Here is a 114,250-nt window from a genome sequence, read left to right as displayed (position 1 = left end):
CCGAAGGTGCGCCTGATGCGACCTCGATGTTTCTACGGCTGGCGCGGCCGGCCAAGACCGAGGCTGAAAAGGCAGACATTGCCGAGCGCAAGGTGCTGAATTTTCCCGATCCGGTTTATGGCGAGCAGCTGCAGGATCTCGCCGTACAGGATTTGCCCATAGAGGGCCGGATGGCGGTCACTTACGAGGAAGTCCCAGTAGAGCTGGCAGACGGCGAAACGGTATCGCTGCGCAAGCCGACCTATTCCGTCTCCGATCTCGGTTATGGGCCGATGCATCCCGACACGACGCTGTCTCCGCGCGTTTCGCCACCGATGATCGGGCTTGGACTGGTTCAGGCGATCCACGAGGCCGATATTCTGGCGAACGCCGATCCGGACGACAAAAACGAGGACGGCATTTCCGGCAAGCCGGCTTTTGTGCGTGATCACCGCACCGGCGAGCTGAAACTCGGGCGGTTTGGCTTCAAAGCGCAAAATGCGACGATCCGCGACCAGAGTTCATCCGCCTTCGCCGGCGATCTCGGCATTTCGACGCCCGATGCGCCGCGCGATTTCGGTGACTGCACGCCAGCGCAGACCAAATGCCTGTCACTGCCGACCGGCGTGCAGGAGCGACTGGGACCGACCGAAGCGCCGGATCCGGTGATGGATCTCGTCACCTTCTATTCCGAAAATCTGGCCGTGCCGGCTCGCCGCGACATCGACAATCCGAGCGTGCTGCGCGGCAAGGAAATGTTCTACACATCGGGCTGCACCAGCTGCCACACGCCAAAATTCGTGACGCGGCGCGATGCCGGCAACAAGGCGCAGGCGTTTCAGCTGATCTGGCCCTATTCCGATTTCCTGCTGCACGACATGGGCGAAGGTCTGGCCGATGGCCAGCAGGTGGGCGATGCCGACGGCCAGGAATGGCGCACCCAGCCGCTCTGGGGCATCGGCTTGACGAAAACCGTCAATAACCACACGTTCTTCCTGCATGACGGTCGCGCCCGCAATCTGACCGAGGCGGTGCTCTGGCATGGCGGAGAAGCGCAAGCTGCGCGCGATGCTTTTGCCGGCCTGCCGAAAGACGACAGACAAGCCCTCATCACCTTCCTGGAGTCGCTATAAAATGTGCAAAATCCTCATCGCCGGCCTTACCCTTCTGATGCCGGCCACAACATGGGCGCAGGAACCTGCAATGGCGGTGACACTGCCGGAAGCCAAGGTGAAGGCCGTGATGGCGGCGGCAGTCGATGGGTTCATCAAGCCGGGTTACGATGCTTTTGCCACATCCGCCGTATCGACAACCAAGGTGGTCGGCACGCTGTGTGATGCACCCTCCGAGGCCAATTACAAGGCAGCACAAAGTGCGTTTCGCGACACGGCAAAAAGCTGGGCGCATATCGAGATAGTCCGTACCGGCCCGATCATCGAGCAGAACCGCTTCGAGCGCATCCTGTTTTACCCCGACCGCAAGAGCACCGGCCTGAAACAGGTGCAGGCCGTGCTTTCCAAATCCGATGAGACCGCCACCGATCCGAAAACGCTCGGCACCAAGAGCGTGGCGACACAGGGGCTTGGCGCACTCGAATATCTGCTGTTCGGCACGGATGCGCAAATGCTGGCGTCCGCGGAGAAAGACAATTTCCGTTGCCGTTATGCTGCCGCCGTTGCCGGCAATATCGCCAACGTGGCGGAGGAAGTCTCCGCCATCTGGGATGCGCCGGATGGTATCCAGAAGTCCTGGGAGCAGCCGGGACCGGACAACCCCGCCTTCCGCACCGGCGGCGAGGCGATGACGGCGCTGCTCGGCATTCTCGTGCATGGCGCGGAAGCCGTACGCGACCAGCGCATCGAGACGTTTTACAAAGGCCCGGACAAGGCAAAATTTCCAAAACAGGCGCTGTTCTGGCGATCGCAGACCACATGGCCTTCGGTCATTGCCAATATCGAGGGGCTAAAAACATTGCTCTCCACCTCAAGCATGGTCGATCTGCTGCCGGAGAAGGACAAGCCGGTCGTGGCTGCGATCGACGCGCAGCTGACAGCCATGGCTGCAACAGCCGGCAGTGTGACGCCGGACCTCGAAAAGGCCGTGGCTGATGAGAGCGAGCGCAGAAAGCTCGACACGCTGCTGGCCGAGGGCAAGGATGTGATCTCCAGGCTGAACGACGGTTATGGTGGCGCGATCGGCCTCAGCTCCGGTTTTTCCTTCGCTGACGGCGACTGATCCATGGTCTGGCGCGGCGAAACGATCGACCGACGGGCATTCCTGAAGGCTGCCGGCTTGGCCTTCACTGCCACGCTGACGCCCGGCTCGTTACGGGCGCTTGAGCGCGCCGATGCGGTTTATGCCTCCGGTTTTCGCGCAGCCGACGGTTCTTTCGGCATCGCCACCGTTTCCGAACGCGGCGAAATCATCGAGCGTGTTGCCCTGCCCGCCCGCGCCCACGGACTGGCGCATAGCACCGCCACCGGCCGCACGGTCGCCTTCGCACGCCGCCCCGGCACGTTTGCGATGACTTTTGATGCCTCGCCTCAAAGCGAGCCGATCATCATCACCGCCCCGGAAGGCCGGCACTTTTACGGTCACGGCCATTTTTCGCCGGATGGTTCACGCCTTTACGCCAGCGAAAACGACTTTGACGGCAATCGTGGCATGATCGGCATCTATGACGCCACGGACAGATTTCACCGCATCGGCGAGTTCGATGCGCATGGACTGGGCACACACGACATGACCGTGTCCGACGACGGGTCGATACTGGTGATCGCCAATGGCGGCATCGAAACCCACCCGGATTTCGGGCGCACCAAACTCAATCTCGACCATATGGAGCCGTCGCTGGTTCTGCTCGATGCCCGCAGCGGCGCACTGATCCAGAAACACACGCTGCCGCCGTCGCTTTCCCAGCTTTCCACCCGCCATCTCGATATCGCCGACAATGGCCGCATCTGGTTCGCCTGCCAGTGGGAGGGTGCACGCAACGAACTGCCGCCGCTGGCCGGCTGGATCTCCAGGGGCGAGGACATCGCCCTCCTCGACCTGCCGGAGGAAACCACGATCCGCCTTGGCAATTATGTCGGCGCCATCGCCGTCAACCGCCGCGAGGGGCTGGTGGGCCTCACCTCACCCGTTGGCGGAGCGGCGGTGACACTGGATGCGAGGACCGGAGCGGTTCTGCGCGAAGAGATCGTTCGCGAGGCGGCAGGTGTTGCCCCCGCCCCCTCCGGCATTGCCGTTTCCAGCTATGACGGGCGCTTCAACGGCACCCGCAACGATGTTGCCTGGGATCAACATATCATTTCGCTAAAATAAGCTTTACTCTCGCTTTTGGCAGCCCTATGTCAGGCCTATGCGAAAACTGACAACCTATATTTTATTTGTTGCAGCATGCGTTGCCATCGGCGTTCTGAGCGGCATCGCCAACATGCCGGGTGAGTGGTATCAGGCGCTGGAAAAGCCGCCGCTCAACCCGCCGAACTGGATTTTTGGACCGGTCTGGGCTGCACTTTACGTGATGATCGGCACGGCACTCGCCGAAACATGGTTCGATGAGAACAATCGCAACCGGCTGATCGTGTTCGGCCTGCAGGGCATTCTCAACATCTGCTGGTCACCCGCCTTTTTCGGCATGCAGAATCCACCGCTGGGTCTGGCCATCATCCTGCCGATGCTGTTTTTCATCCTGCTGTTCATCGCCATGAGCTGGAATGCAAACCGCAAGGCGGCCCTGCTGTTCGTGCCCTATGCCGTCTGGGTGTCTTTCGCCACCTATCTGAACCTTGCCATCGTCCTGTTAAATCGCTGATCTATGCCGCGTGGGACAAGCCGCCGCTTGCGATGCCGGGTCGCCTCGTGCAAACCTTGCTACGACCAACAGGAGCAGACATGACGGTGATCGACCCCGGCGATTTTCAGACACGTATCGAGAAAAGCTTTGCCAGCCAGCAGGCCATGGCCATGCTGGGCGCCGAATTGACACGGGTCGAACGGGCAAGCGTCGAGATCGAGATGCCGTTCGATCCAAAACTCACGCAGCAGCACGGCTTTCTGCATGCCGGCGTGATTGCCGCGGGTCTGGATTCCGCCTGCGGTTATGCCGCCTATACGCTGATCGAGCCGGAAGCCTCGATCCTCACCATCGAGTTCAAGATCAACCTGATGTCGCCGGGGCGCGGCGAACGGTTTCTGTTTCGCGGCGAAATCACCAAGCCGGGTTCCACCATCATCGTCGCCGACGGCCGCGCCTATGCGCTGGGCGACGGCCCGGCAAAACTGATCGCCTCGATGAGCGGCAGCATGATGGTGATCCGCGGCCGTCAGGATCTGGTCGAATGAACGCTTCAATGTCGATTGCGCCGACCAAAAGGATTGCCGGAAAATCGGTGCTGTTCGTGATGGCGGTGGATGCCGAATATGGACAGCACCTCAAAAGCCGCATCACCCCGCTGATGACCGGTGTCGGGCCGGTGGAAGCCGCCGCCGTTCTTTCGCGCGAGCTCACGCTGCTGGAAACCGTTGGCGGCCTGCCGGATCTCGTCGTGTCGCTCGGTTCGGCCGGTTCGCGCAATCTCGAGCAGACCGGTGTCTATCAGGTCTCCTCCGTCGCCTATCGCGACATGGATGCGTCGCCGCTCGGTTTCGAGAAAGGCGCAACACCGTTTCTCGATCATCCGGCGATCCTGCCGCTGCCGCTGACCATTCCCGGCATTCCACAGGCATCGCTTTCCACCGGTGGCAATATCGTTTCCGGCAACGCCTATGATCTCGTCGCCGCAGATATGGTCGATATGGAGACGTTTGCGGTGATGCGCTGCTGCCAGCTATTCGACGTACCGCTGATCGGTCTGCGCGGCATTTCTGACGGAAAAGAAGACCTGAAACACGTCGGCGACTGGACCGAGTATCTGCATGTGATCGACGAAAAGCTGGCCGATGCCGTCGACCGGCTGACGAAAGCGCTGGAAGCTGGCGAACTTTCGCTATGACCTGAGTGAAAATCCGCTATGCGCCAGCGGTTTTTCCCGTTTGTCCGGTTGCCAGAAATGCCAAGTTTCTCTAAAGGCTCGACATGACCCAGATAGCTCATCCCGACAGCATCCTCATCATCGATTTCGGCAGCCAGGTGACGCAGCTGATTGCGCGCCGCGTGCGTGAAGCAGGCGTCTACTGCGAAATCCATCCCTTCCAGAGCGCCGCAGAGGCTTTCGACAAGCTTGCGCCCAAGGGCGTGATCTTCTCCGGCGGCCCGGCTTCGGTCACCACCGAAGGCAGCCCGCGCGCTCCGCAGGCGGTATTCGACAGCGGCGTGCCGATCCTCGGCATCTGCTACGGCCAGCAGACACTCTGCACCCAGCTCGGTGGTGTTGTCGAAGGTGGCCACGCCGCCGAATTCGGCCGCGCCGATGTGGAAGTGAAGAAAGCCAGCCCGCTGTTTGACGGTTTCTGGGAACAGGGCGGCCGTTACCCGGTGTGGATGAGCCACGGCGACCGCGTGACAAAGCTGCCGGAAGGTTTTGAGGTCATCGCGACCTCGGAGAACGCTCCGTTCGCCATCGCAGCCGACGAAAGCCGCCACTACTACACGACGATGTTCCACCCGGAAGTGGTGCACACCCCGGATGGCGCCAAGCTTCTATCCAACTTCGTGCACAAGATCGTCGGCCTGAAGTCCGACTGGACCATGGCTGCCTACCGCGCCGAAATGATCCGCAAGATCAAGGATCAGGTCGGCAATGAACGCGTCATCTGCGGCCTGTCCGGCGGCGTCGACAGCTCTGTTGCCGCCATCCTCATCCATGAGGCGATCGGCGACCAGCTGACCTGCATCTATGTCGACCACGGCCTGATGCGTCAGGGCGAGACCGAACAGGTCGTCGGCATGTTCCGCGACCATTACAACATCCCGCTCGTGGCTGTTGATGCATCCGACCTGTTCCTGACCCAGCTTGCCGGCGAAAGCGACCCGGAAGTCAAGCGCAAGACGATTGGTCGCCTGTTCATCGAAGTGTTCGAAGCGGAAGCCGCAAAGATCGCTGCCGACGGCAAGGGCGAACCGCGTTTCCTCGCACAGGGCACGCTTTACCCGGACGTCATCGAAAGCGTCTCCTTCTCCGGTGGCCCTTCGGTCACCATCAAGAGCCATCACAATGTCGGCGGTCTTCCTGACCGCATGAACATGAAGCTGGTGGAGCCGCTGCGCGAACTGTTCAAGGACGAAGTCCGCGCGCTCGGCCGCGAACTCGGCATGCCGGAATCGTTCATTGGCCGCCACCCCTTCCCGGGTCCGGGCCTTGCCATCCGTTGCCCGGGTGGCGTTACCAAGGAGAAGCTCGACATTCTGCGCAAGGCGGATGCGATCTATCTCGACGAAATCCGCAAGGCAGGTCTCTACGACACGATCTGGCAGGCTTTTGCCGTGCTGCTGCCGGTACAGACCGTTGGCGTCATGGGTGACTATCGCACCTACGAGTTTGTCTGCGCGCTGCGTGCCGTCACCTCGGTCGACGGCATGACCGCGGATTTCTATCCCTACGACATGAACTTCCTCGGCCGCGCCGCGACCCGCATCATCAACGAGGTCCGCGGCATCAACCGCGTCGTTTACGATGTGACCAGCAAGCCACCGGGCACGATCGAGTGGGAATAAGCGGAGAAATCCGTTCTGACCGCGATTGCAAGGGAGGGCGAAAGCTCTCCCTTTTTCGTTTGGCTTGATTGCGAAATCCTTCGGCTCTATCCTCACACCATCGCAACAGGCAGGCTGCGTGATGGATCATCAGGAAAAGCTGACGACGACCGTTTCCCCGGACGGGCAAATCGCCCTGCCAAGCGGTGTGAGCGAACGGCAGAACTGGAATGCGGGTACGCGGCTGGTCGTCGAGGAGACCCCGGATGGCGTGCATCTGAAACGTGCCGGGGAGCAGGTTTTTCCGCCAACAAATCCGGCTGATGTTTTCGGCATGCTTAAATACAAGGGCAAACCCAAGACACTGAAGGAGATGGACGAGGGTGTCCTGGAAGAGGCTCGTCGCAGTTTCCTGAAGAGCGTCGATCCCGACGCATGATCGCCATCGACACCAATCTCGTTATCCGATACCTCACCGGCGATGAAAGCCGACAGTCACAACGCTCTCGCCAGATCATCAATGGGAGGGAGGTCTTTGTCCCGATCACTGTGTTGCTGGAAACCGAATGGGTGCTTAAAAGTAGCTTCCGCTTGGAGCGCGCGGCGCGACGCAAGGCAATCAGCGATTTCGCGGGACTGCCGACGGTAACGGTGGAAGAACGCCATATCGTAGCCCATGCACTCGACCTCTTCGGGCAAGGCATGGATTTTGCCGACGCCCTTCATCTCCTGAAAGCCCGCCACTGCGAAGGTTTTGCCACCTTTGACCGCAAGTTCGTCAAATTGGCGCAGAAGGCCGGCTTCGAAAACGTAATCGAAGGCTGATCCGTCCCAACCCTATGCCGGCAACAATCTGACAGTCCCACCTTGCCAGCCATCCGGCATCGGTCTAAGAACGCGCCATCACAGGGGTGCTCCGTAATGCCGGGGCTGAGATTTGGTCGCCATGATCATGGACCCTCAAGCTGATCTGGATAATGCCAGCGGAGCGAGGTAGAGCGATGTTTTCCGGCGCGCAGATTTCTTTGTATCCCATGACCGACGATTTTGTCGGCGTCATCACCAATGCGCTTTCCGCGCTCGATCCCTATCGCGAAAAGCTGCGGATCGAGACGGACGACATTTCCACGCTGCTCGTCGGCACGCCCGATATCGTGTTCGCCGCCATGCGCGATCTCTTTGCTGCGGCAGCGAAAAGCGGCAAACATTGCACCCTGCATGCAACGATCTCGCGCGGATGCCCGGGTGAGCCGGATGACCCGATGTGCCAGGTGCCCGAATTTCTAGGTCCTTGGGCGCCGCTCGATGAACGCAAGGCGAAAGCCCATGCGGCTGTAGCGGGCGCACCTGTCATCGGCCAGGAAGCGGCCGCGCAATTCTCGCTTTATACGCTCGGCATCGACGGCCATATGGACGAGATCTATGGCTGCATCGATTTCGTCAAAAACTCCGGCACGTTCGAGAAATCCAAGAATTTCTGCACAAAACTGCGTGGCGATACCGGCGCGGTTTTCTCCACCGTGCATGAAGCACTGGTGCGCTTTGGCCCACCGGCCGGCCATGTGACGATCGACCTGACGGTTTCCGCCAACAGCCCTTCCAAGCGCTGAACCTTTTTCACGCGTCTTTTCGGCTGGCCCGAGGCTCAAATCATGTCGTTTTCGCAAACCCGCAACGGGCGATATCTCGCCTCCCTGCTTTCGCATATCGGTAACTTTCTGCCGGCGCTTTTTGCAGTGGCAAGTCTGGTGCTGATCTGGGAAGGCTACACCCGATTTTCCGGGGTTTCGCCGACAACTCTGCCGGCGCCTTCGCGCGTTGTGGCGCAGGCCTACGAATACCGGCAGGCGCTTTTCGACAATACCCTTCCGACGCTGCACGCCACACTGACCGGTTTTGCGCTATCGGTCATCGCCGCCTTTCTTCTGTCGGTCATCGTCGACTTCGTGCCACGTCTGAAACGGGCGCTGTTTCCCGTTTTCATCATCAGCCAGACACTGCCGCTGGTCGCCATCGCGCCGCTGGTTGTTCTGTGGTTCGGCTTCGGGCTGCTGCCAAAAATCCTGCTGGTGGCGCTGGTCACCTTTTTTCCCATGCTGGTGGCGCTTTCCAAAGGTTATGAGGCAACCGAGCCGGAACTCGAACAGCTACTGAGTTCGATGGGCGCGCCACGCTGGAAACTTTTTGGGCTGGCCCGCCTGCCGTCCGCCCTGCCCTTCTTTTTTGCGGGCCTGCGGATTTCGATCACCTATGCCGTCGTCGGCGCGATCTTTGCCGAATATGCAGGGGCAGCCAAGGGGCTCGGCATCTACATGCTGAACGCCAAGAACAATTTTCGGCCCGACCTCGTGCTGGCCGCCGTGCTGGTCAGTGCCGCCCTCACACTCTGCCTGTTCGGGCTGGCGGTTCTGGCGGAACGGCTGGCCATGCCGTGGACACGCCGGCCGCAAGATGGAGGCAGAAACCTGTGACGCCGCCACGCCTCAAACTCGACGGGATCAGTTACCGCTACGGCGACCTGCCGGTGCTCGAAAAAATTTCCATGACTGTGCAGCCCGGAGAGTTCGTCTCTATCCTCGGGCCTTCAGGTTCGGGCAAATCCACGCTGTTTCGTCTGCTGACTGCCGCCATCACCGCTGAGGCCGGCGCAATCGCGTTCGATGGCAAGCCGCTGACCGAGGCAGGCCGCCCCTTCGCATTCATGCCGCAACGCGACGCATTGATGCCGTGGCGAAAGATCATCGACAACACGACGCTGGGACTTGAAGTACAGGGCATGCGCCGACGGGATGCGCGTGCCCGCGTCACACCACTGTTTGGCGAATTCGGGCTTGACGGTTTCGAGCAGAATTATCCGGCCGAACTTTCCGGCGGCATGCGCCAGCGCGCGGCACTCTTGCGCACCGTCGTGCAGGACAAACCGATGCTTTTGCTGGACGAACCGTTTGGCGCGCTCGATGCACTGACACGCGCCGGCATGCAACGCTGGCTGGAGGAGATGTGGCAAAAGCACCGCTGGACGGCGATGCTGGTGACGCACGACGTGCGCGAGGCGGTCCATCTTTCCGACCGCATCTATGTGCTGTCACCACGCCCGGCAAAAGTTATCCGCGAGATCGTAATCGACCTGCCGCGTCCGCGCGGGCGCGATGCCGACACGCTGGCGCGGGCAGCCGCGATTGAGGCGGATATTCTCGACACGCTTCTTAAGCCCGACCATCGCAACGGCATTCCGGATCGAGAACATGCCGCCGAATAGGAATTCACGCGTTTCAGGAGGATTGAACACCATGATCATGCTCACCCGCCGCACCGCCCTCGCCTCGGCTGCCGGTCTTGCCCTCACGCCGATGCTGGGCTTGCCCGCTCGAGCAGACAATCAGACCGTCAAGGTGGCGCTCGACTGGACGCCGAATACCAACCATATCGGCCTGTTCGTCGCCCGCGACAAAGGTTTTTATCGAGACGCAGGCCTCGATGTCGAAATCCTGCCCTATACCGACACATCGGCCGGAACGCTGGTGGCCAATCATGTCGCCGATTTCGGTGTGATCGGTTCCATCGGCCTGTTTACCCAGCATTCGGCCGGTGCGGACCTGATCGGCACTTACGCCATAGTGCAGCACGAGACCGGCCGCGTGGTCTTCAAGGCCGATCGTGACGACATCAAGAGCCCAAAAGATCTCGACGGCAAGACCTATGGCGGCTTTGGGAGTGCCTGGGAAAACGCGCTACTGAGCGCAATGATCCGCCATGATGGCGGCAAGGGCGAATTCGAGACGGTGACGCTTGGCACATCCGCCTATCAGGCGCTGGCCAATGGCTCGGTGGATTTCACGCTGGAAGTCTATACCTGGGAAGGCGTGCAGGCCGAGCTGGAAGGTTTGAAGCAGAAGGCTTTCCGATATGCCGATTACGGCGTGCCGGATGAACATACGGCTCTACTCGGCTCCAGCCGAAAATTTCTCGACGCCAAGCCGGATTTGGCCAAGGCTTTTCTGCAGGCAACGCAAAAAGGCTATGCCTTTGCCGTCGAAAACCCGGACGAGGCAACCGACCTGCTGATCTCAGCCAACAAGGATGCGCTGACAAACCGCGCGCTGATCCGCGCCTCTCTTCAGGCTCTGATCGAGGGGCATTACCTGCGCACGACAAGCGGCGTGATCGGAAAGATGGAACCGGCCAAGATGGAGGCGATCGGCACCTATCTGTTCGACGCGAAAATCCTCAAGGACGGCGATGGCAAGGTGCTTGCGACGAAGCCGGATCTGGCGCGCTATTACACCAATGAGGCTCTCGGCGGTTAAAACAACCTCCGTCGAGCCTCTGCGAATGCCTGCCACCCCTCAGGCATTCGCTGACATACGGTCAGAGAATGGCCACTTTTGCACTGCAGCAAGTTTACAAGCTTATCCCGCGTCGATAGACGTCGGTGTACGACAGATCGGGAACAGTTGCATGCTTCGCAGACTCTACGACTGGACGATGGCGCTCAGCGCCCGCAAGGCAGCGTCCACATGGCTCGCCATCATCGCCTTCGTTGAAAGCTCCATCTTCCTGGTGCCTGCTGACGTTCTTTTCCTGCCGATGACACTCGCACGGCCACAGCGCGCATGGCGTTACGCCCTGATCGCAACCGTTGCCTCTGTTCTGGGTGGCATTGCAGGATGGTGGATCGGTTATTACGCCTTCGACGCAATTGCCGAACCGATCCTGCGCTTCTATGGCAAGATGGATACGTTCGAGGAACTGCGCTCCGGCATTTCCTTCGAAATGGTGCTTCTGTTTCTGGTCACATCGGGCCTGGCGCATCTGCCGCCGATCAAGGTGGTCACCATTCTGGCGGGGGCAGCGCATGTGAATATCTGGCTGTTCACTGCGTCGGCGATCGTTGCCCGCGGTGCGCGGTTCTACCTGCTGGCATGGTTGCTGCGGCGTTACGGCGAAGGCATACGCCATTTCATCGAACACCGTCTTGGCCTGATCACCGCTGCAGGCGCCGCCGTTCTGCTGGTCGGTTATGTCGCCTACAAGTTTCTGACGCACTGACCTTTCGGCCCGCGGAAACATTTTCAGACACAGTTATGCCGCCACTCATATCGAAGAGATAAGAGCGCGGCCAGTCGCTGCGATGAAGAGAATTTTGTGTCGTCTCGGGACGACTTGTCTGGGCCAGCACCGCACATCCGGCATGGCTGTAGCCCCGGACTGCCCCTGTTCGATCCGGGGCAGTCAGATCATCAAAGCTCGATTAGAGCTGTACGCGGTCAAAAGCCTTCGGGTCGATACCGAGCGTGACGAGGTCACGGGCCTGCGGCTTGCGGCCACCTTCAACTGCGGCGGAAGCGGCGCTTGCAGCACCGAAAACAGCGATCGCACGGCCAATAAAACCACCGCGCATGTTCTTGAGGTTCGTGGACATGTGCATCTCCTTTTGTTGATTAGAATATGCTCCTGAGCCGCTTTGCATTCAATGCACAAGGTCAGATGGGAGCCATGCAAAACAACGCTGCCTGCCTGTATTTCCGCTTGTCCCATGCCGCATTTGGAGGCATGTCCAACGGCGGAATTTTTCATTAACGTCATGGAGCCACATCAGATGAGCGTCACGATTTTCGGCATCAAGAACTGCGACACGATGAAAAAGGCGCGCACCTGGCTGGATGACCATGGCATCGATTACACTTTCCATGACTACAAGGCGTCCGGCATTGATCTGGCTCATCTTGAAACCTGGACGGACAAGGCAGGGTGGGAAACGGTGCTGAACCGTGCCGGTACCACGTTCAGGAAGTTGCCGGATGATGCCAAGGCGGACATGACACGTGAAAAGGCGATCGGCCTGATGCTCGACCAGCCGTCGATGATCAAGCGCCCGGTTCTGGAAAAGGACGGCACGCTGCTGGTCGGCTTCAAGCCGGAAATCTATGCCGAGGCGTTCGGCGACAAATAAGGAAGGCATGGGTCATGTCGAAGACCACGCGCGCCACTCAGATGCTGACCAAAGCCGGTGTCAGCTTCGAGACTGCCACCTATGACTACGATCCGAATGCCGAACGCATCGGCCTGCAGGCGGCTGAGGCAATCGGCGAGGAACCGCATCGGGTGCTGAAAACGCTGATGGCCGAACTGGATGGCAAGCCGGTCTGCGTGATCGTGCCATCCGACCGAGAAGTGTCGATGAAGAAGCTGGCGGCGGCTTTTGGCGGCAAGTCGGCCCATATGATGAAACCGGCCGATGCCGAGCGCCTGACGGGCTATCATGTCGGCGGCATCAGCCCGTTCGGCCAGAAAAAACAGGTGCCGACAGCCATTGAGATCATCTCCATGGACGAGGCCCGCGTCTATATGAACGGTGGCCAGCGCGGTTTGCAGGTGCGGCTGGATCCGAAGCAAGCGCAACGGGTGCTGGAGGCGATTGCCGCGCCGCTTGTGGCCGACTGAGCTTCAAATTCCCGATCGAGAGGACTATGTCTGTCGCATTGTTTTTGAAAACGGGCAGGCATCTCCATGAACATCCATTCCGATATCGTCACGATCGATCCCAAAAAACTGGAAAAGCTCGCCGAAGTGGCGATCAAGGTGGGCTTGAGGCTTGAAGCCGGCCAGGATCTGGTGATGACGGCTCCGCTTGCCGCCATTCCTCTGGTGCGGCTGATCACCCGCCACGCCTATATGGCCGGTGCCGGCCTCGTCACCACTTTCTACTCCGACGAGGACACCACGCTGTCGCGCTATCGCCATGCACAGGATGCCAGTTTCGACAAGGCTTCCGGCTGGCTGTACGAAGGCATGGCCAAGGCTTTTGCCGGCAATGCCGCGCGCCTGGCGATTGCCGGCGACAATCCGATGCTGCTGGCGGGTCAGGACGCATCCAAGGTGGCACGCGCCAACAAGGCCAATTCGATGGCCTACAAACCAGCGCTCGAAAAGATCTCCAATTTCGACATCAACTGGAACATCATCTCCTATCCCAACCCCGCCTGGGCAAAACAGGTGTTTCCTGAGCTTGGCGAACAGGACGCCATCAAAAAGCTTGCCGACGCGATCTTTGCCGCCTCGCGCGTCGATCTCGATGATCCGGTCGCAGCCTGGGTCGAACATAATGGAAACCTGCGCAAGCGCTCGAACTGGCTGAACGGCGAGCGTTTTGCCGCTCTGCGCTTCACCGGCCCGGGAACGGATGTGACCATCGGGCTGGCCGACGATCATGAATGGCATGGTGGCGAATCCACCGCCAAGAACGGCATCACCTGCAATCCGAACATCCCGACCGAAGAAGTGTTCACCACCCCGCATGCGCTGAAGGTGGAAGGCTACGTGTCGAGCACCAAGCCGCTGTCGCATCAGGGCACGCTGATCGACGGCATTCAGGTGAAGTTCGAGGGCGGCCGCATCGTCGAGGCAAAGGCCACCAAGGGCGAGGAAGTGCTCAATAAGGTGCTGGACACCGACGAGGGTGCGCGCCGTCTTGGCGAGGTGGCACTGGTGCCGCATTCCTCACCGATTTCGGCGAGCGGCATCCTGTTCTACAACACGCTGTTCGACGAAAACGCCTCCTGCCACATCGCCCTCGGCCAGTGCTATTCGAAATGTTTCCTTGACGGCGCATCGCTCAGCCAGGAGCAGATCGCGGCCAAGGGTGGCAATTCCAGCCTGATCCATATCGACTGGATGATCGGTTCGGACAAGGTGGATATCGACGGTGTCCGCGCCGATGGTTCGACCACACCGGTCATGCGCAAGGGCGAATGGGCCTGACCTCATAGCAGTGCTGAACGGAAAAAGGGCCGGTCTGTTTGCGCAGACCGGCCCTTTTGATTTCATTCCATCAGGCAGTACCGATCAGGCCGGCTTGTGGCCCTTGAGGCCATAATAGGCGATGTAGACGTAGCAGATGATCGGCATGACGAAGGCCAGCTGGATGCCGATCGTATCGGCAAGCGCGCCCTGCACGAGCGGCAGGATGGCACCGCCGACGATAGCGAGGCACAGGATGCCCGAACCCTGGCTGGTGTGACGGCCAAGACCGTGCAGCGCCAAGGAGAAGATCGTCGGGAACATGATCGAGTTGAACAGGCCGATGGCCAAAACCGCCCACATGGCAACCGAACCGGTCGACACGATAGTCACGGCCAGCAGGACGATGACCGCGGCAGCATTGAAAGCCAGAGCCTTGCCGTCGTCGATGTAGCGCATCGCGAACGCACCGATGAAACGACCGATCATGGCGCCGCCCCAGAAATAGGCAACGTAGTGAGCGGCTTCGGTTTCCGGGATGTTTCCAATCGTCGGCTCGGCGAGGAAGTTCACGAGGAAGCTGCCGATCGAGACTTCGGCGCCGACATACACGAACAGACCGACGGCACCGAGAACGAGATGGCGATAACCCCAAGCCGAACCTTCGACATGGGCACCGGCTTCTACCGTTTCGTCTTCCTGAACTTGCGGCAGCTTCAGGGCTGCAAAGATCGCAGCCAGAATGAGGAAGGCGGCAGCCAGGATCATGTAGGGAAACTGGACGGCATTGGCCTCGGTGACACGCAGGGCCTCGATCTGCTCCGGCGTGGCATTCTCCATGCCGGCGGTTGCTGCCGACAGGATCAGCACTGCGCCGAACAGCGGGGCAAGCGTGGTGCCGAGCGAGTTGAAGGCCTGTGTCAATGTCAGGCGGCTGGCGGCCGTTTCAGGCTTGCCGAGAACCGTGACGTAAGGGTTGGCAGCAACCTGCAGAACGGTGACGCCCGCAGCAAGCACGAACAGCGTACCGAGGAAAAGCCCATAGACGCGGTAGCTGGCGGCCGGGATGAACAGCGCGCAGCCGATGGCGGCGATGACCAGACCGACGACGATGCCCCATTTATAGCTGATGCGCTTGACCAGCGCGCCGGCCGGCAGCGAAACGATGAAATATGCGCCGAAGAAGCACAGCTGAATCAGCATCGACTGCGTGTAGTTCAGCGAGAAGACGCTTTTCAGATGCGGGATGAGAATGTCGTTCAGGCAGGTGATGAAACCCCACATGAAGAACAGGGACGTCAAAGCGACGAGAGCGAAACCGTAGTTTTCGGTGCTCGAAACGCCGGGGGAGCGGGCTCCCCCGAGATCAGCGCCGTTACCTGTATAACCAGCCACTTGGCAAAACCTTTCAAACACATTCAGGCAGCCAGAAACACCGTGTTGCGTGCTGCGCTGCGAGACAAAATGTCTCTATAGGATTCCTATATGCTGCACCTGCACAGTTTTGAAAGTGATCTCCGTCAATTTCGGTTGCAATGCACCTAAATTTTGAACAACCGAACCGGCCATTCGTAAAGATTGCATTCAGTCTTTTTCGGTAATCTTCCGTTAGCACTGTCTCCAATGGTTCCGGCTGGTCGTAAATCACCGGACAGGTAATGCGTACGGACACCGATGCATAAAGCAATCAAGCCGGCATTTTTCATCACCACCCTGCTCTTGAGTGGGTGCTCTTCGAGCATGACACCGGACGCGCTGGTACCCTCTCGTCCTTCGCGTGAGGTGACGAGTTCCGTCCAGCAGACACCGGCGCCTGTTCCGGCCGCCAGTGTCGGCGGCCCGTCCATGGCCGCAGCGCCGGCGAATTCGCAGCAGCATCAGGAAGTTCTGTCTTGGGCAGGCCCGACACCGAGCGACCATGCATCGATGTCTGCCGCGCCGATGGACGCGATGACCGCATCCCGCACGCCCCCTCTTCCGGCTTCCGCGACCATGGTCGGCATGCCATCCACCCCGCTTCCTGTGCAGCGGCCGTCGGGCATGATGGAAACCGCCGCGCTATCATCCGGCACGATGAGCGCCACTGCCCGCTCACGCATCTACAGCCGCCAGTTCCGTGATGCCAAGCCGATCAATTTCGGCCGGGTACAGCCACGCCATTATGCCGTTCACGGCGTCGACGTTTCGCGCTGGCAGGGTGAGATCGACTGGCCGAAACTGCGAAGCCAGGGCGCCAACTTCGCCTATATCAAGGCGACCGACGGCGGCGACCATCTGGACCCGATGTTCCGGACCAACTGGCGACGCGCCAAGGAAGCCGGCATACGCCGTGGCGCCTATCATTTCTTCTACTGGTGCCGCACCGCCGGCGAGCAGGCCGACTGGTTCATCCGCAACGTTCCGCGCGAGCCGGATGCGCTGCCGCCGGTGATCGATGTCGAATATAACGGCGAATCCGCCTGCAAGATGCGGCTTTCAAAAGCCCGCGTCATCGAAAAGATGCAGGTCTTCATGGACAAGCTCGAACGTCATTATGGCCAGCGTCCGGTGATCTATACCGCGCCTGACTTCTACAAGGACAATCTGCGCGGAGAATTCCAGAACTATCCGTTCTGGCTGCGCGCCGTCGCCCAGCATCCATCCGTCGTTTATCCCGACCGCAAATGGGCGTTCTGGCAGTATTCCGGCTCGGGCCTGTCGCATGGCGTCACCGGCAAGATCGACCTCAACGTCTTCAACGGCAATGAGGGGCAATGGCACAACTGGCTGAACCGGCAGCGGGGTTCGGGCACCATGGCCAGCCGTTAGTCCCTTCTGAAAATCGACAACATCAAATGCAAACGAGGCGCCTGCGATACAGCAAGGCGCCTCTTTCTTTTTGTCTTCATGCGGTTTCGGCCGATCCGACACGAACCGTGCCAAACCGCTGTTCGATGGATCGTTAGCCTGCCAGCCTTGTTGGCTGGTTGCGGAGGGCCAACTCCGGCATTTCCTGCAGAAGTTCGGCCACCTGCTCTGCCCTCAGCGGACGCGCCAGCAGAAAACCCTGCACTTCCGTACATTGGTCCGCCGTCAGGATTGCCAATTGTTCGTTGGTTTCGACACCTTCCGCGGTGACGGAAATGCCAAGCGCGCGGCCAAGACCAAGGATAGCCTGCACGATCGGGCGGGCGCTTTCCTTGCGATCCAGGTCGGAAATGAAGCTGCGATCGATCTTGATGACGTCGAACGGGTAGTTGCGCAGATAGCTGAGCGATGAATAGCCGGTTCCGAAATCGTCCATGGCAAGCGTTACGCCAACCTGTTTCAGCTCCTTGAGGAGAGCGATAGCACGCTCTGCATCTTCGAGAAGCACACCTTCGGTGATCTCCAGCTCCAGCAGCGCTGGCTCGAGACCGGTTTCCGCCAGGCAATCGCGGACCTTCTGAACGAAATCGGCATCCCGGAACTGCACCGGCGAGACGTTGACGGAAACGCCGATACCGCACCAGTTCATTGCCGTTTGGCAGGCTGTGCGCATGATCCAGTCGCCAAGCGGCACGATCAATCCGTTCTGTTCGGCCAGCGGAATGAATTCGGCGGGGTTGATGCGGCCGCGTTCCGGATGCGCCCAGCGCACCAGTGCCTCTGCACTGCGGATATGGCGGCGGCGCGCATCGAACCGTGGCTGATATTCCAGATAGAATTCACCAGCCGCAAGGCTGTTGCGCATGCCCTCGGTCATCTGCCGCTGAACGGCGACCTTGCAGTTCATGTCGGTCGAGAAGAAACTGTACTGGCCGCGCCCATTTTCCTTGGACTTGTAGAGCGCGGCATCGGCCGCCCGCAACAGTTCGTCCGGTGTCGTGCCATCGGCAGGCGACATCGCCACACCGATCGAGACACCGACCGACAGTTCGACGCCTTCATGGCGGATCGGTGCCGTGACGATGTCGTGAATATGCGTGCAGAAACGTTCGATCGCTTCTGTCGGCATGCCGGGTGCCGCGATAACGAACTCGTCGCCGCCGACACGTGCGGCGATCTGATCGTCGCGCAGAGCGCGGCGCATGCGGTCGGCAACCTCTCCCAATACACGGTCCCCGACATGATGGCCGTAGGTATCGTTGATCGGCTTGAAGCGGTCGAGATCGAGATAGAAAACGACCATGCTGCCGGCCGGACCCGCAAGGCAGTTCTCCATGAAGGAGGACAGTTTTACGCGGTTAGGCAAGGATGTCGCGGAATCGTGCTGGGCCTGACGGCGGGCATCATCGAAGGCGGCTGCCAGCTCGACATTGGAACTGACATCGGTCGCATATTTGATGACCTTGGTCGGCCGACCATTGAGATCGAAAATGGGATTGTAGCTGGCCTGGATCCAGATCTCGCGGCCATCCTTGCCGACACGCTTGTACATGCCGGAATGGTAACTGCCGGAGCGCAGCGTGTCCCAGAAGCCCACATAGTCGGCGCTGGCGGCTTCATCGCGTGCGATCAGAACCGAATGGTGGCGACCTCTTATCTCATCAAGCTCATAACCGAGCATGTGCAGGAAATTCGGGTTGAGATCGATGACCGTGCCATCGAGATCGAACACCGCAACGCCCTGGGATTTGTGGATCGCCTCGATCTGGCCCTGATAATCGGCCTGGCGCAGTTTTGCTTCGGTAACGTCGGTCGCATATTTGACCACCTTGAACGGGTGGCCATTCAGGTCCTTGATCGGATTGTAGGTGGCTTGCAGCCAGATCTCGTGGCCGTTCTTGCCGATGCGCTTGTATTCGCCGGCGCGGAAATTGCCCTTGGCGAGATCAGCCCAGAAATTCCGATATTCCTCGCTCTCGGCCTCATCCGGCTCGACGAACATGCGATGATGGCGGCCGCGCACATCCGCAAACTTGTAGCCGGTGGCGCCCAGGAAATTTTCGTTGGCCTCGATAATGGTGCCGTCGAGTTCGAAGGAAACGACACACTGGGCGTTGTGAATGGCTGCGATCTGGCCTTCATGCTCGGCCTGGACCAGGCGCTCATCGGTCACGACAGAAGCGTATTTGACGACCTTGACGGCTTTGCCATTGGCATCGAAAATCGGGTTATAGGTGGCCTGCAGCCAGATTTCCGCGCCATCCTTGGCGAAACGCTTGAACAGGCCCGAACGGTGACGCCCCTTGCGCAGGTCGTTCCAGAAGGTGGCATATTCGGTGCCGTGGGCATGCGAGCGCTCCACGAACATCTTGTGGTGCCGGCCCTGGATTTCCTCCAGCGCATAACCGACGGCTTCCAGAAACTGTTCGTTGGCATCAAGAATGGTGCCATGCATATCGAAGGTTATGACGCTGTTCGATTTGTGGATGGCGTTGATCTGCCACTCGTAATCGGCCTGACGCAGTTTCTGGCGGGTAATGTCGGTGGCGTATTTGACCACTTTCATCGGCCGTCCTGCCGGATCGAATATCGGGCTGTAAAGTGCCTGAAGCCAGACGTCCTCGCCATCCCTGCGTCGGCGACGGAATTCGCCGGCCCGGTGGTCGCCGCGGCCGAGCGAACGCCAGAACTCGCGATATTCGACATTGTCAGGGTCGTGCACGAAAATCGAATGGTGGCAGCCGACGATCTCGTACAGCGCATACCCCGTCGCCTCGAGGAACTGGCTGTTGGCGTCGAGGACGAAACCATCGAGCGAAAAATGAACGACTGCCTGTGCGGCGTTGATGGCGGCGATCTGACCGCGCTCATCTGCTTCACGCGCCTTCTGCTGGGTGACGTCGGTGACGATCTGCAGGATTTCGCCGACGGCACCGTCTTCGCCCTGAATCGGCACATAACGCGACTGCAGCCAAAGCTCGGTCCCAAGCTTTGCAATCCAAAGCGAAGTCAATTCACGCTGCTCGCCGCGGCGAAGACTTTCCCAGAGGTCTATCTGACGACTACGTTCGACGGCCTTCGACAGAAAAAGCGTGTCACTATTGCCCAGAAGCTCGGTGAGATCATAGCCCAGCATACGCAGGAAATGCGGGTTGGCAGCGGTTATCTTACCATTGGCATCATACTTCACCGTGGCGAAGATCTGATTGAGGGCGCGAACCTCTGTTGAAAGGTTCAGATAATCGGCGACGGGCTGCGGCATGGGCGGCATACACAGAGCTGTTGAAACTACAGCCAACTTACCGCTCACCCTCTAAGGTAGCGTAAACATTTGAATTTATTGCATTTATAACTTTTTATCAGATTTTTATATTCTGAAAAGCGAACACATCACACATAAGCCGCCCGCTGGTTGCAGGCGGCCAATGACAATCCGTCAGCAAAATTGGCAATGATCGGCGGCTCAGGCCGAGACGGTTTCGTCCACCGTTTCCGCGCCCGGCGCGTTCTTCTTCACCGATTCGATGCAATACTTCGCGCTGGCCTTGGACGCATAGAGTTCCGAGCGAACCATGGCCTCGCCATTGGCGGCCTTGAAGCGTACGAAATGTTCGCCATTCTTGCTCTCAACGATCTCGAAACGATAACCGGTGCCGGTCTCTTCCTTGGTGAGATCGACGGTCGCGGCGCCCGGTGCGTTCTTCTTGATCGATTCGATGCAGTTCTTGGCACTGGCCTTGGACGCATAGTTTTCCGACCAGACCATGACTTCTGCATTATAGACGAACTGGACGCGGAACTGCTCGTTGGCAGCCTTGACGATCTTGAACCTGTGCATGCGGCAACTCCCCATAGAACTGGCATCAACCCAGCTTTACATGGCAATCATCGCCATGTTCCAGCAAGTTGTAATGAAGGCGGGGTTAAGTCAAGTGAAGCATCGCGGCGATGCTTTATGCCGAAAGGCAGGAAACATTTGCGTTTCAGAAATGACCTGGAGGAGGCTCAAGTGAAGCGAAATTTCATCTATGTCGGCAATGCCGAAAGCAACGATATCAGCGTCTTTCGCCTCGATGACAACGGTCAGGTCGAGCCGATCCAGACGGTGCCCTTCGACGGCATTACGGCTATCGGCAATGCAACGCCGCTCACCATCAGTCCCGACCGGAAATTGCTCTATGCCGGCATTCGAGCCGCACCTTTTACCGTGCTCACCTTCGCGATCGATGCCGAGACCGGACATTTGCGGCAGATCGGCCGGGCGGCGCTTGCCGACAGCATGGCCTATCTTTCCACCGACAGACGCGGCCGCTTCCTGTTTTCCGCCTCCTATGGCGGCAGTGTCATTTCGGTCAATCCGATCGGGGCCGATGGCGTGGCGGGTGACCCGATACAGGTGGTGGAGACCGGCCTGAATGCGCATGCCATTCTCCCCTCCCCGGACAACAGGCTCGTATTCGCCAGCAATCTCGGCTCCGATCAGGTTCTGGCATTCCGCTTCGACGCAGAGACCGGCATCCTTGCGGCAGCTGATCCGGAAAGGATTGCATTTGCGCCAAAATCCGGGCCGCGGCATTTCGTCTTTTCGCCGGATGGTCGGTTCACCTTCGCCATCACCGAGCACAGCGCCGAAGTCCTTTCCTTCGGCTATGACGCTGCAAGCGGCTTCTGGCAGAAGCTGGCCGCGGCCGGCATTCTGCCGGAGGGATTTGAAGGGGTAAGCGCCAGCGCCGATATTCATGTCACGCCAGATGGCCGTTTCATCTACGCCTCGGAGCGAACCTCCAGCACGTTGAAACTTCTGCATTTCGACGCCGCGACAGGCCAGCTGCGTGCCGGTGAAAGTTTTGCGACGGAGAAACAGCCGCGCGGTTTCACCATCGATCCGACAGGCCGTTTCCTTGTGGCCGTCGGCGAGCTTTCGCACCGGATGACCATCCATGCGATCGATCCCAACACTGGTTCGCTGACGGTAATTTCCTCGCACGCCACCGGCCGGCAGCCGAACTGGGTGGAGATCGTCGCGTTCGACTGAACCATGGACGAAGCGACATAATGTCGGTGGACTTCAGCCGACCAAAAGGCCCATACCTGACACATCGGGTTGGAGGTTTAGAATTTCATGACAGACAATAGTCTCACCGCGTCAGCGGGAGGACGGGCGGAGTTTGGCCGCGGGCTGATGTGGATGGGCGGCAGCATGGCGTCCTTCATCGGCATGTCGGTCGGCTCCCGCGAAATGGCAGCGACGATGTCGATCCAGCAGGTGATGTTTTTCCGCGCGCTGGTCGGGCTTCTGGTGATCCTTCTTCTGGCGCGAAAACTGTTTCCCGAAGTGCGGCAGATGAAGATGCTGAAACTGCACTTCTTGCGCAATGTCGTGCATTTTACCGCACAATATCTCTGGACGGTCGGCATCGTTTTCCTGCCGCTCGCCTCGGTGTTCGCGCTGGAATTCACCATGCCGATCTGGGTGGCATTTTTTGCCTGGATCTTTCTGAAGGAAAAGCTGACCACGCCGCGGATCCTTGCCACCATCGGTGGCTTTATCGGCGTGCTGGTGATCGTGCGGCCGGGTGCGGCGATGATCGATCCCGCAGCCGGGCTGGTGCTGATCGCCGCCGCCGGTTTTGCCATTGCGCTGATCGTGGTGAAGGAACTGACCCGGCATTGCTCGCCCGGCACGATCGTCGTGTGGATGATCCTGATCCAGCTGCCGCTTGGTTTTGTAGCATCGCTGACCGACTGGCAGCCGGTGCAGATGGTTTCCGTGCCGTGGATGTTCCTGTCGGGCATTGGCGGGCTGACAGCGCATTATTGCCTGGCGCAGGCGCTGAAGCGGCTGGAAGCCTCGGTGGTGATGCCGGTCGATTTTCTGCGCGTGCCGCTGGCGGCGCTGGTCGGTTATTACGCCTATGCGGAGGCGATCGACCTCTGGGTGCTGCTGGGTGCCGCCATCATCGTTCTGTCGAACTATCAGGTGGTGATGACGGAGCGCAGACGGGCTCGCCAATGAAAAAGGCGGGCTCAAATGGCCCGCCTCAAATGTTTTAGTCGTCGCTCATCTTCAGGGCGGCGATGAATGCTTCCTGCGGAATGTCCACCTTGCCGAACTGACGCATGCGCTTCTTGCCTTCCTTCTGCTTGTCCAGCAGCTTGCGCTTGCGGGTGGCGTCGCCACCGTAGCACTTGGCCGTCACGTCCTTGCGCATTGCCGAGATGGTTTCGCGGGCAATGACGTTGCCACCGATCGCTGCCTGGATCGGGATCTTGAACATGTGCCGCGGGATCAGGTCCTTCAGCTTTTCGCACATGTCGCGACCGCGCTTTTCGGCAGCCGTGCGGTGCACCAGCATGGACAGCGCATCAACAGGCTCGCCATTGACCATGATCGACATTTTCACGAGGTTGCCTTCGCGATAACCGTCGAGATGGTAATCGAACGAGGCGTAACCCTTGGAGATCGACTTCAGGCGGTCGTAGAAATCGAACACGACTTCGTTGAGCGGCAGCTCATAGGTGAGCATGGCGCGCTTGCCGACATATGTAAGTTCGGTCTGGATGCCGCGACGATCCTGGCAGAGCTTGAGAATGCCGCCGAGGTAATCGTCGGGCGTCAGGATGGTGGCCTTGATCCAAGGCTCGCGGATTTCGGAAATGCGCACGACATCCGGCATGTCGGCCGGGTTGTGCAGCTCGCGTTCCGAACCGTCGGTCATGGTCAGCTGATAGACAACCGAAGGCGCCGTTGCGATCAGATCGAGGTTGAACTCGCGCTCCAGACGCTCCTGGATGATTTCCAGATGCAGCAGGCCAAGGAAGCCGCAGCGGAAACCGAATCCGAGAGCGGCGGAACTTTCCATTTCGAAGGAGAAAGAGGCGTCGTTGAGACGCAGCTTGCCCATGGCGGCGCGCAGGTCTTCGAAATCCGCGGCATCGACCGGGAAGAGACCACAGAACACCACCGGCTGGGCCGGCTTGAAGCCCGGCAGCGCTTTCGCGGTGGGCTTCTTGTCTTCGGTAATGGTATCACCGACGCGGGTATCGGCGACTTCCTTGATCGAGCCGGTGAAGAAACCGATTTCGCCCGGACCGAGGCTGTCGACGGCCAACATCTTCGGCGTGAGAACACCGACGCGTTCGACCTGATATTTTGCGTCCGTGCCCATCATGCGGATGGTCTGGCCCTTGGTCAGCACGCCATCGAGAATGCGCACCAGAACCATGACGCCGAGATAGGTATCGTACCAGCTATCGACCAGCAGGGCTTTGAGCGGCCCCTTGTCGCCGGCCTCGCTCTTGGGCGCCGGCAGCTGGTGGACGATGGCTTCGAGGACATCCGGAATGCCGAGGCCGGTTTTTGCCGAGATCAGCACCGCCTGCGAAGCATCGATGCCGATGACTTCCTCGATCTGTTCCTTGATGCGGTCGGGTTCGGCCGCCGGCAGATCGATCTTATTCAGAACAGTGACGATCTCGTGGTCGTTGTCGATCGCCTGATAGACATTGGCGAGCGTCTGGGCTTCGACACCCTGAGAGGCATCGACGACCAGCAGCGAACCTTCACACGCCGACAGCGAACGCGAGACTTCGTAAGCGAAGTCGACGTGGCCGGGCGTGTCGATGAGGTTCAGCACATAGGTCTCGCCGTTATTCGCCTTGTAATGCAGGCGGACGGTCTGGGCCTTGATGGTGATGCCGCGCTCGCGCTCGATATCCATTGAATCGAGGACCTGCTCGGACATGTCTCGTTCGGCAAGGCCGCCGGTCGTCTGGATCAGACGGTCGGCCAGCGTCGACTTGCCGTGGTCGATATGGGCCACGATCGAGAAGTTGCGGATATGGTCAAGCGGCGTGCGGGAATTGGTGCTCATGGCTCGCGCATATAGCAGTGACAATCCCCGCCGCAAAGGGGGGATGATAACCTTTCGTTGAGTATGTGGCGCGCTTTCGGCGTCAAGGCAGCTTGGTTTCCGGGGTAATGCCACCTTCCGGATCGGTGATGATCGAGGCATTCGGCATCTGCGCGGTTTTCATGCCAAAGTTTTCGCGCTCGTCCATGGGGACGGCGTCACGTTCCTTGAGGCGCCATATGACATAAAGCCCGTAGGCGGAAGCCACGAGAATGATGGCATAAATGAACGTCTGCTGGCCGAGAACGGGGGCGAGAAAGGTGATGCCGAGCGGCACGATGGTGGCGGCCGTCGACCATGCGACCAGAAGCGTGGAGGAGAGCGGCACGAAATCACCCGGATCGGCGCGATCGTTGGCATGGGCATTGGCAACCGAATAGACGGTTTCCACCGCGCCGCCGAAGACGAGGAATACGATCATCAACAGAATGAAGGTGGAGAAGGACACCATCAGTGCCGCAACGCCGGACACGACGATCAGGCCGCAGGTAAACAGCAGGATGACGCGGCGGTCGATGCGGTCGGAGACGAGGCCGAGCGGATACTGGATGAACAGAAGTCCCGTCTGCATGACCAGCATAAGCAGCGCCACCTCTCCCTGTGTGACACCGTTGAGCGTCGCATAGATCGGCGTGAACCCCTGAACCACCATGGAGAGGCCGCCCGAGGCCAGCACACCGATGAGACCGACCGGCGAAATGCGCCATGCCATCTTCACGTTGACGCTGACGCTGGCCGGCGCCGGCGGATTGGGCAGGCGCGTGAGGCCGATCGGAATGATGGCGAGTGCCGTGACGAACACGACGATCAGCGGCGCCAGATTGCCCTCTGCCGGCACCTGGCCAAACAGCCATGCGCCAAAACCGAGGCCGAGAATGAAGCACATGTAGAAAAATGACATGGCCCGGCCGCGCCATTCATTGGAGGCCGCATGGTTGAGCCAGCTCTGGGCGATGATGAAATTGACGTTGGAGGCGGCGCCATAAATGGCGCGTGCAAGGATCCACCAGACGGGCGGCAGGTCCGCCGCCACCAGCACGGCGCCAATGATGACCATCGACATCGAGCAGGCAAACAGCCGTGCATGGCCGACCCGGCGGATCAGCGGCCCCGCCAGCACGCAGCCGAGCAGGCCACCGAAGGCAAGCGCCGGAACCGCAAGCCTTGCCGCCCATGTGGCGCCCTCCCGCGTCAGCACGAAGGGGACATAGGTGGCCATGATACCGCTGCCGATCGCGGCTATCGTCATAGAGATGACGATGCTGGCGATGGAAAAGGGCGAGGCGGTAACGTGCGGTGTTGCGGTGGATGTCATGCTTGGGGTCATCCTCAAGGCAGGCGAAGGCATTGGCAGTGCGTCAGGAGAATCTCGATTGAACTCGTCTGTATCCGCCCCTTTGGGGAACCGGACATTCTGGAAAGCGCTTCGCGATTGCGAAAACATTAGCGCAGGCTTGTGACGGAAAGCTATCCGGAGAGCGGCAATGCAGGCGCTGATTTCGAAACATTCCGCTGGGAATTTTGTCGCTTGATTCCACGATCTGCGAATAATAATCTCTGATCATGGAATCACGCGATCAGCAATTTGAGGGAGAGGTCGGCGAACGCGCAAAGGTGCTGCGCAGTGCTGCAGGCCTGACGCTCGACGAACTCGCGACACGATCAGGCGTCAGCAGGGCGATGATCTCACGCATCGAGCGTGGAGAAGCCAGCCCGACGGCAGCGCTTCTGGCCCGACTGTGCGAGGGATTGGGCCTTTCGCTATCCGCCTTTTTCGCCCGCGACGAGGCTGCTCCCTCGCCTTTATCCCGACGCGACGGCCAGCGCCTCTGGCGCGATCCGCATACGGGTTATCTGCGCCGCTCGGTTTCGCCGGCAGGCACGGGCTCGCGCGTGGATATCGTCGAGGTGGAGTTTCCGGCCGGCGCACGCGTTGCCTTTCCGCCGCGTGAAGAGAGCCGGGTGATGACGCAGCATGTCTGGCTGTTCGACGGCCTGCTGGACATGGTATTTGCCGCGGAAACGATCCGGCTGGAACCGGGCGATTGCCTGTTCATGGATATCGGCGACGCTTTCGAATTCCACAATCCATCCGACAAGCCTGCCCGTTATGCCGTGATCCTCGATCGCGGCCGTTAAATCCGTTTCACCATCCGAGGTTTTTCGATGACCGATATCCACATACTTGATGCCGACGCCGCCCGCGCTGCCATTGCCGATCTTTGCGAAATCCTGTCCGACTGCATCAATGGCGGCGCTTCTGTGGGGTTCATGCTGCCGTTTTCGCCCAATGACGCCGTGGCCTATTGGCACGAGATCGCCGATGCGGTGGCTGCAGGCGCAATCATTCTCGCGGTTGCCGAACATGAGGGGCGGATCGTCGGAACAGTGCAGGTGGGGCTGGCCTCGAAACCGAACCAGCCGCATCGCGGTGACCTGATGAAACTGCTGGTGCACCGCTCGGCCCGCGGGCTTGGCCTGTCGCGAAAACTGATGGCAGCAGTGGAAGAGGAAGCCGCCCGCCGCGGCCGCACGCTGCTGGTGCTGGACACGGCGACCGGCAGTGAGGCGGAGACTATCTATCCCCGCTTCGGCTGGGAACGGGTTGGCGTCATTCCCGATTATGCGCTGTGGCCGCAGGGCGGATATTGCGGCACGACACTGTTTTACAAGCGGATCGGATAAGCAGGAGGTTTTCGCCTCCCGCCATGTCTTCAGTTGCCGGGCTTCAGGTCACGCTCGAAAGCGTCGATAATGAGCCGGCTCAGTTCTGCATGGATTTCGGCGCGGGGTCGGGCGGTTTCCTCGCAGATCGGATCCAGCTCGCCCACTGACTTCAGAAAATCCGCGGCACCTTGCTTGCAGACAGGCAGGAAGCTGAAGTGATCCGCGCCTTTCACCTGCTGGTAGATCGCGCCCGGAATATCCTTTGCCAGTTGATCGGACAGAACCGCCAGGGGCACGTTGCCCGGTGCTCCGAGATTGATCAGGGTGACCGGCACATCGATGGCTTCAAGGCTGCCCTTCTGAAACGTCGTGGCGAGACCCGGATCAACCGAGATCACAGACGTGATACGCGGGTCACGGTTCTGCTGTTCGAAACGGGCCTTGTCGATGGTTGCAAGATCAAGCGGCTCGACATCGACCCTTTCGCCGCCGGCATAACCACGCCCTCCGGCAAACCATGTGCAATCCATCATCTGCGGGCTCTTTTCGCAATAACGCCGATAGGCTCCAAGATCAGCGCGGGCGCCGGCAAGTTCCATGGCCGTGGAACCGCCAAGGGAAAAGCCGAGAATGCCGATACGGCTTGTGTCGATGGACGATTGCCAGCGACGATCCGTGGCAAGGGCCGAGATCAGTACGGAAATATCCCCGGTCCGATCCCAGATTTTTGGCGTTGCTGATGGGGTGGAATCGCCGCTGGTCGTGCCGGGATGATTGGGACCGGCAACGATGTAACCCGCCTCTGCCAGCTTGACGGCAATCCATCCCATGCCTTGCGCACGGGAACCGGAACCGTGGGACAGCAGGACCAGCGGAAAGCGTCCGTCACGGATGGTGGCATTGTCTTCTGCGGAACCGGGTTCAAAAATCCGGTCGTAATCGTGCTCGGCCTTCTGTCCATCGCCCTTGGACGGATACCAGACCGTGACCGCCAGCGGCCTCGGATAATCCTGCGTAACCACGCTGATCTTCCGCACGCCAACGGGCTCGGCGGCCTGCAGTCCTGTGGCGACACTCATAAGCGACAGAGAGAAAAGAAGTGCTATCGGTTTCATGGCGACCTCATTCGGTTGGAGAACGAGGGCAAGCATGAGAGCCGAATGGCAGGCATTCGACCTCGAACGTGATCGAGGTCTTTTTTTATTTTCTGGAGGCCGATCTGGCCTCCAGCAGGATCATTTGCCAGATCAGGCAGCGCGGCGCTTTTCCGTCAGGAAATACAGGAAAGCTGCAATCGGCAGGGCAATACCGATCGACGATGCCAGTGACCAGCCGCCGGTGGCATAGGCCCAGGCGCCGATGGCTGAACCAAGCGCGCCGCCGACGAAGAAGGCCGCCATGAACAGGCCATTCAAGCGGCTGCGCAGGCTGGCACTGAGGCCGTAGATGGCGCGCTGGCTGATGACCAGCGTGGTGGAGACGCCGAAATCGATCAGGATGGCCGCAAGCGTCAGCAGGCCGAGCGCCAGCATGGAGCCTTCGGGCGCAATGTGCGTGATGAGGTAACCAACCACCAGTGCCACAATACCAAGGGCTGTTGCCGGGCGGCTGAGATCACGGTCGGCCAGACGGCCGGCAATCGGCGAGGCGATGGCACCGGCGACACCGGCGAGCGCAAACAGCGCGATACCGGCCTGGCTGAGCCCAAAAGCCGGGCCGGCCAGCAGAAGCGGCGTCACCGTCCAGAACAGGCTGAAGCTGGCAAACTGGCCGAACTGGTAGGCAGCGCGACGGCGCAGCACCGGCTGGGTGATGACCAGAGAGGCCATAGATCCGAGCAGCGACAGATAGTTGAGGCTGGTTTCAGGCCGGCGGGTCGGCAGTTTTATCGCCAGCACGAAGCCAAGCACGACCATGACGGCGGCAGAGACATAAAACACCGCATGCCACGAGGAAAATTCGGCGATGAAACTGGAGACCGGCCGCGCCAGCATGATGCCGAGCATCAGGCCCGAGACCACATTGCCGACGACGCGGCCACGGCTTTCCTCCGGTGCAAGGCTTGCCGCAAAAGGCACGATCATCTGCACCGCGACCGAACCGAGGCCGATCATCAGCGAAGCGGCGAGGAAGGGTGACGGTGTGGAGGAAATGGCAGCAGCAAGCAGCGCCAGCGTGACGATGGCCAGCATGGTGATGATCAGCCGACGGTTTTCGACGAGATCGCCAAGCGGAACGATGAACAGAAGGCCTAGGCCATAACCGATCTGGGTGAGCGTGACGATGAGGCCGGTTGCCTCGGCCGGCAGACCGATGGAAGCGGCGATCGGCCCGGCGAGCGGCTGGGCATAATAGATGTTGGCACAGATGAGACCGGCAGCTGCGGCCATCAGAAAAGTCATGCCGGCAGAAATGCCAATGGGCTTTTCGCGTGGTTCGGCTGGTGTGTCGGAAAATGCCGTATCTTCGGCGGCTTGGAGGGTCATAAAAACTCCTGGGAGGCTGGAGGTATAAGTCAGTCGAGAATTTTCAGGGCAGCTTCGGCGGTTGCCGTGGCGCGGGCGAAATCCTGCCCGCCCTTGCCGATGACACGCATGCCCTGGATGACGGCGTAAAGAAGATGTGCGGTGACCTGCGGATCGATATGGGTGCCGATGGACCCGTCCGCCTGGCCCTCACGAACCAGTCGTTCGAACAGCGTTTCGAACCCCGCCTGCGAGCGGGCGACACGGGCATCGGCTTCGGCATCAAACAGCGCGAGTTCGACTGCGGCGCCAACGACAAGGCAGCCGCGGCGACCGGCCTCGCCATGGGAGCCATCCGCATAAAAATGCAACAGCAGGCGGATGCGCTCGCGCCCGTCTCTGCCCGGTGCGATCGCTGCGTCACGCAAACCGTTTTTCACCAGCTTGTAACGATCGAAGGCGGCGAGAAAGATCGCCTTCTTGTCGGCGAAGGCCTTGTAGAGGCTGCCGGCCGTGACGCCCATGGCAAGACTGAGATCGCCAATCGATGTGCCGTGATAACCGCGTTCGGTGAACACGACGATCGCCTGATCGAGCGCGGCATTCATGTCGAATTCCCGCGGGCGGCCTGCTGCGCGGGGCGCAGCAACTGGATCTGAGACAGCCATGATTGAAGAATCCATATTAGGAAATGATCATTCCCAAATAGGCCCGATGCCTGTCACGGTCAACCGGCTCTATCGAAAAAATTCAAAACACGTCGCGCGGCCATGGCTTGGATTGATGCCACCTGCCTCAAAACAATGGAGGCGATCATGGACAGGGATCGAAGGGCAGGACGCCGTCAGCTAACAACGATGCCGGCAGCAACCGTCCGAATTTCCGCAGCAGATGGTATAGCGCCGCATTTGTTCTCGTGTGCTTTTGCCCAATACACGCGAAAAGGTTGCATTCGCACAGGTTCTATTTAGTATTTCTACCTTTTGAACTGCCGATTTGCGATCATTTTGAAGATCAATCCGAAGTCGCGCCAGCGTGCTGGACTTTTTTTAACGTTCTTTAGCTACCACAGCCATGTTTTGTGCGGTCTGCGCCACAGAATCGCCCAGCCTGCCTGCTTGACGGAAAGGCGAGCGGTTACGCTAGGGGGCAACCCACAGCTTTATATTAGGACTTTGATTACGTCGCGACCAGAGATGTGAATTAATGATCGACCCTTACGACATTCTTGGAGTTACCCGTGATGCCGACGGCGCCGCGATCAAGGGCGCTTACCGCAAACAGGCCAAGACCTCACATCCGGATGCAGGTGGCGATGTGGAGACATTCAGCAAATTGACGAATTCCTACGAATTGCTGATCGATCCGGTCCGCCGCAAGGTTTATGACGACACCGGTTACGATCCGGCCCTGGCCGACACCAAGGACCTTGAGAGCGTTCTCGTTCTCGAAACACTGATGAACGAACTCATTCTCGACGACCGCGAGCCGGGCAGTTTCGATCCGGTTGCCGCCATGCGCCGCAAGCTGACCGACCAGATCGTCAGCGCCCGTTTTCACATCCTCGAAATGGAACGCCACCGCGGCCGCATCCGCAACCACCTGGACCGCATCGGCCGCCGTCCGGAAGCCGACATTCTCGGCCGCATGTTCCGCGCCCGCACCGATACGATCGGTGAAGCCATCACCAAGTCGGAAGCGCAGATCGAAGCGATCGAGCGCGCCTATACGATGCTTGAGGGGTATTCCTACGAAATGGTGGAGGTCGTTCAGAACGCGGCCGAATAACGGCTGGCGATCCGGCTTCAATTACGATCAAACAGCAAAGCCCGCCGTTTCATCAACGGCGGGCTTTCTTCATTGGATCACAAGTTGCGCGATCAGGCGCGCAAAATGCCGCCGGTGGTCTTTTCGACATTGGCGACGATCTTCTTCGTCAGCGCGTCGAAATCCTCGTCCGTCAAGGTCTTGTCGACCGGCTGGATCAACACTTCGATGGCAACCGACTTCTTGTGCTCACCCAGCGATGCACCGGCAAACACGTCAAATACGTTGACGCCGGTGATCAGCTTGCGATCGGCACTGGTCGCTGCCTTGATGATGGCACCGGCTTCGATCTCCGAACCGACGACGAAGGCAAAGTCGCGCTTGACCACCTGGAAGGGCGAAAGCTCGAGGCCCGGCTTGGTGCGGGTCGCTTTTTTCTTCGGCTCGGCCATGGCATCGAGATAGATCTCGAAACCGCACAGAGCACCGGATACATCGAGCGCATCCAGCGTCTTCGGATGGAATTCGCCGAACGTGCCGAGAATGATCTTTGGACCCATCTTGATCGTGCCGGAACGGCCCGGATGGTACCAAGCGGGACCACCCTGCTCGATCTGGACATTGGCCATCGGCAGACCGCAGGCCTCGATCACGGCAAGCGCATCGGCCTTGGCGTCGTAGACGTCGACCGGCTTGCCGCCGCCCTTCACCGCATTCGACCACATGCGACCGGCGCCGTTGATGGAGGCGGTGCCACGACGGATGCCGCCGGCAACACGGCGCTGGCCTTCCGGCGTGTCGGTCTCATAGGTGCCAGAGACCTCAAAGATCGCCACATCGCCAAAACCCTTGTCGGCATTGCGCTGGGCAGCGGTCAGCAGACCCGGCAGAAGCGACGGGCGCATGTCCGACATGTCGGCCGCAATCGGGTTGGCCAGCTTCAGCGACGGAGAACCGCCGCCGAACAGCTTTGCCTGGGCTTCCGGAATGAAGGACCAGGTGACGGCTTCCAGCATGCCGCGCGAGGCGAGCGCGCGCTTGGCGGTGCGGGTGCGCACCTGCAGCGTGGTCAGGATACGGCCATTGATGGCGGACAGCTTTTCCAGCGGTTCCGGCTTGATCTGGTCGACGCCGTGGATGCGCATGACTTCTTCGACAAGATCGGCCTTGCCATCGACATCGGGACGCCAGGACGGAATTTTGACCGATACACGCTCGCCCGAACCTTCGACCGTGAAGCCGAGGCGGGTAAGGATGTCACGGCTTTCGTCCGTGGAGATGTCGAGGCCGGTCAGGCGCTTGACTTCGGAATAGGGGAAATCGACCGTCTTGGCCTCATACCCCTTGTAGCCGACGATCTTTTCGTTGGCCGGTGTGCCGCCGCATAGTTCCAGAACCAGCTGCGTGGTGCGGTCGAGGCCGGGAACCATGTATTCCGGGTCAACGCCGCGCTCGAAGCGGTAACGCGCATCGGTGATGATGCCGAGCGTGCGGCCGGACTTGGCGATGTTGATCGGATCCCACAGCGCCGATTCGATCAGCACATCGACGGTGTTTTCGTCACAGCCGGAATGTTCGCCGCCCATGATGCCGCCGATCGATTCGACGCCATTGTCATCGGCGATGACGACGTTGTTGGGGCCAAGCTTGTATTCGCGGGTATCGAGCGCCAGCACCGTTTCGCCTTCCTTGGCGCGACGGACAACGAGGTTCCCCTTCACCTTGGCAGCATCGAAGACGTGCATCGGGCGGCCCTGGTCGAAGGTCATGTAATTGGTGATATCGACCAGCGCGTTGATCGGGCGAAGGCCGATGGCCTTCAGGCGAGTTTGCATCCAGGCAGGGCTCGGGCCGTTCTTGACGCCGCGCACGAGGCGCAGGCCGAAGCCGGGGCAGAGCTTTTCGTCATCGAGATCGATGGTGAGGCCGACCGAAGTTTCGCCTTCGAGCTTCAGCGCCGGGGCAGCCGGCACTTTCAGCGTGCCGAGACCGGAGGCTGCGAGATCGCGGGCAATGCCGTAGATCGACGTGCAGTCCGGGCGGTTCGGCGTCAGGTTGATCTCGATCATCGGATCGTCGAGACCGGCATAGGTCGCGAAAGACGTGCCGATCGGCGCATCCTGCGGCAGATCGATAATGCCGTTATGGTCTTCTGACATGTTGAGCTCTTTTTCCGAGCACATCATACCGTGGCTTTCGACACCGCGGATTTTTCCGACCGACAGCGTCACATCGATGCCCGGAACGTAATCACCCGGACGCGCGAGCGCACCGACCAGACCGGCGCGGGCATTCGGCGCGCCACAGACGATCTGCAGCGGCTTGCCGCCATTGACGTCAGGACCGGCATCGACCGACAGAACCTTGAGGCGGTCGGCTTCAGGGTGTTTTTCCGCCGACAGAACCTTGGCGATGACGAAGGGCTTGTAGGCCGCCTTGTCATCGACATCCTCGACTTCGAGACCGATCGCCGTCAGGCGCTCGCAGATCTGATCGAGGGTGGCGTCGGTCTCAAGATGATCCTTGAGCCAGGAAAGCGTGAATTTCATTGTGTTTGATCCTTCGCTTACGCGCTCAAATTACTGGCTGAGGCCGCCGAACAGGGTCGGCATGTCGAGCGGGCGGAAACCGTAATGGTTCATCCAGCGCACGTCGGCGTTGAAGAAGTCGCGCAGGTCCGGCATGCCGTATTTCAGCATGGCGATACGATCGAGACCCATGCCCCAGGCAAAACCCTGATACTCGTCCGGATCGAGACCACCGGAGCGCAGCACGTTCGGATGAACCATGCCGCAGCCGAGGATTTCCATCCAGTCGGTGCCCTCGCCGAACTTCACGATCGGGCCGGAACGGTCGCACTGGATGTCCACTTCGAAGGACGGCTCGGTGAACGGGAAGAAAGACGGGCGGAAACGCATGACGACGCTGTCCACCTCGAAGAAGGTCTTGCAGAATTCTTCCAGAACCCAGCGCAGGTTGCCGACATGCGCCTTCTTGTCGATGACGAGGCCTTCGACCTGATGGAACATCGGCGAATGCGTGGCGTCGCTATCCTGGCGATAGGTCTTGCCGGGAATGACGATGCGGATCGGCGGCTCCTGCGCTTCCATGGTGCGCACCTGCACAGGCGACGTATGGGTGCGCAAAACCTTGCGCTCGCCCTTTTCGTCCGGCTGGAAGAAGAAGGTGTCGTGCATTTCACGGGCCGGATGACCCTCGGGGAAATTCAGGGCGGTGAAATTGTAATAGTCGGTTTCGACATCCGGCCCTTCGGCGATGGAGAAGCCCATGTCGGCGAAGATGGCGGTGATCTCGTCGGTGATCTGGCTGATCGGGTGGATACGGCCACGCTCTGCCGGGGAGGAGCGCACCGGCAGTGACACATCCAGCGTCTCCGCCTTCAGGCGTGCATCGATCGCTGCGTCCTTGAGCAGCGTCTTGCGCTCGGTGATCGCATCGGTGATCTCGGTCTTCAGCGCGTTGATGGCGGCGCCGCGATTCTGGCGCTCTTCCGGCGTCATCGAGCCGAGCGTCTTCAGCAGTTCGGAAACCGAACCCTTCTTGCCAAGCGCAGACACACGCACGGCTTCGATGGCCGCTTCATCGCCCGCACCGGCGATCTCCGCCAGAAGCGCGCTCTTCAATGTTTCGAGTTCGGTCATGATGTCCTGCTTTTCGGCCGTGTCAGCCTTGATGTATCGTTGCCAGATAAGATGTGGCCAAGATGAATTGTCGCAAATCTCTACCCATGTGAATCCGGCCAATCAACCGGGCAAGCCATAAAAAGCGCGCCAGGAAGCGCGTCATGGCGCGCAGTTCGGCAATTGCGGCCGGCGGCGCGGTGGCAGCCCAGGCCGAATAGGCACGATCCTGCACCTGCGAACGTTCGATCGCGCGGTCGCTGAGCTGCAGGAAAAACAACCAGAGATCACGCGCCTGCGCGGTGGCGAGCGGCATCACCACCTCCGGCTCTTCCTCGAAATCGATGTAACCGATGCGCCGGTCTTTCTCGAACATGTCGCGCGGAAACGGCCTGCCATGGCATAGCCCCAAGGCATGCAGCCGGCCAAGCTCGGCACAACAGAACACCAGAAGATCATCATGCGCCGCCGGATTGCCGGTTCGCAAATGCCACAGCCTGTCCTGCACCGTCGGCGCGACATCACTCATTACGATGGCACTGCCGGATGCATAGAGGATGGATGCAGTCGGAATATTGCTGTCGGCAAATCTGGTCATGCGACGCAAATCGCGCGCGACCATGCCTTCTCCGGTCTCAGCCGGTGACGGGCGCATGAAAGGGAGCCGAAACAACCGGGCAAGTGCTGTCTGCAAAGCAATAGCCGCGCGCCGCCCTTTATTGCCGTGGCGTTTGATCCATACCGTACCACAGGAAAGCGAAATGGATTGCACCCGCTCGCGATCCGATACAAGCGCCGCCAGCAGCGGCGCAATGTCTTCGACGGGCAGTTGCGGCTCGCTTCCCATATCAATGACGTCATCCGGCACTTGGGCGCTCCTCAACACCTGTGTCCAAATCCGGCCATGGCCCGGAAAAACAAAAACCCGCGCAGCAACGCCGCGCGGGTCTTTTTGGTTCAGAAAAAGTCCAGCGCTTACTTAACTGCGCTTTCAAATTCGTTCTTGGTGCCGGCGTCCTTGAGGTAGTCCAGAGCCTTCTTCGAGGCAGCAACCAGAGCACCGAATGCTTCCGGCTCATGGATAGCCATGTCGGACAGAACCTTGCGGTCAACTTCGATGCCAGCCTTGTTGAGGCCGTCGATGAAGCGGCCGTAGGTCAGGCCGGATTCGCGGACAGCAGCGTTGATACGCTGGATCCACAGAGCGCGGAAATTACGCTTCTTGACCTTACGGTCGCGGGTAGCGAACTGACGCGAACGATCAACAGCAGCCTTTGCGGCGCGGATCGTATTCTTGCGGCGGCCGTAGAAGCCCTTGGCTGCCTTGAGTGTCTTGGTGTGCTTGGCGCGGGAAGTTACGCCACGTTTTACGCGTGCCATGTCATGATCTCCTTAAAACTGTTCCAGGTGTCGATTAGTCTTAAAGACCGTTCGGCAGGTAGTTCTTGATAACCTTCTTGCCATCCGGCTCAGCGAGGATCATCGTGCCGCGAGCATCGCGGATGAACTTGTTGGAACGCTTGATCATGCCGTGGCGCTTGCCAGCAGCGGCGGCAACGACCTTACCGGTCGCCGTAACCTTGAACCGCTTCTTGGCAGCGGATTTCGTCTTCATCTTGGGCATTTTGCTACTCCAGTTTTGTATCAAACCAGCAGACGAGGCTGGTTCAAGCATTAACAACGGCCACGGCATGCCCTGCCGGACCGTTCGGACGCGCGCTTATAACCATAGTCCGATCAAAAGCGCAATGGGTGAAACTGCCGAAAAGCCCGCATTGGCGGGCTATGGCGCGCCGGATAGCGGCCAGTCTCGGCGAAAGTGGAGTGGAGGCGCCTTAACGGGGCGCCAGCACCATCATCATCTGGCGGCCTTCGAGCTTGGGCTCGGCTTCCACCTTGGCGATCTCCGCCGTTTCTTCCTTGACCTGAAGCAGCAGCTTCATGCCGAGTTCCTGGTGCGCCATTTCGCGACCACGGAAACGCAGCGTCACACGAACCTTGTCGCCGTCTTCGAAGAAACGCAGGATTGCCTTCATCTTCACCTCATAGTCATGGGTGTCGATGTTCGGGCGCATCTTGATTTCTTTGATCTCGACGATCTTCTGTTTCTTGCGCGCTTCCGCCGCCTTCTTCTGGTTGGCGTATTTCAGCTTGCCAAGATCAAGGATCTTGCAAACCGGCGGGTCGTTGTTGGGCGAGATCTCTACGAGGTCGAGCCCTGCTTCCTCGGCCATCTTGAGGGCCTGGTCAGTGGGGATGTCACCGAGATTCTGGCCTTCGGCATCGATAAGCTGGACCCTGGGAACACGGATTTCCCGGTTGGAGCGCGGGCCCTCCTTGACGGGGGCATCGGCTTTGAAAGGTCTGCGAATGGTCGTGTACTCCTGAATTTTTTCAAGTTTGCGGTGGCGAGCATTAGCGTCGCATTTGCAATTGCGGGCCAATGTCGTCATCGACGCGGCGAAGTCAATAGCATACTGCGCCGGAAAGATCACCTGCCGTTGGCACGTCATCTATATGTTTTATGGCGACGCGGCTATAAGCGCCGCACAATACAGATAGGAATAATACAAGGAGCAAGCAATGGTCGCCACGGCACAGGAACAGACAGGTCGCCTGACGGTCGGCGCAGACGACGGCGCCCGCGAGATCGCCTATGCGCACCGGCCAGCTGCGCGCGCGGATGCTCCGACCCTCGTGTGGCTTGGCGGCTATCGTTCCGACATGAGCGGTACCAAGGCCATGGAAATGGATGCGGTGGCCGCCGAACACGGTATCGCTGCACTGCGGCTGGATTATTCCGGCCATGGCCAATCCGGCGGCAACTTCAACGACGGCACGATTTCCCGCTGGCTGGAGGAATCGATTGCCGTGGTCGATCACATCACGCCAGAACACGTCATCCTCGTCGGCTCCTCGATGGGCGGCTGGATTGCATTGCGCATGGTGCAGGAACTGGCACGCCGCGGCAAAGGCCCCAAGGTCGACGGCCTGGTTCTGATAGCCCCTGCCCCGGACTTCACCCATGACCTGATCGAGCCGGCGCTGACGGACAAGGAACGCCAGTCGCTGTCCGAACGCGGCTATTTCGAGGAATTTTCCGAATACAGCCCCGAGCCGAACATCTTTACCCGTGCCCTCATGGAGGACGGTGCCAAAAACCGCGTTTTGACCGGCATCACAGAGACCGGCTGCCCGGTGCACATCCTGCAGGGCATGAAGGATGCCGACGTGCCCTATCAGCACGTCTTGAAACTCATCGAATTCCTGCCCGCCGACGACGTCGTCCTTACCCTTATCCGCGACGGCGACCATCGCCTGTCCCGCCCGCAGGACCTGCACAAGCTGCGCTCCACATTGGCGAATATGATAAATGAGGGCTGAAAAATAAGCTGATACTGAAATGCATCGATCTTAACCATAAACGCCGATAGTTACATGTTTACGGATTGGTAATAATTGACTCTGCGCCCGTCAGGCTCTTAACCTTTCGTTAAGAATTTGAAGGACGGGCATATGACGTTTGCAGTGAAGGTACGGTTTCTGGCCGTGATCCTCGGGGTCACGTTCGCATCGGCAACTTCCGCCATTCCGGCTCCGAAAACCCTGGCCAGCATGGTTACGGGTTCGGTCACGTCACAGCCTATCGGTCATTACGAATTCTGCCAGCGTCATGAAGACGAATGCACGGTCCGCACCCGCCCGGCGCCCGCACCCAAGGTGACCGACTACGGCTGGAACGCCATTCACGACGTCAATTCTTCCGTCAACGACCGCATCATGGCCCGCACCGACATGCAGGTTTATGGCCGTGAGGAATATTGGGAATATCCGGTCGATGCCGGCGACTGCGAAGACTATGCGCTGCAGAAGCGCAAGGAACTTTCCGAGCGCGGCTTCGCCCTTTCCGACCTGCTGATCACCGTGGTGCGCAAGCCCGATGGCGAAGGCCATGCGGTGCTGACGGTGCGTACATCCAAGGGTGACTTCATCCTCGACAACCTCAACTCGGACGTAAAGCTCTGGTCGGACACCGACTACACGTTCCTCAAGCGCCAGGCATCGTTCGATACCGGCCGCTGGGTGACAATCGAAGACGGCCGCGATGTGGTGGTTGGCGCACTGCGGTAAAATCTGCACCTCAGTTGAGACGAACAAGGCCCGCCCGGTTATCCGCGGCGGGCCTCTCGTTATGGACGACTGACAGGTGTGGCTTTACATTTTATATGATGCACCCTATCCCGGCCCTTCGCTTTGGCTCAGGGCGTTCGGCGCTGCAATCGATCCACTGGATCGATTGCTCGGGCTTCGCCCGACCGCGCCTCACCCACTCCCGATCAGAATGCCCGCCGCCAGAACCAGCGAGCCACCCAACACGACCTGAAACACGGCACGCAAAAACGGCGTTTCCATATAGCGGTTCTGGATGAAGGCGATCGCCCAGAGCTCCAGGAAAACAACGATGGCGGCGATCGCAGTTGCCGTCCAGAAGTCCGGGATGAGATATGGCAGCGTATGACCGAGGCCGCCGATCGCCGTCATGATGCCCGATGCAAGGCCACGCTTGAGCGGTGAACCGCGCCCGGAAATCTTTCCATCGTCATGCGCCGCTTCTGTAAAACCCATGGAAATGCCGGCACCGACCGAAGCCGACAGGCCGATCAGGAAGGTGGACCATGTATCGCCGGTGGCAAAGGCGGCGGCAAAGATCGGCGCCAGTGTCGAGACCGATCCATCCATAAGCCCGGCCAAACCCGGCTGCACATAGGTCAGCACGAATTGCCGGTGAGCATTTTCGTCCTCGGTCGACTTCACATCGTCCGGCGCATGCTTTTCCTCCAGCATGGCGGCGATATCGCCATGGCCCTGTTCGGCCAAAGCCAGATCGCCCAGCAATTGCCGTGTCGAGGCATCGGTGACGCGCTTGGTCGCCTCGGTGTAAAAACGAAAGGCTTGGGCCTCCATCGCTTCCGCCTGATCCCTGATCTTTTCCAGGGCCAAATTCTTGATCAGCCAGTCGGGCTGTCGCTCGTAAAACCCACTGACATGCTCGCGCCGGATCAACGGAATGCGCTCGCCAAACCGCTGACGGAACTGGGAAATCAACATGTTCCGATGCGCCTGCTCGACCTCGGCCATATCCTCGAACACTTTTGCCGAGGCGGGCGCATTGTCCCTCAGGCTATCGGCGTAACTCAGATAGATGCGTGCATCCTCCTCTTCCGAGGCGATGGCGAGCGCGAGGATTTCCTCTTCGCTCAGGGAGTTGAAGCTGCGCTTGCGTGAGAATGACAGTCGGCCGAACATCGAAAAACCTTTGTTTAGAATTATTCTAATTCTAAACCGACAAAACCAAAAAGCAACCATCTTCAGGTAACCAGTGACGGAAAAACCCAAACAGCGGCTTTGACGCAACTTTCGGAAACAAAACTTCAGGCTTTGCGAAAGTTCGCAAATGCCAAACTTGCATGGCGCGCAACAAACCATTATGGCGCGCATCAGCATTTGGAGGATATGCGAAACCATGACGAATTCGACCGACAACCCGCCCCTCAACCGCCGCTCGTTTTTCCGCAAGGCCGGTGCCGCCGGCACAGGTGCGGTGGCCGCAGCGACCTTGGCAGCGCCTGCGATTGCCCAGGAAAGCCCACAGGTAACCTGGCGCCTGACCTCGTCCTTCCCGAAAAGCCTCGACATCATTTACGGCGCCGCGACCGAGATCGCCGCCAGTGTGAATGAAGCGTCTGACGGCAAGTTCCGGATCGACGCCTATGCCGCCGGTGAAATCGTGCCTGCCCTGCAGGCTGCCGATGCGGTGGCCGCCGGCACGGTCGAGATGGCGCATACCTGCTCCTACTACTACGTCGGCAAGGACCCGACATTCGCGCTTGGCACGGCCATCCCCTTCGGCCTCAATGCGCGCCTGACAAATTCCTGGTTCGCAGTTGGCGGTGGTAACGATCTGCTCAACGAATTCCTCTCCGGCCACGGCCTTTATGCCCTGCCGGCCGGCAATACCGGTGCCCAGATGGGCGGCTGGTTTCGCAAGGAAATCAAGACGATCGACGACCTCAAGGGTCTGAAAATGCGCATTGCCGGCCTGACCGGTCAGGTGATGAGCAAGCTCGGCGTCACCCCGCAGCAGATCGCCGGCGGCGATGTCTATGCCGCACTCGAAAAGGGCACGATCGACGCCACCGAATTTGTCGGCCCCTATGACGACCAGAAGCTCGGTTTCGTGAAGGTCGCCAAATATTACTATTACCCGGCATGGTGGGAAGGCGGCCCGACGGTTCACGCCTTCTTCAACCTCAACAAGTTCAATGGCCTGCCGAAAGCCTACCAGCGCATGCTCAAGGATGCCTGCGCCAATGCCAACATGAACATGCTGGCGAAATACGATGCGCACAATGCCAAGGCATTGAAACAGCTTGTTGCCGAAGGTGCAGTGCTGAAACCGTTCAGCCAGGACATTCTCGACGCCAGCTACAAGGCGGCACAGGAAACCTACGCTGAAATCTCGGCAAAAAACCCTGCCTTCAAGAAAATCTTTGACAGCCAGCAGGCGTTCAAGCGCGACGGTTATCTCTGGGCGCAAATCGCCGAATACAGTTATGACACGTTCATGATGATCCAGCAGCGCAACGGCAAGCTCTGACGGATTTCCGCCCCAACAAGTCGAGGCCCGGATGCGCCAGCGTTCCGGGCCTTTTCTATTGCCGGTAACCGCCTTACGCTGCCGTCCAGCGACGCCAGCCGGGGGCCATCATGCGCAAGCCGAATTCTATGAAGGGGCTGGAAGAGCTTGGCCGGATGCGGCTGTCGAAGAGCTTTTTCCTGCGCGATTTCCTGCATTAAGAGATCGCCGATTTTTATCGCATTCCCAACATTCCTGAAGATCCCGACCTTGCCGTCGAGGCCGGAAAACATCTGTGCGATGAACTGCTGGAGCCGCTGCAGGCCACGTTCGGACGCCTGCATATCCGCTCCGGTTACCGCTCGCCTGAGGTCAACGAATTCGGCAACCGCAACAATCTCAACTGTTCCACCAATGCAGCCACCGCCGCCGACCATATCTGGGACCGGCGTGATGCAGACGGTTTTATTGGCGCGACGGCCTGTGTCGTCGTGCCGTGGCTGATCGACAATCATGACCGGGAAGGTGACTGGCAGAGGATGGCATGGTGGATCCATGACCACCTGCCCTATGCATCGCTGTGTTTCTTTCCAAAGCTATGGGCCTTCAACATCCAGTGGCACGAACGCCCAGTGCGTCGGATCATGAGTTATGTCGCCCCACGCGGCGTGCTGACCAAGGCCGGAATGGCCAACCATGAAGCTGACCATTCCGAGTGGTATGAGGGGTTTGCTGAACTACGGCGATAGCTATTTTTTCGGCGTCCAAGCCATGGCCTGTGCGGCATAACGTGCACCGGCAATCTTTTCCGGTGCCAGCATGTCGTCGAGTTTTTGCACCTCGTCAGCGCTGAGCACCACGTCGGCAGCCGCTGCATTCTGCTCCAGATTGGGGATTTTTCGCGCACCCGGAATCGGCACGATGAAATCGCCCTTGGCGAGAACCCAGGCGAGCGCAAGCTGGGCGGCGGTGATGCCCTTGGTCTCCGCCATCTGTTCAACCAACCGCACCAGCGCCAGATTGGCTTCCAGATTTTCCGCTTCGAACCTTGGCAGGCCACGGCGCATGTCACCGTCCGACATCTCTGCCGTGCTCTTGATCTTGCCAGTCAGGAACCCGCGGCCGAGCGGGCTGAAGGGCACGAAACCGATGCCGAGTTCGCGGCAGGTATCGAGGATGTCGCCTTCCGGATCGCGCGTCCAGAGCGAATATTCGGATTGCAGCGCCGAGATCGGATGCACTGCGTGGGCACGACGCATGATATCGCTGCTTGCTTCGGAGAGGCCGAGTGCCCGCACCTTGCCTTCCTTCACCAGATCCGCCATGGCACCGACCGTATCCTCGATCGGCACATTCGGATCGACGCGGTGCTGGTAGAACAGGTCGATCACCTCGATGCCGAGCCGCTTCAGCGAAGCTTCGGCAACCTCGCGGACATGTTCGGGGCGGCTGTCGAGGCCGGACATGGCGCTGGCATCGCGCTTGTCCTGATCGATTGTGAAACCGAACTTTGTCGCGATCACCACCTTGTCTCGATGCGGTTTCAGCGCCTTGCCGACCAGTTCCTCGTTGACGAAGGGACCATAGACTTCCGCCGTATCGAAAAAATTCACGCCGAGCTCGACGGCGCGGTGCAGGGTTTTGATCGAGGTCGCCTCGTCCTGACCGCCATAGGCGTGGCTCATGCCCATGCAGCCAAGGCCGATGGCCGATACGGTGAGATCTTTGCCGAGTTTGCGCGTGTGCATGAAAATTCTCCGGAATTGCAAGGACGGACCTTCGTAGCCCGTCCGGTTGTCATCGATCGTGATCAGGCGCTGGCGTCGTTCAGCTGTTGCATCTGCTGGCCCGACAGTTTCAGATTGCCGGCGGCGATCATGGTTTCCAGCTGGCGGGCGCTGGTGGCGCTGGCGATCGGTGCGGTGACGCCGGGGCGCTGGGCGATCCAGGCAAGCGCTACGGACGCCGGCTGCGAATGGGTTTCGGCCGCCACTTCATCGAGCGCGGACAAGATGCGGGTGCCGCGCTCGTCGAAATATCGTGCAACCATTCCGCCGCGGTTCGGGTTGGTCTCTGCCTCGGCCTTGCTTTTGTATTTGCCGGTCAGAAAGCCGGAAGCGAGGCTGAAATAGGTGATGACACCGATATCCTTCGCCTTGCAGAGATCGGCAAGGGCACCATCGAAACCGGCGCGGTCATAGAGATTATATTCCGGCTCCAGCACATCATAACGTGGCAGGCCGGCTTTTTCGGCCGCATCGAATGATGCCTGCAACTGGGCAGCGTCAAAATTCGAGCAGCCGATGGCGCGGATTTTCCCCTGTTCCTTCAGCGTAGCGAAGGCGGACAGCGTTTCCTCATGTGGCGTTTTCGGGTCCGGCCAATGGGAAAGGTAGAGATCGATATAATCGGCCTGCAGACGGCGCAAAGAGTCTTCCACCTTTTCGATCACCCGCGCCCGGCCAAGGCCGCCTTCCATGGCGGAACCCTGCGGCGTGGAGCCGACCTTGGTGATGACGATCGCCTTGTCACGCGAACGACCGGACTGCTTCAGCCACTTGCCGATGATGGTCTCGGATTCACCGCCTTCATTGCCCGGCACCCAGCCGGAGTAGCAATCGGCGGTATCGACAGTGTTGAACCCCGCATCGAAAAACTTGTCGAGCAACTCGAACGAGGTTTTCTCGTCAGCCGTCCAGCCAAACACGTTGCCGCCGAAAACGACGGGCGAGATGGAAAGTCCGGTGCGGCCGAGCGAGCGGTTGTCCATGATGGTCTCCAATATCGGTAACGTGAAAAAATCGGCGAGCGCCGAGAGCTATTCATGTAGGAGGCAAGGCGCGGGCGTCAAACCGCGCCATCCTTCACGAAAACGTGCCGCACCAAACCGTCAGCCGGCTTCGTTGAGCAGTTTCATCTGTGCATCGGTCAGTTCAAGCCTACCAGCGGCGATAATGGCATCGAGCTGGTTCAGGCTGGTGGCACTGGCAATCGGCGCGGTGATACCCGGCCGGCTACCGGCCCAGGCGATGGCGATCGCGGCGAGGCTGGCACCGGTCTCCGCCGACACCTGGTCGAGTGCGGCCAGAATTTTCAGACCCTTGTCGTTGATGTAATCAGGAATGCGATAGCCACGCGCCTTGCCTTGCGCGTCTTCCGGCTTGCGGTATTTGCCCGTCAGGAAGCCGGCGGCGAGCGCATAATAGCTGATCACGCCGATGTCTTCGGCAATGCAGAGATCGGCCAACGCGCCCTCGAATTTTTCGCGGGTATAGAGATTGTATTCCGGCTGCAGCACATCGTAACGCGGCAGGCCATTCTTTTCCGCTGCCTCGAGCGAGGCCTTCAACTGTTCGGCGCTGAAATTGGAGCAGCCGATGGAACGGACTTTGCCGGCATCCTTCAATTTCTGGAAGGCGCTCAACGTTTCTTCATGCGGCGTGCTGTCGTCGGGGAAATGCGACAGGTAGAGATCGATATAATCCGTCTGCAGGCGAGCCAACGACTTGTCGACAGCCTCGGCAATCCAGCTCGCCTTCAGCTTGCGGTCATCCATGGATGGGTGGCCGACCTTGGTGACGATGATCGCCTTGTCGCGTGCGACCGTGCCGCGCTTCAGCCATTTGCCGATGACCGTTTCGCTTTCGCCGCCGGAATGGCCATCCACCCATTTCGAATAGACATCCGCCGTATCGATCGTGTTGAAGCCGGCTTCAAAAAAGCGGTCGAGCAGATCGAAGGAGGTCTTTTCGTCGGCCGTCCAGCCAAAGACGTTACCGCCGAACACAACGGGTGAAACGGAAAGGCCCGTGCGGCCGAGTTTACGCAACTCCATGACATTCTCCAGATTTTCGGGTGGTGGGATTTACGGTGGGAACGGCAGGTTACTCCAACATCAATGGGATGCCATCAAATAGTTTGAGTGGGGCAGGCTTTTTCGGAAATGCGGCAAAGCGACATTGAAGCGCGGGAATTGTCACCCTAATCTGCGCTCCGCATCTGAAGAGGAGAGAGCAATGCTGCGTTTCGGAATTCTGTCCACCGCCAAGATAGGCCAGACTGCGGTCGTGCCTGCCATTCAGGACGCGGAAAACTGCGTGGTCACTGCGATCGCCAGCCGTGACCGTGCACGAGCGCGTACGATGGCCGACAGGTTTTCCGTGCCGCATGCATTCGGCTCCTATGAGGAGATGCTGGCATCCGATGTCATTGATGCCGTCTATATTCCGCTGCCGACCAGCCAGCATGTGGAATGGACGATCAAAGCGGCCGAAGCAGGGAAACATGTTCTCTGCGAAAAGCCGATCGCATTGAAGGCAGACGAGATTAAACGGCTGATTGCGGCGCGCGATGCCAACAAGGTGCTGATCTGCGAGGCCTTCATGATCGCCTATGCGCCGGTCTGGCATAAGGTGCGGGCGCTTCTGTCGGAAGGTGCGATCGGCACGTTGAAACACGTGCAGGGAGCCTTCACCTATTTCAACCGCGACCCGGGCAATATGCGCAATATCCCTGAACTCGGCGGCGGCGGTCTGCCGGATATCGGCGTTTACCCGGCGATGGCGACCCGCATGGCGACGGGCAAGGAACCGCTCAAGGTTCAGGCGACCACCGAACGCGACCCGGAATTCGGCACCGACATCTATTCCAGCGTGAAGGCCGATTTCGGCTCGTTCGACATGTCCTTTTATGTCGCCACCCAGATGGCCAACCGGCAGGTGATGGTGTTTCACGGCACGGAAGGTTTCATCGAGGTGAAATCACCGTTCAATGCCGACCGATGGGGCGCGGAAGAAATCGAACTCACCAACCAGAAACACGATGTCTCGCAGATCTTCCGTTTTCAGGACAGCCGCCAATATAAACGGCAGGCCGAAGCCTTTGCCAGTGCTGCATCAGGGCAAAAGACCGAAGTGGTGACGCTGGAAAACTCGCTGCGGAACCAACGTTTCATCGACGCGATCTACCGGGCCAGCGACAAGGATGGCTGGGAGACGGTCTGACCAGAGCTCAATGACGGCGGCGAAAGACGAAGCGGGCGTAACCGAAATAGCTGTAAAGCGTGGCCGAAGCGGATGCGAGGATCAGCGCAAAAATTGGCCGAAGCATCTCGAAGCTGATCAGCAGACCGGAATAGATCGCGTAATTGAGCAGCGACGAGGTGATGCCGACCGAACCATAAAGCACGCCTTCGCGCACCACGTGGTGACCGGATTTGCCGAAGGTGAAATTGCGGTTGCAGAACCAGGTACAGGCAAGCGCCAGCACGATCGCAATGGCGCGCGCCGTGAACGGGCCGAAAAGGCCCGTCGCGAGAAGCCCAAGTGTCACGCCGGCATCGACCACGAAGCCGATGCCGCCGACCGCCATGAAACGCAGAAAACGCTTCATGCCGCAGAGGCACCCGGGCGACCACGCCGCTTGGGTTCGGCCTTCACAACCTCTTCCGGTACTTTCACGAAGGACGGCGCATCGCGATAGAAACGTGGAGGACGCGCATTTAGGCCCATGTAATGGATGCGCAACTGCTCGGCCCGGCCACGCGAGACGGAATCGAGGATCAGGCCGGCGGTAAAGATCAGCAGCGATACCATGAGAAGCGACATGGAGAGCATCCATGTGGGCATGCGGCTGACGAGACCAGTCTCGAAATATTCTGCAAGCACAGGCGCCATGAAGGCGAGGCTGACCGCAAAAATCGCGGCACTGATGGCGCCGAAAAAGGCGAAGGGGCGGGTTTCCTTCATCAGCATGGCAAACATCCAGAGGATTTTTGCGCCGTCACGATAGGTCGAAAGTTTGGAATGCGAGCCTTCCGGGCGGCGGCCGTAATCCAATTCCAGTTCGGTGACCGGCAGTTTCAGGCGCGAGGCATGCACGGACATTTCCGTCTCGATCTCGAAACCACCTGAAACGGCCGGAAAGCTTTTGACGAAACGGCGCGAAAACACCCGGTAACCGGAAAAGATATCGGTGAAATCGCGACCGAACATCGAGCGATAGAGGATATTGAAGAGACGGTTGCCGGCGGCATGCCCCTGACGGCCGGCATCGTCATGCACGCCACGGCGTGTGCCGACCACCATGTCGGCGCGTTCGCTCAGCATCGTGCGGATGAGCTCTTCGGAATCCGCCGGCGCATAGGTGCCGTCGCCATCGGCCATGATGTAGATATCGGCTTCGATATCGGCGAACATGCGGCGCACGACATAACCCTTGCCCTGGCGGCGTTCACGCATGACATGGGCGCCGGCGAGCATGGCCTGCAATGCCGTACCATCGGTGGAATTGTTGTCGTAGACGTAGATTCTCGCGTTCGGCAGGGTTTCGCGAAACCCGCGCACGACTGACGCGATGGTGGTTGCTTCATTGTAGCACGGCAGGAGGACAGCGATCTCGAGGTCACTGCTGATGGTTTCGTCCATGATTTCCACTCGATACACCGGTAAATCATCGGAAAGACGCTCCGACTGCGGAGATTTTACTATTTCTTGAGAAGGTTAAATCTAGGTTTCGTCCAGTTAAAAACATGCGGGACGACGATGACGACTTTAATGGCGAGCAAAAACGGCGGCGACCTGATGGGACAGCCGGCGCGAACGACCGTGTTGCGACCGCTCGTATTTTATTGCCTTGCCGTGGTCATCGCCATTCTGGTGACGAAGCTGCCGAATGCCACGGATTATGTCGGCCAGGACAATGACGACATCATGCGGCTGGTGGAAATCCGCGACTGGTTTTCCGGTCAGGGCTGGTTCGATACGCACCAGTATCGGCTGGGTCTCGATGGCGGAACATTGATGCACTGGTCGCGCTTCATCGACCTGCCGATCGGCGCGATGATCCGCTTCTTTTCACTGTTCGTTGCAGACCCGCAGGCCGAGGCCATTGCCCTTGCCATCTGGCCGGTGTCGACGGCCGTTTTGCTTCTCGTCGCAGTCGGCATCGCCGCCCGCCGCGTCGGCACCGGTGCGACCGTCCATATCGCGCTCGGGCTTGCCTCGATTTACGTCTACACATCGATCCGTTTTCATCCCGGCTCGATCGACCACCACAATGTTCAATTGGTTCTGATCATGACGATCGCCGCGATGCTGGTCGATCCTCTCCATCAGACGCGAAGCTATGCGATCGCGGGTGTTGCCGCGGCGCTCGCCATTGCGATCGGTGCCGAAACCGTTCCGATGGTTGCGATTGCCTGCCTTTGCGTGACCCTGCAATGGGTCTGGCACGGCAACAGTTTTCGCCACGCGGCCCGCGCGTTCGGTCTTTCACTGGCCCTGTCGATCACAGCTGCGTTTCTCGCCACTGTGCCACCGCAGCTTTATTCGACGGTGACCTGCGACAACCTTTCCCTCGGTTTCCAGGCGCCGACTGCGCTCGGCGGTGCCGGGCTCTTCCTTTGCAGCCTGCTGCCGGCCCGCAGCGGTGTGGGATTACGGTTCGGCGCAATGCTGGTGCTCGGTATCGTGGTTCTTCTTGCAACAAAGCTGATCGCACCGGAATGCCTCGGCAGCCCGCTCGCCAATCTTGACCCGATGCTCGTCAAGCTTTGGCTGAACAGCGTTACCGAAGCACAGTCCATTTTCGGCGAGATGCGCAAGGAACCCTACATGGTCGGCTATTTTTATGCCGTCGGCCTGTTCGCCCTCGCTGTCTGCGGTTTCGAGATCATCCGTGGTGAACGAACCGAGTTTCACCTGATCATGCTGGCGCTGATCGCCACCGCCTGGGGCGTGGCGCTGATCCAGCTGCGTTCCTCCTTCTTCGCCAATGCATTGAGCATCCTGCCGCTGGCAGTGGTGATTACCGGGCTGAGGCAGCACGCGGCCAAGGAACCGGAAAACATGAATACCGGCCTTGCCTATATTCTCGGGGTGCTGGCATCCGTGCCGGTCATCTGGGGATTTTTCGGCATCGTGGCGCAGGAGGGCGTGCGCAATTCGTTCGATCTCACCGCCGTTTCGAAATCCGGAACACCGAGCGCGGAGCTTGGCGAATGCGGTAGCCCAGCCGAATGGCAGGCACTGGCAGCTCTGCCTCCGGGTCTTGTCGTCTCGCCTTCCAACAGCGGTGCGGAAATCCTGCGCTTTACCCATCACCGGGCGATCGCCGCTCCCTATCACCGCAATCAGGGCGGCATGCTGACAGAACTGCATATCGGCTTGGCCACGCCTTCCGAAGCCGAAGCATTTTTCCGCGGTGCCGGTGCATCCTATCTGGCCTTCTGCAAGAACGACCCGCAGACAGAAAACCTCATCGCCATGAAACCGGACGGCCTTTATGCGGCGCTGGCGGGTGGCAATGTGCCGGCCTATCTCGAACCGCTGCCATCTCCTGATCCGAACGGCTTCAAGTTCTTCCGCTTCAACGGTCAATGATCAACAAACAAAAAGACCCGAAAACCGCGGACGGTTTTCGGGTCTTTTTTTGTTTGGACGACAATCAAGCCCGTCCCCTCGATAGCGGAGGGTTGCGGCGATCAGGCTTCCGCGGTGCGGCGGGAAAACACCAGCATGCCGGCAACAAGGCCAAAAATGCCGATATTGTAGCCGCCGAGAACCACGGCGAGATCAATGAAGGACACAGGCCCGGTCAACGCGGCAGCGCCAAATGCGCCAATGATGAGCACAGCAACGAGCGCTATGGAGAAGGCCGATCGCAGCATCGCGGCAGTGAGGCCCAGAGTGACAGCGGTAAGAAACAGCACTGATAATCTCCTGTTACTTTCTTTTTATGCCTGCAAGCCTAGGGCGAACTTGCTAAGAAAGATTACCGAGACACCATCCGATTTCTCGTCGATTGAAACTAGGTTTAACCGTTGCTGAACGGCATGTTTCAATTTCGAAGCAATCCACATCCCGCAGGCATAAACTTGGCCCTATGCATCTGGCCAATACTGCGCCCTGTCATCGCCCGGTGATTTGATTTGCGCTAAAAACCCACTAATTTCGCGGCATGAACAGAATGTCCGCAACCGATTCGCCTTCCAACCTGACCGAGTTTTCGGTCTCCGAACTGTCCGGCTCCATCAAGCGGACAGTGGAGACGGCTTTCGACCATGTGCGAGTGCGCGGCGAAATTTCCGGCTATCGCGGCCCACATTCTTCCGGCCACGCCTATTTCTCCTTGAAGGACGACCGGGCGCGTATCGATGCGGTGATCTGGAAAGGTTCGTTTTCGCGGATAAAGTTCCGTCCCGAAGAGGGCATGGAAGTGATCGCCACCGGCAAGATCACCACTTTTCCCGGCTCGTCCAAATACCAGATCGTTATCGAGGCAATGGAACCGGCCGGCGCCGGCGCGCTGATGGCGCTTTTGGAGGAGCGCAAGCGCAAGCTCGGCGCCGAGGGACTGTTCGATCAGGCGCGCAAACGCCCCCTGCCCTACATGCCGCAGGTGATCGGCGTCGTGACCTCGCCGACCGGCGCCGTCATCCGCGACATTCTCCACCGCATCACCGATCGTTTTCCGGTGCATGTGATCGTCTGGCCGGTGAAGGTGCAGGGCGAAGGCTCCGGCGACGAGGTGGCGAACGCCATCCGCGGTTTCAATGCGATCGAACCCGGTGGCCCGATACTGCGCCCGGACGTGCTGATCGTGGCGCGCGGTGGTGGCAGCCTGGAGGATCTGTGGAGTTTCAACGACGAGGCCGTGGTGCGTGCGGCAGCCGAAAGCGGTATTCCGCTGATTTCGGCCGTCGGCCACGAGACCGACTGGACGCTGATCGATTACGCCGCCGACATGCGCGCACCGACGCCGACAGGGGCTGCCGAAATGGCCGTACCGGTCAAGGCTGATCTCGAAGCGCAGTTGGCGGGCCTTGCTGCACGGCTGCGCGGCAGTGCCTCGCGCCAGATGGACAATCGCCGCCAGTTCCTGCGCTCGCTGATGCGAGCGCTGCCTTCACTCGACCAGTTGCTGGCGCTGCCGCGCCGTCGCTTCGACGAAGCCGCTTCGGGACTTGGGCGCGGGCTGGAACGCACCGCGATCGCCAAGCGCCGCACATTCGAGCAGGCAAGCGCCGGACTGCGGCTGGATATTCTGACCAACCGCATCGCAACGCAGCGCCGCCATATCGCCGAACAGGTCTTGCGAGCTGACAATACGCTGGAAAGGCGACTGCTGAAGGAACATGGCCGCATAGCGAAAGCATCCGCATCGCTGGCATCCCTGCCCGCACGCCTGAACGGCCAGCTGCAGCGCGAAGGCCAGCGGGTGACGACACTTTCACAGCGCGCCGATTCTGCCGTCAGCCACGCCATGGCGCGCCGGCATTCTTCGATTGCCGCGCAGGACCGCGTGCTGCAATCGCTATCCTACAAGAACGTGCTGAAACGTGGTTATGCGGTGATCCGCGGCGACGACGACGCACCGCTGACGCGCGCTGCTGGCATTTCCTCCGGACAGGCGATTTCGGTTGAATTTGCCGATGGCCGTATTGCCGCCGTGACCGGCGAGGATGGGCCAGTGGATGCGAGCGCGGCCGCGCCGAAAAAACGTCATGCCCCCAGGCCTGCAGCGTCCGACGAGAAAGCATCCACGCCCCCCAAGCAGGGCAGCCTGTTCTGATCGACGCCGTCGGCGAGGAGTTTCGACATGCCTGACACGACAAACACCCAAACCGCCCTCACCCGCCCGCGCATCACCATTCTCTACTGCACCCAGTGCAACTGGCTGCTGCGCGCCGGCTGGATGGCGCAGGAGCTGCTGCAAACCTTTGGGCAGGATATCGGCGAAGTGGCGCTCATTCCCGGCACCGGCGGCAATTTCGAGATTCGCTGCAATGACGAACTGATCTGGGAACGAAAGCGCGACGGCGGCTTTCCCGGACCAAAAGAACTGAAGCAGCGCTTGCGGGACAGGATCTGGCCGGACCGCGATCTTGGCCACACCGACCGGGCCGCAAATGGGGAAAACCCGGAGCCAAAAGAGCCTTCTCAAAACCCTGGCTGACGCATCGCACAAATTTTTTTGCGACTGACACAGAAAGTTCAAAAACGCTGTTGACTTCCCCCGCCTGCCCCCGTACATCGCTCCTCGTTGCCCAGATGGCGGAATTGGTAGACGCGCCAGCTTCAGGTGCTGGTACCCGAAAGGGTGTGGAGGTTCGAGTCCTCTTCTGGGCACCATTCCTATTTAAGATCAGAGAGTTATCGGCCAATTGGCCGGTGACTATGCGAGACGCAAACAAGCGTTTTGGTCAGCTTCGCATGAAGTTTCATGCAACTCTCTGACTTACATTCCTCCTGAAAATTACCGAATTTTCCCTCGCCTAGGATCCTTTGGATTCCTGGGAAAATTGCAGCACAGGACATAGCCAACTGGCGCGGTGGACGCCTACGCAGCTCTAATTTTTGACGGCTCGCGGCTCATCCAAAACAATCAGTTTTCAGGCAGGAAATGCGGGTTGATGCCCGGCACCCAAGGCCGGTTCGGCGGCAGGTCTGTACCGGTATAGGTGAAGCCGTTGCTTTCGCAGCGATAGACCTGGGTCGGAAAATCACGACCGAAGGTGTCGTTACGCCAGCCACGATAATTGCGCACGTAACCGATGCCCGACTCGCACCGGGTATTGTTGCCGTCGGCATCACCATTATCCGCCGTTACCCGGCTCTGCTCCGGCACGACGCCCGGCAGATCCTTGAACGTGGGAGCGCGATCCTGCGCGAGGGCAAGCGCCGGCAAAAGAACCAGCACCATCACAAGCGGCAATATCCAGGCACCTTTGAACATATCAGTCTCCGTATCCGCCCCTACAGATAAGGATGCATTGCGGCCGATGCCATAGCACGGCCGCCACGTTCGCGTGATCTCTGCGCCTCGAGCGCGAACGATCAGAGGATCCGCCGATAACCGGTGGGCTGTTCATAAAGCCAGCCGATCCGCTTGACCGCCGCCTCGAGATTTTCGCGCGCCACCGTCATCGTGTGGCCATTGGCATGCAGAAGCGTTTCCACATCCTCCATGATACCAACATGGCCTTTCCAGAAAACCAGATCGCCGCGACGCAGTTCCTCGCGCGTAATCTCGGTTCCCACCTTGGCCTGCATATCGGTATCACGCGGAAACTTTTGGCCGATCATCATAAGAGCAAGCTGGGTGAGGCCGGAGCAGTCGATACCTATGCCGGAACGGCCGCCCCAGAGATAAGGTGTCTCGATGAAACGCGTGGCAACGGACACGTAATCCTCCAGAACCTCCGAGACCGGGCGGACATGGCCGGACATGACCGCCGTACCATTGTCCACGACGTGATAGTGGTTGCCGCGGGTTTCCGCCTCGCCGACGATCTTGATACGGCTGCCCATGGACAGCACGCCGACATGCGGCTTGCGCAGTTCCGGCTCGGGATAGATGAAACTGCGCGGCACGACGACAAGATGGGTCGCCTCATCAACCGGGCCGATGTGGGCTTCGGGAAGATATCCGACATAACCATCCTCGTCCGCCTGAACCCAGGCCCAACCATCGGCACGATCGAAAACCCGCACCGTTTCACCGATCAGAAGCTCTGTATCAATGCCGCGGGCAAGATCGGGCGCGGGACGTAACGCCGCTACCGGCACGGTAACCTGCGCGGGTTCGCCAGCCGTGAAACGTTGCGCCTCCACTTGGCCCCGCAGGGCTTCATCGGCGAGGTCGGGACGGAATGCGTGGAGACGACGATCGAGGGTGTTGGTCATGCTGCCTCAGGGGTCAAATCAGGGAGTGAGCTTGCGGCCCTCGTCGATGACGAGATCGCCGAATTTTTCAAGATAGAGTGCACCGGCCAGCGTGCGCTTGATGACGACATTGCGGCGATCGCGCTCGTCGCGGACCCGGTCGATCAATGCCATCGCCCCCATCGTATCGAGCGCGCGGGTGATGACCGGCTTGGTAACGCTGAGCGTTGCCGCAAGTCCGCGCACGGTATGCGGTGGCGGCACCATGTAGACATGCAGCAGGATCGACAGTTGACGCAGCGTCAGGTCCGGCTCGTCGCGGCGCACCTGTTCGAGCGTCACCTTCTGCCACAGGCCCAGCGCCTCACTGGCCGTCATTTCTACAGGCATGCCTACTCCAACTTAAGGACACCATTTTCCGCGCAAATGAAAACGGGCGCAAGAGCGCGCCCGTTCATATGGTTTATCGCCAATCCTCCTCGATCAGGCCTTTGCGGCGATTTCACGAATGTGCGTGTACAAGGCGCGAATGGCCTGTGCCTCACCGCCAATCGGCGCATGCGGACGCTCAGCCGGGCACCAGCCGTAGATATCGAAATGCACCCAGCTTTTGGCATTGGAGACAAAATGCTTGAGGAAGAGCGCGGCGGTGATGGCACCCGCCATGCCGCCACCCGGCGCATTGGTGATTTCGGCGGCGCGCGAGCGGATATCCTTCTCGTAGCCCTTGAAGAGCGGCAGGCGCCACATCGGGTCATCGGCCTTATCGCTTGCAGCATAGAGTGCAGAAGCCAACGCTTCATCATCGGTGAAGAACGGCGGCAGATCAGGGCCGAGCGCCACACGGGCCGCCCCCGTCAGCGTCGCCATGTCGATCATCAGGTCGGGAGCATCCTCATCGGCATAGGCCAGCGCATCGGCCAGAACCAGACGCCCTTCGGCATCGGTATTGTCGATCTGCACGGTGATACCCTTGCGGCTGCGATAGATATCGCTCGGGCGGAAAGCGTTGGCGGAGATCGAATTTTCGACCGCCGGCACCAGCACGCGCAGATCGACGTCGAGGCCGGCATCCATGATCATCAGCGCCAGCGCCAGAACATTGGCCGCACCGCCCATATCCTTCTTCATCAGCAGCATGGAAGCGGCCGGCTTGATATCGAGGCCACCCGTATCGAAGCAGACGCCCTTGCCGACCAGCGTGATGGTTTTGGCACCCTTGCGGCCCCAGCGCATGTCCAGCAGACGCGGCGCCTGCGCGCTGGCGCGACCGACGGTGTGGATCAGCGGAAAGTTTTGGGTGAGCAAATCTTCACCGATAATGGACGAGACTTCGGCACCATAATGTTTTGCGAGCGCGCGGAAGGCCGCTTCCAGATTTTCCGGCCCCATGTCGTTGGTCGGCGTGTTGATAAGGTCGCGAGCAAGGAAGACTGCGGCAAGCTGGCGGTCGAGATCCGCCGCATCGGCATCCTCCGAAACTACAAGCTTTGCCTCCTGCGGCTTGTCCTTCAGATAGCGCGTGAACGCGTAAGTTCCAAGGCCGAAGCCAAGGGCGAGCTTTTCTGCCGTAAGAGCGGTCGATTCGATGTGCCACTGCCCCGCCGGCAACGAGCGGCCAAGCTTGCCGGCGGCAAACGGTGCATCGGCAGGCTCGCTGCCAAGGCCGAACAGCGCCGAGGCCAATTCGCCCGATGCGCCGGGCACCAGAAGCAATGCGCCTGATTCGGCCTTGAACCCCGCCGCCTTTGCCCACCCGCTCACGTCTGCCGGTAGCACGCCGGTGTCCAAATCAGCCGGTGTGACCGCATAAACGGGGCGGGACGTGGCGGATTTTGCGGTGAAGGGAGAGGGGCGATCGACAAATTGATAGGGGGACATGGCAGCCTTCGAATGAAGTTTAACGGTCTGTTAGGGTTAACAGATTATTGCTTGAGGCAAGATTGCGCCACCCATGTTTGTAACCCTTTCAGTCGCAGGGGCGCCGGTTCGTCGAGAGATCATCGCCATGCCTGCTTGCCTTTTCGTTTCCGACCACAAGCGCCGCCTTGCCCACACGGCCGCGCTGGTTCTCGTCATGCTGTCCGTTGCCGGCTGCAACAGCACCGGTCGCAACGCGGATCGTCTGACAACGGGTTCGATCTCCAGCCAGAGCACGGCGCGCTCCGAATCCTTCGACGGCATGAATGCAACGCAGCTGGCGAGCGCCGAACAGCGTATCGGCGCGGCGTATGAAAAGACCCCGAAGGACCGCAATACCGGCCTGAACTACGCCAATATCCTGCGCATGACCGGCAAGAACACCCAGTCTCTGGCGGTGATGCAGCAGGTTGTCATCGCGCACCCATCCGACCGCGACGTACTCGCCGCCTACGGCAAGGCGCAGGCAGCCGCCGGCCAGCTGGAACAGGCGCTCAGCACGCTTGCCCGCGCCCAGACGCCCGACCGCCCCGACTGGCGTCTTTACTCCGCCGAAGGTGCGGTACTGGATCAGCTGGGCCGCTCGGAAGAAGCACGGGCAAAATATCAGCAGGCACTTGCCACACAGCCGAACGAACCGAGCGTGGTTTCCAATATCGGCATGTCCTATGTGCTGTCCGGCGATCTGAAAAAGGCGGAAAGCTATCTGCGCGACGCTTCCGGCCAGCCGACTGCCGATAGCCGCGTGCGGCAAAACCTGTCACTGGTGGTTGGCCTTCAGGGCCGTTTTTCCGAGGCCGAAGACATTGCCCGCAAGGAGCTTTCGCAAAGCCAGGCGGACGCCAATGTCGCCTATCTGCGCTCCATGCTTTCGCAGCAAAATTCCTGGGCGAAGCTTGCCGACAAGGATGGCAAGCCGAAGCTGCGGACGAACTGATCCCCTCCCCTCTTCCCTTTCTGCTTGAAGACAAAAAACGCCGGCTCCGTCATCACACGGGCCGGCGTTTTTCGTTCTAAGCGCTTTGATCGAGGCTTTCGCCACAACCGTCAGAAGCGGTCGGAGACCTGCATCATGGCCGGGCCGAGAATGACGGCGATCAGTACGGGCAGGAAGAACAGGATCATCGGTACGGTCAGTTTCGGCGGCAGAGCCGCTGCCTTCTTTTCGGCAGCGTTCATGCGCTCATCACGACCTTCCTGCGCCAGAACACGCAATGCCTGCGACAACGGCGTGCCGTAACGTTCTGCTTGGATCAGCGCCGTGGTGACGGCCTTGACGATATCGAGCTGGGTGCGGATGCCGAGGTTTTCGAGTGCCACGCGACGATCCGGCAGAAAGGAGAGTTCCGCGGTGGTCAGAACCATTTCCTCTGCCAGTTCCGGCGACTGGGTTGCCATTTCCTCGGAAACACGACGCATCGCCGCTTCGATGGAGATACCGGACTCCACGCAGATCAGCATCAGGTCGAGCGCATCGGGCCAGGCGCGCTTGATCGAGTGCTGCCGCTTGCCGATCCTGTTCTTGATGTAGATGTTGGGAACGTAGAAACCGATGGCGCCGACGAACAGAGCTGTTACCAGCCTGGCCTGAAAGATGTAATCCGCCATATTGCCGAGCACGAAAATGTAGACCACAGCAAGTGCCAGAAATACGAATGGCAGCAGGAAGCGCGCCAGCAAAAACATGTTCAGAGCGTTTTGCGTGCGCAGACCTGCAGCGCGCAGACGATTGACGGTATTTTCGTCCACCAGCGCCTTGCGAAGGTTGAAACGCTCAACGATCTGCTGCACCGGCTGATTGCTTTGCGACCTCAGACTGCCGCGCGACTGCTCGTTTGCCATGCGCGAGCGCTCCCGGGCGCGGATCATTTCCCGCTCCGTCGACACCGCCTTCATGCGCTTGTTGAGATTGTCGCCCTCCAGATAGGGTGCGGCGAGAGAATAGAAGGTTGCAAACACCGCCACGGCGACCAGCAACGCGATCAGGGTCATCGGGTCGGTCAGGGTTTTAGCAAGTTCCATTACCGCGTCCCTATATGTCGAAGTTGATCATGTTGCGCATGACGAAAATGCCGATCGACATCCAGATGCCGGAACCGAGCATGATCAGATGGCCACGTGGATCGGTGAACAGGATCGCCATGTAAGCCGGTGATGTAAGAGAAACGAGCGTTGCAACGATAAAAGGCAATGCGCCGATGATGACGGCGGATGCCTTTGCTTCCATCGACAGGGCACTGACCTTGGCCTTCATCTTGCGACGTTCGCGCAGCACTTTGGACAGATTGCCGATGGCTTCGGAAAGATTGCCGCCGGCCTGGCTCTGCAGCGCGATAACGATGGCGAAGAAGTTGACTTCGGACAGCGGCATGGTCTGCGTCATGCGGGTACAGGCCTCGGGAATGCTCAAGCCCACCTGCTGCGATTCGATGACACGGCGAAACTCACCCTTCACTGGCTCCTGGCCATCGCTGGCGATCAGTCGCATCGCATCATTGAGTGGTAGACCCGACTTGATGGAGCGAACCATGACATCGAGCGCATTGGGAAATTCTTCGAGGAACTTGTTCTGGCGGCGTTTGACAATGAAGCCTATCACCCAGCGCGGCAGGCCGACGCCGGCGACGAAACCACCACCGAGTGCGGCATAGATAGGCAGGCCGAAAACGAAGAGAGCCAGCGTCAGGAACAGCCCCAGGCCGACGCTGATCATGTAGAACGCGCCAAGGCTGAGCGACACGCCCGACTGCGCCAGCCTGCCCTTGACGCTCTTGTCGGCCTTCTGGCGGGAGTCTTCCTGTTGCTTCTTTTCCAGCTCTTTCAGCGAATCCTGCACCGATTTGCGGCGCTTGGACATTTCCTGCACGCGATCGCGCGCGGCTTTGGCACGGCCCATATCCGTTTCAGCCGACTTGACGCGATTGAAACGGCTTTCCGTTTTTTTCTCTGTTTCGAGACGGCCGAAAAGAACGCCGTAAGCCACGGCGCCTGCCGATATGGAAGCAAGAAGAATTACACCAAGCGTAATGGGGTCCAGACCGAACATATCAAGCCGACTTCTTTTCCATCTCGTCCAGCGCTGCTGCCAGACGACGATCCTCGTTGAAATAGCGGGCACGATCCCAGAAATGCGGTTTGACGATACCGGTCGACTTATGCCGGCCGACCAGTCGACCATTGGCATCTTCGCCTTCGATCTCGTAGCGCATCAGATCCTGGGTGATGATGACATCACCTTCCATGCCGATGACTTCGGTGATGTGGGTGATGCGGCGCGAACCGTCGCGCAGACGCGCTGCCTGAACAATCACGTCGATGGAGCCGGCAATGATTTCGCGCACGGTCTTGGCCGGCAGAGTGAAACCACCCATGGCGATCATCGATTCCATACGGCTGAGGCATTCGCGCGGGGTGTTGGCGTGGATCGTGCCCATCGAACCATCGTGACCAGTGTTCATCGCCTGCAGAAGGTCAAAAACCTCCGGTCCGCGCACTTCACCGACGATGATGCGTTCGGGGCGCATACGCAGGCAGTTCTTGACGAGGTCACGCATCGTGACCTCGCCTTCGCCTTCGATATTTGGCGGGCGCGTTTCGAGGCGCACCACATGCGGCTGCTGCAGCTGAAGTTCAGCCGTATCCTCGCAGGTGATGACGCGTTCGTCGGTATCGATAAAGCCGGTCAGGCAGTTCAGAAGCGTGGTCTTGCCCGAGCCGGTACCGCCGGAAATGACGACATTGCAGCGGACGCGTCCGATGATCTGCAGGACGGTGGCGCCTTCCGGGCTGATCGAACCGAATTTCACCAGCTGATCGAGCTTGAGCTTGTCCTTCTTGAACTTACGGATGGTGAGCGCAGGACCGTCGATTGCGAGCGGCGGAGCGATGACGTTGACACGCGAACCATCCGGCAGACGGGCGTCGCAGATTGGCGAACTTTCATCGACACGACGGCCGACCTGGCTGACGATACGCTGGCAGATCGATAGAAGCTGCTGGTTGTCGCGGAAACGGATCTCGGATTCGATCGTCTTGCCGCCGACTTCGATAAAAGTCTGGCCGGAACCGTTGACCATAATGTCGGCAATGTCGTCTCGTGCCAGAAGCGGTTCGAGCGGGCCGTAACCGAGAACGTCGTTGCAGATATCCTCGAGCAGTTCTTCCTGCTCGGAGATCGACATCGCGAAATTCTTGATGGTGATGATGTCGTTGACGATGTCGCGGATTTCTTCGCGCGCGCTTTCACCATCGAGCTTGGCCAGCTGCGACAGGTCGATCGTATCGATAAGAGCGGAAAAGACCTGGCTCTTGGTGTCGTAATAGCCCTCTGTCCGGGTAGGCCGCTTGCGGGCAGCCGCCGGTGGCGGTGTATTCGCCTGACGTGTCATCGTCGGAGACGGGGCTTCGGCCAGAACTTCGGGAACGCTGGGGCGCACGGCTGCCGGCTCCGGCACTGGCGGCGGCGCAACCGGAGGCGGGCTGATGCCCGCCTTGCCAAATCCTTCGTTTCCGCGTTTTCCAAACATTCTACGATCCAGTCTTTACGACGTGTTACAGATCAACCGCGACGGAAGCGGCCAAGCACATTGCCGAGGCCGGCCTTCTTGGCGCGTTTTACTGCCGCCCGTCCGGTGACGATGTGCGAGATCTGCGAAAAGGTTTCCGCTGCCGCCGATTTCGGATCGACCTCCGCGATCATGCGACCACTATTGGCGGCATTGCCGAACAGCTGGGCATCGAACGGGATGATGGCGATCGGCTGCATTTCCAGCGGCTCCACGAAATCCGCCGGCGCGATTTCCGGACGCTTGACCATGCCCACCTGATTGAGGACGAGATGCGGAGGACGGTCGTTGGGCCGCAACTTTTTCAGCGCATCCAGCAAGTTCTTGGTGTTGCGCAGATTGGCGAGATCCGGCACGGCCGTGATGACGACCTCATCGACTTCGGCAAGCACCGAGCGTGTCCATTCAGACCATGCATGCGGCACGTCGAGAACGGCCACGGGAGCCGTGCGCTGCAGAACTTCCATGATCGGGCGGAAGGCGCCGCCATCAAAATCATAGGCGCGATCAAGCAAAGACGGGGCAGACAGCAGCGACAGGTGCTGCGAGCATTTCGTCAACAGGCGATCGAGAAACACTTCGTCCAGCCGCTCAGGCGCGAACACGGCCTCGGCAATACCCTGGGCCGGGTCCTGATCGAAGTCGATATTGGCTGTGCCATAAGCGAGATCGAGGTCAGCGAGGATCGTTTCGGTCGAAAAAAGCGACGAAATGCCGAAAGCGCAGTTATGGGCAATGGTCGAAGAGCCGGACCCACCCTTGGCACCGATGAAGGCAACCGATTTGCCCAGCGGTTCAGCGTCGGGATCGACGAAGATCGTCGAAACGGCACTGAGCAGATCCGCCATGGAGACCGGCGCGACCATGTATTCGGAAATGCCGTTGCGGATCAGATCCCGGTAAAGGCCGATGTCATTATAACGTCCGATCAGGATGACACGGGTCGACGGATCGCAGACCTGAGCCAGCGGAGCCAGTTCCGCCAGCAGGTTGCGCGGCTCGGCCTGGGTTTCCAGAATGATCAGGTTGGGCGTCGAGGTGGAGGAAAACATCTGCGCGGCTGCATCAACGCTGCCACTGGTGATGCGCAGGTTGACCTTCGCCATGCGACGGTCATTGGCAAGGCGCTCCATGACACGGTGCAGGCCATCGCTTTCACAAAAGACATGTACGGAAATGCGCGGCAGCGGCCGCATGTTTTCCAGCTCAGATTCGCGCGTGATGTCGTCTTCCGCCTGCGAGGAAGAAGGATTGACGCGATATTCCACGGACCCGATCATGATTTGGTCTCCCTCGTGACGCTCGTCCTCATCAGTTGTCCATGTCCCTAAGCTTCGTGTAAGCGCCGCGGTAATTTTCCATGACCTTGCCCCGCTGTTCTGCGTCCGGCGGCGTCATGCGACGCGGACCGAGAAGATCATGCGGATTGGCGATCTGAGCGGCGAGGTTGCGCTGGCTGGCGCAACCAAAATTATAGTAATTGTCGTTCTGGGTCGTGTTCAGCGTCATGTCCGCTGGCCACTCCCCGCAGGGACTGGTCTGTGCCGTGACCGCGTTAAACGTCAGCCGAAGTGGTGCAGGTTCCCCAGGACCTGCCGCAAACGTCACATGCAATATCTTGTTTTTCGGCACACCCAAGCGCACCATCAGGCGTCGGACGTCGCCGACTGCCGATGCGGCCGCACCGTCATTGATCGAGCCTCTGGGCGTCTGAATCTGGATGATGCCGGTGGAGGCTCGCCGATACTCATCAATGAAACCGGCGATGACTTCGCTTTGTCCGCGCGTCAGCCCCTGGTCGCCCATGGCAACGGGAATGTCGATGGACTTCTGACCTTCGGCGACAACAATCGGATGCCGCGTGCGGTAATCATCCGGGATCGACCCCGTGACAACACGGTCGGCGCAGCCGGAGACGAGCGCCGCCAGGCCGATCACGGCGGCAACGACAGGAAGACGGCCTGCGAAAGCTGTGGGGGCGAGTGTTCTGGCCTTGGTCATGGATCGGCATCTTTCTTGTCGGCTGCCTGCCGGGATGATGGATGTGAAGAGGTTCGCCGTCATTTGTAGATAAACCCGACATTGCCGTGATACGGCTCACTCGGCGCGGCACTCTCACGCCGGCCGTAAATCTTGTTCACGTGGCCGAGGAAAACGCTTGCCGCATCGCTTGCCGGATTGAAGTTGTCATCCGGACGGGAAAGATCGTTGCGGGCAACCGGACGAACCAGATAGGGCGTCGCGATGATGACCAGTTCGGTTTCTCTGCGGTCCGACGTCTTTTTGCGAAAAGCGGCGCCCAGCAGCGGGATCTTGGACGCACCCGGCGTACCGCTCATAGTTTGCTGGGAATCATCTCGGATCAGGCCGGCAAGCGTCATGGATCCACCCGATGGCAATTCAACAACCGTTTCGGCGTCGCGCTTGCGATATTCCGCTCCGCCTGTCGTGCCTTCCAGCGGCTCGGAAACACTGGTCTGAATACGCAAACTGATACGGCCGGATGACAAGACGGTCGGCGTGAAGGCAAGTCCAATGCCGTATTTGTAAGGCGTTACCGTCGTGACACCATCGGGGCCTACGGTGCTATAAAGAATTTCACCTCCGGAATTAAACGTAGCAGACTGCCCCGAAATCGCCGTAAGTGTTGGCTCTGCCAAGGTTCTGATAGCGTTTGCTTGCTCCAGCGCACTCAGAACCATCCCTATACTGAACTTGCCGATATTGCCGCCGGCGGTCGCCTCAATCCCTCCTACGTCAGTTATTGCTTGAAGAACATTTAAGTTTGAACCGGATGCAGAAGCACTACGCGCGAAGGCATTGTCAAAACCGAGCTGCTTCACTACTTCACGTCGGATTTCGGCAACGGTGATCTTCAACATCACCTGATCTTCGCCTTCGACAGCGATCATGTTCTGAATCTGCGACGTCTGCCGGCCCTCATCGCCCGACACGTCTTTGCGACTCGTGGCCTCGCCGCCCTTGAGGAAGATCTTGGCCAGCTGTTCCGCCTTGGCCGAATCCTGTGGTGTGCGAACGTTGCCGCTCAGGACGATGTTGTCCGAGATGATCTCGACCTTGATGTTGGAATCCGGCAGGAACCGGCGCAGGTTCTGTTCGAGACCGGCGATATCGCGTTCGATCTCCAGATCAAGGCTTACGACCTCCTCCCCTTTCGGGCCGAAGATGAAAATGTTGGTCTGGCCGACGGTTTTGCCAAAAAGATAGATGCGGCGCGACGTACGGGTAACCGCGTCGGCGATCGACGGATCGGCAACCAGGATGTCATGGGCATCACTCGGCAGATCCACGACGATGGCCTTGTTGAGACCAATCTTTAGACGGCGGCGGACGCCTGTACCGGCCTCGCTGATGCGAACAATGCTTTCCTGTGCGGCCTGAACCGCAACGGGGCCCAAGTCCAGAAAGCCGTCGCCGATCGGAAAACCTGAAAAAGCGATGCAGAATGACAGGCCCGCAGCAGCCGATGTGCGGAGTTTGTTCTTGAAGCTAACCACCTGAGCGTTCCTGTTCATTGTTGTACCGCCTGCGCACCTGTCACGATCTGTCCGGATTTGATGATCTGAACCTGGCTCTTGTCGCCACCGGCGAGAAGATAATCCGGAACAGTCGTGTCCGGCTCCTGGGCATCGGCAACAGAGCGCAGAACAAGGGACAGCCGGCTGGCCATCTGCTGGGCAACGATAATGACCTTGGTTTGATCAGGCGTGAGTTCCAGCGTCGCGGTCGTGCCGATCACAGCCTTGGAACCATCTTCATTTTCCTGAATCTGCTGGTCGATGGCCAGAACGCGGATATTGCTGAGGATGTCCTCGGTGCGGAAAGTGCCGTCGTCCCCCTTGCGCACCATGATCACGTCGACCCGGTCATTTGGAAGCACGAAACCACCAGCGCCAGTCGCGACCGAGATTTCTGTTGCGACTGCACGCTTGCCGGCGGGAAGGAGCGAGGACATGATGCGGCTTGAGGAGTCAGCCACCTTTTCCGGGCGAACCGGTTCGCCTTCGAACAAAGGCAGGCGAACGACGGCGCCGTTCAGCTCACTGATGGCTTGAGGACGTTCGCGATCCGTAATCAGCCCCTGGACGATACCGCTCTCCGGCCATCCAACCCACCGCAGCGCTTCATCATTGAGCCTGCTGCCCACCGGAAGATTGGCGGCCGAAACGAGCACGTTGACAGTCGGCGCCTGGCGGACGATTTCCTGAACGGTGCTACCGCCCATTTGCATAGCCAGCAGGCCGGCCAATCCGGCCGCGACAACGGCAACTGTGAGGATGATTATACGGGCGGGTTTCATGGCGGCTTCCTGAAGGACTACTTAAGTCTTTCGGGAGAATGGCCGCCAATGGTATAATTATGGTTAATAAGGGACTTACAATTTCGGTTAACGTCCGGTTTCCGAAGTAAAACTGAAGTTAACCGGCTGCGCGCATCGCCATTGCAACGATAGGTGCATACTCGCAGGTCATGAAACCAGCTACCGCGATCGCAATACCGTAAGGAATCTTGCTGGCCGTCGTCAAGGACTGTGGAAGCGCGACCCCCATGGCCAGAACGGTGTTCGAATGCGCGCGAATCATCAAGATGGCAATCGTAAGGATGCCGCCAAGGAAAGCGGTTGCAACAAGAAAAACCAAAAGCTGTTGATTGAAGCCATACCAACATGCCACGGCGGTGAGCAATTTGGCATCGCCGCCGCCCATAACATTGGCGGCAAAAAGCGAGAAGCAGACTACAAACACCACAATACCGGCGACAATCCCCATGCCGATATCCGACAACTCGAGGCCGACAAGCGGCGCAAAAATAAAAAATGACAGCAGAATCACCGCTGGAATAGCATTGGGTATAGTCATTCTCGTAAGATCGCTGATCGCGGCAAGAGCCAAGCCGGCGGGCAGAATACAGAGGACCAGGTACGAAACAGCTATGCCTGCCATGCAACCTCCTAAATCAGCTCGGAATGCCGGTATTCAAACAGCATCCTTAAAACGCACGGAGCCGCCCCGATAAGGCGGCTCCGCGGCAATGTCACCTGAAAGGTGTAAGCCGACGGCTTACTTGTAGGTGCCGGACGCTGTGTTCATCTTGGTCGAGATGTTGACAAACGTGTTGTTCAGAACGCCACCGAGGGTGGTTGCGCCGGCGATCAGGGCGACGGAAATCAGGGCTGCGATCAGGCCATACTCGATGGCGGTCGCACCAGATTCGTCCTTCATGAAACGAGCAAAAATCTTCGACATTCTTCTCTCCTAAATTCTACGTTGTTCTTCAGCACTACCGACAACTGTTGTCCGCTGTTCGGATGAGCAGAACCTAGCGAATGCCGATTTCAATCCGCTTAACGAAATCGGTTACCAGAGAATTAATTATTGAATGCCAACGGCTTGGTAAACAACAGGCAAATAAAAAGCAGAAACAACCACACGATTTATGACATTCTATATTTGTTCAAAATCAGCGTCTTCGATCAAAGCCTTTATTTCAGAAATACTGCATGTAAGTGCAGCAGGGTCAAAATCACCTGTATAAAGCATCCGGTGATACTATAGTTCCTCATATGGCACTGGATTAACCGGCCATTCACCATTCCGGATCATGCTTGCGCCAACTCGCACGCGTAAAGGCGGTTTGGAACATGTCGCACATCACTACCCTTATTTTATCCATTGCCTTGTCCCTGTCTTCGACAGCCATTGTTCACGCCGACGACGAAGGCGACCTTTTGCGCGTCCATATGAATCATGCCCGCGTGCTGAAACTCGACAGGCCGGTGGCTAAAGTGATTGTCGGAAATTCAAAAGTAGCCGACGCCACCGTCGCCGATCCAATGACAATCGTGCTGACAGGTCACAGCTACGGCACCACCAATCTTGTCCTGCTCGACAAGGAAGGCAATGCAATCGCCGACGAACGTATTCTTGTATCCATCGATGAGGGAAACACGGTTCGTGTGTTCCGCCAGACAGAGCGTTCTATTCTTTCGTGCACGCCCAATTGCGAACAACATGCAGACCTCAAGGCGGATAGCGCCCAGCCCTGATCAAAAGAAGATAGATAGGACATTCGGGTTTTAGAATGTCTCATTTTGGCGCTATCAATTTTTGCGGGTCGCGCGGTCCTCTAATGCGTCAATTGCAGTGGCGATTCAGGCCGGCACACATTGTTTAAACTGTGCATAAACCCGCAACCAAATCTCAACACAAGAACCTTACCATCACGCGCATCCGAATGATGTTTTGCGTATGGACATGTGCACAGATCGTAACGCTGAAAAACCAGGTCCTGACAAGGCCCAATCGAGAAGACCGGTGTTGCGTCGTTTTGCACGGTCGCAAGACGGTGCCGCCGCGATCGAATTCGCAATTCTGGCCATCCCCTATTTCCTTATAGTCTTCGCCATTCTGGAAACCTTTATCGCCTTCATCGGTGAGCAGGTTATCTCAAATGGCGTGGAGGTGATGGCGAGAAAGGTCAGGACTGGCGAAATCAAATCCGCTACCGCCAACGATCCCGTTTTCAAAACAACGTTTCGAACTGCATTTTGCGACGAGATTTCGATCATGGTGTCCTGCTCAGCGGAAGAGATTGCTACCCCGAAGCGGCTTTATCTTGATCTTCGATCATTCAGCAGTTTTGCCGATATTCCTACGGCGGTACCGCGGCAGTCCTCTGCGCAATATGCAGACCTGAAGACTACCGATTTTGGATATTCGCCTGGTGGCGCCAAGAGCATCAACATGCTGCGTGCCTATTATCGCTGGCCTGTTCTGACCGATCTGGTCCGCCCGATGCTGACAAGTGTGCGATCTTCCGACGGCACCGGCGACTTTCTGATTGTCGCCACTGCAACATTCCAGAACGAGGATTACCCGTGAGCGACGCCTTGCCGGAAGCAGTTGAACGTGACGACGCCAAGCTTTCTGCTTCAAAGAGGCCGGAAGATCACTCGCGCGGCATTTTTCTTGGCTTTCGGGCCTATCTTAATGACCGACGTGGGGTCGGTGGTGTCGAATTTGCCATTCTCGCACCAATTTTGCTCGCCGCCTATTTCAGCTGCTTCGAACTGACGATCGGCTTCAGCTTCGCCAAGCGCGCGACAAGAGCGACTGGCACGGTGGGCGATCTGGTGGCGCAGCAGTCTAGCGTCAACAAGGCGTTTCTCGCCACGATGACCAATGCCGCAAAAAGCATTTTCGCGCCCTACGACGTCGATGGTCTGAGCACGACCGCAAAAAATCCGCTGAACATCAGGATCACCGGCGTGCAGATCGACACCAGTGGCAATGCCAAGACTTTATGGTCGTGGCAGCGGACAGGAACTGCACCTTATGCAGTCGGCTCTGCTGTTACCGTGCCGAAGGAAATGCGGATTGCCGAAACTTTTCTGGTGCGAACCGAGTTGGTGGCATCATACCCGCTGATGCTTTTCCTGCCGACCTCCTTCTCGCCAGAAAACCGGGCAATCTCGATGAACCGCGAGATTTTCTACCAGCAGAGAACAGGCGACAAGATCACCTGCAGCGATTGCTGATTCTGGACTGAAGCTAAAGGCACGCACCCACGCCTTTGCCAACCTGCATGTCAGGCTGTATGTAGCGACGATCATACCGGGCAGCCGAAGAAGGCACCCGGCGCTACAACTGCCGGAGGATCGATTGGCGCGTGCTTTCCTTTTCGTTCTGGATTCCTTTGGCGTTGGCGGCGCAAGGGATGCCGCAAAATACAATGACGACGGTTCCAATACGCTCGGCCATATAGCGCAGTTTTGTGCGACCGGAGCCGGCGATCGGGCCGGCCTGAGAGAAGGCCCGCTGAAACTTCCCAACATGTCGTCACTCGGGCTGCTGCATATCGCCAAAGCAGCCAGTGGCGAATTTCCGGCCGGCATGGCGGTGCCCGAACGTGTTTTTGGCCTGCATGGTGCCGCCAACGAAGTGTCACGCGGCAAGGACACACCATCTGGCCACTGGGAAATTGCCGGCACACCTGTCAAATTCGACTGGGGTTATTTTCCGGGCGAAGGCGATGCCTTTCCGGAAGACCTGATCGAGGCGCTCTGCGAAGAGGCAAAGCTGTCGGGCATTCTCGGCAACTGCCATGCATCGGGTACCGACATCATCCAGAAGCATGGCGAAGAGCATATCCGCTCTGGAAAACCGATCTTCTACACCTCTACCGATTCCGTGTTTCAGATCGCCGCGCACGAAAAATACTTTGGACTGGAACGGCTGCTGGACCTGAGCAGGATCGTGCGCAAGCTGGTCGATCCGCTCAATATCGGCCGCGTCATCGCAAGGCCATTCGTTGGCGAAACACCATCGACATTCGAGCGTACCGGCAATCGCCGTGATTTTTCAGTGCCGCCACCGGAGGATACATTGCTCGATCGCCTGATCGCCGCTGAACGAAAGGTTCTGGCCGTTGGCAAGATCGGCGACATCTTTGCGCATCGCGGCGTGAGCCAGGTGATCAAGGCCAATGGCAATACGGCGCTGATGGACAGGACGCTGGAAGCGATCGATCAGGCGAAAGACGGCGATCTCGTCTTCACCAATTTCGTCGATTTCGACATGCTTTACGGGCACCGCCGTGACGTTGCCGGTTATGCAGCGGCTTTGGAGGAGTTCGACCGTCGCCTGCCGGAAGTCCACGCCAAAATGAAGCCGGGTGATCTTCTGATCATGACTGCCGACCACGGCTGCGACCCGACATGGCGCGGCACAGACCACACCCGCGAGCGGGTGCCGGTCATGGCGCTCGGCCCCGGCATCCGTGCCCGCGATATCGGTATCCGCAGCACCTATGCCGATATCGGCGAAACGATTGCTGCCCATCTGGGCATTGCAGCCGGAAAACACGGACGGAGCTTCTTGTAATGCCAATTGACACTGCACGCATGCTGAAAGCCGAAATCCATTGCCACATCGAAGGTGCGACGCCGCCTGAACTGGCGCTGCGGCAGGCGCAGAAATACGGGATCGACGTCAGCAAGATCCTGCGCGATGGATCCTATGTCTGGTCGGATTTTTCCGAGTTCATCGTCTGCTATGATGCCGTTGCCTCGCTTTTCCGCACCAAAGCCGACTACGCGCTTTTGACGGAAACCTACCTGACGGAACTCGCCGCTCACAACACCATCTATAGCGAGCTGATCGTTTCACCGGATCACGGCGATCGCATCGGTCTTGGTGCCGACGCCTATCTCGCCGGCATCTGCGACGGTATTTTTGCCGCGAAGGAAAAGACGGGTATTGAAGCGCGCATCATCGTCACCGGTGAGCGCCATTTTGGTGTCGACCGGGTGATCGGCGCTGCCGAATATGCGGCGCGCGCCAAGAACCCGTTGGTGACCGGCTTCAACATGGCAGGCGAGGAACGAATGGGCCGGGTCGCGGATTATGCCCGCGCCTTCGATATCGCCCGTGATGCCGGATTTGGGTTGACCATCCATGCCGGCGAGGTCTGCGGCGCCTTCAGCGTTACCGATGCGCTCGATATCATCAAGCCGTCGCGGATCGGCCATGGGGTTCGCGCCATCGAGGATGCGGCACTGGTGGAACGATTGGCGGAAACCGGTATCGTGCTGGAAGTCTGCCCCGGATCGAATATCGCCCTTAACATCTATCCCGATTTCCAGGCGCATCCTCTGCGTCGCCTGAAAGAAGCCGGCGTACGAGTGTGCCTCAACTCCGACGACCCGCCATTCTTCGCAACGTCGCTGGCCAGGGAATACCGGATTGCCGCCGATGAAATGGGTTTTGAACGCGAGGATATCGACGTGATGACGCGCACTGCGCTGGAAGCCGCGTTCATTGATGACGATACGCGCAAGGTGCTGCTGGATCGTTTCGACGCATATGTGCAAAGCGGTGCGAAAGCAGCTGTGAAAGACGCCTGAACGCTTGGATTCACGCGCCGTCCATGACAAAAGGGGCAAACACCAACATCCCCGGAAGGCATTCCCATGAACGGCGTCTCCGTCATTGACCATCCGCTCGTCCAGCACAAGCTCACCATCATGCGCAAGAAGGACACTTCAACGGCCGGTTTCCGCCGGTTGCTGCGCGAAATTTCCATGCTTCTGTGTTACGAGGTCACCCGCGATCTGGAACTGACGCTCGAGACCATCGAGACGCCGATCACAGAGATGCAGGCGCCGATCGTCGAAGGCAAGAAACTGGTCTTCGTTTCGATCCTGCGCGCCGGCAATGGCCTGCTCGAAGGCATGCTCGAACTCGTTCCCTCGGCGCGCGTCTCACATATCGGTCTTTATCGCGACCACGACACGCTGCAGCCGGTCGAGTATTATTTCAAGGCGCCTGATGGTCTGGACGAACGTCTGATGATCGTCGTTGATCCGATGCTGGCCACCGGCAATTCGGCAATTGCCGCGATCCAGAAACTCAAGGAACGCGGTGCCACGAACATCCGCTTCCTCTGCCTACTGGCCGCACCTGAAGGCATCAGGAACTTTCAGGAAGCGCATCCGGACGTGAAGATCTACACGGCATCGATCGACAGCCATCTCAATGAAAAGGGCTATATCGTACCGGGTCTCGGCGATGCCGGCGACCGTATGTACGGCACCAAATAAGCGGTCAGCGTTTCTTAACCGCATTCCAAGATTGGCGGCTTCCGGATCTTTTCGGGGGCCGCTTTTTTATTGTTTTCCGCGCTATGGTGACGACTGGATTTAATCGCTCCAGAGATAAACATGCTGCTGCGCACCGCCATTTTCGCTTCCGTCGCCATTGTGGCTGCAACGCAGGTTCCGCGTTTTTTCAGTCCGTCGCAGCAATCTCCGAGCACGCCAGCCGAGCGAAAGGTCACACAGCCCAAGGTTCAGAAAGCCGCACTGCCTCAGGGTCGCGTCAACCTGAAGGCGGATGGACGCGGTCATTTTCTCGGTAACTTCCAGATGAACGGCAAATCCATCGAAGGGCTTGTCGATACCGGTGCCTCGACAATCGCTGTCAATGAAAGCACTGCGCGCCAGCTCGGCTTCACGGCAAACGGACTCGATTTTCGCTACAAGGCAAGCACCGCCAACGGCATGACCGAGGCGGCGCGCATCATGATCGATCGCGTCGAGATCGGCACGGTTCGCGTGCGAAACGTGGAAGCAATGGTATTGCGCGACAAGGCATTGAGCGGCACGCTGGTCGGCATGAGTTTTCTGACCAAGCTCCGATCCTATCAGGTCCAGAATGGCAGCCTGACGCTGGTGCAGTGATCAGTCGATCCGGGTGAGCACTGGCGGTGTTATGGCTGGCGCGTCATCGGTGATGGTAAAGAGCCGCGTTACATCGGCGACAACACGCGCGGCCTCATCTTCAGTCGCGGCATGCACGACCGCGATCGGTTCACCTTTTGTGACCTTGGTGCCAAGGGGCAGAAAACCATCGAGACCGACACGGTGATCGATGGCATCGGATGCACGGCGGCGCCCTCCCCCCAGTTCCACAACCGCCATACCGAGGGCGCGCGTTTCGCAGGCGGCGAGATAACCGTCACGCGGAGCAGGCACGGCGACCGTCACAGGTGCAGCAGTGAGATATTTTCGCGGCTGCTCTACAAAATCCACCGGGCCGCCCAGCGCATGTACCATGCGGCCAAAGGTTTCCGCAGCATTGCCGCTTGCAAGCGCAGATCGCGCAGTTTGCAGACCTTCGGAGAGGCTTTTTGTAACACCGGCCTGGACCAGCATTTCCGCCGCAAAGGCCAGCACGACCGTTTCCAGCCGTGACCCAGCCTTGGCGCCCGCCAGAAAATCGATGCAGTTGACGATTTCCAGCGCGTTTCCGGCAGCATCGGCGAGAGGCTGGTTCATGTCGGTGATCAGCGCCAACGTTTTCACGCCCGCGCCATTGGCAACATCCACCAGCGAGCGTGCCAGAATTTCGGCATCTGCCAGGTTGCTCATGAAGGCGCCGTTGCCGACCTTTACGTCCATCACCAGCGTCTGAAGACCTGCCGCGAGCTTCTTCGACAGGATCGAGGCGGTGATCAGCGGAACGGATTCGACCGTGGCGGTGACGTCGCGAATGGCATAAAGGCGCCGGTCGGCCGGTGCCAGATCCGATGTCTGGCCGATGATGGCGCAGCCGACTTGATCCACCGTCCGGCGAAACAGCGCTTCGTCGGGCATGATGTTGTAGCCGGGGATCGCTTCCAGCTTGTCGAGCGTGCCGCCCGTATGGCCAAGGCCACGGCCGGAAATCATCGGCACGGCCAGGCCGCAAGCAGCAACGATGGGCGCCAGCATCAGCGAAACATTGTCGCCGACGCCGCCGGTCGAGTGCTTGTCGGCGATCGGGCGGGTGATATCATGCCAGGAAAGCACATCGCCGCTGTCACGCATGGCAAGGGTCATCGCAATGGTCTCTTCCCGCGTCATGCCGCGGAAATAGACCGCCATGGCGAAGGCAGCCACCTGACCTTCGGAGATACGCTCCTCGCTCATGGCACGGATGAACGCGGCGATCTCGTCGCCTGACAGCGCCTCACCATCCCGTTTGCGGCGGATGACTTCCTGCGGGATCATGGCTGATCAGTAACCACCGGATGCGCGAGCAGTGCTATTGCCGGACAGGACCGCCAGAATGTCGTCCAGCAGGCTGGAGGCGCCGAAGCGGAAAGTGGATGGCATGATCCAGTTCGCGCCCATGATGGTTTCAGCAGAACGCAGGTAAAGATCGGCATCGGCAACCGTGCCGACACCGCCAGCCGGCTTGAAACCGACACGTTTTTTGGAATCACGGATGACCTGCAGCATCATGTCGGCCGCCTCAAGCGTGGCATTCACGGCGACCTTGCCGGTCGATGTCTTGATGAAATCCGCACCGGCTTCGATGGCCAGTTCCGAAGCGCGTCGGATCAGCGCGCGATCCTTCAACTCACCGGTTTCGATAATGACCTTCAGGCAAGAATTCGGGGAGGCGGCGCGTACCGCAGAAACCATGGTGGTGACGGCCGTTTCATCGCCAGCGATGAAAGCGCGATACGGAATGACCAGATCGATCTCATCCGCGCCATCGGCCACGGCCTGTTCGGTTTCCTTGACGACTTCGGTTACCGGCAGATCGCCGGATGGAAAGTTCACCACGGTGGCGATGCGCACGGCATGGCCCTCGCCCAGAATACCACGGGCATGGGCGACGAAACGCGGCCAGATGCAGATGGCAGCGCTATGGCCATAAGGCGTTTGCGCGCGCAGGCACAGGTTTTCGATAGCGGCATTATCGCAATCGTCACGCAGGTTGGTCAGGTCGAGAAGCGAAAGGGCAAAAGACGCCGCCTCGCGTGGGCTCATCAGCTCCATGGGAAAACTCCGGAGTTTGAGGGCGGAAATCTGCTTGGACGTCATATTTACCATCCAATCAGCAACTGGCAACCCGGCCGTGGCGACGCAGCAGAAATCTCGGATCAAGCATTTGAAATCAATAAACTATCCGGATCATCAATCCGGCTGGCGAAACATCTCCGACAGGATCGTCGCCAGCCTTGCACCGCCGATCGGGGCCATATCCTTGGTTTCGTCATGGCTGAGCTCGGCACCGGTCATGCCGGCCGCAAAATTGGTAACGACCGAAGCAGCGGCAACCTTGAGGCCGAAATAACGGGCCAGAATGACTTCCGGCACCGTCGACATGCCGACAGCATCCGCGCCCAGAACACGCGCCATACGGATTTCCGCCGGTGTTTCAAAGCTCGGCCCGGAAAACCACATGTAGACACCGGAAAACAATTGCACACCGCTGCGGATCGCAGCGTTGCGCATGGCCGTTGCCAGTTCCGCGTCATAGGCATTGGTCAGCCCGACAAAACGCCGATCGCTTGCCTCGCCGATCAGCGGGTTCATGCCGGAATAGTTGATGTGGTCGGTGATCTGCATGACCGAACCGGGCGGCATGTCCTCGCGCACCGAGCCTGCCGAATTGGTGAGGATCAGCGACTGCACGCCAAGACCGGCAAGGATTTCGATCGGCGCACGCATGGCGTTGGCATCGCCGTGTTCGTAATAATGGGTGCGGCCGGACAGCATGATGACCGGTTCGCGGCCGAGATAACCGGCCACAAGTTCACCCGCATGGCCGCTCACGCCACCCTTCGGGAAACCTTCCAGCTCCGCATAAGGGATGCGAACCGGATCGGTGACCTCGTTGACGATGGGGCCAAGCCCCGAACCAAGCACGATGGCGTGCCGTGGCACGAGACCATCAAGCCGTTCAACGAGAAGATCGATGACTGCCGTCATGCCCTGCTCCTGCTTAACCGAGAATGTCGGTCTTGAAGGAGAAAGGCAGAAGCTCCTCCATCGTCATGGTCTTCTGCACGCCCTGCTCGTCGCAGAGATAGACGCGGGTCTCCGGACCGGCAAACTCGGCGATCTTCTGACGGCAACCACCGCAGGGCGGGCAAAGCGCCAGCTTTTCGGCAATCACGGCGATCTCGCTGATGCGGCTTCCGCCGCCCATGATCATCGCGCCGATTGCTGTCGGCTCCGCACACCAGCCTTGGGGAAAGGACAGATTCTCGATATTCGCGCCGACAAAGATCTTTCCGTCATCGGTGCGGATGGCCGCACCAACGGGGAATTTCGAATAGGGCGCGTAAGCGCGGCCCATGGCTTCGCGGGCGGCTTCGAACAGATCATGCGCCATATCAACGCTCCTTCACATAAGGCACGCCACCGGCCTTGGGCGGATGGGCGATGCCGATGAAACCGGCCAGCAGAATGCAGGTGAGAACATAGGGCAGCGCCTGAAAGATCTGCACAGGCACCTCGCCGATCATCGGGATAGACTTGCCCTGCATGAAGTTTGCAACCGCATCGAGAAAACCGAACAGAAGGCAGGCAAACATCACCGGCACCGGCTTCCACTTGGCGAAAATCAGCGCGGCAAGCGCGATATAGCCCTTGCCGGCGGACATGTTGTTGATGAAGGCTGCCGATTGGGCGATCGCCAGATAGGCGCCGGCAAAGCCGCCGAGAACGCCGGTGACCAGAAGTGCGCGGTAGCGAAGCCATGCAACGGAGATACCGGCCGTATCGACAGCCGCCGGGTTTTCACCAACAGCACGAAGGCGCAGGCCGAAACGGGTGCGATAAAGGATCCACCAGGACAAGGGCACCGCGGCAAATGCCAGATAGGTGAGAATGTTGTTGCCGGAGATGACGTTGGCATAAAGCGGCCCGATAACCGGTACTTCTCGCATGAAATCCACGCCCGGCAGGATGATCGGCGCGAAACGCGCGTCGCCCGTGAGGCCGGGCGTACGGCCGCCCTGACTGAACCATGCCTGGCCGAGCACGATGGTCAGACCCGCGGCGATGAAATTCAGCGCCACGCCGGAGACGATCTGGTTGCCACGATTGGTGATCGAGGCAAAACCGTGGATGAGCGAAAAGACGATCGAAATGCCGATACCACCGAGCAGACCAATCCAGGCACTGCCGCTGAGATAGGCGAGACAGGCGGCCGCGAAGGCGGCAGCCAGCATCTTGCCTTCAAGACCGATATCGAAAATGCCTGCACGTTCTGAAAACAGACCGGCAAGTGCGGTAAAGATCAGCGGGATCGACAGACGAATGGTGGATCCGAGGATGCTGACAAAGATGTCGAAATAATCCATGGGTTCACTTCCCCCCCGATTTCTGGCCCGCAAACTGCTGGTAGATCCGCACCATGGCCGGGCGGAGCATATATTCGAGCGCGCCGGCAAACAGGATGACGAGACCCTGAATGACGACAATCATTTCACGGGTGATATTGGGCATTTCAAATGAGAGATCGGCGCCGCCCTGATAGAGAATGCCGAACAGCAGGGCCGAAAAGATGATGCCGAGCGGATGGCTGCGACCCATCAGTGACACGGCGATGCCGACGAAACCGGCACCGGCCACGAACTCCACCTGCAGGCGGGCAGACGCCCCCATGACCGGATTGAGCGCCATCATGCCGGCAAGACCACCCGAAATCAGCATGGCGATGATGACCGTGCGCGAATAGGGAATACCAGCATAAACGGCCGCCGACGGCGAGATGCCGAGCGTGCGCATCTCATATCCCAGCTTGCTGCGCCAGATCAGCAACCAGACGAGGAAACACATCACCAGCGCGATGATGAAGGAAACATTGAAAGGTGCCGGACCGAGCTTCATGCCGAACAAGGCCATCAGCCAGTCCAGCTTCGGCAACTGTCCGCCGGGGAGAAAGGTGCGGGTTTCCGGCGCCATCTTGCCCGGCACGATGAAGACGTTGACCAGCAGGTAAACCATCAGCGCAGCGGCAATGAAATTGAACATGATGGTGGTGATGACCACGTGGCTGCCGCGTTTGGCCTGCAGCCATGCCGGAATGAAGGCCCAGCCGGCACCGAACAGGGCAGCGCCAATGACCGCGAACGGCATCGTCACATACCACGGCACGTAATGATCGAGCGCCAGCGCCACGAGGGCAGCACCAAGACCGCCGACATAGGCCTGACCTTCCGAGCCGATGTTGAACAGACCGGCATGGAAAGCGACAGCGACGGACAGGCCGGTGAAGATGAAGCTCGTCGTATAGAACAGGGTGAAGCCGATCGCTTCACCACGCCCAAGCGCACCTTCGATCAGCAGCCTGAGCGCCTGAAACGGGTTTTCGCCGATCGACCAGACGACAAGGCCGGAAATGAAAAAAGCGAGCAGCAGGTTCAGCAGCGGCAGAACGCCGTAGGTGATCCAGTTTGGGAGCGGGACGGACGCTGTACTCATAGGTTCCTCATGCCGCGATGCCGGCCATCATCAGGCCAAGCGCCTGCTCGCCGGCATCCGGCGTCTTTTCACCAACCACCTTGCCGGCGAACATCACGATGATGCGATCCGACAGGGACCTGATTTCGTCGAGTTCGACCGATACCAGCAGCACGGCCTTTTGCGCATCGCGCATCTCGACGATACGGCGATGAATAAATTCGATGGCGCCGATATCGACGCCACGGGTCGGCTGGCCGATGATCAGCATTTTAGGATCGCGCTCGATTTCACGGGCAACGACGATCTTCTGCTGGTTACCACCGGAAAAATTGGCGGTCTTCAGCCGCGGGTTCGGCGGGCGGATATCATATTTGGCGATCTTTTCCTCGGCATCCTTGCGGATGGCATCGAGATCGAGAAGCGCGCCACGGCCGTAACGCGGCTCGCGGTGATAACCGAGCACCGAGTTCTCGTATTCCTCGAACTTGAGGACGAGACCCATATGGTGGCGATCTTCCGGGATATGCGCGAGACCGATCTGACGCAGACGGGCCGGATCGAGGCCGGCAACCGGCTGGCCATCGATGAGGATTTCACCGGAGGTTGGCTTGCGGATGCCGGCAATCGCTTCCAGCAGTTCCGACTGGCCATTGCCTGCCACACCGGCGATCCCAAGAATTTCGCCCTCACGGACATCGAATGACACGTCGTCGACCATGGTGACGCCGCGGCTGTCCTTGACCGTCAGGTTTTTCACCGACAGCAGCACTTTGCCGGGCTGGGCTTCGCCCTTTTCGACGCGCAGCAGAACACGACGGCCTACCATCAGCTCGGCCAGTTCCTCGACGGTGGTTTCCGCCGTCTTGCGGGTGGCGACCATTTCACCGCGACGCATGACCGATACCTCGTCGGTGATCGCCATGATCTCGCGCAGCTTGTGGGTGATGAGCAGGATGGTCTTGCCCTGGTCGCGCAGCACCTTGAGGATGCGGAACAGGTGATCGGCCTCGGCCGGCGTCAACACGCCGGTCGGCTCGTCGAGAATGAGGATTTCGGCGCCACGATAGAGCGCCTTCAGAATTTCGACACGCTGCTGCTTGCCGACCGGCAGTTCCTCGATGACGGCATCAGGATCGACGTCGAGCCCGTATTCGGTCTCCAGACGCTTCAATTCCTTGCGCGCACCGGCAACACCCTTGGCCAGCAATTGACCGCCTTCGGCGCCAAGCATGACGTTTTCCAGCACGGTGAAATTTTCCACCAGCATGAAATGCTGATGCACCATGCCAATGCCGGAAGAGATGGCCGTCTGGCTGTCGCGGATCGTCACCGGCTTGCCGTCGATGCGGATCTCGCCGCGGTCGGCCTGATAAAAACCGTAGAGGATCGACATCAGGGTCGACTTGCCGGCCCCGTTTTCGCCGATAATGCCGTGGATCGAGCCCTTGGCGACGGTCAGGTTGATATTCTTGTTGGCGTGTACAGCACCGAAACTCTTGTCGATGCCCGCCAGTTCGATCGCGGGGTGCGGGGTCAAACGCAGCCTCTCCTTGCGAATTCTTGGCAAATTCGGGATACGATTTGGGCGCATGACGTCTCCGCCATGCGCCCCATCAATCAGATTAGAGCGGGCACTTGTTGTCCGTCATGTAGTCGTGCACCTTGACGGTGCCGGCAATGATGTCGGCAGTCGCCTTGTCGGCAGCAGCCTTCATTTCGGGCGTGATCAGCGCCTTGTTGTTGTCGTCGACCGCGTAAACGACGCCACCGTCCTTGATGCCGTTCGCCTGAACGCCGGGCGTGAACTTGTCGGCGGCCAGATCCTTGTAGGCGTTGTAAACGGCAAGATCGACGCGCTTGACCATCGAGGTCAGGACAGAGCCGGGATGAACGTGGTTCTGGTTCGAATCGACGCCGATCGACAGCTTCTTGTTGTCGGCAGCCGTCTGCAGAACGCCGAGACCGGATGCACCGGCTGCCGCGTAGACAACGTCGGCGCCCTGGTCGATCTGGTTCTTGGTGAGTTCGCCGGCGCGAACCGGGTCATTCCATGCGGCACCGGTCGTGCCGACCATGTTCTGGAAGACCTGCATGTCGGACTTCACCGACTTGGCGCCCTGGGCGTAACCGCAGCCGAACTTGCGGATCAGCGGAATATCCATGCCGCCAACGAAACCGACCTTGCCGGTCTTGGAAGCCATGCCCGCCAGCAGGCCAACGAGGTAGGAGCCTTCGGCTTCGTTATAAACGACCGAGCGAACGTTCGGCAGATCAACGACGGAATCGACGATCACGAACTTGGTGTCAGGGTATTCGGCGGCAACCTTTTCCATGGCCGATGTCCAGGCGAAGGAGACGGCGACGACCGGACTAAAACCCTTGCTGGCGAAGTTGCGGATCGCCTGCTCGCCCTGCGTATCGCTGGTCGGTTCGAAATCGCGATATTCGGTGCCGGTTTCCTTCTTGTACATTTCAGCGCCGGCATAGGCAGCTTCATTGAAGGATTTGTCGAACTTGCCGCCCGTGCCGTAAACCAGAGCCGGCTTGATCTCGGCAGCAAGAGCAGTGCTCGACAGCATGGCCGTCGCAATAAGGGTGAGAAGGGTTTTCGTCATCGTGCGCCCTGTTTTCTTAAATTTGACTTTTTGGTTCCCCCCGCAAGTCCGGCCGAAAAATCTGGCGAACATTCTGCGGCACCGGTGCCTTTCTTTGGGCTTGCGGCGACTTATCCTTGCATGCCCGCAGCGAAATTTCACGGAAAATTTTTCAACTGGTCAAAATCTGACACACGTTTTTTAATCAGCAGCAATATCGCGCAAAAAATCTGCCGGCCTGCCGCCTCAGGCAGCAAAACGCCCGAACGGCTTCGGGCGCCGATAGCCGATGATCCACAGGATCAGGGCCAGGACCAGAAAAACCGCACATGCCGGCTGCGCCAGCAGGAAGGATGCGCCCTGCTGCCAGGCTTCTGGATGAATATAACGCTCGACCGCATCTTCCGCCGCAACCAGTGTTCCGGGACTGACGGCGATCCACAAATCCCCCAGACTTGCCAGTGCCACCGACGACGTTGCCACCGACTGGATGGAATCCAGCGTGCCCGAGCCGATTGCGGCCGCCAAAGCGATCAGACTGAGAAAATGAAAGACAAGAGACATGGCGGCCGAAGCGATTGAGAAACTGTGCAAATCCTAGCGTAACGGGCGGCTGGCGGCTTGGCAACGGACATGAGTTTTACAAAGCGTCATCCAACCGTCAGATTTCGGTTGATCCTAAAAAAATCATTGGTATATATCGCGCCGACCGCTGCTTCGGAGACATCCCCAGCAGCCCTTTCTTAAGGACAGGTGGCCGAGTGGTTTAAGGCGCACGCCTGGAACGCGTGTGTGCGTGAAAGCGTACCGTGGGTTCGAATCCCACCCTGTCCGCCATCCCCTTTCCAGAATTATTCCGCTCCGTCATGCCTCATCGCAGTCAACGACAGACGCGTGCGCAAGGGTGACCAATCTTCCCGTCGGCTTTCGAAAAGCTATCGTTCAGGCGTAAAAATCGTCTTCGTCGGTGCGTGAGGAAAAATAGGCCAGCAGGAAAACCGGCAGGGCTACACACAAAATGAGCCAGGTCACGATACGTGACACCAGCGGCTGCGTGCTTTTTGCACCAACCGATTCGGCAGGCGTCGGTCTGATGCTGACCTTGTTGCGGAGAAGCAGATCCGTCAGTTGCCGATCATCCTCGGCCCTTGTGCCATCGGCATCAGGCTGAGATGCGGGCTTTGCTCTGCTGAGATCACGCATGTGTCGCTCCAGACAGGCGATTGGTCGTAATTTAATGATTATTTACGCTAATTGTTAAAAGTTAACAATTCAAAAGCGGCACTTTATGCGCTGTCCGCCCGCGTTCGGCACGGGCGGTCGTCGGGAAAATCACCGTTGGCCTTATGTTACTGAAGCGAAAAAGCCAGCGGCAGAACGGGCATCAACCCCAAGCACCAGCCTCTTCCTGTTCCGCGAAAGCAGCCTGCAATTCCATCTGTACGGCATTCATGAACAGTGCCGCCTGATGCGAGATTTCCGCATCCGTTACACCCTGTGCTTTCAGACGAGCGGCAAAGCCCGCCATTTCCTGACGCCAGAAGCGGTTGGCTTCCTCCCCATGCAGATCTGTCAGGGTTTCGCTGCAACGGCGGATATCGGCCATACGGCGGTCGGCGGGAAATTGAACGAGGGTCATGCGGTCTCCACTCAACGCGGGCGAATCGCCCAGGAACTTCCGCCAGCATCGACGCGAGTCCTTCACAAATATTGAACAGCAGCCCTCGCCTGCCTCGATCGCGACGATTTTAACGAATTTCGCGGGAAACAAATCACGTCGACGCTCGTTAGACCTGCAACGTGAAGTTTGGTGAACCCCTGACCTGCGCCCCAAGGCGGTTGTCTCGGGAACACCAATTTTCTGTTTTGGAGGAGGAATGCCATGCAGAAACCTGTCTGGAACAGCGCGGTTACCGTTGGCATCGTGCAGATATCCGGCCCGTTCGAGGCCTTGTCCTTCCTCGATCATGATTGGCCGCGGCAAAAGGGTCCACGTTTCGTCGATGCCCGGCATGCCTGTCTGGCAGCGCTCGATGAGCGTGCCGATCCGGAGGACGCCAAAACGCTGTTTGCCGAAGCGCTGGAGGAAGCGCATCTGCATTGATGGGCAATGCCCTCTAGGACGATTTCGCATGCCGATAAGCGACGGTCCTCGTGGGATCGACGCGCTACGCCAACACCGTAGACACGTCAGGATTTGCCATGAACGTCTATTCCCGTTTCACCGAAACCGCGCCGGATCTGAAGCCCGCGCGTATCTATTACGTGCACCCCCTGCTCCTGCGGGGCATTTCAGCATGGCGTGAGGTTTTCGAACATGCCCGCTCCCTCGGTTTCGACAGTGTTCTGACGGCACCGCTGTTTCGCCGCGCAGAAGGCGCAAGCGTCTTCGTTACCGATGATTATGAGCGCGTCGACCGCCAACTGGATCTCGGAGATGGCATCGATGATGCGATCGGAAAGCTGGCCCGTGCAGCACGCGACAACGGCTTGTCGCTGATGATGGACATAGTGCCGGGGCGGCCGCGGGATGCCGAACGGGCGGAGACGTCTGCAACCGATCCACGCCAATCGCCTTTTCTTCGCGGAACTCGAAGGCTGACCATTGCCGGCGGTGACGATAGCTTTGTTTCCGGCTGGCAAAAGCGGCTTATCCACTTGAGTGAACTGGGGCTTTCCGGTTTTCGCTGCCTGGAGTTGGAAACCTTGTCGCCGGATGCCTGGCGGTCGGTGATCTCGAGTGTAAAACGCGCCAAGGCAAATCTGCGTTTTATGGCCTGGACGCCGGGAACAGCCTTCGAGACACGCCGTGCGCTCACTGACGTTGGGTTCGATGGGAGCTTCTCTTCGCTGGCATGGTGGAACCTTCAGGAGGGCTGGTTTGCAGAGGAACACGAGGCGCAAAGCGGCATCGGTCGCGAGATCGCCTTTCCCGAAGCTCCCTTTTCCAAGCGTGTGGCGCATGGCACCGAAAGCGCCGAAATATTGGAACGCCGTGCCGAACGTGCGTTGAAATTGGCAGCTTCCCTCGGCGGTGGACTGATGGTGCCGATGGGTTTCGAATATGGCGCAGTCACGCCACTCGACCCGACCCATGGCACTGGCGGCGGCCTGCGCATCCTGCGCGATCGCCCGACATTCGATCTTTCCGGCTCGATCCGCGCGGCAAATGACGCAGTGGCGAGCGCAGATGATTTCGAACGACAGCCGATTGGATTGATTGCCAGCAGCCATTCTCCGGCAGCAGCCATCGTCCGAGGCGACCGCGGCGATCTGCGCATCTCCGACAGCGTTCGCGTGATCCTCTTCAACCGCGATCTGCGCCGCAGTGCGACGCCTCCTTTGCATGCCATCAACGAGGCAGCCTCCGCATTTCTGCCGCTGACGGACGTCTCCGATCGTGGTGAAACGTTGACCGACGACCTCAGGCTTCTGCCCGGCGAGCTTCGAATTTTCGAAGGCCGCGTTTCCGATCCCATCATCCCGACGGCAGCGGTGGAGCCGGTGGCAAAAGCCGCCTTGTCGCCTCGGCTGGCAATCGAGAAGGTCACACCTTCCGTCGATGACGGGCGTTTCGTGGTCAAACGCGTGGTCGGCGAAACGGTGATCGTCGAGGCCGATGTGTTTGGGGATGGCCATGACCCGCTATCTGCGGCGCTGCTGTGGCGCACCGCCGATAGTAACGAGTGGAACGAAGTGCCGATGGCGCTGGTGCTGAACGATCGCTGGCGCGCCGAATTTCCACTCAAGCGCATGGGCCGGCACGAATACGCGATCGAGGCCTGGCGCAATCCGTTCCAGATCTTTCGCTATGAGTTCACCAAGAAGCACGAGGCCCGGCTGGATCTGCGGCTGGAAATCCAGGAGGGCATCAATCTGGTGCTCGACGCTTTCGACAATGCCTCCGGTGATTTGAAAACAGAGCTGAAAGTCTTGTTCGACCGTCTGACGGAAGAACAGGACGAACAGCGCATCAAGACCCTGCTCGACCCCGGCACCGCGGAATTGATGGCGGAAGCCGACCAGAAACCGCATCGTGTTCGCTCAAAAATCATCCCGGTTGATGCCGAGCGCACCGCCGCCGCCTTTGCTAGCTGGTACCAGATTTTTCCGCGCTCGCAGAGCGGCGATCCGAACCGTCACGGTACGTTCGATGACGTGATCGCCCGTTTGCCGGCGATCCGCGCCATGGGCTTTGACGTTCTCTATTTCCCACCGATCCACCCGATCGGCTCGACCAACCGCAAGGGCAAGAACAACACGCTGACACCCGGCCCGGATGATCCCGGCAGCCCTTATGCGATCGGCTCGGCAGACGGCGGCCATGATGCCATCCATCCGCAGCTCGGCACGTTCGATGACTTTGACCGGCTGGTGGATGCGGCGGCAGAGCATGGGTTGGAACTGGCGCTCGACCTCGCCATTCAGGCTTCTCCCGATCATCCATGGCTGACAGACCATCCCGGCTGGTTCGACTGGCGGCCGGACGGCACGATCCGTTACGCCGAAAACCCGCCGAAGAAATACGAGGACATCGTCAACGTCGATTTCTACGCCGGCGAAGCCGTGCCGTCTCTTTGGACGGAACTGCGCGACGTGGTGCAGACATGGGTCGATCACGGCGTCAAACTGTTTCGCGTAGACAACCCGCACACCAAACCGTTTCCGTTCTGGGAATGGCTGATCGCCGATATCCGTTCACGCCACCCGGATGTCGTCTTCCTCTCGGAAGCCTTCACCAAGCCGAAAGTGATGTACCGGCTGGCCAAGGTCGGCTTCTCGCAATCCTACACCTATTTCACCTGGCGTAACGCCAAGTGGGAACTCGAAGAATACATGCGCGAGATCACCACGGAAGCGCCCAGGGATTTCTTCCGTCCGCATTTCTTCGTCAACACCCACGACATCAACCCGGATTTTCTGCAGAACGCGCCGCGTCCGGCCTATCTGATCCGCGCAGCGCTTGCGGCAACGCTGTCCGGCCTCTGGGGCGTCTATAACGGTTTCGAGCTGTGCGAAGGCCGACCGGATGCCAAGCGCAAGGAATATGCGGATTCGGAGAAATACGAGATCCGCGCCTGGGATTATGACCGCCCCGGCAATATCAAACCCGAGATCACGCTGCTAAATCGAATACGCCGCGAAAATCCGGCGCTGCATTCACATCTCGGCCTGCAGCTTTTAGGCGCCCATAACGACAACATCCTGTTCTTCGAAAAATCGAGCCAGGGGCATGAAAATGTCGTGCTGGTGGCCATCAGCCTCGATCCGCACCACGCGCAGGAAGCCGATATCGAGATCCCGCTCTGGACGTTTTCTCGGCCGGACCACGGCACGCTCGACATGGAAGATCTGATCACCGGCCAGTCTTTTGGCTGGACCGGCAAATGGCAGCACATCCGTCTGGAACCTGACCGCCCATTCGCCATCTGGCGGGTGCGATAGACCGGGACGATGGGAGGAGAAAAACAATGGATATCTCACGCACGCAGGCGAAAATGAAAAACGAAACACAGCCGGAAGCCGAAGCCGTGTCGTCGGATCCCTTGTGGTACAAGGACGCCGTCATCTACCAGCTGCACATCAAATCCTTCTTTGATGGCAATGGTGATGGCATCGGCGATTTTCCCGGCCTGCATGAAAAGCTCGACCATATCGCCTCGCTCGGTGTGACGGCGATCTGGCTCCTGCCCTTCTTCCCCTCGCCGCGCCGCGACGACGGTTACGACATTGCCGATTACAGCAGTGTCAGCCCCGACTACGGCACGATGGAGGATTTTCGCAGCTTTGTGGATGCCGCCCATGAGCGTGGCATCAAGGTGATCATCGAGCTGGTCATCAACCACACATCCGACCAGCATCCCTGGTTCCAGCGTGCCCGCAATGCGCCGGCCGGTTCGCCGGAGCGTGATTTTTACGTGTGGTCCGACAGCGACCAGAAATTTCCGGAAACCCGGATCATTTTCATCGATACGGAAAAATCCAACTGGACATGGGACCCGGTTGCGGGCGCCTATTACTGGCACCGCTTCTATTCCCATCAGCCGGATCTCAATTTCGACAACCCGGAAGTGATGAAGGAACTGCTGGTGATCATGCGGTTCTGGCTGGAAACCGGCATAGACGGTTTCCGGCTCGATGCCATTCCCTACCTGATCGAGCGGGAAGGCACCAACAACGAGAACCTGCCGGAAACCCACGATATCCTGAAGCGCATCCGTGCCGCACTCGACGAAAGCCATCCCGGCAAAATGCTGCTGGCTGAGGCTAACCAGTGGCCAGAGGATACGCGCGACTATTTTGGCGATGGCGACGAATGCAACATGGCGTTCCACTTTCCGCTGATGCCGCGCATGTATATGGCGATTGCCAAGGAAGACCGGTTTCCGATCACCGACATCATGCGGCAGACACCGGAAATTCCGGAAAACTGCCAATGGGCGATCTTTCTCAGAAACCACGACGAACTGACGCTGGAAATGGTGACCGACGAGGAGCGCGACTACCTCTGGAACACTTATGCCGCCGATCGTCGCGCCCGTATCAATCTCGGCATTCGCCGACGCTTGGCACCGCTGATGGAGCGAGACCGCCGCCGCGTCGAGCTGATGAACGGGTTGCTTCTGTCCATGCCTGGCACGCCTGTTCTCTATTACGGCGACGAGATCGGCATGGGCGACAATATCTATCTTGGCGACCGCGATGGCGTGCGCACGCCGATGCAATGGTCGCCCGACCGCAATGGCGGGTTTTCCAAGGCCGACCCGGCCAGGCTGGTCCTGCCGCCGATCATGGACCCGCTTTACGGTTACGAGGCACTGAATGTTGAAGCGCAGGGGGCGGACGCGCATTCGCTTCTGAACTGGACGCGACGCATGCTGGCCTTGCGCAACAAGCACCCGGCATTTGGGCGTGGTTCACAGCGCTTTCTATCGCCGGGCAACCGAAAGATCCTCGCTTATCTGCGCGAATATCAGGGCGAGACGATCCTCTGCGTCTTCAACCTTTCTCGGCTGCCACAGGCTGTGGAACTCGACCTTGCGGAATTTAACGGCCGAGTGCCGATCGAACTGTCCGGCATGTCGCCCTTCCCACCGATCGGCCAGCTGACCTATCTGCTGACATTGCAGCCCTACGGTTTCTTCTGGTTCCAGCTGGCGCCGGAATCCGATGGGCCGGTCTGGCGCACGCAGCCGCCGGAGCAGATGCAGGACATGGTCACCATGGTGGTGCGCCGTGACCTGCAGGAACTGATCGATTCCCCGCGACTAGCCGGCACGCTGTCGAAGGACGTTCTGCCGTCCTATCTCGGCAAACGCCGCTGGTTCGGTGCCAAGGGCGCGGTCCTGAATTCCGCGCAACTGGTAACGGCAACACCGGTTGCCTATGCCGACAATATCGTGCTCGGCGAGCTGGAAGTGGATCTGAACGGCAAAAAGGATACCTACCTCCTGCCGCTTGCCGTTGCCTGGGATGATGCCCAACCCTCGGCTTTGGCGCATCAGTTGGCGCTTGCCCGCATCCGACAGGGTCGCCGGGTTGGTTTCCTGACCGACGGTTTTGCCGCAGAAGGTCTGGGGCGTGGCGTGATCCGCGGCCTGTGTGAGCGTGCAACCATATCCGGCCGCACCGGAACCCTGGAATTTGTCGGTACCGACAAGCTCGACAGCATGACATTTGCAGAAGACCTGCCGATCCACTGGCTTTCGGCGGAACAATCGAACAGTTCTCTGATCCTTGGCGATCTCGCCATGCTGAAACTGATCCGCCATGTCTTTCCGGGCATCCACCCGGAAGTGGAGATGACGCGTTATCTCACCAATGTCGGTTACGCCAATACGGCGCAATTGCTGGGTGAAGTGGCGCGTATCGACCCGGAAGGCAACCGCTTCACGCTGATCATCGTTCAGAGCGCAATCCGCAATCAGGGCGATGCCTGGAACTGGATGCTCTCCAATCTGCGCCGTGTTATCGATCAGGTCGTGGTGACCGGGCTTGATGGCGAAGGCGCCGATGAGCAGTTCCAGCCGCTGGTCGATTTTGTTGCGACCGTGGGCAAACGTCTCGGCGAGTTGCATGTGGCGCTGGCCCAGCCCACCGATGATGGAGACTTCAAGCCGGTGACCGCCAGCAAAAAGGACATGGCCCGCTGGCGCGACGCCACAATCAAGCAGATCAGCGACAGTCTCGACATTCTTGAGGCCGGCCTGGACGATTTCGAGAGCGAGATTGCGATCGAAGTCTCCGATCTGTCCAAACGCCGCAAGGAATTGCTGAAGCTGACCGGCGAACTGGCGGAAGCGATTGACGGCACGCTGATGACCCGCAATCACGGCGATTTCCATCTCGGCCAGATACTGGTCGCCGAAAGCGATGCTTACATCATCGACTTCGAGGGCGAACCGACCCGCGACCTCGAGGAACGTCGCGCCAAGAGCAACCCGTTGCGCGATGTTGCCGGTTTCCTGCGATCGCTGAGCTATCTCGGTGCATCGGCTGATCTCGACCGCGAGATCGTCAGCGAAGTGGATGATGCCCGCCATGGCGAGCTGATCGGCCGGTTCATGGAGATGGCGGAACCCGCCTTCATGCGTGCCTATCTGACGGCAGTGGATGGGTCGAACGAATTACGCATGCCGCAGACGCAGCGTGAAAAGATCCTCGACCTCTTCCTGTTGGAAAAGGCAGCATACGAAATCGCTTACGAAGTTCGCAGCCGGCCGCATTGGCTGCCGCTGCCGCTGGCCGGATTTTCGGCCATCGCCAACCGGCTCCTCACAACATCCCGCGCGGAGAAGACCCGATGAGATATGAGCGTACCGACCTGATCATCGGCACTGTTACGGAGGGTCTGAACGCTCTCGTCGATGGTCGACATGGTGATCCGTTTTCCATTCTCGGCCGTCACCAGTATGGCGAACTGACCGTGGTGCGGGCGCTGTTGCCCGGCGCGGTCTCGGTGGAAGTGATAGAGCGCGATAGCGGCCGCATCCTCGCCAGTCTCGACAACATTCATGCCGGTGGCCTGTTTGCCGGCGTGGTCGGCTCGACGGCACCTTATCTCCTGCGCATCCAGTGGCCGGATGCGGTGCAGGAAACCGAAGATCCATATTGTTTCGGCCCGCTGCTGGGCGATCTCGACCTGCACCTGATTGCGCAAGGCACGCATTACGATCTCGGCCGCACGCTCGGTGCCATCCCGATGGAAATCGATGGGACAGCCGGCGTGCGTTTCGCCGTTTGGGCACCAAATGCAAGACGCGTTTCGGTGGTCGGCGATTTCAATGCCTGGGACGGCCGCCGCCACCCGATGCGGCAACGCCCGCAGGCCGGCGTCTGGGAATTGTTCGTGCCACGCCTGACGCAGGGCGAGCGCTACAAGTTCGAAATCATCGATGCGCATGGCACTGTGCTGGCCCAGAAGGCAGACCCCGTTGCACGCGCCTCTGAAGCAGCCCCTTCGACCGCTTCCGTCGTCTCCTCGTCACGTCCCTTCCCATGGACGGATCAGGAGTGGATGAGCCGCCACGATGCCCGCGCCGGCGAAGGTGCGATGTCGGTTTATGAAGTGCATCTGGGCTCATGGCTGCGGATCGCCGAAGAAGGCAATCGCTCGCTCGATTGGGTGGAACTCAGCCAGCGGCTGGTGCCTTACGTCAAAAGCCTCGGCTTTACCCATATCGAGATGTTGCCGATCATGGAGCATCCGTTTGGCGGCTCTTGGGGTTACCAGCCGCTTGGCCTGTTTGCCCCGACCGGACGTTACGGCACACCGGAGGATTTTGCCTACTTCATCGATCGCTGCCATGCATCCGGCATTGGCGTGATCCTCGACTGGGTGCCGGCGCATTTCCCCACCGATGCCTGGGGGCTGGCGCGTTTTGACGGTACTGCGCTCTACGAACACGAAGACCCGCGCGAAGGTTTTCACAAGGACTGGAATACGCTGATCTACAATCTCGGTCGCAACGAGGTGAAAGGTTTTCTCATCGCCTCGGCGCTGGAATGGCTGGAACATTTCCATATCGATGCCCTGCGCGTCGATGCCGTCGCCTCGATGCTCTACCGCGATTACAGCCGCAACGAGGGCGAATGGATCCCCAACCAGTATGGCGGGCGTGAGAACTGGGAGGCGGTCGAGTTCTTCAAACACCTCAACAGCATCATCCACGAACGTTGCCCGCATGCTTTCACCGTGGCGGAAGAATCAACCGCATGGCCGGATGTGACCAAGTCACCGGAAGAAGGCGGCCTGGGTTTCGATTTCAAATGGAACATGGGCTGGATGCACGACACGCTGCATTACATGAAGGACGATCCGGTCTACCGCAAATACCACCACGGCATGCTCACCTTCGGCATGATCTACGCCTATTCGGAGCGCTTCATGCTGCCGCTTTCGCATGATGAAGTGGTGCATGGCAAAGGTTCGCTTTTCGGCAAGATGCCGGGTGATCATTGGCAGAAGCTTGCCAATCTGCGCGCCTATTTCGGGTTCATGTGGGCGCATCCCGGCAAAAAACTGCTGTTCATGGGATGCGAGATCGCTCAGGAAAGCGAATGGAACCACGACGGTTCGGTAGTCTGGGATCTGCTCGACCGACCAGACCATGCCGGCATGCAGCGGCTGATCGGCGATCTCAACCGGCTTTATTCGGCCGAACCGGCATTGCAGTTCGGCGATCTCGATCCTGCCGGTTTTGAATGGGCGGTGTCTGACGATGCGGAAAGCTCCGTGCTCGCCATGCTGCGCAAATCGCGTGACGGCGCATCCATCGTGCTGGCAGTGTCCAACCTGACACCGCTGCCACGCCATGGCTATCGGATCGGCGTACCGATGGAGGGCCGCTGGGCAGAAGTGCTTAATACGGATGCCGCCGTTTATGGCGGGTCCGACCTCGGCAATCTCGAAGCTTGGACAGATCAGGAAACGTCACACGGGCGCGCCCAGTCCATCGCGCTCACGCTGCCGCCGCTGTCTACGATCTATCTGAAATGGTCAGCAAGCTGAGGCGGGCATTCAGGCAAAAAGCTTTAGTCGCGCCGGCGGCGTGCCAGTACGGCCGCTCTTGCGGTCGACAGCGAACTGGATCAGGTCTCGGGAGGCCTGATCGGTCAGCGGCTTTGCCATAACGCCGACCACACCGGGAACGCCCTGCACGACGACGCCGGGATTGCCGGTAACCATGATCACCACGATACCGGAATTGGCCAGTGTTCGGGCAATTTCCGGCCCCGTCTCGCCATCGGCAAGGCGTACGTCGACAAAAGCGATATCGGTGTCACGGCTGTAGTTCAGCGCCACCTTCATGTCCGGCGCGATGCCGACGACCTTATGTCCGCTGCGATGCACGGCATCCTCGATATCCATCGCGACCAGCAAGCTGTCTTCAACGATCAGAAAACGATATTCCAAGGCCTTGGTCCTCCATGCTCGCAACGAAGATAGGTTCGAAGCGCGGGCCGGCAATAGAGCGTTTGCCGGACAAATGGAAGCGCCCGGCAGATAGCTGACATTTCTACCGATAGAATGTCTCGCATCGGAATTTTTCTTTTCGGCCAAGGAACAAAACGCGATTGCCTATCGTTTACCTTTTTGCTTTGCATCGGGGGAATTCATGATTGGCAGATTTCAGCGGCTTCGCCGCTCGCACGGCTTAGCGTTTATTCCGTTTCGGAATGTTTCAACCCGTGCTCGCCGCACCTAAATATGATTAGAAGTCGCAACATACGTCTGACGATTCGCAAACTTCGTCGGACCGAAATGCCGATCATGCCGCAAGGAGCCACCGCCCCATGACACCTGAAGCCCGGCGGGCGCTTGTTGAACGCATCTTTGATAAAGCCCGAGAAAGCGGCCAGACCATCGAAAATGACCCGCTGTTCGTGAACTGGGTTGAGCGCTGGATTGCCGGTGATATCGACATCGCTGATCTCAGAGAAAAATATCGCGATTTTCTTCTGTCGCGTCGACAGACGGCGCCGGAAGACTAAAGCCGGGTCAACGCCCGGCTTCTCAAATTCATCGTTTATTCGAACAACGTTTTGAATTGCCTCGGCTGGCCGCGGAGATATTGCGGGGCGGCGCGAACGCTTTCACCGAAATGGGCCGCTGAATGCCAGGGCCGGCACGGATCGTAAAGCGCCGCGCCTGCAGATGACGGCACCTGACGTGGCCAGTCCTGCTACACTCACGGGAAAAATCTCCAGAAAAATGATAATAGGAAGACTACAGCTGTAATCACGGTCATGCAGAACGTGACCGCTCAAACGCGTATTGTGGTACGCTGTTACATGCCGGAATGCCGGGCGGGCAGCAAAAAGCCGCCCTCCGGAGAGGACGGCTCTGTGTTCAGCCTCAGCGATTGGTATTGCGGGTGATTTCGAACAGGAACCAGACGCGGCGTTCGCTTTCATCGATCCAGTTTTCCAGAAGGCTTGCGGTGGCGACATCGTTGTACTCGTCGCAGACATCGTGAAGCTCACGCATGCTGGCGACAAGAGAGCTGTTGTCATCCCGCAGTTCGGCCAGCATTTCATGCGGATGCACGAAGTCCGCATCATTGTCCGAAATACGTTGCAGACGCGAAATCTCGCCGATCGACCGCAAAGTGCCACCGCCGATCTTGCGGGCGCGTTCGGCGAGCGGATCGGTCATCGCAAACAACTGGTCGCCATGCTCGTCAAGAAGCAGATGGTAATCGCGGAAATTGGCGCCCGACATGTGCCAATGGAAATTCTTGGTCTTCAGATAAATTGCAAAAACATCGGCAAGCAGCTTTGTGATGCCCGCGGAAATATCGCGCACGCCGTCATCGGCAATGCCGCTCGGCGTCCTCAACGGTGCTTCGCGGCGGGATTTGATCGTGTTGTCCATAAGATATCATCCATTCGGGTTTGGTCCGCAGGCGCAGATGCCCTGCCGGCCGGGGAGGATTTTGCATGGCGTTCAGTTCGAGTAGCCGGAGGCGGGCGGATCGCTGGCCGGAAAACTTTCCTCCAGGCTTTCGTCGATATCCGCTTCGGTCTTGTGAGGGCCATGCGGGTGGACGGGCGGCTGGACCGGCGATTTCGACAACGGCAGATCGAGCGGTTCGGGAAGGGTTTCCTTGCCGTCACGCAACCCGTCTTCGAGATCATTCCTGGCATTCATCGACGCTCTCCCTCGCTACAAGGTGCAAACTCAAGGCCATACCGTTTATGTGGATCGCCGCGCGTGATCGACAAGATGCCGAAGCTGCGTGGTGATCACGTTGCAGGGAGGCACAGCATATTTGTCAGCCACGGCACGTCTTGAACAATCGGACCCAAATTAGGACGAAACCGACCTCTACGATGCAAGGGCACGACAAACGCATTGACCGGACGGGCCGGCCTAGTATTTTGCAGGCGATCGAAACGAGGAAGACCCATGCACCGAACCTTGCGGAACCTGGCCACACTCGCCTCATTCATCGCCTGCGCGACCCCGGCACTTTCGGCAGAAACCAAGGGCCGTATTCGTAATGCGACCGCTGCGGAAATTCGCGCGCATCTGAATGAATCCTCTCAGGAAACAACCACCGACAAAAGCGGCTATACCTACCGCAAGGGCTCAAAGCGCGGCTACAAGATCTCGACCGGCAAGATCTGCATCCGGTTCGAGAACAAGCAAGCGGCCTGCGCCGACATCAAGACCGACGGCTCGAAATTCCACATGATCACCAGCGACGGCACACGCACCCGCTTCTGACGCCGGGCCGTCGTCCCGGTTTTGTACGGTTTCGCTCAAATGCGACTGATTGTCTGAGGACTGATTTTACTGAAGGCCGGCATCTTGTCTCCGAAGAACAAGGAGGCTGCCATGCACCGGATTGCTGTTTCATCCCGCCTGATCGCCGAAATCGCCTATGATCCCGATCGCCAACATCTCGATGTGACGTTTCAGGATGGCGTCGTGCGCGAATTGGCGCAAGTGCCGACCAAAACCGTCAGCGGTCTTCTGACCGCCACGTCCCCCGGCAGCTACTACATGACTTACATCCGCAAGGTATTTCCGCGCCGCGACGGCACGGCCGCTTCGCAAAGCGCCCGCACCGCCTGAGCGAAGAAGATTACTTCGAGACGTCGATGACAACGCGGCCGCGAATCTTTCCGGCCAGGATATCTTGCGCCAGTTCCGGCAGTTTCGACATCGGCTGCATCTGGGTGATGCTGTCGAGTTTGGTGCGATCGAGATCGCGCGCCAGACGCGCCCATGCGGATTGACGCTGGCTCTGTGGCGCCATGACCGAATCGACGCCGATCAGCGCCACCGAACGCAGGATATGCGGAATGACCGTACCCGGCAGGTCCGCTCCGCCGGCAAGACCGCAAGCGGCGATCGCACCACCACGAACGGTCTGGGAGAGAGCGTTGACCAGCGTCGTGGAGCCGACGGAATCGACCCCACCCGTCCAACGCTCCTTCTGCAGCGGCCCACCTTTTTCCTGCAGCACTGCACGATCGATGAAGGCGCTGGCACCGAGCGAGCGCAGGTAATCATGGGTTTCCGGACGGCCGGTGGAAGCCGTTACGGTGTAGCCCGCAGCAGCCAGCAGCGCGATGGCGACCGAACCGACGCCACCGGCCGCACCCGTGACCAGAACCTCACCCTCACCCGGCTTGATTACGCCCCATTTTTCAAGCGCATCGACGCAGAGGGCTGCGGTATAGCCAGCCGTGCCGATGGCCATGGCCTGTGCCTCAGAAAAGACGTCGGGCAGGCGGACCAGCCATTCCGGCTTCAGTCTGGCGAAACGCGCATAACCGCCAAACTCGGTCTCCGACAGGCCCCAGCCGTTGACCATGACCCGATCGCCGGCCTTCCATTCGGGGCTACGCGATTCCACCACCGTGCCGCAAAGATCGATACCACCGACCAGTGGTGTGCGCCTGGCGATCCTGCCCTTGCCGGACACGGCGAGGCCATCCTTGTAGTTGAGCGTCGAATAGGCGACTTCGACCAGCACATCGTGGTCCGGAAGATCGGCAATCGTCATCTGGCGGAATGCGCCTTTCGGCTTGCCGTCAAGCGTATCGATGACCATGGCGGTAAAGGTTTCGCTCATTTTTCGCTCTTTCCTGTGCTGGCGATGCGGGAACATGGCATCACGACTTTCACCATCAAGCATATATGGCCCGCTCTCTTCGCAGCCATGACTTAAAGTCGCAATTTGCGCTTGCGCAAGTCCGACATCGCAGACTTGCGCCGGCCCGTGGCTTCGCGTAGCCCAGAGAAACGTTTCATTTCACATGCTTTGGAGGAGTGTCCCTTGGCGGAAAAAATCATCATCGATACCGATCCCGGCCAGGACGATGCCCTGGCGATCCTGCTGGCACTTGCCAGCCCGGAACTGGAGATCCTCGGCATTACCGCTGCCGCCGGCAATGTGCCGCTGACGCTGACGGAAAAGAACATCCGCAAGATCTGCGAACTGGCCGGCCGCCGCGACATCAAGGTGTTTGCCGGCTGCGACAAGCCGATGGAAGGTGCGCTGGTCACCGCCGAATATGTGCATGGCTGGACCGGCATCGACGGCGCCACCCTGCCCGATCCTACCATGCCTTTGCAGGAAAAGCATGGTGTCGATTTCATCATCGACACGTTGAAGGCGGAGCCGGAAGGCACCGTCACGATCTGCACGTTGGGACCTCTCACCAATCTCGGTACCGCGCTGACCAGAGCGCCCGAGATTGCCGGGCGCATCCGCCGCATCGTGTCCATGGGCGGCGGCCTGTTCGAAGGCGGCAACATCACGCCGGCTGCCGAATTCAATATCTATGTCGATCCGAAGGCTGCCAAGATCGTGTTCGGCTGCGGCGCGCCCGTCGTCATCATCCCGCTCGATGTCACCCACAAGGTGCTGACCACCAAGCCGCGTGTGGCCGCCTTCCGCGATTTCGGCACGCCGGTTGGTGAAGCCGTTGCCGGCTGGCTGGAATATTTCGAGCGTTTCGACGTGGAGAAATATGGCAGCGAAGGCGGGCCGCTGCATGACCCGAACGTCATCGCCTACCTGCTGAAGCCGGAGCTTTATGCAGGCCGCCAGTGCAATGTCGAAGTCGAAACGGCATCCGAACTGACCAAGGGCATGACCGTTGCCGACTGGTGGGGCGTGACCAAGCGGCCGAAAAATGCGCTGTTCATGGGCAGCGTCGATGCCGATGGCTTTTTTGCGCTGCTGACCGAGCGGATTTCGACACTGCGTTGAATGTTTGAAATGCAAAGGGCCGCATCGCGCGGCCCTTTCCTTATGCCTTGATGCCCAATGATCAGCGACCGGCCTTCAATGGCGCATAGGCAACCGCCATACGGGCGGCCAGTGCCGCATTGTTGCCCACCAGCTGGATGTTTGCCTTCAGGCTTTCGCCGCCCGAAAGTTCATTGATACGGGCCAGCAGGAAGGGCGTCAGTTCCTTGCGGCCGATACCGCGCTGATCGGCTTCCTTCACGGCGTCGGCAATCGTGCCATCGATGAAATCATGCGTCAGCGCCGCTGCTTCCGGGATCGGGTTGGCGATCAGAAGACCAGTTCCGGTGCCGAGCTGATGGTGCAGAAACATCGCGTGGGCGATCTCTTCCGGCGTATCGAGGCGGTGATCCGCCTTGAAACCGCTCTGGCGGGTGAAGAAGGCCGGAAACTCTTCCGTGCCGTAAGCGATGACCGGCACGCGCTGGGTTTCCAGATATTCGAGCGTCTTGGCGATATCGAGAATGGATTTCACACCGGCGCAAACGACGGCCGTTTTCGTGCGACCAAGCTCGGTCAGGTCGGCGGAGATATCGAACGTCTGTTCAGCACCGCGATGTACGCCACCGACGCCGCCGGTCGCAAAGATATCGATGCCGGCAAGATCGGCCATCAGCATGGTGGCCGAAACCGTGGTGCCGGCGGACTGGCCACGCACCATGGCAACGGCAAGGTCACGGCCCGATGCCTTGACGACACCTTCAGCCTTGGCCAGCGCCTCCAGTTCATCCGGCTCCAGACCAACGCGCAGCTCGCCATCGACAACGGCAATGGTGGCCGGCACCGCACCGTTTTCGCGGATCACCTGTTCAACGCCGAACGCGGTTGCGAGGTTGTCCGGAAACGGCATGCCATGGGTGATGATGGTGGATTCCAGCGCCACGACCGGACCGCCGGATGCCAGCGTATCGGCCACTTCCTGGCTGAGCTTTGGTTTGATGAGGGACATGAAAATTCCTTTCAGCGATCGAGGCGATGCATGTTGGCGGCGAGAAAGCGTTCCGACAGGTCGGCATGAACGCTGGCCGGGCTTTCCGTGGTGAGTGTTCCGAGAAGCGCGCCGGTACGGGCGGCATTATAAAGATCATCGCCCTGCAGCAGGCGATGCAGCGTGCCGGCAATCATGGCGTCGCCGGCACCGGTCATATCGACCGGGTGAGCTTCAACTGCGGCAAAGAGTTTCAGGCCCTCACGACCTGCGACTGCGATACCACGTGCTCCCATGGTGACGACCGCTTCCGAGGCGCCGGCTGCCTGCAATGCCAAGGCAGCCTCACCGGCATCGATGATCACCTCGTCGAGCCGCAGCACGGCATTGGCCTCGTCTATATTCATGAAGATCAGGTCGATGCCCGTCAGATCGCGCGGCAGGCGCGCGGCTTTCGGCGTCGAGACGGCATCGATCGCCAGGCGAAAACGAGCATCGCGACGCTTGGAGATCAGGAAAGACAGCGTTTCGGCCGGCAGGTTGCAATCGGCAAAAACCCAGCTGGCGGCGGCCAGATGCGGCCAGGCCTTTTCGATCTGTGCCGGCTGGATGAGATCGAAAATGCTCATGTCGGAAATGCCGAGCACGAGATCGCCAGCAGGATCCAGGATCGCCGCATATTCCGCCGTCGGCCGCTCGGTTGTCAGAACGACCTGGCTGATATCGATGTCGCAAGCCTGCAAGTCATGGAGGATAGCACGGCCTGTTTCATCATCACCGACCATGGAAACGAAGCCGGTGGCGGTGCCCAGCCGCGCCAGATTTTCGGCGACGTTGCGGGCGACACCACCAAAGGAACGACCGCTATCGACGGGGTTGGAGGTTTCCATCACCAGCGGCGCGCGGGCATTGTATTTGCGGTCGAGCACGGCACCACCGACGCATATGGCTCGCTGGCCGCTGGCCAGAACATAACCGCGACCGAGAATGTGGCCTTTCTGAACAAGCTGGACGATATGGGCTGCAACGGTGGAGCGGGCCAGACCCATCTGATCCGCCACTTCCTGCTGGCCAACAAACGGATTGGCTTTGATGAGCGCCAAAACCGCCGCTTCCTGCGGTGCAAGTTCGTCCATATGCGTGCTTCCTCGAAAACCTATGGATCAAATAACTTCTGATTGTAAAATAAACAAGTGTTTATTTCCAGAGTGTAAGGTCTTCAAACGTGATGCCGTATGAAAAGATCTTTAATTTCGTAGAAACAGAAACTTAGTGCCGAAATTGACGGCATTCCTGATGGTCCATCTTTTCAAATCTTCACCATTCGTTATCGCAAAATCGGAACGGAAAATCGTCGGGCGTGTTCTTTCGCCATTGGTAGACCCAAAGGAGAAGACCAATGCGTAAGATCATCATGACGTCTGCGGCCGCTCTGGCCACCGTGTTTGCCACCGCCGCCTATGCCCAGGAAGGCACCGCCAGCGGTGCGGCAGGCGGCGCAGTCACTGGCGCCATCGTCGGCGGTCCTGTTGGTGCAGCGGTCGGCGGCGTTGCCGGTGCGATTATCGGCACAGCCATTGACCCGCCGCCGCAGGAAGTCGTCACCTATGTGCAGCAGCAGCCTGCTCCGGCGCCTGTGATGGTGCAGCAGGAGGTCGTTGTCGGCAAACGCATCCCTGAGACTGTCATATTGGCGCCTGTCCCGAGCAATGAACGGTATGGTTATGCCATCGTCAACGAACAGCGCGTGATCGTCGATCCCCGTACGCATACGGTCGTTCAGGTCGTGCAGTAACAAATGGTTCAAACAGAAAGGCCCTGTGCAGCACTGCACAGGGCCTTTCTGGTGTCGTGAATAAAGGTGTCAGACGAGAACCGCCTGCTCAACCCGGTCTTCCTGACCAAAAATTTTCAGGTAACGCTGTATTTCCGAAGGATCACCGGTCGCCTTATGCGGATTGTCGGACAGCTTTACCGCCGACCTTCCATTCGCATCGCTGACCTTGCAGACCACTGAGATCGGATTAAGACCATCGAGTGCTATCGGTGCGCAGCCCATGAAATCATTGGTGAGGTTGGTGCCCCAGCCAAAACTCATGCGCACGCGGCCTTCGAAATGACGATAGGTGTCGATGATCGCATCGACATCAAGACCATCGGAGAAGATCAGCAGCTTCTGGCGCGGATCGCGCCCCATTTTCTGCCACCACTGAATTATCTTTTCACCACCCTCAATCGGTGGCGCGCTGTCGGGGCGGAAACCGGTCCAGTCGGCCACCCATTCCGGCGCATCGCGCAGGAAAGCGGCTGTGCCGAAAGCGTCGGGCAGCGCGATCAGCAGATTGCCGCCGTAAAGCCGGTTCCAGTCCTTCATGATATTATAGGGGGCGGTCCGCAGTTCGTCGTCGCTATCCGCCAGCGCTGCCATCACCATCGGCAATTCATGCGCATTGGTACCCACAGCCTCGAGATCGGAATCCATAGCGAGCAGAACGTTGCTGGTGCCGGTAAAGCCCGGACCTATGCCTTCCTTGAGCGCCTCGACGCACCAGCGTTGCCATAAAAAACTGTGACGGCGGCGGGTGCCGAAATCGGAGATGCGCAGGCCTGGCAGTTCACGCAGGCGCTCCACCTTTTCCCACATTTTTGCCTTTGCACGGGCATAGATGACATCGAGGGTGAAATAGCCGAGCGAGCGCATGGCAGCACGCGAGCGCAGCTCGTTGATGATCGCAAGTGCGGGAATTTCCCACATGGTCGTATCAACCCAGCGGCCATGAAACGTCAGTTCATATTGGCCATCGCGCTTCGACAATTCGTATTCCGGCAGCTGATAGGCGGCGAGCCAGGTCAGAAACTCCGGTTCAAAGATCTGCTTGCGGCCATAGAACGTGTTACCCGCCAGCCAGATCATTTCCTTCTTGGAGAGACGCAGTGACCGGGCATAATCCAGCTGGTCGCGCAACTCACCCTCATCGATCTCATCCGCCAACCGCACACGCGTTGTCCGGTTGATGAGGGAAAACGTCGCATCCGTCTGCGGATACAGTTTCCAGATCATCTGCAGCATCAGCAGCTTGTAGAAATCGGTATCGATCAGACTGCGTATGATGGGATCGAGCTTGAAGGCGTGGTTATAGACCCGGGTTGCGATATCGGTCTTGGTCATGCCTGCCCCTGCGGCGTGTCCTGAAATCAGGAGAAACGCCCTTGCCTGCCTAAGGTAAGAGCGTGTTTTCACGCCCGAAGCGCAATTTATCGGCAAAACAGTCGGCAAAGTCCAGATGCAGGACCATCAAATCGATTGATGCGTCCTGCATCTGTATTGAAGCTAAAAGCTTTACGGCGTGCTGGACGGCGTTGCATCCGGAGTGGCAGGTTCCATGGGGCCAGCGGGCGGCGTTGCCGTCTGTTCCGCCGGCGGAGCAGTTTGCGCACCCCACCATTCGGCGCCACCCCAGGCCAGCAGCGCCAGCACGATGCCGGCAAGCAGCACCTTCAGCACCGGCGTGCCCCTGGCGCCCTGTCGGGCATCCGTCGTGGTCAGAGGCTGCTCTATCTCCTTCACCGTGTCACGCGTGCCAAAGCGTGGCGGAAGGGTATCGATCGGTCGTGCATCCTTGGGATCGAAACGGCTGTTCATCGTCTCCTCCTTCTGGGTCTGCCGCCGGAAAACGGCGACATTCATGGGAGAAGAACCAGCATTGCCGGCGAATGTTCCTGCACGACACGCTGGCCGAACCGGCGATTACTGGCTGATCGCACCGATTTCGGCCGTCTCGATCTTGAAGGCGGCGGCCATCAGTGCCCGCGTATATTCATTCTGCGGTGCGCGAAAAATCTGTTCTGAGGGGCCTGATTCCATCACCTTGCCGAGCCGCATGACGATCATCTCGTTGGCCAGCGCCTTCACCACTTTCAGGTCGTGGCTGATGAACAGATAGGCCAGCTGGTGCTTCTGCTGCAGGTCGCGCAACAGATCGACCACCTGCGCCTGCACCGTCATGTCGAGCGCCGATGTCGGCTCGTCGAGCATGACGAAACGCGGTTTGAGGACCATGGCGCGGGCAATGGCGATACGCTGGCGCTGGCCACCGGAAAATTCGTGCGGGTAACGCCAGCGTGTCGCCGGATCGAGACCGACTTCATCCAGCGCTGCAGCGACGCGCTGATCACGCTGTGCCGATGACAGTGATTTTTCATGCACTTTGAGGCCTTCGGCGATGATGTCACCCACCGACATGCGTGGGCTGAGCGAGCCGTAAGGATCCTGAAACACAACCTGCAGCCGGTCTCGATAAGGCAACATGCCCTTGAAAGACAGACCGTCGATCTGGTTGCCGATAAAGCTGATACGACCCTTGGAGGAAATCAACCGCGCAAGAGCAAGCCCTAGGGTCGTCTTGCCCGAACCCGATTCGCCGACGACGCCAAGCGTCTCGCCGGCCCTCAGCGTCAGGTCGACACCATCGACCGCTTTCACATGATCGACCACCTTGCGGAAGAAACCGGCCTTGACCGGAAACCAGACTTTGACGTCCTTGCCTTCGATCACCACAGGCCGGCTTGCATCGGTCGATGGCGGTTCGCCTCTCGGCTCCGATGCCAGAAGATGACGGGTATATTCGTGCTTGGGCGCCTCGAAGACCTCTTCGACAGTCCCCGCTTCGACGATCTTGCCTTTGGTCATCACGCAGACACGGTCTGCAAATTTGCGGACAATCCCGAGATCATGGGTGATGAACAGGATCGACATGCCGTAATCGACCTTCAACCGGCTCAACAGCTCAAGAATCTGTGCTTGCACGGTGACATCGAGCGCCGTCGTCGGCTCGTCGGCGATCAGCAGTTTTGGCCGGTTGGCAAGCGCCATTGCGATCATCACACGCTGACGTTGGCCACCCGACAGCTCATGCGGAAAGGCTTTCAAGCGTTTTTCCGGCTCGCGAATTCCAACTTCGTTCAGAAGCTCAAGCGTACGGACACGCGCCGAGGCAACATTCATGCCCTGATGCAGGGCGAGAATTTCGCCGATCTGCCGCTCGATCGAATGCAGCGGATTGAGCGAGGTCATCGGCTCCTGAAAGATCATGGTGATGTCGTCACCACGCACTTTTCGCAGCGCGCCATCGCTCGCCTTCAGCATGTCCTTGCCGTCGAACAGGATTTCACCGGACGGGTGGCTTGCCGCCGGATAAGGCAGTAGCCGCAGAACCGAATTGGCGGTGACCGACTTGCCGGAGCCGGATTCACCGACAAGCGCCATCACCTCACCCGGTGCGATATCGAAGGAGACACGATCGACAGCCAGCGAGGTCTTGCCGCCCTGATGGAAGGCCACCGACAGGTCTTTTACGGAGAGAAGCGGTGCAGTCATTCGGCAAGGCTTTCAAGAAGGGAGGTGAGCGTGGCTTCGTCAGGACGCAAGATCGTCAAGGTGCTGTCCGATGGCAATTTCACTTTCGCGATACCAAGGTCATAGGTCAGGAAGTACGTGCAACCAGCATCGACAGCGGTGGCCAGATGAATGGCATCGGGGAGTTTGAGGCCAAGGTTTGCGGCTCGCAGCCGCGCGGCACCCGGCATAATATCCCGGTACACCTGCCGAACATCGAGCCAAGGGCTGTTGGAAAGCAGTTTGTCGTAGAGATCGATCAATGCTGCGTCCGCATTGCGATATGGCAATACGAGCAATTCAGCCAAGGTGAGTTCACTCGTCACGAATCGCTGTGGTTTATGAACGGGACCGCCCAGCAGCAAAGCAACCTTTCCCACCACACCACTCTGCGTTTCAAACGCAGTGATGAAGAGGTTCGTGTCCAGATAGATGCGCCCTACGCCACCCATCAATAATCCCATTCGTCGCGCAGCTCGCGAATACGGGCAACCGCTTCTTCGGCAGACACGGACGGGCGGCCATCCGCAAATAACCGGCGGCGGATTTCCATAATGTCTTCCGGCTTGAGCGGCTTATTCGACAAAATATCGTCGAACCGTGCAGGCGCAACCTCCACCACCACGCGCACCATGGCGTCCGCATCCAGCCCTTCCCGCAAGTCTTCGGGAAGATTGGCAACCGGGTAATGCTCTCGAACGATCCTGTTCATGGCTTCTTGCCCCGTGATTTCTGCCGGCATGTTAGCGCAGATCCGATCATTTGACGAACCCTGCTCACCGGAACGCCTTTCGCGGATCAAAGGCATCGCGCACCGCCTCGCCGACAAAAATCAGCAGCGACATCATCACCGACATGGCCATGAACGCCGTCAGCCCCAACCAGGGTGCCTGCAGGTTGTTCTTGCCCTGCGCGATCATTTCACCGAGCGACGGCGAGCCAGGCGGCATGCCGACGCCGAGAAAATCGAGCGAGGTCAGAGTCGCGATCGAGCCGGACAGGATGAAGGGCAGGAAGGTAAGGGTCGCCACCATCGCATTCGGCAAAAGGTGCCGATGCATGATCGTCCAGTTGCCGACGCCGAGCGCACGCGCTGCCCGCACATATTCGAAATTGCGGGCGCGCAAAAATTCCGCACGCACCACGCCGACGAAACTCACCCAGGAAAACAGAAGCATGATGCCGAGCAGGATGAAGAAGCCGGGCGGCAGGATCGCGGCGATGATCAAGAGGATGTAGAAGACCGGCATGGCCGACCAGATCTCGATGAAACGCTGCATCAGAAGATCGGTCCAGCCACCGAAATAGCCCTGCACGGCACCGGCCAGAACGCCGATGACAGCCGAGGCGGCGGTCAGAGCCAGGCCGAACAGCACGGAAATACGGAACCCGTAGATCAGCCTCGCGGCGACATCGCGCGCCTGATCATCGGTGCCAAGCCAGTTGAGATTGCCGAAAGAACAATTCGGATCGGCATCCTTTTGAGGATAGGCGCTGCAGCGATCTGCCTTGTCCATCAGCCAGAAAGGTTCGGTCGGCGCCGAATGCGGAATCTGCGAATTGACCGTCTGGTAGGAGTAGCGGATCGGCGGCCAGATCATCCAGCCATTGGCTTCGATCTCCTGGGTGATGAACTCCGAGCGATAATCCGTCGTCGCCAGGAAGCCGCCGAACTTTTCCTCCGGGTAATCCACCAGCACCGGATAAAGGATCTCGCCCTTGTAGGAGGCGATGATCGGCCGGTCATTGGCGATGAATTCCGCCATCAGGCTGGCAAAGAACAGCACCAGAAAAATCCAGAAGGACCAGAAACCGCGGCCATTGGCGCGAAAATTCTGCCAGCGGCGCAGGCTGGTGGGTGACCAGAAACCTTTTGGCGGTGTGGAAGCCTGTGCGGCAGCGGTCGTCACGGACGCGTCGGCCATCAGACGTCCCTCCGCTCGAAATCGATACGCGGGTCAATCCAGGTATAGATAAGGTCGGAGACGAGGCTGATGATCAGCCCCATCAGCGAGAAGATGTAGAGCGTGCCGAACACGATCGGGTAATCGCGGTTGATGATGGCGAGATAACCGAGACGGCCAAGGCCATCGAGCGAAAAGATGTTCTCGATCAGAAGCGATCCGGTGAAGAAAGCCGAGATGAAGGCACCCGGAAAACCGGCGATGACGATCAGCATCGCATTGCGGAAAACGTGGCCATACAGAACCTGCCGTTCGTTCAGCCCCTTGGCGCGGGCCGTCGTCACATACTGTTTCTTGATCTCGTCGATGAACGAATTTTTGGTCAGCAGCGTCGTGGTGGCGAATGCCGACAAGGACAAGGCGATCAGCGGCAATGTCAGGTGCCAGAAATAATCGATGATCTTTTCCCACCAGGACAGGTCATCGAAATTGTCGGATACGAGGCCGCGCAAAGGGAACCAGTCGAAAAACGACCCGCCGGCAAACAGGACGATCAGCAGGATGCCGAACAGAAAACTGGGCACCGCGTAACCGATGATGATGATGCCGGAGGTCCAGACGTCGAAGGCCGATCCGTCCGTGACGGCCTTGCGGATGCCGAGCGGGATGGAAATGATATAGGAAAACAACAGAATCCAGACGCCCAGAGACAGCGATACCGGCAGCTTGTCGAGGATGAGATCGATGACGGGCGTGTTGCGGAAGAAACTTTCGCCGAAATCGAAACGCGCATAGTTCCACATCATGTCGAGGAAACGCGTCAGCGGCGGCTTGTCGAAACCGAACTGCTGCTCGAGCTTCTTGATGAATTCCGGATCAAGCCCCTGCGCGCCGCGATACTGGCCTTCGTCGCCGCCCTGCGTGGCAAGATCGTTGCCACCGCCGGAGAGACGATCGCCGGCATCCGAACCCTGCAATTGCGCGATAACCTGCTCGACCGGACCTCCGGGTGCGAACTGGATGACGATGAAGGAGACCGCCATGATGCCGATCAGCGTCGGGATCATCAAAAGCAGGCGGCGGAAAATATAGGCGCCCATCAGCGCTCCCTGATCGTCGTTGTGTGCATTTCACCAGACTTTGGTGAACACGGCATTGCGGTGTACATGCGAATCATCGGGCCATTTGGACCAGTTGGGCTTGCGGGAAGCAAGCCCCGGCGGCGGCGGTTCACTTTGTCTGCTTTTCCGACCAGATGTCGGGGAAACCGATCCCATATTCAGGCAGGGTGGCTGGATGCGTGATGCGGTTCCAGTAAGCCACCTTGGCCTCACCCGCATAAAACAGCGGCATGACATAATGATTGGCGAGCAAAACACGGTCCATCGCCTTGATTGCGGCGACCTGTTCGTCACGATTGGGAGCAAAAATGATCTTGCGGATCAAGGCATCGACAGCCGGATCGGCAATCCCAACATAGTTTCTTGACCCCTGCCGCTCGGCCGATTGCGAGCCCCAGTATTCCACCTGCTCGTTGCCCGGATTCATTGTCTGCGCCCAGACCGACCATATGACATCATAGTCGAAACTGCGGGTACGGTTGATATATTGCGAACCATCGACAGTGCGGATGCGAGCGTCGATACCGATCTTTTTCAAGCTGGCAACGAACGGGTTGACCGACCGCTCCATCGAAGCGCTGTTCAGCAGAATTTCAAAACTCATCGGCTGGCCGGTCTTGGAATTGACCATGCGATTGCCTTTCAGCTCCCAGCCCGCTTCCTTGAACAGACCGACCGCTTTGCGCAGGTTATCGCGCACCTTTGCCGGATCACCGCCGACCGGATTGGTATAGGGCGTATCGAAAACACGTGGCGGAACCTTATCCTTCAGTTCCAGCAGCAATTCGAGCTCGCGCCCCTGCGGCAGACCCGAGGACGCCAGTTCGGTCCCCCAGAAGAAACTGTCGACGCGCTTTAGTCCACCATAAGCGAGGCTGCGGTTCATATCCTCGAAATCGAAGGCATAGTTGAGCGCTTCCCGAACGCGGGCATCCTTGAAGATTTCCCGCCTTGTGTTCAGCGCCATTGCCTGCATCACGCCGGTCGCCTTGAACGGATTGGTCAGTGCTTCGCGTTTAACCCGCCCATCTTTGACGGCATCGAAATCGTAGCGGGTTGCCCAGCGGCTTGAGCTGTTTTCCTGACGGTAATCGATCGTGCCGGCCCTAAACGCTTCGAACTCCACATCGGCATCGGCGAAGTAGGTGTAGCTGATCGTACGAAAATTGTTCTGGCCGAGATTGATCGGCAGGTCCTTGCCCCAGTAGTCATCGCGGAGTTCATAACGGATCGAGGCTCCGGGCTGGATGGCGGCAACCTTGTAGGGGCCGGATCCCATGACGGCATCGAGTGTCGTCTTGGAAATATCGCGCTGTTTGCCCTGCGTATCCTGTCCTTCCCAGAAGTGTTTGGGCAGGATCGGAAAATCGCCGACGATCGACGGCAGCTCCTTGTTATCCTTTTCGTCGAAACGGAAAGTGACGTCGCGATCACCTGTTTTTTCAACGCTTGCGACATGACGATAATAGCCAGAATACATGGCGCTCAATTCCTTGAGCTTTTCCATGCTGAAGATCACGTCGTCCGGCGTCACCGGCTTGCCATCCGCCCATTTCGCCTCGGTTCTCAGGCGAAAGGTCGCCGATGACATGTCGTCCGGATAGGACACAGCCTCGGCCAGAAGCCCGTATGTTCCAAAAACCTCGTTTTCCGAACGCTTCATCAGCGTATCATAGATCATGCCGAGGCCAAGAACGGGCGAACCGCGGTCAATCACCAGATTGAGATTGTCGAATGTGCCTTCCGCCGCCAGCCGCAACTGGCCGGCCTTCGGGGCGTCCAGATCGACATAAGGAAGTTGCTTGAAATCGGCGGGCAATTCCAGATCGCCGATGACAGCCATGCCATGCCGCCATTTCGCCCCTTGCCCCGAATCCTGCGCCTGCACACCCGACACCGCCACGACCGCCGCCATTATCGCGATTGCCAAACCTGTCTTTTGCCGGGACCAAGCCATTCGAAACCTCTGCTTACATTGCTCTGTTGCAGCGAAGCATAGGGCAAAACAGGGCGAAAAACAGGAGCGCTCCCCTCACAAGCGTATTATCGCCGAGATAAATTCAGGCATCTTGCATCTCCATTTCACCAAAATCCGGTTTCACGGTAAAACCAAATCAACTGAGTGATTTGCGACGGATGACCATGACAGCGATTTCCCGGAGTGTTTGGGCTCTGACGGCGGCAGTAATGATAGGCGCAGCGCTTGCGGAGCCTGTCACCGCTCAGGAGGGAACACCTGCAAAACAGCTGTTCGGCAATGTTGCACTTCCCTCCGATGGGGCATCCACCCCGATCGGCTCCTATGCCAAGGGCTGCCAGATGGGCGCTGTCGCCATGCCTGAGGATGGACCGACATGGCAGGCCATGCGCCTTTCGCGCAACCGCCGCTGGGGCCAGCCGCAACTGGTGGCTTTGCTGCAGCGCTTTTCCATGGATGCGGCACGTCTCGGATGGGGATCGGGCATCCTGATCGGCGACATTTCGCAGCCACGCGGCGGGCCGATGCTGACCGGTCATGCCTCTCACCAGATCGGGCTCGATGCCGACATCTGGTTCACGCCGATGCCGGAACGTCACATGACGGCGGCAGAGCGCGAAACCCTGCCTTTCACCTCGATGCTCGACAAGAGCAAGTTCCTGACCGTCGATCAACGACGCTGGACGTTTACCCATGCCAAGCTGGTCATGCAGGCGGCAAGCTATCCGGATGTGGAGCGGATTTTCGTCAACCCCGCCATCAAGAAGAAGCTGTGCGAGACCTGGACCGGCAGCCGTTCGCTGCTGGGCAAGGTCAGGCCGATATACGGTCACGACGAGCACTTTCACATCCGCATGCGCTGCCCGACCGGTGATGCGAACTGCCGGCCGCAGACATCGGTACCGGCCGGAGACGGCTGCGACAAATCGCTCGCATGGTGGTTCACCCCGGAGCCCTGGGCCAAACCGAAGAAGGATCCGAGCGAAAAACCGGTCAAGCCGCGCCAGGTGATGCTGTCGGACCTGCCTAAGGCCTGCGCTGCCGTGCTTTCCGCACCTGCAGACCCGGCGATTGCCGCGGTCACGAGTGGCAATACGCGCGTCGCACCCCGCCCCTCGGCAGTCCAGCCGGATGGTGGTGCGGCCGCAATCGTCAATGCGCCCCCGGCCGACGTACCCCTGCCACGCGCTCGCCCCGCCAACTAGGCGACGAAGCCTGTTGGCAAGAAGCTGATCTCCAGTCTAGAAATCTGTGACGTCTTTCCAAAGCTCGGAAAGCGCTATGGAAATCGCAGGCAAAAGCCCTATAAATTCCCGGGCGAGGAGACACCATGTCGGACAGACAATGCATTGCGCTGATCGCGCATGACCTGAAAAAGGACGACATGGCGGATTTCGCCAGCAGCCATCAGGAATCGCTGGCGCGATTCAGGATCGTGGCCACCGGAACGACCGGTGGCCGGGTACAGGATGCCGCTCCAAACCTCGATGTTACCCGCCTGAAAAGCGGCCCGCTTGGCGGTGACCAGCAAATCGGCGCGATGATCGCGACCGGCGAAGTCAGCATGCTGATCTTCTTTATCGATCCGCTGTCAGCGCTTCCCCATGATGTCGACGTCAAGGCGCTGACCCGGCTTGCGACCGTCTATGACATCCCGATGGCGCTTAACCGCGCGACCGCCGAAAAATTTATCGATTTCCAGAAGGACTGACGTTTCTTATGGCCGACAGCATGAAGACCGACGCACTCCCCTTTCCCATTCTCCTCGGCGACATCGGCGGCACCAATGCCCGCTTTTCCGTCCTTGCCGATGCGACAGCGGAAGCGACGCCGTTCGTCAGCGTGAAGACGGCCGATTACGATACGATCGATGATGCCATTCAAAAGGTCGTGCTGGATGGCAGCGATGTAAAACCCCGGTCGGCCATTCTGGCTGTTGCCGGCCCGATCGATGGCGATGAGATTGATCTCACCAATTGCGACTGGGTGGTGCGCCCTAAAAAGATGATTTCCGATCTCGGCTTCGATGATGTTCTCGTCGTCAACGATTTCGAGGCACAGGCGCTTGCCGCTTCCGAACTCGGCCCGGAAAATCGCGAAACACTCGGGGCCGAAGGCGAACCGCATGTGGCGTCACGCGTCGTGCTTGGCCCCGGCACAGGTCTTGGCGTTGCCGGTCTGCTGCATGCCCGCGACATGTGGTTCCCGGTTCCCGGCGAAGGCGGCCATGTCGATGTCGGACCGCGCTCGGACCGCGACTTTGCGATCTTCCCGCACCTAAAGCGCATCGAAGGCCGCGTGTCGGCCGAAGAAATTCTCAGTGGGCGCGGCGTTGTCAACATCTATCAGGCGATCTGCAAGGCTGATGGTATCGAAGCTGCGTTACAAGATCCCGCCGACGTTACCGCCGCGGGCCTGGACGGCTCCAATGCGCAGGCAGTGGAAACGCTTTCTCTGTTCTGTACATATCTCGGTCGCGTTGCGGGCGACATGGCGTTGATCTTCATGGCGCGCGGCGGCGTTTATCTGGCCGGTGGCATTTCACAAAAGATCATCGCGGCACTGCGGAAACCGGAATTCCGCGCCGCTTTCGAGGACAAAGCGCCGCACACCGAACTGCTCGCCACCATCCCGACCTTCGTGGTTACCCACCCGCAGGCAGCCCTGGCTGGCCTTGCGAGCTTTGCCCGCAGGCCTTCAGCCTATGGCGTATCGATGGACGAGCGCCGCTGGCAACGATAATATCAGGCACTGTCGGGCACTCTGTTTTGTGCCCGACCGGCCTGCACAAATGCAACAAGGCCTCCGAATCTATTGGCTCGGCTAGCCAAAACGCTACCAACTGGTTAAGACGCGCGTCCGACAAGGGCGTTTTTGCGTCAGAGTTTTGGTGATTGGAAGGCTTGTTGAAAGCGCACAAGAACAGAAAATCCGAGGTCAGTTCCTCAACTGTCGCCGGCACGCTGAAGCGTGTCATCGCCGAGAATGGCCGCGACCATATTGGCGGTTACGCCTTTGCCATCACCTGTCTGATCCTGGTTGCCGGCAGCACCGCCTTCACGGCATGGATCATGGAAGCCGTCGTCAACGAGGCTTTTGCCAACAAGCGCGCCGATCTCGTCATCCTGATCTGCAGCGCCATCTTCGGCGTCTTTGTGCTGCGCGGTTTTGCCAGTTATGGCGAAGCGGTTACGCTGGCCAAGATCGGCAATAACATTGTCGCGCGATACCAGCGTCGCCTCTACACCCACCTCATGAGCCTGTCGGTCGGTTATTTCAGTGAAGCACGCTCCTCGCATCTGGCCGCCCAGATCAGCCAGAACGTCACCGGTATTCGCGATGTCCTGAACCTGACGGTTACCTCGACCGCCCGCGATTTCCTGACGCTTATTGCCTTGATCGGCGTCATGATCAGCAAGGACTGGGTGTTGTCGCTGATCGTTTTTGCCGTCGCACCGCCGCTGATTTATGCGCTGCGTTACGTGTCGCGCCGGCTGCGCACCGCCACCAAGGAATCCATTGAGGTCAACAGCCACGTGCTGGGCGCCATGCAGGAAACCATACAGGGCATTGCGATCGTAAAAGCCTTCACGATGGAGCAGCAGCTCGACAACAAGGTGGCAAGCATCATCGAGACGGCAGAAAAGCGCTCGAACCGCATCGCCCGCCTGTCCGAGCGCACCTCGCCGCTGACGGAATCCTTCGCGGGCTTGGCGATTGCCAGCGTTCTCGCCTATGCCGCTTTCCGCTCGATCTACGACAACGTACCGCCTGGCGCCTTCTTCTCCTTCGTCACCGCCCTGCTGATGGCCTACGATCCGGCCCGGCGTCTCGCCAAGCTGCAGGTGCAGATCGAACGCGCCGTCGTCAACGCTCGCATGATCTACGCCCTGCTCGACCTGCAGCCGCAGCAACGCGAAGTGCCGGATGCAGCTGATCTCGTGGTCACCGAGGCCCGCATCGAATTGAAGGGCGTCGGCTTTGCCTATGGCGAAGGTGCAGCCATCCTCAAAGGTGTCGATATCGTTGCCGAGGGTGGAAAGACCACCGCTCTGGTTGGCCCGTCCGGCGCCGGCAAGTCGACGATCATTGCACTTGTCCCACGCTTCTATGACCCGACCGAGGGGGCAATCCTGATCGACGGACAGGATATTTCAACGGTTACCAAATCCTCGCTGCGCCGCCAGCTCGCCTATGTTTCGCAGCAGCCTTATCTTTTCGAAGGCTCGATCCGCGACAATATCCGCTATGGCCGCCCCGAAGCGACCGATGCGGAGATCGAGGAAGCGTCTCGTCTTGCCCATGCGCACGACTTCATCCTCGCCCAACCCAAGGGTTACGACACCCCGGTCGGCGAAAACGGCATCACGCTTTCGGGTGGGCAGCGCCAGCGTCTGTCGATTGCCCGCGCGCTTGTTCGCAATGCACCGATCCTGCTGCTCGACGAAGCGACCTCCGCCCTCGACAACGAGTCGGAAGCTGCCGTGCAGAAGGCACTCGATGTCGCCATGAAGGGCCGCACCGTGGTCGTCGTCGCACATCGCCTCTCGACCGTCGTCAAGGCGGACAAGATCGTGGTGATGAACGAGGGCCATGTGATCGAGCAGGGCTCGCACGAGGAGCTTGCTAAGCGCCCTGACGGCCTCTACGCTCGCCTCAACAATCTGCAGGGCGCTCCGGTGGAAGCGCCTGCGACCGAAGACTGACCGCATCAATACGGAGCCTGCCTGAATGCCTGCAACGTCCAAGACCGAAACCGACATGAAGCTCGTGGTCGTGGGTGCAGCCGGCAGAATGGGGCAATCGCTGATCCGCATCATTCAGGAAACCGAAGGCGTGCGCCTGCACGCGGCCATCGGACGCGAAGGCTCGCCGTTCATCGGCAAGGATGCCGGCGAACTCGCCGGCGTCGGCTTTCTCGGCGTTGCCCTGACGACCGACCCGCTGCAGGCCTTCCTGCATGCCGATGGCGTTCTGGATTTCACCACACCGGCAACCTCGGTCGAATATGCCGGTCTTGCCGCCCAGGCACGTATCGTACATGTGGTCGGCACGACGGGTTGCTCCGAAGCCGACAACGAAAAGATCGTTGCCGCCGGCCGTCATGCGCGCGTCGTGAAATCCGCCAATACCAGCCTCGGCGTTAATCTTCTTGGTGTGCTCGTGGAGCAGGCCGCGAAAGCCCTGCCACCAGCCGGCTGGGACATCGAAATCGTTGAAATGCACCACAAGCACAAGGTTGATGCGCCTTCCGGCGCCGCCCTCCTGCTCGGCGAGTTTGCCGCGCGTGGCCGCGACATCGCATTGGCCAGCAATTCGGTACGGGTACGCGATGGCCATACCGGCGCGCGCGAAGCCGGCAAGATCGGCTTTGCGACGCTGCGCGGCGGCTCCATCGTTGGCGATCATTCGGTCCTTTTCGCCGGCGAGGGAGAAATGCTGACGCTGTCGCACACCGCCAGAGACCGAAGCATATTTGCGCGCGGCGGCGTTGCTGCGGCACTTTGGGCCCGCGACAAGAAACCGGGTTTCTATTCCATGCTCGACGTGCTTGGGCTTTCGAACTGACAAATAAATATCGGCACATACTGGAGGTAATCACTACATGAGCGGTACACTCGTCCTCGTTCGCCACGGGCAGAGCGACTGGAATCTCAAGAACCTGTTCACCGGCTGGCGCGATCCGGACCTGACCCCGCTTGGCATCGAGGAAGCCGAAGCCGGTGGCAAGGCCCTGGCTGAAACCGGCATTAAGTTCGACATCGCCTTCACTTCCGACCTGAAGCGCGCCCAGAACACGCTGAAGATCGTGCTCGAAAAGCTTGGCCAGTCCGGCCTCGAAACGATC

General features: G+C 59.2%; 113 protein-coding genes, 2 tRNA genes, 2 pseudogenes and 1 riboswitch (2 of these 118 only partly in view). Of the genes and pseudogenes, 56 read left to right on the top strand and 61 right to left on the bottom strand.

The features are described from left to right. The 14 genes from EDF70_RS17890 to EDF70_RS17825 form a co-directional block, all read left to right on the top strand. Positions 1-1,112, top strand: the 3' portion of a protein-coding gene (locus EDF70_RS17890) for a di-heme oxidoredictase family protein (protein WP_245519240.1). Its footprint begins 334 nt before the window's first position; only the last 1,112 of its 1,446 coding nucleotides appear in the window; its start codon lies off the left edge, out of view; it ends in the stop codon at positions 1,110-1,112. Position 1,113: 1 nt separating this feature from the next. Then, complete coding sequence (locus EDF70_RS17885) at positions 1,114-2,214, top strand: imelysin family protein (protein WP_132276328.1); 1,101 nt, start codon at positions 1,114-1,116, stop codon at positions 2,212-2,214. A gap of 3 nt (positions 2,215-2,217) precedes the next feature. Continuing rightward, positions 2,218-3,303, top strand: a complete 1,086-nt coding sequence (locus EDF70_RS17880; protein ID WP_132276326.1) for a DUF1513 domain-containing protein — start codon at positions 2,218-2,220, stop codon at positions 3,301-3,303. 37 nt (positions 3,304-3,340) lie between these two features. Continuing rightward, a complete protein-coding gene (locus EDF70_RS17875) occupies positions 3,341-3,796 on the top strand; it encodes a TspO/MBR family protein (protein WP_132276324.1) in 456 nt (151 codons plus the stop codon). Between the two features lie 80 nt (positions 3,797-3,876). Further along, on the top strand, positions 3,877-4,326 hold the full coding sequence (locus tag EDF70_RS17870) for a PaaI family thioesterase (RefSeq protein WP_132276322.1): 450 nt from the start codon (positions 3,877-3,879) through the stop codon (positions 4,324-4,326). Next, complete coding sequence (locus EDF70_RS17865; RefSeq protein ID WP_245519227.1) at positions 4,323-4,976, top strand: 5'-methylthioadenosine/S-adenosylhomocysteine nucleosidase; 654 nt, start codon at positions 4,323-4,325, stop codon at positions 4,974-4,976. The genes EDF70_RS17870 and EDF70_RS17865 overlap by 4 nt, the downstream gene beginning before the upstream one ends. An 83-nt stretch (positions 4,977-5,059) precedes the next feature. Next, a complete protein-coding gene (guaA, locus tag EDF70_RS17860; RefSeq protein WP_132276320.1) occupies positions 5,060-6,637 on the top strand; it encodes a glutamine-hydrolyzing GMP synthase in 1,578 nt (525 codons plus the stop codon). 121 nt (positions 6,638-6,758) lie between these two features. Then, the gene (locus tag EDF70_RS17855; RefSeq protein ID WP_132276318.1) at positions 6,759-7,055 is read left to right on the top strand and encodes an AbrB/MazE/SpoVT family DNA-binding domain-containing protein; all 297 of its coding nucleotides are present in this window, start codon (positions 6,759-6,761) and stop codon (positions 7,053-7,055) included. Beyond that, on the top strand, positions 7,052-7,441 hold the full coding sequence (locus tag EDF70_RS17850) for a type II toxin-antitoxin system VapC family toxin (protein ID WP_132276316.1): 390 nt from the start codon (positions 7,052-7,054) through the stop codon (positions 7,439-7,441). Before EDF70_RS17855 ends, EDF70_RS17850 begins: the two co-directional genes overlap by 4 nt. 72 nt (positions 7,442-7,513) lie before the next feature. Next, positions 7,514-7,625, top strand: a riboswitch (TPP riboswitch). Continuing rightward, entirely contained in the window at positions 7,618-8,226 is a 609-nt protein-coding gene (locus tag EDF70_RS17845) for a YkoF family thiamine/hydroxymethylpyrimidine-binding protein (protein ID WP_132276314.1), read from the top strand. It overlaps the preceding riboswitch by 8 nt. A 42-nt stretch (positions 8,227-8,268) precedes the next feature. Beyond that, positions 8,269-9,087 (top strand): ABC transporter permease, encoded by an 819-nt coding sequence (locus EDF70_RS17840; RefSeq protein ID WP_132276312.1) that lies wholly within the window; start codon positions 8,269-8,271, stop codon positions 9,085-9,087. Beyond that, positions 9,084-9,875: an ABC transporter ATP-binding protein gene (locus tag EDF70_RS17835; protein ID WP_132276310.1), complete on the top strand. Its 792-nt coding sequence runs from the start codon at positions 9,084-9,086 to the stop codon at positions 9,873-9,875. The genes EDF70_RS17840 and EDF70_RS17835 overlap by 4 nt, the downstream gene beginning before the upstream one ends. 31 nt (positions 9,876-9,906) lie before the next feature. Next, the gene (locus EDF70_RS17830; RefSeq protein ID WP_132276308.1) at positions 9,907-10,923 is read left to right on the top strand and encodes an ABC transporter substrate-binding protein; all 1,017 of its coding nucleotides are present in this window, start codon (positions 9,907-9,909) and stop codon (positions 10,921-10,923) included. A gap of 151 nt (positions 10,924-11,074) precedes the next feature. Further along, complete coding sequence (locus EDF70_RS17825; protein ID WP_132276306.1) at positions 11,075-11,665, top strand: YqaA family protein; 591 nt, start codon at positions 11,075-11,077, stop codon at positions 11,663-11,665. Positions 11,666-11,867: 202 nt separating this feature from the next. Here the strand turns inward: EDF70_RS17825 and EDF70_RS30010 are convergent, their stop codons facing one another. After that, positions 11,868-12,038, bottom strand: a complete 171-nt coding sequence (locus EDF70_RS30010) for a hypothetical protein (protein WP_165932058.1) — start codon at positions 12,036-12,038, stop codon at positions 11,868-11,870. A 177-nt stretch (positions 12,039-12,215) separates the two neighbouring features. Between EDF70_RS30010 and EDF70_RS17820 the strand changes: the two genes are divergently transcribed. The 3 genes from EDF70_RS17820 to EDF70_RS17810 all read left to right on the top strand — a co-directional run bounded on the left by EDF70_RS17820 (position 12,216) and on the right by EDF70_RS17810 (position 14,377). After that, on the top strand, positions 12,216-12,569 hold the full coding sequence (locus tag EDF70_RS17820; protein WP_132276304.1) for an ArsC family reductase: 354 nt from the start codon (positions 12,216-12,218) through the stop codon (positions 12,567-12,569). Positions 12,570-12,583: 14 nt separating this feature from the next. Further along, the gene (gene ybaK, locus EDF70_RS17815) at positions 12,584-13,060 is read left to right on the top strand and encodes a Cys-tRNA(Pro) deacylase (RefSeq protein ID WP_132276302.1); all 477 of its coding nucleotides are present in this window, start codon (positions 12,584-12,586) and stop codon (positions 13,058-13,060) included. Positions 13,061-13,126: 66 nt separating this feature from the next. Then, entirely contained in the window at positions 13,127-14,377 is a 1,251-nt protein-coding gene (locus EDF70_RS17810) for an aminopeptidase (protein ID WP_132276300.1), read from the top strand. Between the two features lie 84 nt (positions 14,378-14,461). Here EDF70_RS17810 and EDF70_RS17805 read toward each other — a convergent pair whose 3' ends face one another. Next, complete coding sequence (locus EDF70_RS17805; RefSeq protein ID WP_245519226.1) at positions 14,462-15,751, bottom strand: sugar MFS transporter; 1,290 nt, start codon at positions 15,749-15,751, stop codon at positions 14,462-14,464. 279 nt (positions 15,752-16,030) lie between these two features. Between EDF70_RS17805 and EDF70_RS17800 the strand changes: the two genes are divergently transcribed. Beyond that, complete coding sequence (locus EDF70_RS17800; RefSeq protein WP_132276298.1) at positions 16,031-17,164, top strand: GH25 family lysozyme; 1,134 nt, start codon at positions 16,031-16,033, stop codon at positions 17,162-17,164. Between the two features lie 133 nt (positions 17,165-17,297). Here EDF70_RS17800 and EDF70_RS17795 read toward each other — a convergent pair whose 3' ends face one another. From EDF70_RS17795 to EDF70_RS30350, 3 genes and pseudogenes are all read right to left on the bottom strand, one after another. Further along, complete coding sequence (locus tag EDF70_RS17795) at positions 17,298-20,465, bottom strand: bifunctional diguanylate cyclase/phosphodiesterase (protein ID WP_165932057.1); 3,168 nt, start codon at positions 20,463-20,465, stop codon at positions 17,298-17,300. A gap of 201 nt (positions 20,466-20,666) precedes the next feature. After that, positions 20,667-20,837, bottom strand: coding sequence for a YegP family protein (locus EDF70_RS30355; RefSeq protein WP_245519239.1), 171 nt, complete (start codon positions 20,835-20,837; stop codon positions 20,667-20,669). Between the two features lie 51 nt (positions 20,838-20,888). Continuing rightward, positions 20,889-21,041 (bottom strand): annotated as a pseudogene (locus tag EDF70_RS30350) (DUF1508 domain-containing protein); the annotation flags it as partial. 171 nt (positions 21,042-21,212) lie between these two features. Here EDF70_RS30350 and EDF70_RS17785 point away from each other — a divergent pair. Together EDF70_RS17785 and EDF70_RS17780 are read left to right on the top strand one after the other, a co-directional pair. After that, complete coding sequence (locus tag EDF70_RS17785) at positions 21,213-22,238, top strand: beta-propeller fold lactonase family protein (RefSeq protein ID WP_132276292.1); 1,026 nt, start codon at positions 21,213-21,215, stop codon at positions 22,236-22,238. A gap of 87 nt (positions 22,239-22,325) precedes the next feature. After that, positions 22,326-23,219 carry a DMT family transporter gene (locus tag EDF70_RS17780; RefSeq protein WP_207908274.1) on the top strand — a complete coding sequence of 298 codons (894 nt, stop codon included), beginning with the start codon at positions 22,326-22,328 and terminating at the stop codon, positions 23,217-23,219. Between the two features lie 34 nt (positions 23,220-23,253). Here EDF70_RS17780 and lepA read toward each other — a convergent pair whose 3' ends face one another. After that, on the bottom strand, positions 23,254-25,077 hold the full coding sequence (gene lepA / locus EDF70_RS17775) for a translation elongation factor 4 (RefSeq protein WP_132276290.1): 1,824 nt from the start codon (positions 25,075-25,077) through the stop codon (positions 23,254-23,256). A gap of 82 nt (positions 25,078-25,159) precedes the next feature. Continuing rightward, the gene (locus EDF70_RS17770) at positions 25,160-26,431 is read right to left on the bottom strand and encodes an MFS transporter (RefSeq protein ID WP_132276288.1); all 1,272 of its coding nucleotides are present in this window, start codon (positions 26,429-26,431) and stop codon (positions 25,160-25,162) included. 245 nt (positions 26,432-26,676) lie between these two features. Between EDF70_RS17770 and EDF70_RS17765 the strand changes: the two genes are divergently transcribed. Both EDF70_RS17765 and EDF70_RS17760 read left to right on the top strand, forming a co-directional pair. Then, positions 26,677-27,255, top strand: coding sequence for an XRE family transcriptional regulator (locus EDF70_RS17765; protein WP_165932066.1), 579 nt, complete (start codon positions 26,677-26,679; stop codon positions 27,253-27,255). A 27-nt stretch (positions 27,256-27,282) separates the two neighbouring features. Further along, complete coding sequence (locus EDF70_RS17760; protein ID WP_132276284.1) at positions 27,283-27,801, top strand: GNAT family N-acetyltransferase; 519 nt, start codon at positions 27,283-27,285, stop codon at positions 27,799-27,801. A 29-nt stretch (positions 27,802-27,830) separates the two neighbouring features. On the opposite strand, the gene EDF70_RS17755 is transcribed toward EDF70_RS17760, so the two are convergent. From EDF70_RS17755 to EDF70_RS17745, 3 genes are all read right to left on the bottom strand, one after another. Beyond that, positions 27,831-28,898 carry a dienelactone hydrolase gene (locus EDF70_RS17755; RefSeq protein WP_132276282.1) on the bottom strand — a complete coding sequence of 356 codons (1,068 nt, stop codon included), beginning with the start codon at positions 28,896-28,898 and terminating at the stop codon, positions 27,831-27,833. Between the two features lie 132 nt (positions 28,899-29,030). Continuing rightward, complete coding sequence (locus EDF70_RS17750; protein WP_245519238.1) at positions 29,031-30,185, bottom strand: MFS transporter; 1,155 nt, start codon at positions 30,183-30,185, stop codon at positions 29,031-29,033. A 113-nt stretch (positions 30,186-30,298) separates the two neighbouring features. Further along, positions 30,299-30,916 (bottom strand): TetR/AcrR family transcriptional regulator, encoded by a 618-nt coding sequence (locus EDF70_RS17745; RefSeq protein WP_245519225.1) that lies wholly within the window; start codon positions 30,914-30,916, stop codon positions 30,299-30,301. A 538-nt stretch (positions 30,917-31,454) separates the two neighbouring features. On the opposite strand from EDF70_RS17745, the gene EDF70_RS17740 reads away from it, so the two are divergent. Continuing rightward, on the top strand, positions 31,455-32,036 hold the full coding sequence (locus EDF70_RS17740) for a J domain-containing protein (protein WP_132276276.1): 582 nt from the start codon (positions 31,455-31,457) through the stop codon (positions 32,034-32,036). Between the two features lie 92 nt (positions 32,037-32,128). Here the strand turns inward: EDF70_RS17740 and pheT are convergent, their stop codons facing one another. The 6 genes from pheT to infC all read right to left on the bottom strand — a co-directional run bounded on the left by pheT (position 32,129) and on the right by infC (position 38,028). Then, positions 32,129-34,564: a phenylalanine--tRNA ligase subunit beta gene (pheT, locus tag EDF70_RS17735; protein ID WP_132276274.1), complete on the bottom strand. Its 2,436-nt coding sequence runs from the start codon at positions 34,562-34,564 to the stop codon at positions 32,129-32,131. A gap of 30 nt (positions 34,565-34,594) precedes the next feature. Continuing rightward, positions 34,595-35,677 (bottom strand): phenylalanine--tRNA ligase subunit alpha, encoded by a 1,083-nt coding sequence (gene pheS / locus EDF70_RS17730; protein ID WP_132276272.1) that lies wholly within the window; start codon positions 35,675-35,677, stop codon positions 34,595-34,597. A 22-nt stretch (positions 35,678-35,699) separates the two neighbouring features. After that, the gene (locus EDF70_RS17725) at positions 35,700-36,524 is read right to left on the bottom strand and encodes a serine/threonine protein phosphatase (RefSeq protein WP_245519224.1); all 825 of its coding nucleotides are present in this window, start codon (positions 36,522-36,524) and stop codon (positions 35,700-35,702) included. 107 nt (positions 36,525-36,631) lie between these two features. Further along, a complete protein-coding gene (rplT, locus tag EDF70_RS17720) occupies positions 36,632-37,036 on the bottom strand; it encodes a 50S ribosomal protein L20 (protein WP_132276270.1) in 405 nt (134 codons plus the stop codon). 40 nt (positions 37,037-37,076) lie between these two features. Further along, positions 37,077-37,280 (bottom strand): 50S ribosomal protein L35, encoded by a 204-nt coding sequence (rpmI, locus tag EDF70_RS17715; protein ID WP_046793986.1) that lies wholly within the window; start codon positions 37,278-37,280, stop codon positions 37,077-37,079. Between the two features lie 211 nt (positions 37,281-37,491). Beyond that, positions 37,492-38,028 (bottom strand): translation initiation factor IF-3, encoded by a 537-nt coding sequence (gene infC / locus EDF70_RS17710; RefSeq protein ID WP_245519237.1) that lies wholly within the window; start codon positions 38,026-38,028, stop codon positions 37,492-37,494. Positions 38,029-38,239: 211 nt separating this feature from the next. Between infC and EDF70_RS17705 the strand changes: the two genes are divergently transcribed. Both EDF70_RS17705 and EDF70_RS17700 read left to right on the top strand, forming a co-directional pair. Then, entirely contained in the window at positions 38,240-39,040 is an 801-nt protein-coding gene (locus EDF70_RS17705) for an alpha/beta hydrolase (protein ID WP_132276268.1), read from the top strand. A gap of 144 nt (positions 39,041-39,184) precedes the next feature. After that, positions 39,185-39,787: a transglutaminase-like cysteine peptidase gene (locus EDF70_RS17700; RefSeq protein ID WP_245519236.1), complete on the top strand. Its 603-nt coding sequence runs from the start codon at positions 39,185-39,187 to the stop codon at positions 39,785-39,787. 192 nt (positions 39,788-39,979) lie between these two features. Here EDF70_RS17700 and mbfA read toward each other — a convergent pair whose 3' ends face one another. Then, positions 39,980-40,963: an iron exporter MbfA gene (mbfA, locus tag EDF70_RS17695; protein WP_132276266.1), complete on the bottom strand. Its 984-nt coding sequence runs from the start codon at positions 40,961-40,963 to the stop codon at positions 39,980-39,982. 217 nt (positions 40,964-41,180) lie between these two features. Here mbfA and EDF70_RS17690 point away from each other — a divergent pair, with 217 nt between their 5' ends. Both EDF70_RS17690 and EDF70_RS30345 read left to right on the top strand, forming a co-directional pair. Next, entirely contained in the window at positions 41,181-42,314 is a 1,134-nt protein-coding gene (locus tag EDF70_RS17690) for a TRAP transporter substrate-binding protein (RefSeq protein ID WP_132276264.1), read from the top strand. A gap of 110 nt (positions 42,315-42,424) precedes the next feature. Further along, a pseudogene (locus EDF70_RS30345) lies at positions 42,425-43,042 on the top strand (hypothetical protein). Here EDF70_RS30345 and EDF70_RS17680 read toward each other — a convergent pair. From EDF70_RS17680 to EDF70_RS17670, 3 genes are all read right to left on the bottom strand, one after another. Further along, positions 43,043-44,041 (bottom strand): aldo/keto reductase, encoded by a 999-nt coding sequence (locus EDF70_RS17680; RefSeq protein WP_132276262.1) that lies wholly within the window; start codon positions 44,039-44,041, stop codon positions 43,043-43,045. 62 nt (positions 44,042-44,103) lie between these two features. Next, on the bottom strand, positions 44,104-45,063 hold the full coding sequence (locus EDF70_RS17675) for an aldo/keto reductase (protein WP_132276260.1): 960 nt from the start codon (positions 45,061-45,063) through the stop codon (positions 44,104-44,106). A gap of 120 nt (positions 45,064-45,183) precedes the next feature. Continuing rightward, positions 45,184-46,128 (bottom strand): aldo/keto reductase, encoded by a 945-nt coding sequence (locus tag EDF70_RS17670; protein WP_132276258.1) that lies wholly within the window; start codon positions 46,126-46,128, stop codon positions 45,184-45,186. Positions 46,129-46,309: 181 nt separating this feature from the next. On the opposite strand from EDF70_RS17670, the gene EDF70_RS17665 reads away from it, so the two are divergent. Then, positions 46,310-47,296, top strand: coding sequence for a Gfo/Idh/MocA family oxidoreductase (locus tag EDF70_RS17665; RefSeq protein ID WP_132276256.1), 987 nt, complete (start codon positions 46,310-46,312; stop codon positions 47,294-47,296). A gap of 7 nt (positions 47,297-47,303) precedes the next feature. On the opposite strand, the gene EDF70_RS17660 is transcribed toward EDF70_RS17665, so the two are convergent. Continuing rightward, the gene (locus EDF70_RS17660; RefSeq protein ID WP_132276254.1) at positions 47,304-47,684 is read right to left on the bottom strand and encodes a GtrA family protein; all 381 of its coding nucleotides are present in this window, start codon (positions 47,682-47,684) and stop codon (positions 47,304-47,306) included. Further along, the gene (locus EDF70_RS17655; RefSeq protein ID WP_132276252.1) at positions 47,681-48,718 is read right to left on the bottom strand and encodes a glycosyltransferase; all 1,038 of its coding nucleotides are present in this window, start codon (positions 48,716-48,718) and stop codon (positions 47,681-47,683) included. The genes EDF70_RS17660 and EDF70_RS17655 overlap by 4 nt, the downstream gene beginning before the upstream one ends. A 129-nt stretch (positions 48,719-48,847) precedes the next feature. On the opposite strand from EDF70_RS17655, the gene EDF70_RS17650 reads away from it, so the two are divergent. Next, positions 48,848-50,674 (top strand): hypothetical protein, encoded by a 1,827-nt coding sequence (locus EDF70_RS17650; RefSeq protein WP_245519223.1) that lies wholly within the window; start codon positions 48,848-48,850, stop codon positions 50,672-50,674. A 101-nt stretch (positions 50,675-50,775) separates the two neighbouring features. Here EDF70_RS17650 and EDF70_RS17645 read toward each other — a convergent pair whose 3' ends face one another. Then, complete coding sequence (locus EDF70_RS17645; protein ID WP_132276250.1) at positions 50,776-51,003, bottom strand: hypothetical protein; 228 nt, start codon at positions 51,001-51,003, stop codon at positions 50,776-50,778. Positions 51,004-51,251: 248 nt separating this feature from the next. On the opposite strand from EDF70_RS17645, the gene xseA reads away from it, so the two are divergent. The 3 genes from xseA (at position 51,252) to EDF70_RS17630 (ending at position 53,425) form a co-directional block, all read left to right on the top strand. Continuing rightward, on the top strand, positions 51,252-52,865 hold the full coding sequence (gene xseA / locus EDF70_RS17640) for an exodeoxyribonuclease VII large subunit (protein ID WP_132276248.1): 1,614 nt from the start codon (positions 51,252-51,254) through the stop codon (positions 52,863-52,865). Positions 52,866-52,892: 27 nt separating this feature from the next. Next, the gene (locus tag EDF70_RS17635) at positions 52,893-53,249 is read left to right on the top strand and encodes a SelT/SelW/SelH family protein (protein WP_132276246.1); all 357 of its coding nucleotides are present in this window, start codon (positions 52,893-52,895) and stop codon (positions 53,247-53,249) included. An 89-nt stretch (positions 53,250-53,338) separates the two neighbouring features. Continuing rightward, positions 53,339-53,425: transfer RNA gene (locus tag EDF70_RS17630), tRNA-Leu, on the top strand. Positions 53,426-53,678: 253 nt separating this feature from the next. On the opposite strand, the gene EDF70_RS17625 is transcribed toward EDF70_RS17630, so the two are convergent. From EDF70_RS17625 to EDF70_RS17610, 4 genes are all read right to left on the bottom strand, one after another. Continuing rightward, positions 53,679-54,029 carry a hypothetical protein gene (locus tag EDF70_RS17625; RefSeq protein ID WP_132276244.1) on the bottom strand — a complete coding sequence of 117 codons (351 nt, stop codon included), beginning with the start codon at positions 54,027-54,029 and terminating at the stop codon, positions 53,679-53,681. 101 nt (positions 54,030-54,130) lie between these two features. Continuing rightward, a complete protein-coding gene (locus tag EDF70_RS17620; RefSeq protein ID WP_132276242.1) occupies positions 54,131-54,979 on the bottom strand; it encodes an NlpC/P60 family protein in 849 nt (282 codons plus the stop codon). An 18-nt stretch (positions 54,980-54,997) separates the two neighbouring features. Then, the gene (locus EDF70_RS17615; RefSeq protein ID WP_132276240.1) at positions 54,998-55,348 is read right to left on the bottom strand and encodes a MarR family winged helix-turn-helix transcriptional regulator; all 351 of its coding nucleotides are present in this window, start codon (positions 55,346-55,348) and stop codon (positions 54,998-55,000) included. 93 nt (positions 55,349-55,441) lie between these two features. Then, positions 55,442-56,839 (bottom strand): leucyl aminopeptidase family protein, encoded by a 1,398-nt coding sequence (locus EDF70_RS17610; protein WP_132276238.1) that lies wholly within the window; start codon positions 56,837-56,839, stop codon positions 55,442-55,444. Between the two features lie 127 nt (positions 56,840-56,966). On the opposite strand from EDF70_RS17610, the gene EDF70_RS17605 reads away from it, so the two are divergent. Then, positions 56,967-57,815, top strand: a complete 849-nt coding sequence (locus EDF70_RS17605; RefSeq protein ID WP_132276236.1) for a tetratricopeptide repeat protein — start codon at positions 56,967-56,969, stop codon at positions 57,813-57,815. 110 nt (positions 57,816-57,925) lie between these two features. On the opposite strand, the gene EDF70_RS17600 is transcribed toward EDF70_RS17605, so the two are convergent. From EDF70_RS17600 to EDF70_RS17560, 9 genes are all read right to left on the bottom strand, one after another. Beyond that, positions 57,926-58,900 (bottom strand): type II secretion system F family protein, encoded by a 975-nt coding sequence (locus EDF70_RS17600; RefSeq protein ID WP_132276234.1) that lies wholly within the window; start codon positions 58,898-58,900, stop codon positions 57,926-57,928. A gap of 10 nt (positions 58,901-58,910) precedes the next feature. Beyond that, positions 58,911-59,924, bottom strand: a complete 1,014-nt coding sequence (locus EDF70_RS17595; RefSeq protein ID WP_132276232.1) for a type II secretion system F family protein — start codon at positions 59,922-59,924, stop codon at positions 58,911-58,913. 1 nt (position 59,925) lies between these two features. Beyond that, positions 59,926-61,404 carry a CpaF family protein gene (locus EDF70_RS17590; protein ID WP_132276230.1) on the bottom strand — a complete coding sequence of 493 codons (1,479 nt, stop codon included), beginning with the start codon at positions 61,402-61,404 and terminating at the stop codon, positions 59,926-59,928. Positions 61,405-61,436: 32 nt separating this feature from the next. Next, a complete protein-coding gene (locus tag EDF70_RS17585; RefSeq protein WP_132276819.1) occupies positions 61,437-62,720 on the bottom strand; it encodes a CpaE family protein in 1,284 nt (427 codons plus the stop codon). A gap of 34 nt (positions 62,721-62,754) precedes the next feature. Beyond that, complete coding sequence (locus tag EDF70_RS17580) at positions 62,755-63,444, bottom strand: CpaD family pilus assembly lipoprotein (RefSeq protein WP_132276228.1); 690 nt, start codon at positions 63,442-63,444, stop codon at positions 62,755-62,757. 59 nt (positions 63,445-63,503) lie between these two features. Further along, on the bottom strand, positions 63,504-64,979 hold the full coding sequence (locus EDF70_RS17575; protein ID WP_132276226.1) for a type II and III secretion system protein family protein: 1,476 nt from the start codon (positions 64,977-64,979) through the stop codon (positions 63,504-63,506). After that, positions 64,976-65,764, bottom strand: coding sequence for a Flp pilus assembly protein CpaB (gene cpaB / locus EDF70_RS17570; protein WP_132276224.1), 789 nt, complete (start codon positions 65,762-65,764; stop codon positions 64,976-64,978). The genes EDF70_RS17575 and cpaB overlap by 4 nt, the downstream gene beginning before the upstream one ends. A gap of 118 nt (positions 65,765-65,882) precedes the next feature. Beyond that, positions 65,883-66,407 carry a prepilin peptidase gene (locus tag EDF70_RS17565; protein ID WP_132276222.1) on the bottom strand — a complete coding sequence of 175 codons (525 nt, stop codon included), beginning with the start codon at positions 66,405-66,407 and terminating at the stop codon, positions 65,883-65,885. A 117-nt stretch (positions 66,408-66,524) separates the two neighbouring features. Continuing rightward, entirely contained in the window at positions 66,525-66,710 is a 186-nt protein-coding gene (locus EDF70_RS17560; RefSeq protein ID WP_132276220.1) for a Flp family type IVb pilin, read from the bottom strand. A gap of 395 nt (positions 66,711-67,105) precedes the next feature. Between EDF70_RS17560 and EDF70_RS17555 the strand changes: the two genes are divergently transcribed. The 7 genes from EDF70_RS17555 (at position 67,106) to EDF70_RS17525 (ending at position 72,703) form a co-directional block, all read left to right on the top strand. Next, positions 67,106-67,510 (top strand): pilus assembly protein N-terminal domain-containing protein, encoded by a 405-nt coding sequence (locus EDF70_RS17555; protein WP_132276218.1) that lies wholly within the window; start codon positions 67,106-67,108, stop codon positions 67,508-67,510. A gap of 271 nt (positions 67,511-67,781) precedes the next feature. Next, positions 67,782-68,345: a TadE/TadG family type IV pilus assembly protein gene (locus EDF70_RS17550; RefSeq protein WP_245519222.1), complete on the top strand. Its 564-nt coding sequence runs from the start codon at positions 67,782-67,784 to the stop codon at positions 68,343-68,345. Positions 68,346-68,425: 80 nt separating this feature from the next. Next, positions 68,426-69,001 carry a TadE/TadG family type IV pilus assembly protein gene (locus EDF70_RS17545; protein WP_132276815.1) on the top strand — a complete coding sequence of 192 codons (576 nt, stop codon included), beginning with the start codon at positions 68,426-68,428 and terminating at the stop codon, positions 68,999-69,001. A 124-nt stretch (positions 69,002-69,125) separates the two neighbouring features. Next, a complete protein-coding gene (locus EDF70_RS17540) occupies positions 69,126-70,346 on the top strand; it encodes a phosphopentomutase (protein WP_132276216.1) in 1,221 nt (406 codons plus the stop codon). After that, positions 70,346-71,368 (top strand): adenosine deaminase, encoded by a 1,023-nt coding sequence (locus EDF70_RS17535; RefSeq protein ID WP_132276214.1) that lies wholly within the window; start codon positions 70,346-70,348, stop codon positions 71,366-71,368. The genes EDF70_RS17540 and EDF70_RS17535 overlap by 1 nt, the downstream gene beginning before the upstream one ends. A 66-nt stretch (positions 71,369-71,434) precedes the next feature. Further along, positions 71,435-72,064, top strand: coding sequence for a uracil phosphoribosyltransferase (gene upp, locus EDF70_RS17530; RefSeq protein WP_132276212.1), 630 nt, complete (start codon positions 71,435-71,437; stop codon positions 72,062-72,064). A 120-nt stretch (positions 72,065-72,184) separates the two neighbouring features. Continuing rightward, on the top strand, positions 72,185-72,703 hold the full coding sequence (locus EDF70_RS17525) for a TIGR02281 family clan AA aspartic protease (RefSeq protein WP_132276210.1): 519 nt from the start codon (positions 72,185-72,187) through the stop codon (positions 72,701-72,703). On the opposite strand, the gene deoA is transcribed toward EDF70_RS17525, so the two are convergent. The 9 genes from deoA to EDF70_RS17480 form a co-directional block, all read right to left on the bottom strand. Beyond that, the gene (gene deoA / locus EDF70_RS17520) at positions 72,704-74,014 is read right to left on the bottom strand and encodes a thymidine phosphorylase (RefSeq protein ID WP_132276208.1); all 1,311 of its coding nucleotides are present in this window, start codon (positions 74,012-74,014) and stop codon (positions 72,704-72,706) included. It abuts the gene before it with no gap. 6 nt (positions 74,015-74,020) lie between these two features. Then, entirely contained in the window at positions 74,021-74,791 is a 771-nt protein-coding gene (gene deoC / locus EDF70_RS17515) for a deoxyribose-phosphate aldolase (RefSeq protein ID WP_132276206.1), read from the bottom strand. A gap of 138 nt (positions 74,792-74,929) precedes the next feature. Further along, positions 74,930-75,727, bottom strand: a complete 798-nt coding sequence (locus tag EDF70_RS17510) for a purine-nucleoside phosphorylase (protein WP_132276204.1) — start codon at positions 75,725-75,727, stop codon at positions 74,930-74,932. Between the two features lie 13 nt (positions 75,728-75,740). Further along, entirely contained in the window at positions 75,741-76,133 is a 393-nt protein-coding gene (locus EDF70_RS17505; protein WP_132276202.1) for a cytidine deaminase, read from the bottom strand. A 1-nt stretch (position 76,134) separates the two neighbouring features. Continuing rightward, positions 76,135-77,106, bottom strand: a complete 972-nt coding sequence (locus EDF70_RS17500) for an ABC transporter permease (RefSeq protein ID WP_132276200.1) — start codon at positions 77,104-77,106, stop codon at positions 76,135-76,137. 4 nt (positions 77,107-77,110) lie between these two features. Next, on the bottom strand, positions 77,111-78,229 hold the full coding sequence (locus tag EDF70_RS17495; protein ID WP_132276198.1) for an ABC transporter permease: 1,119 nt from the start codon (positions 78,227-78,229) through the stop codon (positions 77,111-77,113). Positions 78,230-78,236: 7 nt separating this feature from the next. Beyond that, a complete protein-coding gene (locus EDF70_RS17490) occupies positions 78,237-79,748 on the bottom strand; it encodes an ABC transporter ATP-binding protein (RefSeq protein WP_165932055.1) in 1,512 nt (503 codons plus the stop codon). A gap of 85 nt (positions 79,749-79,833) precedes the next feature. Beyond that, on the bottom strand, positions 79,834-80,826 hold the full coding sequence (locus tag EDF70_RS17485) for a BMP family ABC transporter substrate-binding protein (protein WP_132276194.1): 993 nt from the start codon (positions 80,824-80,826) through the stop codon (positions 79,834-79,836). A 225-nt stretch (positions 80,827-81,051) separates the two neighbouring features. Further along, positions 81,052-81,369 carry a hypothetical protein gene (locus EDF70_RS17480; RefSeq protein WP_132276192.1) on the bottom strand — a complete coding sequence of 106 codons (318 nt, stop codon included), beginning with the start codon at positions 81,367-81,369 and terminating at the stop codon, positions 81,052-81,054. 183 nt (positions 81,370-81,552) lie between these two features. On the opposite strand from EDF70_RS17480, the gene EDF70_RS17475 reads away from it, so the two are divergent. Continuing rightward, positions 81,553-81,642, top strand: a tRNA-Ser gene (locus EDF70_RS17475). A gap of 105 nt (positions 81,643-81,747) precedes the next feature. Here EDF70_RS17475 and EDF70_RS17470 read toward each other — a convergent pair. Both EDF70_RS17470 and EDF70_RS17465 read right to left on the bottom strand, forming a co-directional pair. After that, positions 81,748-82,008 carry a hypothetical protein gene (locus EDF70_RS17470; RefSeq protein WP_132276190.1) on the bottom strand — a complete coding sequence of 87 codons (261 nt, stop codon included), beginning with the start codon at positions 82,006-82,008 and terminating at the stop codon, positions 81,748-81,750. 181 nt (positions 82,009-82,189) lie between these two features. Further along, complete coding sequence (locus EDF70_RS17465) at positions 82,190-82,444, bottom strand: DUF6074 family protein (protein ID WP_132276188.1); 255 nt, start codon at positions 82,442-82,444, stop codon at positions 82,190-82,192. Between the two features lie 243 nt (positions 82,445-82,687). Between EDF70_RS17465 and EDF70_RS17460 the strand changes: the two genes are divergently transcribed. The 4 genes from EDF70_RS17460 (at position 82,688) to glgB (ending at position 91,816) form a co-directional block, all read left to right on the top strand. Further along, the gene (locus EDF70_RS17460; protein ID WP_132276186.1) at positions 82,688-82,909 is read left to right on the top strand and encodes a DUF982 domain-containing protein; all 222 of its coding nucleotides are present in this window, start codon (positions 82,688-82,690) and stop codon (positions 82,907-82,909) included. 98 nt (positions 82,910-83,007) lie between these two features. After that, complete coding sequence (locus EDF70_RS17455; protein ID WP_132276184.1) at positions 83,008-86,250, top strand: alpha-1,4-glucan--maltose-1-phosphate maltosyltransferase; 3,243 nt, start codon at positions 83,008-83,010, stop codon at positions 86,248-86,250. 53 nt (positions 86,251-86,303) lie between these two features. Then, positions 86,304-89,612 carry a maltose alpha-D-glucosyltransferase gene (gene treS / locus EDF70_RS17450; RefSeq protein ID WP_132276813.1) on the top strand — a complete coding sequence of 1,103 codons (3,309 nt, stop codon included), beginning with the start codon at positions 86,304-86,306 and terminating at the stop codon, positions 89,610-89,612. After that, on the top strand, positions 89,609-91,816 hold the full coding sequence (glgB, locus tag EDF70_RS17445; protein WP_132276182.1) for a 1,4-alpha-glucan branching protein GlgB: 2,208 nt from the start codon (positions 89,609-89,611) through the stop codon (positions 91,814-91,816). The genes treS and glgB overlap by 4 nt, the downstream gene beginning before the upstream one ends. A 9-nt stretch (positions 91,817-91,825) precedes the next feature. Here glgB and EDF70_RS17440 read toward each other — a convergent pair whose 3' ends face one another. Continuing rightward, positions 91,826-92,221: a response regulator gene (locus EDF70_RS17440; protein WP_165932054.1), complete on the bottom strand. Its 396-nt coding sequence runs from the start codon at positions 92,219-92,221 to the stop codon at positions 91,826-91,828. A gap of 380 nt (positions 92,222-92,601) precedes the next feature. On the opposite strand from EDF70_RS17440, the gene EDF70_RS17435 reads away from it, so the two are divergent. Beyond that, positions 92,602-92,799, top strand: coding sequence for a hypothetical protein (locus tag EDF70_RS17435; RefSeq protein WP_132276178.1), 198 nt, complete (start codon positions 92,602-92,604; stop codon positions 92,797-92,799). 364 nt (positions 92,800-93,163) lie between these two features. Here EDF70_RS17435 and EDF70_RS17425 read toward each other — a convergent pair whose 3' ends face one another. Next, complete coding sequence (locus EDF70_RS17425) at positions 93,164-93,682, bottom strand: DNA starvation/stationary phase protection protein (RefSeq protein WP_132276176.1); 519 nt, start codon at positions 93,680-93,682, stop codon at positions 93,164-93,166. Between the two features lie 72 nt (positions 93,683-93,754). Next, on the bottom strand, positions 93,755-93,958 hold the full coding sequence (locus EDF70_RS17420) for a hypothetical protein (protein ID WP_132276174.1): 204 nt from the start codon (positions 93,956-93,958) through the stop codon (positions 93,755-93,757). Between the two features lie 258 nt (positions 93,959-94,216). Here EDF70_RS17420 and EDF70_RS17415 point away from each other — a divergent pair, with 258 nt between their 5' ends. Both EDF70_RS17415 and EDF70_RS17410 read left to right on the top strand, forming a co-directional pair. After that, positions 94,217-94,537, top strand: a complete 321-nt coding sequence (locus EDF70_RS17415; RefSeq protein ID WP_132276172.1) for a hypothetical protein — start codon at positions 94,217-94,219, stop codon at positions 94,535-94,537. A 111-nt stretch (positions 94,538-94,648) separates the two neighbouring features. Further along, on the top strand, positions 94,649-94,888 hold the full coding sequence (locus tag EDF70_RS17410; protein ID WP_132276170.1) for a KTSC domain-containing protein: 240 nt from the start codon (positions 94,649-94,651) through the stop codon (positions 94,886-94,888). 10 nt (positions 94,889-94,898) lie between these two features. On the opposite strand, the gene EDF70_RS17405 is transcribed toward EDF70_RS17410, so the two are convergent. Next, complete coding sequence (locus tag EDF70_RS17405) at positions 94,899-95,894, bottom strand: MDR family oxidoreductase (RefSeq protein WP_132276168.1); 996 nt, start codon at positions 95,892-95,894, stop codon at positions 94,899-94,901. 204 nt (positions 95,895-96,098) lie between these two features. On the opposite strand from EDF70_RS17405, the gene EDF70_RS17400 reads away from it, so the two are divergent. Further along, the gene (locus EDF70_RS17400) at positions 96,099-97,037 is read left to right on the top strand and encodes a nucleoside hydrolase (RefSeq protein ID WP_132276166.1); all 939 of its coding nucleotides are present in this window, start codon (positions 96,099-96,101) and stop codon (positions 97,035-97,037) included. 61 nt (positions 97,038-97,098) lie between these two features. Here EDF70_RS17400 and EDF70_RS17395 read toward each other — a convergent pair whose 3' ends face one another. Both EDF70_RS17395 and EDF70_RS17390 read right to left on the bottom strand, forming a co-directional pair. Next, the gene (locus EDF70_RS17395; protein ID WP_132276164.1) at positions 97,099-98,025 is read right to left on the bottom strand and encodes a pseudouridine-5'-phosphate glycosidase; all 927 of its coding nucleotides are present in this window, start codon (positions 98,023-98,025) and stop codon (positions 97,099-97,101) included. An 11-nt stretch (positions 98,026-98,036) separates the two neighbouring features. Then, the gene (locus EDF70_RS17390) at positions 98,037-99,140 is read right to left on the bottom strand and encodes a PfkB family carbohydrate kinase (protein ID WP_132276162.1); all 1,104 of its coding nucleotides are present in this window, start codon (positions 99,138-99,140) and stop codon (positions 98,037-98,039) included. 263 nt (positions 99,141-99,403) lie between these two features. Between EDF70_RS17390 and EDF70_RS17385 the strand changes: the two genes are divergently transcribed. Further along, complete coding sequence (locus tag EDF70_RS17385) at positions 99,404-99,799, top strand: DUF1236 domain-containing protein (protein ID WP_132276160.1); 396 nt, start codon at positions 99,404-99,406, stop codon at positions 99,797-99,799. 69 nt (positions 99,800-99,868) lie between these two features. Here EDF70_RS17385 and pncB read toward each other — a convergent pair whose 3' ends face one another. The 8 genes from pncB to EDF70_RS17345 all read right to left on the bottom strand — a co-directional run bounded on the left by pncB (position 99,869) and on the right by EDF70_RS17345 (position 108,381). Next, positions 99,869-101,173, bottom strand: a complete 1,305-nt coding sequence (pncB, locus tag EDF70_RS17380; protein WP_132276158.1) for a nicotinate phosphoribosyltransferase — start codon at positions 101,171-101,173, stop codon at positions 99,869-99,871. 171 nt (positions 101,174-101,344) lie between these two features. Beyond that, the gene (locus EDF70_RS17375) at positions 101,345-101,647 is read right to left on the bottom strand and encodes a hypothetical protein (RefSeq protein ID WP_348639724.1); all 303 of its coding nucleotides are present in this window, start codon (positions 101,645-101,647) and stop codon (positions 101,345-101,347) included. A gap of 105 nt (positions 101,648-101,752) precedes the next feature. Beyond that, positions 101,753-103,381 (bottom strand): ABC transporter ATP-binding protein, encoded by a 1,629-nt coding sequence (locus EDF70_RS17370; protein WP_132276156.1) that lies wholly within the window; start codon positions 103,379-103,381, stop codon positions 101,753-101,755. After that, the gene (locus EDF70_RS17365) at positions 103,378-103,851 is read right to left on the bottom strand and encodes a type II toxin-antitoxin system VapC family toxin (protein ID WP_132276154.1); all 474 of its coding nucleotides are present in this window, start codon (positions 103,849-103,851) and stop codon (positions 103,378-103,380) included. The genes EDF70_RS17370 and EDF70_RS17365 overlap by 4 nt, the downstream gene beginning before the upstream one ends. After that, positions 103,851-104,111 (bottom strand): hypothetical protein, encoded by a 261-nt coding sequence (locus EDF70_RS17360; protein ID WP_132276152.1) that lies wholly within the window; start codon positions 104,109-104,111, stop codon positions 103,851-103,853. Before EDF70_RS17360 ends, EDF70_RS17365 begins: the two co-directional genes overlap by 1 nt. Before the next feature lie 64 nt (positions 104,112-104,175). After that, positions 104,176-105,309, bottom strand: coding sequence for an ABC transporter permease (locus tag EDF70_RS17355; protein ID WP_207908277.1), 1,134 nt, complete (start codon positions 105,307-105,309; stop codon positions 104,176-104,178). Positions 105,310-105,323: 14 nt separating this feature from the next. After that, a complete protein-coding gene (locus tag EDF70_RS17350) occupies positions 105,324-106,403 on the bottom strand; it encodes a microcin C ABC transporter permease YejB (RefSeq protein WP_132276148.1) in 1,080 nt (359 codons plus the stop codon). Between the two features lie 130 nt (positions 106,404-106,533). After that, on the bottom strand, positions 106,534-108,381 hold the full coding sequence (locus EDF70_RS17345; protein ID WP_132276146.1) for an extracellular solute-binding protein: 1,848 nt from the start codon (positions 108,379-108,381) through the stop codon (positions 106,534-106,536). A gap of 230 nt (positions 108,382-108,611) precedes the next feature. Here EDF70_RS17345 and mepA point away from each other — a divergent pair, with 230 nt between their 5' ends. The 6 genes from mepA to EDF70_RS17315 form a co-directional block, all read left to right on the top strand. Further along, positions 108,612-109,607 carry a penicillin-insensitive murein endopeptidase gene (mepA, locus tag EDF70_RS17340; protein ID WP_245519234.1) on the top strand — a complete coding sequence of 332 codons (996 nt, stop codon included), beginning with the start codon at positions 108,612-108,614 and terminating at the stop codon, positions 109,605-109,607. Positions 109,608-109,732: 125 nt separating this feature from the next. After that, positions 109,733-110,113: a methylglyoxal synthase gene (locus EDF70_RS17335; RefSeq protein WP_132276142.1), complete on the top strand. Its 381-nt coding sequence runs from the start codon at positions 109,733-109,735 to the stop codon at positions 110,111-110,113. A gap of 8 nt (positions 110,114-110,121) precedes the next feature. Then, entirely contained in the window at positions 110,122-111,144 is a 1,023-nt protein-coding gene (locus EDF70_RS17330; RefSeq protein WP_132276140.1) for a glucokinase, read from the top strand. A 164-nt stretch (positions 111,145-111,308) separates the two neighbouring features. After that, the gene (locus EDF70_RS17325; RefSeq protein ID WP_132276138.1) at positions 111,309-113,108 is read left to right on the top strand and encodes an ABC transporter ATP-binding protein; all 1,800 of its coding nucleotides are present in this window, start codon (positions 111,309-111,311) and stop codon (positions 113,106-113,108) included. 25 nt (positions 113,109-113,133) lie between these two features. After that, complete coding sequence (dapB, locus tag EDF70_RS17320) at positions 113,134-113,970, top strand: 4-hydroxy-tetrahydrodipicolinate reductase (protein ID WP_132276136.1); 837 nt, start codon at positions 113,134-113,136, stop codon at positions 113,968-113,970. A gap of 37 nt (positions 113,971-114,007) precedes the next feature. Further along, on the top strand, positions 114,008-114,250 hold the start of the coding sequence (locus EDF70_RS17315) for a 2,3-bisphosphoglycerate-dependent phosphoglycerate mutase (protein WP_132276134.1). The gene runs 393 nt beyond the window's last position; only the first 243 of its 636 coding nucleotides appear in the window; the start codon lies at positions 114,008-114,010; its stop codon lies beyond the right edge, outside the window.

Origin of the sequence: Neorhizobium sp. JUb45 (genome assembly GCF_004343585.1) — a bacterium.
Taxonomy (GTDB): domain Bacteria; phylum Pseudomonadota; class Alphaproteobacteria; order Rhizobiales; family Rhizobiaceae; genus Neorhizobium.
This window is presented reverse-complemented; position numbering and strand designations above follow the sequence as displayed.

Excerpts from the sequence above, each read along its gene's own strand:
- EDF70_RS17660 (WP_132276254.1), bottom strand. The coding sequence starts at position 47,684 with ATGAAGCGTTTTCTGCGTTTCATGGCGGTCGGCGGCATCGGCTTCGTG.
- EDF70_RS17425 (WP_132276176.1), bottom strand. The coding sequence starts at position 93,682 with ATGGACAACACGATCAAATCCCGCCGCGAAGCACCGTTGAGGACGCCG.
- EDF70_RS17635 (WP_132276246.1), top strand. The coding sequence starts at position 52,893 with ATGCCTGACACGACAAACACCCAAACCGCCCTCACCCGCCCGCGCATC.
- EDF70_RS17335 (WP_132276142.1), top strand. The coding sequence starts at position 109,733 with ATGTCGGACAGACAATGCATTGCGCTGATCGCGCATGACCTGAAAAAG.
- EDF70_RS17345 (WP_132276146.1), bottom strand. The coding sequence starts at position 108,381 with ATGGCTTGGTCCCGGCAAAAGACAGGTTTGGCAATCGCGATAATGGCG.
- EDF70_RS17360 (WP_132276152.1), bottom strand. The coding sequence starts at position 104,111 with ATGAACAGGATCGTTCGAGAGCATTACCCGGTTGCCAATCTTCCCGAA.
- EDF70_RS17565 (WP_132276222.1), bottom strand. The coding sequence starts at position 66,407 with ATGGCAGGCATAGCTGTTTCGTACCTGGTCCTCTGTATTCTGCCCGCC.
- EDF70_RS17885 (WP_132276328.1), top strand. The coding sequence starts at position 1,114 with ATGTGCAAAATCCTCATCGCCGGCCTTACCCTTCTGATGCCGGCCACA.
- EDF70_RS17600 (WP_132276234.1), bottom strand. The coding sequence starts at position 58,900 with ATGGAACTTGCTAAAACCCTGACCGACCCGATGACCCTGATCGCGTTG.
- EDF70_RS17820 (WP_132276304.1), top strand. The coding sequence starts at position 12,216 with ATGAGCGTCACGATTTTCGGCATCAAGAACTGCGACACGATGAAAAAG.
- EDF70_RS17415 (WP_132276172.1), top strand. The coding sequence starts at position 94,217 with ATGCACCGAACCTTGCGGAACCTGGCCACACTCGCCTCATTCATCGCC.
- EDF70_RS17465 (WP_132276188.1), bottom strand. The coding sequence starts at position 82,444 with ATGACCCTCGTTCAATTTCCCGCCGACCGCCGTATGGCCGATATCCGC.
- pheS (WP_132276272.1), bottom strand. The coding sequence starts at position 35,677 with ATGACCGAACTCGAAACATTGAAGAGCGCGCTTCTGGCGGAGATCGCC.
- EDF70_RS17680 (WP_132276262.1), bottom strand. The coding sequence starts at position 44,041 with ATGCACACGCGCAAACTCGGCAAAGATCTCACCGTATCGGCCATCGGC.
- EDF70_RS17745 (WP_245519225.1), bottom strand. The coding sequence starts at position 30,916 with ATGGCTGTCTCAGATCCAGTTGCTGCGCCCCGCGCAGCAGGCCGCCCG.
- EDF70_RS17350 (WP_132276148.1), bottom strand. The coding sequence starts at position 106,403 with ATGGGCGCCTATATTTTCCGCCGCCTGCTTTTGATGATCCCGACGCTG.
- EDF70_RS17855 (WP_132276318.1), top strand. The coding sequence starts at position 6,759 with ATGGATCATCAGGAAAAGCTGACGACGACCGTTTCCCCGGACGGGCAA.
- EDF70_RS17370 (WP_132276156.1), bottom strand. The coding sequence starts at position 103,381 with ATGACTGCACCGCTTCTCTCCGTAAAAGACCTGTCGGTGGCCTTCCAT.
- EDF70_RS17740 (WP_132276276.1), top strand. The coding sequence starts at position 31,455 with ATGATCGACCCTTACGACATTCTTGGAGTTACCCGTGATGCCGACGGC.
- EDF70_RS17615 (WP_132276240.1), bottom strand. The coding sequence starts at position 55,348 with ATGCCTGTAGAAATGACGGCCAGTGAGGCGCTGGGCCTGTGGCAGAAG.
- pncB (WP_132276158.1), bottom strand. The coding sequence starts at position 101,173 with ATGACCAAGACCGATATCGCAACCCGGGTCTATAACCACGCCTTCAAG.
- EDF70_RS17590 (WP_132276230.1), bottom strand. The coding sequence starts at position 61,404 with ATGTTTGGAAAACGCGGAAACGAAGGATTTGGCAAGGCGGGCATCAGC.
- EDF70_RS17845 (WP_132276314.1), top strand. The coding sequence starts at position 7,618 with ATGTTTTCCGGCGCGCAGATTTCTTTGTATCCCATGACCGACGATTTT.
- EDF70_RS17405 (WP_132276168.1), bottom strand. The coding sequence starts at position 95,894 with ATGAGCGAAACCTTTACCGCCATGGTCATCGATACGCTTGACGGCAAG.
- EDF70_RS17625 (WP_132276244.1), bottom strand. The coding sequence starts at position 54,029 with ATGTTCAAAGGTGCCTGGATATTGCCGCTTGTGATGGTGCTGGTTCTT.
- EDF70_RS17825 (WP_132276306.1), top strand. The coding sequence starts at position 11,075 with ATGCTTCGCAGACTCTACGACTGGACGATGGCGCTCAGCGCCCGCAAG.
- EDF70_RS17575 (WP_132276226.1), bottom strand. The coding sequence starts at position 64,979 with ATGAACAGGAACGCTCAGGTGGTTAGCTTCAAGAACAAACTCCGCACA.
- EDF70_RS17390 (WP_132276162.1), bottom strand. The coding sequence starts at position 99,140 with ATGGACGAACTTGCACCGCAGGAAGCGGCGGTTTTGGCGCTCATCAAA.
- EDF70_RS17510 (WP_132276204.1), bottom strand. The coding sequence starts at position 75,727 with ATGACGGCAGTCATCGATCTTCTCGTTGAACGGCTTGATGGTCTCGTG.
- rplT (WP_132276270.1), bottom strand. The coding sequence starts at position 37,036 with ATGGCACGCGTAAAACGTGGCGTAACTTCCCGCGCCAAGCACACCAAG.
- EDF70_RS17435 (WP_132276178.1), top strand. The coding sequence starts at position 92,602 with ATGACACCTGAAGCCCGGCGGGCGCTTGTTGAACGCATCTTTGATAAA.
- dapB (WP_132276136.1), top strand. The coding sequence starts at position 113,134 with ATGCCTGCAACGTCCAAGACCGAAACCGACATGAAGCTCGTGGTCGTG.
- mepA (WP_245519234.1), top strand. The coding sequence starts at position 108,612 with ATGATAGGCGCAGCGCTTGCGGAGCCTGTCACCGCTCAGGAGGGAACA.
- EDF70_RS17780 (WP_207908274.1), top strand. The coding sequence starts at position 22,326 with ATGACAGACAATAGTCTCACCGCGTCAGCGGGAGGACGGGCGGAGTTT.
- EDF70_RS17500 (WP_132276200.1), bottom strand. The coding sequence starts at position 77,106 with ATGGATTATTTCGACATCTTTGTCAGCATCCTCGGATCCACCATTCGT.
- EDF70_RS17620 (WP_132276242.1), bottom strand. The coding sequence starts at position 54,979 with ATGACCAACACCCTCGATCGTCGTCTCCACGCATTCCGTCCCGACCTC.
- EDF70_RS17485 (WP_132276194.1), bottom strand. The coding sequence starts at position 80,826 with ATGACGAAAACCCTTCTCACCCTTATTGCGACGGCCATGCTGTCGAGC.
- EDF70_RS17760 (WP_132276284.1), top strand. The coding sequence starts at position 27,283 with ATGACCGATATCCACATACTTGATGCCGACGCCGCCCGCGCTGCCATT.
- EDF70_RS17865 (WP_245519227.1), top strand. The coding sequence starts at position 4,323 with ATGAACGCTTCAATGTCGATTGCGCCGACCAAAAGGATTGCCGGAAAA.
- pheT (WP_132276274.1), bottom strand. The coding sequence starts at position 34,564 with ATGAAATTCACGCTTTCCTGGCTCAAGGATCATCTTGAGACCGACGCC.
- EDF70_RS17420 (WP_132276174.1), bottom strand. The coding sequence starts at position 93,958 with ATGAATGCCAGGAATGATCTCGAAGACGGGTTGCGTGACGGCAAGGAA.
- EDF70_RS17560 (WP_132276220.1), bottom strand. The coding sequence starts at position 66,710 with ATGTCGAAGATTTTTGCTCGTTTCATGAAGGACGAATCTGGTGCGACC.
- ybaK (WP_132276302.1), top strand. The coding sequence starts at position 12,584 with ATGTCGAAGACCACGCGCGCCACTCAGATGCTGACCAAAGCCGGTGTC.
- EDF70_RS17395 (WP_132276164.1), bottom strand. The coding sequence starts at position 98,025 with ATGTCCCTCATCAAACCAAAGCTCAGCCAGGAAGTGGCCGATACGCTG.
- EDF70_RS17480 (WP_132276192.1), bottom strand. The coding sequence starts at position 81,369 with ATGTCTCTTGTCTTTCATTTTCTCAGTCTGATCGCTTTGGCGGCCGCA.
- EDF70_RS17610 (WP_132276238.1), bottom strand. The coding sequence starts at position 56,839 with ATGTCCCCCTATCAATTTGTCGATCGCCCCTCTCCCTTCACCGCAAAA.
- EDF70_RS17605 (WP_132276236.1), top strand. The coding sequence starts at position 56,967 with ATGCCTGCTTGCCTTTTCGTTTCCGACCACAAGCGCCGCCTTGCCCAC.
- EDF70_RS17850 (WP_132276316.1), top strand. The coding sequence starts at position 7,052 with ATGATCGCCATCGACACCAATCTCGTTATCCGATACCTCACCGGCGAT.
- EDF70_RS17650 (WP_245519223.1), top strand. The coding sequence starts at position 48,848 with ATGGCGAGCAAAAACGGCGGCGACCTGATGGGACAGCCGGCGCGAACG.
- xseA (WP_132276248.1), top strand. The coding sequence starts at position 51,252 with ATGAACAGAATGTCCGCAACCGATTCGCCTTCCAACCTGACCGAGTTT.
- EDF70_RS17870 (WP_132276322.1), top strand. The coding sequence starts at position 3,877 with ATGACGGTGATCGACCCCGGCGATTTTCAGACACGTATCGAGAAAAGC.
- EDF70_RS17750 (WP_245519238.1), bottom strand. The coding sequence starts at position 30,185 with ATGACTTTTCTGATGGCCGCAGCTGCCGGTCTCATCTGTGCCAACATC.
- cpaB (WP_132276224.1), bottom strand. The coding sequence starts at position 65,764 with ATGAAACCCGCCCGTATAATCATCCTCACAGTTGCCGTTGTCGCGGCC.
- EDF70_RS17875 (WP_132276324.1), top strand. The coding sequence starts at position 3,341 with ATGCGAAAACTGACAACCTATATTTTATTTGTTGCAGCATGCGTTGCC.
- EDF70_RS17470 (WP_132276190.1), bottom strand. The coding sequence starts at position 82,008 with ATGCGTGATCTCAGCAGAGCAAAGCCCGCATCTCAGCCTGATGCCGAT.
- glgB (WP_132276182.1), top strand. The coding sequence starts at position 89,609 with ATGAGATATGAGCGTACCGACCTGATCATCGGCACTGTTACGGAGGGT.
- EDF70_RS17365 (WP_132276154.1), bottom strand. The coding sequence starts at position 103,851 with ATGGGTGGCGTAGGGCGCATCTATCTGGACACGAACCTCTTCATCACT.
- deoC (WP_132276206.1), bottom strand. The coding sequence starts at position 74,791 with ATGGAGCTGATGAGCCCACGCGAGGCGGCGTCTTTTGCCCTTTCGCTT.
- upp (WP_132276212.1), top strand. The coding sequence starts at position 71,435 with ATGAACGGCGTCTCCGTCATTGACCATCCGCTCGTCCAGCACAAGCTC.
- rpmI (WP_046793986.1), bottom strand. The coding sequence starts at position 37,280 with ATGCCCAAGATGAAGACGAAATCCGCTGCCAAGAAGCGGTTCAAGGTT.
- EDF70_RS17705 (WP_132276268.1), top strand. The coding sequence starts at position 38,240 with ATGGTCGCCACGGCACAGGAACAGACAGGTCGCCTGACGGTCGGCGCA.
- EDF70_RS17595 (WP_132276232.1), bottom strand. The coding sequence starts at position 59,924 with ATGTTCGGTCTGGACCCCATTACGCTTGGTGTAATTCTTCTTGCTTCC.
- EDF70_RS17670 (WP_132276258.1), bottom strand. The coding sequence starts at position 46,128 with ATGGAGTTGCGTAAACTCGGCCGCACGGGCCTTTCCGTTTCACCCGTT.
- EDF70_RS17495 (WP_132276198.1), bottom strand. The coding sequence starts at position 78,229 with ATGAGTACAGCGTCCGTCCCGCTCCCAAACTGGATCACCTACGGCGTT.
- EDF70_RS17690 (WP_132276264.1), top strand. The coding sequence starts at position 41,181 with ATGACGAATTCGACCGACAACCCGCCCCTCAACCGCCGCTCGTTTTTC.
- mbfA (WP_132276266.1), bottom strand. The coding sequence starts at position 40,963 with ATGTTCGGCCGACTGTCATTCTCACGCAAGCGCAGCTTCAACTCCCTG.
- EDF70_RS17535 (WP_132276214.1), top strand. The coding sequence starts at position 70,346 with ATGCCAATTGACACTGCACGCATGCTGAAAGCCGAAATCCATTGCCAC.
- EDF70_RS17410 (WP_132276170.1), top strand. The coding sequence starts at position 94,649 with ATGCACCGGATTGCTGTTTCATCCCGCCTGATCGCCGAAATCGCCTAT.
- EDF70_RS17505 (WP_132276202.1), bottom strand. The coding sequence starts at position 76,133 with ATGGCGCATGATCTGTTCGAAGCCGCCCGCGAAGCCATGGGCCGCGCT.
- EDF70_RS17525 (WP_132276210.1), top strand. The coding sequence starts at position 72,185 with ATGCTGCTGCGCACCGCCATTTTCGCTTCCGTCGCCATTGTGGCTGCA.
- EDF70_RS17455 (WP_132276184.1), top strand. The coding sequence starts at position 83,008 with ATGAACGTCTATTCCCGTTTCACCGAAACCGCGCCGGATCTGAAGCCC.
- EDF70_RS17755 (WP_132276282.1), bottom strand. The coding sequence starts at position 28,898 with ATGAAACCGATAGCACTTCTTTTCTCTCTGTCGCTTATGAGTGTCGCC.
- EDF70_RS17665 (WP_132276256.1), top strand. The coding sequence starts at position 46,310 with ATGCTGCGTTTCGGAATTCTGTCCACCGCCAAGATAGGCCAGACTGCG.
- EDF70_RS17655 (WP_132276252.1), bottom strand. The coding sequence starts at position 48,718 with ATGGACGAAACCATCAGCAGTGACCTCGAGATCGCTGTCCTCCTGCCG.
- EDF70_RS17830 (WP_132276308.1), top strand. The coding sequence starts at position 9,907 with ATGATCATGCTCACCCGCCGCACCGCCCTCGCCTCGGCTGCCGGTCTT.
- EDF70_RS17840 (WP_132276312.1), top strand. The coding sequence starts at position 8,269 with ATGTCGTTTTCGCAAACCCGCAACGGGCGATATCTCGCCTCCCTGCTT.
- EDF70_RS17795 (WP_165932057.1), bottom strand. The coding sequence starts at position 20,465 with ATGCCGCAGCCCGTCGCCGATTATCTGAACCTTTCAACAGAGGTTCGC.
- EDF70_RS17810 (WP_132276300.1), top strand. The coding sequence starts at position 13,127 with ATGAACATCCATTCCGATATCGTCACGATCGATCCCAAAAAACTGGAA.
- EDF70_RS17800 (WP_132276298.1), top strand. The coding sequence starts at position 16,031 with ATGCATAAAGCAATCAAGCCGGCATTTTTCATCACCACCCTGCTCTTG.
- EDF70_RS17770 (WP_132276288.1), bottom strand. The coding sequence starts at position 26,431 with ATGACATCCACCGCAACACCGCACGTTACCGCCTCGCCCTTTTCCATC.
- EDF70_RS17385 (WP_132276160.1), top strand. The coding sequence starts at position 99,404 with ATGCGTAAGATCATCATGACGTCTGCGGCCGCTCTGGCCACCGTGTTT.
- deoA (WP_132276208.1), bottom strand. The coding sequence starts at position 74,014 with ATGATCCCGCAGGAAGTCATCCGCCGCAAACGGGATGGTGAGGCGCTG.
- EDF70_RS17880 (WP_132276326.1), top strand. The coding sequence starts at position 2,218 with ATGGTCTGGCGCGGCGAAACGATCGACCGACGGGCATTCCTGAAGGCT.
- EDF70_RS17675 (WP_132276260.1), bottom strand. The coding sequence starts at position 45,063 with ATGGACAACCGCTCGCTCGGCCGCACCGGACTTTCCATCTCGCCCGTC.
- lepA (WP_132276290.1), bottom strand. The coding sequence starts at position 25,077 with ATGAGCACCAATTCCCGCACGCCGCTTGACCATATCCGCAACTTCTCG.
- EDF70_RS17460 (WP_132276186.1), top strand. The coding sequence starts at position 82,688 with ATGCAGAAACCTGTCTGGAACAGCGCGGTTACCGTTGGCATCGTGCAG.
- EDF70_RS17375 (WP_348639724.1), bottom strand. The coding sequence starts at position 101,647 with ATGAACAGCCGTTTCGATCCCAAGGATGCACGACCGATCGATACCCTT.
- EDF70_RS17580 (WP_132276228.1), bottom strand. The coding sequence starts at position 63,444 with ATGACCAAGGCCAGAACACTCGCCCCCACAGCTTTCGCAGGCCGTCTT.
- guaA (WP_132276320.1), top strand. The coding sequence starts at position 5,060 with ATGACCCAGATAGCTCATCCCGACAGCATCCTCATCATCGATTTCGGC.
- EDF70_RS30010 (WP_165932058.1), bottom strand. The coding sequence starts at position 12,038 with ATGTCCACGAACCTCAAGAACATGCGCGGTGGTTTTATTGGCCGTGCG.
- EDF70_RS17330 (WP_132276140.1), top strand. The coding sequence starts at position 110,122 with ATGGCCGACAGCATGAAGACCGACGCACTCCCCTTTCCCATTCTCCTC.
- EDF70_RS17555 (WP_132276218.1), top strand. The coding sequence starts at position 67,106 with ATGTCGCACATCACTACCCTTATTTTATCCATTGCCTTGTCCCTGTCT.
- treS (WP_132276813.1), top strand. The coding sequence starts at position 86,304 with ATGAAAAACGAAACACAGCCGGAAGCCGAAGCCGTGTCGTCGGATCCC.